Origin of the sequence: Marinobacter qingdaonensis (assembly GCF_034555935.1) — a bacterium.
GTDB lineage: Bacteria > Pseudomonadota > Gammaproteobacteria > Pseudomonadales > Oleiphilaceae > Marinobacter > Marinobacter qingdaonensis.
On record NZ_JAYDCJ010000001.1, the window covers coordinates 1 to 115,343 of the forward strand.

Consider the following 115,343-nt stretch of genomic DNA (forward strand, 5'->3'; position numbering starts at 1 on the left):
CGATTCCGGAGCCGCCTCAGTGGCGCTCCCCTCGAAAGAGATGCGCATTCTACAGACCTGCCCGGAGGTGTCAACGGGTGTTTCAAACTTTTTTAAAAAAGAGCGTTTTTCACCGCCGCACATCCCACAAGAATCAGACGCGCCGACTCCACGTTAGTTCCGCCTACAGCTCCACCTTCACCGCCGACGCTGCCGACCGTGCCTTGGCCCTGGCTTCCTCAATGGACTCTCCTCTTGCCAGCGCAACCCCCATGCGCCGCCGCCCTGTCAGCTCCGGCTTCCCAAACAGACGCAACTGGGTATCGGGCTCCAACAGTGCCTGCTCCACGTCAGCAAACTGCACGTCATCCGAGTCACCCTCTGGCAAGATCACGGCCGAGGCGGACGGACCGTTCTGACGAATCAGGGGAATGGGCAAACCCAGAATGGCGCGCGCGTGCAGCGCGAATTCCGACAACTCCTGGGATACCAGGGTTACCAACCCGGTGTCATGGGGCCGGGGCGACACTTCCGAGAACCAGACCTCGTCACCTTTGACGAACAGCTCCACCCCATAGAGGCCAAAGCCACCCAGGTTCTCAACCACAGAGCGGGCAATCACCATGGAGCGCTCCAACGACAGATCGGACATGGGCTGCGGCTGCCAGGATTCCCGATAATCGCCATCTTCCTGTCGGTGCCCGATGGGATCACAGAAGGACACACCGTCCCGGTGCTTGACCGTCAACAAGGTGATCTCGTAATCGAAGTCGACGAATCCCTCGACGATGACCCGCCCCTTACCCGCACGTCCACCGGACTGGGCATAGTCCCAAGCCGCTTCGACGTCCGCTTTGGAACGAACCGTACTCTGACCTTTACCCGAGGAACTCATTACCGGCTTAACCACCAGGGGCAGGCCCACTTCCTCAATCGCCGTCAGATACTCGTCTCGGGAACCGGCGAACCGGTATGGGGACGTCGGCAGACCCAGCTCTTCCGCCGCCAACCGGCGAATGCCCTCCCGATTCATGGTCAGGTTGACCGCCCGCGCCGTCGGTATCACCCGGTAGCCCTCGCCTTCCAACGCGACCAGTTCCGGCGTTGCGATGGCTTCGATTTCCGGCACGATCAGGTCCGGCCGTTCCTGCTCAATCACCTGACGCAACTGTCCGGCATCAAGCATGTCGATGACATGACTGCGATGGGCGACCTGCATGGCGGGTGCGTTGGCATAGCGGTCCACGGCGATGACTTCGACTCCGAAACGCTGGAGCTCGATCACCACTTCCTTACCCAACTCGCCGGAGCCGCAGAACAGGACCTTGAACGCTCCGGCCTTGAGTGGGGTGCCAATTCGAACTGAGTTGCTGCCTTCTGCCATATCTGTACCCATAGAAAGAAAGGATGAAAAGCCTGCGCTCGAGGTAACTAGAGGGCGACTTTCTGTTCGCGAATCGCAACGTTGCGCAGCACTTCCCTACGCTCCTCGTTGGTCATCCGGGTCCAGCGGAGGATTTCGTCGCTGGTCCGCTGACAACCAATACACACATCCTGTTCGTCCAATGCACAAACCTGCACACAGGGCGATCGGACCTTGTCGGCGACACTCATTTGGACGGCTCACTGGGCTTGAGTTTGCTCAGGTAACGCGCGCCATTCTGTACATAGTGCTGGGCACTCATTTCCAGCATCTTCTTCTGATTCTCGTTCAGCTCGCGCTTAATCTTGCCGGGCGAGCCCACCACCATGGAGCCGTCCGGTACTTCCATGCCTTCCGGAATCAGGGTGTTCGCACCAATCAGGCAGTGCTTGCCGATCTTCGCTCCATTCAACACCACAGCATTGATACCGATCAGGGAGTAGTCGCCGACCTCGCAGCCGTGCAACATCACCTTGTGGCCCACGGTCACGCCACGCCCCAGGGTCAGCGGAATTCCGGGATCGGTGTGCAGGACCGAGCCGTCCTGAACATTGGTTTCCGGGCCAATGGTAATCAGGTCGTTGTCGCCACGAATGACCACGTTGAACCAGACGCTCGACTGCTCCATCAAGCGGACACTGCCAATTACTGTGGCATTCTCGGCAACAAACTGGCCGTCACCAACCAGCTCCGGCGTTCGATCTTCCAGCGCGTAAAACATGTCAGCCTCCTTGGGGCGGTTCCAGCAAATCAATCCCGGCATCGTACACAGCGTTCATGAAATCGACCAGAACCACGGCGGACAAGCCCCAGATCTGATAACGCTCCCAACGATAGCAAGGCACATAGAAGGTGTGATTGAGGAAATTCAGGGCGTCGGTGCGCTCCCGCCGGTCCTCCAGCAAAAACGACAGCGGCACCCGGAACACGCTCTCAATTTCATGAGGGTTGGGCTCGAGGGGATGGTCGACCGGGATCACGCCAACAAACGGTGTGACCAGAATGCCGTAACGGGACATGACCTGACTGAGCGGCGCAATCACCTCGACCTGATCCGGCGGCAGACCGATTTCCTCGTGGGTTTCCCGCAAGGCGGTCGCGGCCAGGGAGGGATCGCCCGGGTCCCGCTTGCCACCGGGATACGCCACCTGGCCCCGATGGGTGTTCAGATTGGACGATCTCAGCGTAAACACCATTTCCGGGTTACTATGGTCATCGGTGATGGGGACCAGGATACCCGCCTCCGGGTAATCCAGTGCCAGCTGCTTCGGTGCGTATCCGGCCAGACGTTCGGCGAGTAAGTCACGCAAATTGCGGCTCCAGAAAACATCATCAGGTTGGATGAGACACAGGCAGCCACGATCGTTACACTGACTACCAAACCAATTTCCAGTATACGGGGAAACACATGAAGTACTGCAGCACTTGCGGCCACCCGGTAGAGCAACGCATCCCCGAAGGCGATAACCGTCACCGCTACGTGTGCGTGAGCTGCGAGACCATACATTACCAGAACCCGCGCATCGTCGCTGGCACGGTGCCAATCTGGGAGGGCAAGGTGCTGCTCTGCCGACGAGCGATCGAACCGCGCTACGGCTTCTGGACGCTGCCGGCCGGCTTCATGGAGAACGCCGAAACCACCATTGAGGCGGCCGCCCGGGAGACCCGGGAAGAGGCCCTGGCCGAGGTCCACATCGACGGACTCTATTCCATCATCGACGTGCCCCACATCAACCAGGTGCACATGTTCTACCGCGCCACGCTCAAAGATGGTCGCTTCGGTGCCGGTGAGGAATCCCTGGAAAGCCAGTTGTTCGAGCTGTCCGACATACCCTGGGACGAGCTGTCATTCCCCACGGTCCGAAAAACCCTCGAGTTGTTCCTGGAGGACTACCGGCGGGAAACCTTCGGCGTGCACGTCCAGGACATTCGCCGGCCCATGTCGGCCACCAGCCGCTGACCCCCACCCGGCTTACAAGGCTTCGATTCGCATCACCTCATAGGCAGGCTCCTCGTAGGGATGGGCCTGCTTCAGCGCCTTGAGCGCATCGTGGATGAGCTCATCCGCGCACACCAGCTCCACTTTGTACTCGTCCACCGTTTCCAGCGCGCCGGTTTGCCCCAGAAAGGGATCACTGCCCTCGAGCGGTCGAAATTGCCCCTGCCCCAGACACTGCCAGGCACAACTGTCGTAATCACCGATGCGCCCGGCCCCGGCGGCAAAGAGCGCCGACTTGGTTTGCTCCAGATGACTTTCCGGTACGAAATAACAGAGTTTGTACATGGCGAACTCCCGGTTTTCGGTGAATAACTGGGTATTTTTTGAACAGATTAAGGCCTTATAGACTTACCCACAGATTCTGTGGATAACTCTGGGGAAAGTTTTTGGGAACAGGCCCCAACACCCCGTAAATACTACACTCCACTCAAATTGGCGACAAAATGGCCCGCTCATTTTTTTATATATTTTTCAGAAACTTAGCATCTACGCCTAAAAATTGAACCTATTTCTCATTCTTTGCCCAGAGAACAGGCGACAGGGCACCAGGAATGTGCATAAAAATACTGAGTCAAGGATTTTTTTGCCATATTGGCGCGAAATGGCCCTTGAAAACGAGTCCAAAACAGGGCAAGCGCTCACAAAAAAGGCCGGCCTGGGAAGGTGCCATCAGGCGATCCCCTCCCAGGCCGGCCTTTTTTCGCGCCGAGCGCTTTAGCCGAACCAGCGCCGTGCGTTCCTGAACATGCGAATCCAGGGACCGTCTTCCTGCCACTCCTGGGGACGCCAGGAGTGCTGGACCGCCCGGAAGACCCGCTCAGGATGCGGCATCATGATGGTGACCCGACCATCGCGGGTGGTCACGCCAGTAATGCCCGCTTGGGATCCGTTCGGGTTGAACGGGTACCGCTCGGTCGCCTGACCGCGATTGTCAACGTAACGCAGCGCCACCAGTTCCTGCTCGGAGAGCGAAGCCGCGCTGTTTGCGCCCGCGAACTCCACCCGGCCCTCACCGTGTGCCACCGCGATGGGCATACGCGAACCGGCCATGCCCTCGAAGAAGGCAGACGGGGACGGCATGACTTCTGCCATCACCAGGCGCGCCTCGAACTGCTCGGACTGGTTGCGGACAAATCGGGGCCAACCTTCGCTGCCCGGAATCAGCTCATGCAGATTCGACAGCATCTGGCAGCCATTACACACCCCGAGCGCCAGAGTGTCCGGGCGATTAAAGAAGCCGGCAAACTGGTCACGGACCCGATCACTGAACAGGATCGACTTGGCCCAGCCCTCACCGGCGCCCAGTACGTCGCCGAAGGAGAACCCACCACAGGCCACCAGGCTGTTGAAACCGTCCAGGGTGATGCGACCGGACAGCAGATCGCTCATGTGCACATCGACGGACTCGAAGCCGGCACGGTCGAAGGCCGCCGCCATCTCGACCTGACCATTGACGCCCTGCTCGCGCAGAACCGCCACCTTCGGCCGGGCGCCGGTGCCGATGTAAGGCGCGGCAATGTCCTCGTTGAGATCGTAGGACAGCTCGGCGCTCAGACCCGGGTCGTCGGCGTCCAGCAGGTTATCGAATTCTTCCTGGGCGCAATCGGCGTTGTCGCGCAGGGACTGGATGCGGTAACTGGTTTCCGACCACAGGCGCTGGAGCGATACCCGGCTTTCCTCGACCACGGTGTTGCCATCGAAAGTCAGGCGAACCTGGTCGTCGTCGTTCAGGGTGCCGATGACGCTGGTGTGGTCGCCAAGCCCGGCGGCCGAGAACTGCTGCAGGACAAAATCGGTGTCGTCGCGACGAACCTGGATCACCGCACCCAGCTCTTCATTGAACAGTTCACGGGCAAACTGGGAAGCGTCTTCCGCCAGCCCATCCAGCTTGATGTCGACGCCGCTGCGGCCGGCAAAGCTCATCTCGGCCAGGGTCACGAACAGACCGCCGTCGGAGCGGTCATGGTACGCCAGCAGTTTGCCGTCGGCGTTCAGGCCCTGGATCACCGCGAAGAACGCCTTGATGTCCTCGGGATCGTCCAGATCCGGCGCCACCGCGCCGACATGGCGGTATACCTGCGCCAGGGCCGAACCACCCAACCGGTTCTGGCCCGCGGCCAGATCGACCAGGATCAGGTCGGTCTCACCGGCATCCGTCGCCAGCTGGGGCGTCAGGGTACGTGCCACGTCGGTGACCGGTGCAAAACCGGAGATCACCAGGGACAGGGGTGCGGTGACGCTCTTCTGCTCGCCGTTGTCCTCTTCCCACATGGTCTTCATGGACATGGAGTCCTTGCCCACCGGGATGGTAATGCCCAGCTCGGGGCACAGCTCCATACCCACCGCGCGTACGGTTTCGTACAGGTTCTCGTCCTCGCCCGGATGACCGGCCGCGGCCATCCAGTTGGCGGACAGGCGGATGTCGGAGAGCTTGCCGATGGCCGCCGCCGCCAGGTTGGTGATCACCTCGCCGACCGCCATACGGCCGGAGGCCGGGGCGTCGATCACGGCAACCGGGGTGCGCTCGCCCATGGCCATGGCCTCACCGGTGCGCACATCGAAGGAACTGGCGGTTACCGCCACATCACTGACCGGCACCTGCCAGGGACCAACCATCTGGTCCCGCGCCACCAGACCGGTGATGGTCCGATCACCGATGGTGATCAGGAAACTCTTGGAACCCACCGACGGCAACCGCAGCACCCGCCGGATGGCGTCATGCAGGTCGATGCGAGTGGAATCGAAAATCGGCTTGGTAAAGGACGACCGGGTCACGCTGCGGTGCATGCGCGGCGGCTTGCCGAACAGCACTTCCATGGGCAGGTCGACCGGCTTGTCGTCGAAGTAGGAGTCGCCCAACTCCAGGTGATGGGTTTCCGTGGCCTCACCGATCACCGCGTACGGGCAGCGTTCCCGGCGACACAGGGCATCGAACTGATCGAGGTTCTCCGGCGCCACCGCCATGACGTAGCGTTCCTGGGACTCGTTGCACCAGATTTCCAGCGGGGACATGCCGGGCTCATCGCTGGGGATGTCACGCAGCTCGAACTTGCCGCCGCGTCCGCCGTCCTTGACCAGCTCCGGCATGGCGTTGGACAGGCCGCCGGCACCTACGTCGTGAATAAAGCAGATCGGGTTGTCGTCGCCCATCTGCCAGCAGCGGTCGATGACTTCCTGGCAGCGACGCTCCATTTCCGGGTTGTCGCGCTGGACCGAGGCAAAGTCCAGGTTCTCGTTACTGGAGCCCGAGTCCATGGACGAGGCCGCACCACCGCCGAGTCCGATCAGCATGGACGGTCCGCCCAGTACGATCAGCTTGGCGCCAACCGGGATATTGCCCTTCTCGACGTGCTCCTCGCGGATGTTGCCAAGACCACCGGCAATCATGATCGGCTTGTGGTAGCCCCGGACTTCCTCGCCGGCCGCGCCCGGCACCTTCTCTTCGAAGGTCCGGAAATAACCGGCCAGGTTCGGGCGCCCGAATTCGTTGTTGAAGGCAGCACCACCGATCGGCCCTTCGATCATGATGTCCAGCGCCGACGCGATGCGTTCGGGCTTGCCATAACCGATTTCCCAGGGCTGGGGATCGCCCGGCAGGTTCAGGTTGGAGACCGTAAAGCCGGTGAGACCGGCCTTGGGCTTGGACCCACGGCCGGTGGCACCCTCGTCGCGGATCTCTCCGCCGGAGCCGGTGGCCGAACCGGCGGCCGGGGCAATGGCGGTCGGATGGTTGTGGGTCTCCACCTTCATCAGGATGTGGATGTCTTCCTCGTTGTACCCGTAGACACCGGTCTTCGGATCCGGGAAGAATCGACCACCGCGACTGCCGCGAATCACCGAGGCGTTGTCCTTGTACGCCGACAGTACGCCTTCGCTGTTCATCTCGAAGGTGTTGCGGATCATCGCAAACAGGGACTTTTCCTGGCCTTCGCCGTCGATGTCCCAGGACGCGTTGAAAATCTTGTGACGACAGTGCTCCGAGTTGGCCTGGGCAAACATCATCAGCTCGACGTCGGTGGGGTCACGCTGGAGATCGGTAAAGGATTTGGTCAGGTAGTCGATCTCGTCTTCGGCCAGAGCCAGGCCCAAGCGGGCGTTGGCTTCAACCAGCGCGGACCGGCCGCCCGCCAGGACCGGGACCCGTCCCAGAGGCCGGGGCTCTTCGTGGCTGAACAGCAGCTCGGCGCCCCCCATTTCATGGAACACCTTTTGGGTCATGCGGTCGTGCAACAGCGCGGCAATTTTCTCGCGCTGAGACAGTCCCAATTTCCGGCTGGCGCGAATGTAGAATGCGGTGCCCCGCTCGATGCGGTGGATCTGGCGCAAACCGCAGTTACGGGCAATTTCCGTAGCCTTGCTGGACCAGGGCGACAGGGTTCCCGGGCGCGGGACCACCAGGAACAGGACACCGTCCGGCTCCTCCACCGGCACGATTGGGCCGTAGGTGAGCAGCCGGTCGAGGATGGCCTGCTCCGAGTCGGAAAGGCTGCCCTCCAGATCGACAAAGTGCATGAACTCTGCGTACACGTGCTCAACTTCAGGCACAATGTCCTGAATGCGTGCGTGCAGTTTGCTGGAGCGGAAGGGCGAAAGCGCCGGAGCGCCGCGAAGTTCAAGCATGATATCAACCTGTATCGCGCGAATCGGGGAAATCTGGGTGCAATTTGAAAGGCGCACATGATACGCGAAAGCGAGCCCGGGGGACAGCGCAGACCGGTCGAATTCCGGTAGGTACAATTGACATTGTTTTGCACATTAATTGACCAGCTTTGTTGACCGGGTCAACGCCAACGACGATCATAATAAGAGTGGCAGTGGAAGCCATCACCATGTGACAACGGATGCGTCCAATCCTCACTCACTGACGTATCCCGACGATCCAGCGGTAACGGAGTCCAGGGAATTGTCAATTTTTCAATTGGTTACTAAATCGGCGCCGATACGCCTGGCGCTGCTGGCGAGCGCGGCCCTGACGCTGGTTGGCTGTTCCCGGCCGAGCACCCTGCAGGAGATTCTCGACGAGAACGTCCTGCACGTGATCACCCGGGAAGCCCCCTCCATTTATTACGAGGGTCGGGATGGCGCGACTGGCTACGACTATGAGCTGGCCAAGCGTTTTGCCGACGAGCTGGGTGTGGAGCTGCGGGTTCGGGTCGCCGAGGACAACACCGAGATCCTGTCGGTGCTGTCCCGGGACTATGCCCACATCGGTCTGGCCGGCCTCTCGGAACAGCCGGGCATCGCCGGACAGTACAAGGTGCTGCCCACCGGCATCGCCGCCCAGTCCGTGGTGGTCTACCACCGGGACCAGCCCCGCCCCGAATCCCTGACCGACCTGACCGGACAAACCCTGCACCTGGTGGCGGAGAGCAACCACGAGCATCTGATCGACCAGGAAGGAAGCGACTTCGTGCGGCAGACGCATCCGGGCCTGGACGCCGCCGGGGTCCTGGCGCGCGTGGAGAGTGGTGAATTTGCCTACGCGGTGGTGTCGTCCAACGAACTGGAGCTGAACCACGTGTTCTATCCCCACGTGAAGCAGGCGTTTTCCCTGGGCGAACCGGAAGAGCTGGCCTGGCTGTTCCCCTCGGAACAGGACGACACCCTGGTCAGCGCGGCCCGGCAGTTCCTGGAAAAACTCGAGGCGGATGGCACCCTGGCGCAACTGGCCGAACGGTTCTACGGCCACCTCGACCGACTGAACTACGTTGGCGCTCGCACCTTCATGCACCATGTCGAGAACCGGCTGCCGAAGTACCAGTCGCTGTTCCAGACTTATGCGTCTGACTTCGGCATGGATTGGCGCCTGCTCGCCGCCATCGGGTACCAGGAATCCCATTGGCGCCCGAACGCGGTGTCGCCCACCGGGGTTCGGGGTCTGATGATGCTGACCCGGACCACCGCCAACTACATCGGCATCAACAATCGCCTGGACGCCGAAGAGAGCATCCAGGGCGGTGCCAAGTACTTCCGGATGGTGCACGAAAAGATTCCGGAGCGGATTCCCGAGCCCGACCGGACCTGGTTTGCCCTGGCCTCCTACAACGTCGGGTACGGCCACCTGGAGGACGCCCGTCGTCTCACCGAAGGCGCCGGCAAGAACCCGGACCGGTGGATGGATGTGAAGGAATTCCTGCCGCTGCTGGCCCAGAAAGAGTGGTACACCAAAACCCGGTTCGGCTTTGCCCGGGGCCACGAGCCGGTGCTCTACGTCCAGAACATACGCCGCTACTACGACGTGCTCGCCCGCCTGAATGAGCCTGCCGAGCCGCAACCGGGACCGTCCGACAATCTGGCGAGCCTGGCCCCGTCAGCCCAGCCCGAAGCCGCCGATTCGGAGTCGGCACCGCAACCGGATCTGAGGGCGAGCCTGCCGCCCGAGCTGGGCTTGATTCCGCCAACCCTCTGAAGCCGATTACCGGCCCGAATCACTCCTGCTCCGAGCGGGCCTCCAGCGCCCGCTCCACCTGGCCGGCGGCGTACCCCCGACGGGTCAGAAAGCGCGCCTGGCGCGCCTTTTCATCCCAGTCGTCACTGAGGTCGGTCAGGCCGTACCGCTTGGCTCGCAGCGAGATGGCCTGCTGGCACCAGTCTTCCTCACCCATCTCCGACAGGCACTCGGGGCTGCGGTGGACGCCACGCTGCTGCAACTCGGCCAGAATGCGCACCGGCCCGTAACCGAGATCCATGCGCTGCCGGGCGTAGACGTCGGCAAAGCGCGCGTCGTCGAGCCAGCCTTCCTGCTCGTACTCGTCGAGTACCGCCTCGATTATCGCCGGCTCAATGCGGCGCTGACGCAATTTCAACGACAACTCCAGCCGGCTGTGCTCGCGCCGTGCCAGGAGCCTGAGTGCCGTGGACCGCGCCTTGTACTCCTGATCGTCCGGATTTTCCTGTTTTGCCATTCCGCCCCTTCCCGCTTGCGCGCTCAAAACGCTAGACTAGCCCCCGAAATTCATTCTTGCCGGCACACGTCCGGCAACGAGTACCCGGCGCTGCTGCGACGCTGTGCGGCGCGCCGATGACCGGAGGGCGGTCACTTTGCCCGACTCCGCTGACTGGTTTCAATCCCAAAAGGATACCTTCATGCCTGCATTCATCCAGAAACTGTTCAAGCCCCGCAAAGCAACGGAAACGGCTCGCAAGCAACAGACCGCGGCTCCGTCTCCGGACGTCCCCGAGGACGATACCCGCGACACCCTCCGGGAATCACAGCGGGCAACTCTGGATGGCGCTCCCGAGCAGGCACAACTGGCCGAGCTGGCCACCGCAGGGGTGACCGCGGACATTCGCCTGCAGGCGGCGCGCGGACTGACCGACGCCGACTATCTGCACCGGGTGCAGAAAGCGGCCAAAGGCCGAGACAAAACCGTGTACCAGACCGTTCGGCAGGCCCTGCAGAGTCTGCGCGAGGAACAGGCCCGATTCGAATCCCTGTCCAACACCATCGCCACCCTGATCACCAACGCCAATGACCAGGCCCGCAGCGAGGATACCAAACTCTTCGAAGCGCGCTTGAACGCACTGACCCAACAGTGGTCCCGGGTCGAGGCCCATGCCACGGCCGAACAGGCCCAGCAATTCCTGGAAGCCGTCCATCACTGCAACGAGCGCCTGAAGGCCATCCAGTCAGCCCAGGAAGAGGAAGCCCGGCACCAGGAACAGGCGGTGCAGCGTCAGGAAACCCTGGCCCTGCTGGCTACCACGCTCGACGACCTGAAAGCCGAAGTCCCAGAGTCCCTGCCCTCGCTGGCATCGCTCGACGCCCTGCAAAAGACCCAGGAAAACCGGTGGCTGGAAGCCACCCGTGACACCAGCGTCGATAAATCACAGCAGAAAACCTACGAAGCCTCCATGCAGGCGCTGCGCACCTACATTGCGGCCATTCGTCGGGCCAGCCAGGCCAAGGACGCCATCGCGGCGCTGACCGACGGCGCCGGTGAAGCCGCTGACGACGATTCCGACGACCAGCGCCAACAGGCCCGCGACCTGCTGGCTGACATCGACTGGCCGAACGATTTTCCAATGCCAACCCTGCTGGAGCCGGTGCGCCGGCTCGCCGGCAAACGCCAACCGGCGCCACCGGTCAGCACCGAGAACCGGGAACAGCAGCAAGTCATGGCGGCGCAGCTGAAGGAGTCCCTGAGCCAGCTTGAGACCGCCCTGGAAGCGAAACAGCTGAAAGAGTCCCGACAATTCCTGAAAACCGCCCAGCAGCAGCTGAAGTCGCTCGACCAGCGTTATGGCAAGCCGTTCCAGGCCCGCCTGCAACTGCTGGCTGGCCAGACCCGCGAGTTGAGCGACTGGCTCGGCTTTGCCACCGAACCCAAGCAGATCGCGCTGTGCGAACAGATGGAATACCTGGCCGAGCAACCCATGGAACCGGAAGCCAAGGCCGAGCGCATCAAAGACCTGCAGAACGAGTGGCGGGACCTGGGCGGCTCTTCCGACCGGACCCTGTGGAGCCGCTTCAAGGCGGCCTCGGACAAGGCCTACGAACCCTGCAAGGATTACTTCGCAGCCAAGTCCGGGCTGAAGCAGGCCAACCTGGCCAAGCGCGAAGCCATCTGTCGGGATCTGCAAGCTTTCCTCGACCAGGCCGACTGGGCCAGCATTGACTGGAAGGCGGCCGAGAAAATACACCAGACCGCCCGGCAGGAATGGAAGGCCGCCTGGCCGGTAGAATTCCGGGAAAATCGAACCGTGCAAAAGCGGTTCGATGAGCTGCTCAAGCGGCTGGAAGCGCCCCTGGACCAGGAGCGTCAGAAAAACGAAAGCCAGAAGCAGGCCATCGTCGAGCGCGCCAACGAACTGATCAACCACGAGCCCCTGCAGGAGGCCATGAACGAAGCCAAGCGCCTGCAGGCCGACTGGAAAGCCATTGGCATTACCCGCCACCGAGAGGATCGCAAACTCTGGCAGGCCTTCCGCAAGGCCTGTGACCAGATCTTTGCCCGCCGGGATGCCCAGCGCAATGAACAGCAGCAGGCCACCCAGGCGGCCGATTCGGCGGCCAAGGCGCTGCTGGAAGCCGTGCAGATCCTGGACAGCAGCAGTGATGCCACAGCCCTCTCGGACGCCCTTGACCGGCTGGGTAGCCAGCAGGCTCCGGCCCTGTCCCCGGCGATTCGGGAGCGCATCCAGGGTGAGAAGCAGCGCCTGAAAAAAGCCCAGGCCAACCAGCGCCTGGCGGCCAGTGTCGGCTACTGGCAATCCCTGGTCACCGCCCGGGTCAACGGCGGTGCCGACGCGTCCGAGATCCCCCAGCACTGGCCGGAACTGGCGGCGGACCAGAGAGAGGTCGACCACGGCGACCTGGTGATTCGCGCCGAGATCCTCGGAGGCATCGCCTCGCCGGAGGCGGATCAGAAACGCCGCATGGAAATCCAGGTCCAGCGCCTGGCCGAAGGCATGGGCTCATCGGAGCAGACTGGCGATCAGAGCCGGGAGCTGGAGAAACTGGTGGCAAGCTGGTGTCTGGGTCGGTCCGGACAGTCACCGGATGCGGCTCTGGCCAGGCGTCTGAATGACGCCCTGGCGGCGCTGACTGCCGACTGAATGGGCAGCGGCCTAGTGCCGCTGATGCTGGTTGACGAAATCCCTGGCGGCTCTCACCTCCGCCAGGGATTTTTCTTTCATGGCCTTCAGTTCCTCATCGGCCAGATAAAACATCATGTCGATAGAATGCCGGTAGTACCTCGCCGGCAAACGATTGAGCGCGACACACATGACGTCGGTCAGGTAATCGGCGGTGTCCTCTTCCTGCCGGGTCGCGTCGATCGCATCCAACACCAGCCGTTCGTAAAAGTTGTCGATGGCATCTCTGAGGGACATAGTGCCCTGCCTCCCGGGTTCGCTCGCCGCTTGTGTTAACCATAGAAGCCGGCAGCGCCCTTGTCATGCTGCTGAGCAATTTCGCCAATTCGATTGGCAGCCGCCGTCATTACCCTGACGGTCCCGCACCCGCTATGGTTATCCCATTGGATCCGCCTACCGAACCAACAACGATCAGAGGACACCCGATGACCACCGAAGCCTATATCTTCGACGCAGTGCGCACCCCCCGCGGCCGCGGCAAAAAGGACGGCTCGCTGCACAGCGTCAAACCCATCACCCTGCTGACCACCGTGCTCGATGCTCTGCAGCAGAGAAACAACCTGGACACCGCCCAGGTGGACGACATCGTCATGGGGTGCGTGACGGCGGTTGGCGACCAGGGCGCCGACATCGCCAAGACCGCGGCCCTGGCGGCGGACTGGGACGAGAAAGTGGCCGGTGTCACCCTGAACCGGTTCTGTGCGTCGGGCCTGGAAGCGGTCAACCTCGCCGCCATGAAGGTCCGCTCCGGGTGGGAAGACCTGGTGGTGGCCGGCGGCGTGGAAGCCATGTCCCGGGTACCCATGGGCTCCGACGGCGGCGCCTGGGCCGCAGACCCGGCCACCAACCTGCACACCGGCTTCATGCCCCAGGGCATCGGTGCCGACCTGATCGCCACCCTCGAGGGCTTCAGCCGGGAGGACGTCGACGGCTTTGCCGTCAAATCCCAGCAGAAAGCCGCCAATGCCTGGCAGCAGGGCTATTTCACCAAGTCCATCGTGCCGGTCACCGACCAGAACGGGGTGGTGATCCTGGACCGGGACGAGCACGTGCGCGGCAACACCACCCTGGAATCCCTGTCCGGCCTCAAGCCCTCGTTCCAGATGATGGGCGACATGGGGTTTGACGGTGTGGCCCGGGAAAAATACCACTACGTGGAGAAGATCAATCACGTCCACCACGCCGGCAACTCCTCCGGCATCGTCGACGGCGCCACCGCCCTGCTGATCGGCAGTGAGGCCAAGGGCCAGGCTCTGGGCCTCAAGCCCCGGGCGCGCATCGTTGCCACGGCCGTGACCAGCACCGACCCCACCATCATGTTGACCGGCCCGGCCCCAGCGGCGCGCAAGGCGCTGGAAAAAGCCGGCATGAGCGTGGACCAGATCGACCTGTTTGAGGTCAACGAGGCCTTTGCCTCGGTGGTCATGCGGTTCCAGAAGGAACTGTCAGTCCCCGATGAAAAAGTGAACGTCAACGGCGGCGCCATTGCCATGGGCCACCCCCTCGGCGCCACCGGCGCCATGATCCTGGGCACCCTGTTGGACGAACTGGAGCGCCGGGAATTGCGCTTTGGCCTGGCCACCCTGTGCGTGGGTGGCGGCATGGGTATAGCCACCATCATTGAACGCGTCTGAGCCCAACACTTTTTCTGACAGGAGAACCAATCATGAGCGCAATCCGATACGACCTGGGTTCAGACCAGACCCTAACCCTCACCATCGACATGCCGGGCCAGTCCGCCAACACCATGGACGCCGCCTTCCGGGACGCCCTGGGCGAAACCGTGGCCCGGGTCAAAGCTGACCTGGCGGACCTTCGCGGCATCATCATTACCTCGGCCAAGAAAACCTTCTTCGCCGGCGGCGACCTCAACGAGTTGCACAAGGTGACCCGGGAGGATGCCGAAGCCTTTGAAACCATGGTCAACGGCCTCAAAGCCGACATGCGTTTCCTGGAGACCAGCGGCAAACCGGTGGTGGCCGCCATCAATGGCAGCGCTCTGGGTGGCGGCCTGGAGATCGCCCTGGCCTGCCACCATCGGGTGGTGCTGAATTCCGACGCCATTCAGCTCGGCCTGCCCGAGGTCACCCTTGGCCTGTTGCCGGGCGGCGGCGGCACCCAGCGCCTGCCCCGGATGATTGGCCTGGAGGCGGCGTTCCCGTTCCTGATGGAAGGCAAGAAAGTGGCCCCCGCCGCCGCCCTGAAAGCCGGCCTGGTGGACGAACTGGCCGACGACACCGACGACATGCTCGCCAAGGCCCGGGCCTTCATCGACGCCAACCCGCAGTGCCAGCAACCCTGGGACAAGAAAGGCTTCAAACTGCCCGGGGGTGCCCCGCACCATCCCGCCATGGCGCAGAAACTGGCCATTGCCCCGGCCATGCTCAAGCAGAAAACCCGAGGCTGCTACCCGGCGCCGGAACGCATCCTGTCGGCCGCCGTGGAAGGCGCGCAGGTGGACTTTGACAGCGGCAGCCTGATTGAGACCCGGTACTTCGCCGAGCTGGTCATCGGCCAAGTGGCCAAGAACATGACCGGCACCTTCTGGTTCCAGCTCAACGCCATCAAGGCCGGCGGCAGCCGACCCAGCGGCGTGGAGCGCGCCCGCTTCGCCAAGGTGGGTGTCCTGGGCGCCGGCATGATGGGCGCGGGCATCGCCTATTCCACGGCAGTCAAAGGCATCGACGTAGTGCTCAAGGACGTGTCCGTGGACAACGCCGAGAAAGGCAAGGCGTACTCGGACAAGCTGCTGGCCAAGAAAGTCAGCCGTGGCCGACTGACCGAAGCCCAGAAGGCCGAGATACTCGACCGGATCAAGACCACCGACAGCGCCGACGATCTGGCCGGCTGTGATCTGGTGATCGAAGCGGTGTTCGAGGACAGCGGCCTGAAGGCCAAGGTCACCCAGGAAGCGGAACCCCAACTGGCGGCCAACGGCATCTTTGCCTCCAACACCTCCACCATCCCGATCACCCAGTTGGCGGAGGCCTCGGCCAAGCCCGACAACTTCATCGGACTGCACTTCTTCTCGCCGGTCGACAAGATGCAGCTGGTGGAAATCATCGTCGGCGCCCAGACCTCGGACGACACCCTGGCCCGCGCCTTCGACTACGTCCAGCAGATCGGCAAGATTCCGATCGTGGTGAACGACAGCCGCGGCTTCTTTACCTCCCGGGTGTTTGGCACCTTCGTCAACGAGGGTGTCGCCATGCTCGCCGAAGGTATCGCACCGGCCAGCATCGAGAACGCCGGGGTCCTGTCGGGCATGCCGGTCGGCCCGCTGGCCATCTCCGACGAGGTCAGCCTGACCCTGATGCAGCACATCCGGGCCCAGAGCAAGAAAGACACCGAAGCCGCCGGCGGCACCTGGGTACCGCACCCGGCGGAGGCCATCATCGACCAGATGGTGGACCAGCAAGGCCGCAAGGGTAAGGCCGCGGGGGCCGGTTTCTATGAGTACCCGGACAATGGCAAGAAGTACCTTTGGCCCGAGCTGGATCGCCTGTTTGTCGACGCCGACAAGGCCCGCTCCATCGCCCTGCAGGAGCTGAAGGACCGCATCCTGTTCGTTCAGGCCATCGAGACCGTGCGCTGTCTGGAAGAGGGAGTGTTGCGCACCGTGGAAGACGCCAACATTGGCAGCATCTTCGGTATCGGCTTCGCGCCCTGGACTGGTGGCGCCATCCAGTTCATCAACCAGTACGGCGTCCGCGCCTTCACCGAGCGGGCCAAAGAGCTGGCCGCAGCCTATGGCGAACGCTTCACTCCGCCCAAGCTGTTGCTGGAGAAAGCCGAAACCAATTCCGTCTTTGCCTGACCACGCCGCCGGAGGGGAATCTCCCCTCCGGCTGTCCCGCCTCCCGCACCGATTTCTCCGCCCCGTCATCTGCCAATTTCATGGACAGATTGTCACGTACCGATACCGTCTGCCTATGGCAACGCTGATAGCGCTTGCCTACAATAAATTTATTCGCCAACGGGTAGCAGGCTTCAGCGTGGCTGGTCCTGCGCCCAGCACCGTCAGGTAAGCTTTTATGACCATCGCGGAAAGAATCGTCGCCCGTCACCTCCCCCAACAAGGTTTTAAAACCGGGCTTTGCAAGGCCATGACCATGGCCCTGCTGGTAGCCACCCCATTCGGCCTGCAGGCCAAGGTGGACGATTCCCTCACCTACGAGCCGGTCGCGCCCACCATCGACCAGGCCCGCGCCAACATCCTGATCGCCCGCCAGCTGCAATTTACCCATTTCCGGGAGCTGGGCATCAGCGATGAGCTGTCCGGTGACGTCTTCGATGCCTACCTTGAGTACCTGGACGGCCAGAAAATCTACCTGACCCAGCAGGATCTGAACCAGTTCCAGCGGGTTCGCATGCAGCTGGGCGCCGCCCTGAAAACCGGCCAGCTCCAGCCCGGTTTCGATATCTACAACCTGACCCAGCAACGCATCATCGAACGCCTGAAGTTTGCCCTGGGCCTGATTGACCAGGGCATCGACCAGCTCGACTTCAGTACCAAGGAAAGCATGTTGCTGGACCGGTCCGATGCCAACTGGGAGCCCAACCAGAAGGCCCTGGACGCGCTCTGGATCAAGCGGGTTAAGAACGCGGTCTTGGCCCAGCGCCTGAACGGCACCGACGATGACACCATCACCGAGAACCTGCGCCGGCGCTTTGAGGGGCAGTTGAAGCGGGCATACCAGGCGCGCAGTGAGGACGCATTCCAGGCGTACATGAACGCCTTCACCGGCATGTGGGACCCCCACACCTCCTATTTTTCGCCGCGCACGTCGGAGAACTTCAACATCAACATGAGCCTGTCCCTGGAAGGCATAGGTGCGGTGCTCCAGTCCGACAACGAGTACACCAAGGTGGTGCGCCTGGTGCCCGGTGGGCCGGCGTCCAAGCAGGGCCAGCTGCAACCCGCTGACCGTATCGTGTCGGTCGCCCAGGGCGACGAAAAGCCGGTCAACGTCATCGGCTGGCGCCTGGACGAGGTGGTCGACCTGATCCGTGGCCCGCGCAACTCCGTGGTCACCCTGGAAGTGATTCCCGCCAACGCCAGTGACGAAACCATCACCAAAGCCATCGCCATCAAGCGGGACGAGGTCAAGCTGGAAGAGCAGAGCGCCAGCAAGGACGTGATTGAGCTGCAGCGCGGCGACACCGACTACACCGTGGGTGTGATCACCATCCCCACCTTCTACGCCGACTTCCAGGCCATGCAGGCCGGCGACCCGAACTACAAGAGCACCACCCGGGACGTGCGCAACCTGATCAAGGAACTCGAAGCCGACGGCGTCGATGGCCTGGTGGTGGACCTGCGCAACAACGGCGGTGGCGCCCTGCACGAGGCCAACGACCTGGTCGGTCTGTTCATCGACAAGGGGCCGACGGTCCAGATCCGCAACGCCAACAACGACGTCCAGGTGCTGAAGGACGAAGACCCGTCGGTGGCCTACGACGGCCCGCTGGTGGTGCTGACCAACCGGATGAGCGCGTCTGCGTCGGAAATTTTTGCCGGCGCCATCCAGGACTACGGCCGCGGTCTGGTAGTCGGGTCCCAGACCTTCGGCAAAGGCACCGTGCAGGCGGTCCGACCGCTCAACCACGGCCAGCTCAAGATCACCCAATCGAAGTTTTACCGGGTCTCCGGTGGCTCGACCCAGCACAAGGGGGTGATCCCGGACATCGAGATCCCGTCGCGCATCGACAAGAGCCGCATCGGTGAGGACGCCCTGGACCACGCCCTGCCCTGGGACCAGATCGAAGCGGTTCCGCACAATCGTTACTTCGATTTCAGCGGCATCATCGACGAGCTGCGCCAGCGCCACGAGGAGCGGTTCTCCACCAGCCCCGAGTTCAGTCTGCTGCAGCAGGAAATCGACTTCCTGCAGGCCCAGCGTGAAATGGATTCGGTCAGCCTCAACTTCGAAGCGCGGAAAACCCAGCACGAGCAGATCGAGCGTACCCGCCTGAGCATCGCCAACGCCCGTCGGGAACTGCGAGGCGAGGAACCCTTCGCGACCCTGGAAGACCTGGAGGACTGGCAGGACCAGCAGGCGGCGGATCTGAACACCACCGATGACGAGCTGGATTTCGTGATTCGCGAGGGCGGCCACATCATGGCCGACATGCTCGAACTGGATCGGCGCATGGTGTCCATCGTGGCGCCCAAGCAGTACACCGCCAAAGCCTCAGCCCAGTAATCGGGGCGCAACCAAGGTATGACGGAGCGCAAGACCAGGGACAAGAAATCGCGAGCCTCGGCCCGGGCAGTGCAGGACACCCTGTTGGACGCCCTGCACGCGATGCGCTCCATTGAGGAAATCAAGGCCATCGAAGGGCTGGACAAGACCGCCGCAGGCGGGAAAGGCCCGGACGGCGTTATCGACCGGCTGGCCAGCCTGACCGGCTCGGCCCTGCGCTTCGGGGTGCGGGCCACCGACACCTCCATGCGGGTCGGCCGGGCCCTGATCAATTCCCAGGATCAATTGCGGGCCATGCTCACGGCCGGGCAATCCCTGAAGGATATTCGCGAAGTGGCCGGGCTCACCCTGTCGGAAATGAGTGAGGCGCTCGACCTTCGTGACAAGTCGGTGCTCGAGGCCATCGAAAACGGAACCGCCACCCTCTCGTTCGAGCTGATCCTGCGGCTGGCAGCGCTGATTGCCCGCAACGACCCCATTCCATTCATTCTGCGCACCACCCGCAACTACAATCCGGAGGTCTGGCAGGTACTGAACGACTGGGGCGTTGGCCGTCTGCCGCTGCAGTTCGAACGGGAGCGGGAATTCATCAACATCTTTCGCCGCCACGACGACGCCCGCAACCTGTCGGACGAGGGCTTCCGCAAGGTGCTGGACTTCACCCGCCAGAGCTTCGAGATGTCCCTGCATTTCGTCGAGGAACAGGAAAAGCAGGTGGCGGAGCTCAAGGCATCCTACGAAGCCGGGCCCGAGGCCGAACCGGACCCGGACACCTCAGCCGAATAACGCCTTCATGGCCTCCGGCCCGGGGTTTCTGACCACCCCTTTCTCGGTGACGATGGCGTCGATCAGGCTGGCCGGCGTGACATCGAAGACCGGATTGAACACATCCACGCCCGCTGGCGCCAGGGCAACCCCCCGCACCTCTCGGACCTCGGTGGCCTCCCGCTCCTCGATGGGAATGTCCCGACCGGACGGCAGTTGCATATCGACGGTGCTGGACGGCGCCACCACCATGAAACCAACCCGGTGATGCCGGGCCAACACCGCCAGGCTGTAGGTGCCGATCTTGTTGGCGACATCGCCATTGGCGGTAATGCGGTCGGCCCCTACCACCACCCAGCGCACGTCACCCTGGGCCAGGATCGCCGCGGCAGCGCCGTCGGCGTTCAGGGTCACGGGAATACCTTCCCGGCTCAATTCCCAGGCGGTCAACCGGCTACCCTGCAACCAGGGCCGGGTTTCATCCGCGTACACCTTGCTCAGCAGCGCTTTCTCGTGCAACCGGCGAATCACCCCCAGGGCCGTGCCATAGCCGCCGGTGGCCAGGGCCCCGGTGTTGCAATGGGTCAGCACGGACAACGGCTGCTCGGGTTGCATGACGCCAACGGCGTGCTCCGCCATGGCCAGGTTGGCGGCCATGTCTTCCTCGTGAATCGCCACCGCTTCCTCGGCCAGCCGATGCCGCGCCTGCTCAGCCGTGGCGCAACCCTCGACCACCTGTTCCATGCGCTGCAGGGCCCAGAACAGGTTCACCGCGGTTGGGCGGGACGCGGCCAGCACCTTGAGCGCTTGCCGGATGTGGTCCCGCCACTGCTCGCCCCGGGCCTGGCGGGCGGCCAATGCCATGCCATAGGCGGCACTGATACCGATGGCCGGCGCGCCGCGCACCACCATGTCCCGGATCGACCGGGCCACGCCGTCGGCATCGTCCAGTGCGATCCACTGCTCCTCAAGCGGCAACAGGCGCTGGTCCAGCAGCTCAAGGCTGTGTCCGTGCCATCTCAATGCGACGGTGCCAACGGCCCGGGCTGGGCCGGACACGGGTGAATCTGCCATATAGGTGCTCCGGTTCTGAAACGCTGAAAAGCGCCAGTATAACGTTTATACTTCCGGCCTACATTTTCCCAGCGCCCCTTGTGCGCCCGGCTTTGAAGGCAGGCCCATGACCGCAGACACGATCACCGCAGCCGATATCCGCATCAATGCCCGTTGGCTGATCCCCGTCGAACCGGAAGCCGTTGTCCTGGAGCACCAGGCCGTGATTATCCAGGGCGACCGGATTGCCGCGGTGGTCTCCCAGGCGGAAGCCGACCGCAGGTTCCGGACCCGGGAAACCATCGACCTGGCGCACCACGCGGTCCTGCCCGGTCTGATCAATGTTCATGGCCACGCTGCCATGTCGCTGTTCCGGGGCCTGGCCGACGACCTGCCGTTGATGACCTGGCTCAACGACCACATCTGGCCCGCCGAGGGCGCCTTTGTCGATGAGGCCTTCATCGCCGATGGCACCCAGCTGGCGATGGCGGAAATGCTGCGCACCGGCACCACCACCTTCTCCGATATGTATTTCTTCCCGGAGATTGCCGCCCAGGCCGCCCACGACGTGGGCATGCGCGCGCAGATCTCGTTCCCGCTGCTGGACTTCCCGACCGCCTGGGGCTCCGGCCCGGAGGAATACCTGAGCAAGGGCGCGGCCTTTATCGAGCAGTGGCAGGACAACACCTACATTACCCCGGCCATCGGCCCGCACGCGCCCTACACCGTGTCCGACGGACCGCTGACGCAGGCCGTTGAGCTGTCGGCGGCGACCGGCGCGCCGATCCAGATTCACCTGCACGAAACCGAATTCGAGGTCGTGGACGCCACCGGCAAAAACGGGCAGCGCCCGGTGGCGCGCATGGCAGGGCTGGGGCTGCTGGGGCCGAACACCCAGTGCGTGCACATGACCCAGGTCGATGACGAGGACCTGCGCGCCGTGGCCGACAGCGGCGCTCACGTCATCCACTGCCCGGAGTCCAACCTGAAACTGGCCAGCGGCCTGTGCCCGGTCCAGCGCCTCGCAGACGCCGGCGTGAACGTCGCCATTGGCACCGACGGCGCCGCCAGCAACAACGATCTGGACCTGTTCGGGGAACTGCGCACCGCCGCCATGATCGCCAAGGTGGTGGCCGGGGATGCCTCGGCACTGTCGGCGCACCAGGCCCTGGCCATGGCCACACTCAATGGCGCCAAGGCCCTCGGCCGGGACCATGAGCTGGGTTCCCTGGTCGCCGGCAAACTCGCCGACATCATCGCCGTGGATCTCAGCGACCCCTTCCTGCAACCGGTCTACGACCCTGCGTCCCACCTGGTGTACAGCAACCACGGGCGAGCGGTAAGCCATAGCTGGATCAACGGCGTACCTCAGCTACAGGACGGCAAGCTGACCCGCATTGACGTCGCTGACCTGATGCTGCGGGTGGACAGCTGGAAGCAACGTATCCGCAAGCAACAGGCCCAATAACCGAATTCCGACAGATGCAGCAGGCAACGACGACCATGAGCAACCAGAACGTAGACCGGAACGAGATTGCGAAATTTGAGGCCCTGGCAAGCCGCTGGTGGGACCCGACCAGCGAATTTCGGCCCTTGCACGACATCAACCCGCTGCGGCTGAATTACATCGATGAGCGGGTGGCCCTGGCCGGCAAGCGGGTGCTGGATGTCGGCTGCGGCGGCGGTCTGCTGTCCGAGGGCATGGCCCAGCGCGGCGCCCACGTGACCGGCATCGACATGGGCGAGGCGCCGCTGTCGGTGGCCAAGCTGCACGGCCTGGAGAGTGGCATTACCGTGGATTACCGGCAGACCACGGTCGAGGAGCTGGCCCAGGACCCGGACCACGCCGGCCAGTACGATGTGGTCACCTGCCTGGAGATGCTCGAGCATGTGCCAGACCCGGCCTCGGTGATCCGGGCCTGCTCCACCATGCTCAAGCCGGGCGGCCACCTGTTCGTGTCCACCATCAACCGAAACCCGAAGTCGTTCCTGTTCGCCATTGTCGGCGCCGAGTACGTGCTGAACCTGTTGCCCCGGGGCACCCACGAGTGGAAAAAGTTCATCCGCCCGTCCGAGATGTCCGACCACCTCCGGCACGCCGGCCTGGACGTACTGGAGCTGACCGGCATGACCTACAACCCGGTCACCAAAATCTACAAGCTCGGTCGCGACGTCGACGTCAATTACCTGATGCACGCCCGGGATACCCGTGAAGACTGACACCAAGCCCGATTCCGTCCTTTTCGACCTGGACGGCACACTGATCGACACGGCGCCGGATTTTATCCGGTGCCTGAACCAGCTGCGCCAGCTCCACGGCCTGACGCCCCTGCCGGCCGAACAGATCCGGCGGTCGGTGTCCAACGGCGCCCGCGCCATGATCCGGGTGGGGTTCGGCCTCGAGCCGGAGCACCCGGACTACCTGGCCAAGCACACCGAGTTTCTCGATCTGTACGAGGCCGGCGTGGCCGTGGAAACCACCCTGTTCGCCGACATGGAGCCGCTGCTGCAGGCCCTGGAGGCGCGCCGGATTCCCTGGGGAATTGTCACCAACAAGCCGGTGCGCTTTGCCGCCCCGCTGATCGACGCCCTGGGCCTGGCCGAACGCTGTGCCACCGTGGTCTGCCCGGATCACGTGGCCCAGCGCAAACCCCATCCGGAAGCCCTGTTCCTGGCGTGCCAGCACATCGGTGCCGACCCGGCCAAGAGCATCTACGTGGGCGACCACGAGCGCGATATTGAAGCCGGTCGCAATGCCGGCATGCGCACCATCGCCGTTCGCTACGGGTACATCGAAGAGCCGGCATCGGTCGACAGCTGGCAGGCCGACCTCATTGCCGACACGGTCAGCGACCTGGCAAAACTGTTACAATAGCGGCCATTCGGAACGCGATTCCCTTCCCGGCAACCTCCTGACACGGAGACTGGTTATGCAAGATTACCAAGCCCCCGCCAATCTGCTGCAAGACCGCATCATCATGGTGACCGGCGCTGGCAGCGGTATCGGACGGGCTGCCGCCCTGGCGTATGCCGCCCACGGCGCCACTGTGATCCTGGTCGGGCGCACCGTTTCCAAGCTGGAATCGGTGTACGACGACATCGAAGCCGCCGGCTACCCGAAACCGGCCATCGTGCCAATGAATTTCGAGGGCGCCGCGGTCAAGGATTACGAAGAACTGGCCATGACGCTGGAAGACAACTTCGAGCGCCTGGACGGCATTCTGCACAACGCCGCCATTCTCGGCGACCGCAGCCCGGTGGAGCTGTACGACCCCGAAGTGTGGAACAAGGTCATGCACGTGAACGCCACCGCGCCGTTCCTGTTGAGCCGGGCCATGATCCCGCTGCTGCGCAAGTCCGCCGACGCCTCGGTGATCTTTACCTCCTCGGGCGTCGGCCGCAAGGCCAAGGCCTACTGGGGCGCCTACGCGGTGTCCAAATTCGCCATTGAGGGCCTGAGCCAGCTGATGGCGGACGAGCTCGACGACGAGCGCCACAACGTGCGGGTGAACAGTCTGAACCCGGGCGCCACCCGTACCAACATGAGAGCGCACGCCTACCCGGCGGAGAATCCGCAGCAGAATCCGGCGCCGGACGAGCTGATGCCGATCTACCTGTACCTGATGGGCAAAGACAGCCACGGTGTGAACGGTCAGCAGTTCGACGCGCAGCCGAAATAATGGAGCTGCTGTTCTACACCACCACCCAGTGCCACCTGTGCGAGCTGGCCGAAGCCCTGCTGGTGAACACCCCCATGCCGGCGCCGATACCGGTGGACGTGGTGGACATCGCCCAGTCCGAGGCGCTGGTGGAACGCTACGGAACGCGCATCCCGGTGCTGCGTCGCAACGACACCGGGGCGGAACTGGACTGGCCGTTTACCAGGGATCAGTTACTCACGTTTCTTCAATGAGGATTGCCTGACATGCTTATGGTTATCTCGCCCGCCAAGACCCTCGACTACGAGAGCCCCCTGGCGACCGAAACCTACACGCAGCCGGATTTTCTGGACGACGCCTGCGAACTGATCGACCAGCTCAAGGAGCTCGAACCCCACGAGGTCAGCAACCTGATGAGCATCAGCGACAAGCTCGGCCAGCTCAATGCCGAGCGGTTCCGCACCTGGCACACCCCGTTCACCCCCGAGAACGCCCGCCAGGCTGCCCTCGCCTTCAAGGGCGATGTCTACACCGGTCTGGACGCCGAAAGCTTCAGCGAGGACGACTTTGCCTTCGCCCAGTCCCACCTGCGCATGCTGTCGGGCCTGTATGGCCTGCTGCGGCCGCTGGACCTGATGCAGCCGTACCGCCTGGAAATGGGCACCAAGTTCGAGAACAAGCGCGGCAAGGACCTGTACGCCTTCTGGGGCAACATCATCACCGATGAGCTGAACCGGTTGCTGGCGAACGACGACGGCGTGCTGGTGAACCTGGCCTCCAACGAGTACTTCAAGAGTGTTCGCAAGAAAGCCCTGGACGCCCGCATCGTCACGCCCCAGTTCAAGGACTGGAAAAACGGCCAGTACAAGATGATCAGCTTCTACGCCAAGAAGGCCCGGGGTCTGATGTGCCGCTTTGCGATCCAGAACCGGATTACCCAGGCCGACGACCTGAAGGGCTTCAACCTGGATGGCTATTACTTCAGCGACGAACAGTCCAGCGGGGACAACTGGGTGTTCCTGCGGGACGAGCAAGGCTAACCGCCTCGAACACAGGATTTTAGGCCCATGAACGAAGCAGTGTTTTCCCAGATCGCCATGCTGGTGCTCCTGACCGGACTGATTGTCTGGATGGGCATCATCGTGTGGGATCTGGCCAAGAAGTCCAAGGCCGGCAAGTTCGGCACCCTCGCCCTGTTCATCGTCCTCGGTGCCGGCGTGGTGGGCTTCCTGGTCAAGACCGTGATGGTCGAAATCATGAACCTCTGACTGACGCGTCAGTCGCCACTTTACGGCCACTGACCGGTGGCCGTATCATCCCTTCCCTTTCTCATTCCCGAATTCCGGACGCTGCGACCGTCCAAACTCTGAAAAGCAAGGATTCAGCCTGATGTGGTTTCGTAATGCCCGTGTGTTCCGTTTTACCAAACCCTTTGATATCTCCGCCGACGAGCTGGAAGAAAAACTCCAGGCCGATGCCTTCAAACCCTGTGGCCCCCAGGAAACCAGCCGTCAGGGCTGGGTCCCGCCGCTGGGCAAACACGGTGAGCAACTGGTGCACAGCGCCGGCGGTTACCACCTGATCGCCCTGCGCAAGGAGGAGAAAATCCTGCCCGGCCCGGTGGTGAAAGAGGCGGTTGAGGAACGCGCCGAAGCCATCGAGGTGGACCAGGGCCGCAAGGTCCGGCGCAAGGAAAAGGACGAGATCAAGGAACAGGTGATGCTGGAGATGCTACCCCAGGCGTTCTCCAAGAACCGCCGCAGCTTCGCCTACCTGGCGCCGAAGGACGGCGTGCTGGTGGTCGATGCCGGCTCCGCCAAGCAGGCCGAGGATCTGGCCTCCACCCTGCGCAAGAGCCTGGGCTCGCTGCCGGTACGGCCACCGGCGGTGGAGCAGGCGCCAGCCTTCACCTTCACCGGCTGGCTGAACGAATCCATCGACATTCCGGGTCAGGTGGTGCTGGGCAGCGAATGCGAACTCAAGGACCCGTCCGAAGACGGCGGCGTGGTGCGCTGCAAGGGCCTGGACCTGAAAGCCGATGAAATCCGCAACCACCTGGACGCCGGCATGCAGGTCACCAAGCTGGCCCTGACCTGGGACGACAACGTGTCGTTCGTACTGGATGAGGAGCTGGGCATCAAGCGCCTGAAATTCGGTGAGACCCTGCAGGAACAGCTGGACGACGTCGAAGCCGACGACGCCGTCGCCAAGTTCGACGCCGCCTTCACCCTGATGACCCTGGAGCTGTCCCGGCTGATTCCCGGCCTGCTCGAGGCCCTGGGCGGCGAAGACCGCTCCGCCATCGTCGAGGAGTAATCCGCTCGCGTGGGGCTCGCCTCAGTGCGAGCCCTTGCCCAGCCGCTCCCGCTGCCAGTCCTTCTCCGGCTCGTTCAGCACCAGCCGAAGCGACATCACCTCTTCCTCCACGCTGTACTTGATCTCGAAGCCCAGATGTTCGGCCAGCTGCAACATGGGCCGGTTGTCCGGCAGCACATCACCGACCATCTCGACGGTGCCCCGGGCCCGACAGTAGTCGATCATCTTCTGCATCAGGGCAATGCCCAGCCCCTCGCCTTTCATGTTGTCGTGCACCATCACCGCGAATTCGCACTGCAGGTTGTCGGCGTCGGTCCAGGTTCGCACCGTGCCTAGGGTTTCTTCGCCCTCGCCGTCTTCCCGTGGCGCGTTGGCAATGAACACCATCTCCCGGTCGTAGTCGATCTGCACCATCTGGGCCACGTCTTCCCGGGAGAAGTGCTTACGGTACTGGAAGAACCGGTAGCGGATGGATTCCGGCGACTGCAGCTCGTGAAAGGCCCGGTGCGCCGGCTCGTCCTCCGCCAGCACCGGGCGGATGATCACGCGACGGCCGGAACTGGGCAGTACGATCCACTCCTCCAGCTCCCGCGGGTACGGCTGGATGATCGGCTTGCCCGGTTTGTCGGCCAGGTTGATGGCGATGTTGACCGCCACCGCGCCCTGCTCGTTGAACAGCAACGGCGAAATCTCCAGGCCCTTGATCTCGGGAATGTCGATCACGATCTGGGACAGGGTCACCAGGGTCTCGGACACCGCCCGAATGTCCTCCTCGGGTTTCAGGCTGTGCTCCTTCAACAACTTGTACATGTAGGTCCGGCGCAGCAGCTCCCGGGCCAGCACCATGTTCAGGGGCGGCAGGGCAATCTGCCGGTCGGTCATGACATTGATCTGGGCACCGGCGGCGCCGCACACCACCAGCGGGCCGAACATGGGGTCACGGGTAATGCCGACACTGAACTCGATACCGCCGACGTGCTGGTAGGAGCGCTGTACCGCGAAGCCCAGGAAACCGCTGTCCGGGAAATGGGACTGGTACTCCTCCATCAGGAACCGACAGCCTTCCATGATGGCCGCCTCGCTGTTCAGCTTCTGCATGGTGCCCTTGTAGCGACGCTGGGTCGGGCTCAGTTCCAGGAACGGATGACAGGCCTGCTCGTGAATGATGGTGATGTCCACGGGCCGGCGTTCGACCGCGAACACCTCGAGCACCTCTTCCATGTCGTCACAGTACATGGTCTCGATGGTGCTGATGCCGTAGTCGTGGATCAGGTCCCGGGCTTCCCGGTTGGACAGGTGCTCTCGCCCGGCCCGGACCGCCCGCATGACCAGCCGGCGGGTCTGGCTGCGGTCGGCAAAGTGGTCGGTGAAGGATTCCGGCGTCTCCGTCAGCAGGCGCTGGACCCGCTGGTGCCGAACGTGCTGCATGAACGCGTTGACCGCTTTCTCCGGACTGAAAAAGGACGGCAGACCGGCGCGGTAGAATTCGTCGCGGGCGTCCATCACCGTGCTCTGGCCGAGCCAGCAGGTGAACACGTTGAGCCGGGTACCCTTGGCCGCCTGCACCACCGCATCGGCAATCTGCAGGCTGTCCTCGGTCAGGCTGGGGGCGTACATCACCAGCACGTTGGCCACCTCCGGATCCTTGGCCAGAATCTTGATGGCCTGGCCATAGAGTTCGGGGGAGGCGTCGTAGTTCAGGTCGATCGGATTGCGGCGGGTCCAGTACGGTGGCAAGAGTTCCGCCAGGGCCTCGATGCTTTGCTCCGACAACTGGGTCAGCTCACCGCCCTGGTCTGCCAACCGGTCCACCGCCAGCACCCCCGGGCCAACGCCGTTGGCCATGATGGTCAGGCCTTCCCGACGCAGCGGCCGCATTCGGGTCAGGGTCTCGAGGGCATCGAACATCTGGCCCAGGCCATCGACCCGCAGCACACCGGCGCGCTGCAGCATGGCGTCGTAAATGGGGTCGCTGCGGGTCAGTCCGGCCGGCAGGTCGTGCGGGAACCACTCGGACTCGGGCACCCGGCCGGACTTGACCGCAATCACCGGCTTGGTGCGGGACGCCACCCGCACCGCCGACATGAACCGGCGCGGGTTGGGAATGTTCTCGATGTGCAGCAGGATGGCCCGGGTATGGGTGTCCTGGGCCAGGTAATCGATCAGATCGTCGTGGTCGATGTCCATGCCATCGCCCAGGGTCAGGAAGTAAGAAAAGCCCACACCCCGGGCAAAGGCCCAGTCGATGACCGAACTGGCCACGGTGCCGGACTGGCCCACGAACGCCACCCGGCCGGGGATGGCCCCCATGTGCGCGTAGGTCGCGTTCAGGCTGCGGGCCGGCACCATCAGGCCAATGGTGTTCGGACCCAGGACCCGGATGCCGGTTTCCCGGGCAGCCTCGCGCACCGAGTACATCAGCGGCTGACCGGTCTTGCTGTGGGTCCGGGACATGCCGCCGGTCATCACAATGGCGGTTCGCACACCGGCCTCGCCCAGGCGTTTGATGGTCTTGGCCACGGTGTCCGGCGGGGTACAGATGATCGCCAGCTCCGGCGAGAAATCCATCTTGGCGACCTTACGCACGCAAGGCACCCCATGCACGTTGTCGTAGTCGTTCTGGTTCACCACCAGCAACCGGCCCGGATAGCCACCGCCCATCAGATTGCGCAACACCATGCCGCCCAGGCTGTTGGAGCGCTCGGAGGCGCCGATCACCACGATCGAGGCAGGATTAAACAGGTTTTCCAGGTACCGGGTGCTCAAGTTGGCTCTCCTTGTGTCCCTTATTCCGGGTGGGGATCCTAAGGTGTAACACGGTAATGGTAACCGATACGACCAAAGAAACACGGCAGACGGCATTATTCCCTGATACCATCATTGAAAATAAAAGCAGATCCAGGGCGTACAGACAGGTATGACGACGGCATTCTTTACCCACGACGACTGCATGAAGCACAACATGGGCCCGGAGCACCCGGAATGCCCGGACCGGATCCGTGCCATCCTCAGCGCTATCGCAGAAACCCCGCTTCAGCAGGACCTGGACTGGGTCCGGCCCGAGGAAGTCACCCGCGATCAGCTGCTGTCCGTGCACCCGGAAAAGTACCTGCACCAACTCGACCTGATGCAGCCGACCCGCGGCCGGGTGTTCACCGACCCGGACACGGCCATGATGCCGGACACCTTGCGGGCCGCACGACTCTCGGCCGGCGCCAACGTCCAGGCCGTGGACATGGTGATGAGCAGCCAGGTCACCAACGCTTTTGTCTGCGCCCGACCTCCCGGCCATCACGCCGAGCGCGCCAAATCCATGGGCTTCTGTTTCTACAACAACATCGCCCTGGCCGCGATGCGGGCGCTGAATTTCCATCAGCTGGAACGGGTGGCGATCATCGATTTTGACGTGCACCAGGGTAACGGCACCGTGGACATCGTGGGCGGGGACGAACGCATCCTGATGTGCTCAAGTTTCCAGCACCCCTTCTACCCTCACTCCCACGTGCACCGGCAGGCGCCCAATATCGTGAACGTGCCCATCCCGGCCGGCTGCGGCGGCATTGCCTACCGCCGGACGGTGGAAGCGGCCTGGTTGAAACGACTGCAGGAGTTCAAGCCCCAACTGATCCTGATTTCCGCGGGCTTCGATGGCCACCGGTTGGACCCGATGGCGGAAATGAACCTGGAGGTGGACGACTATCGCTGGCTGACGGAAATGATCGTCAACCTGGCCAGTGACCACGCCAACGACCGGATCATCTCAACCCTGGAGGGGGGCTACCACCTGAAGGCCCTGGCCGAGAGCGTGGTTGCCCACGTTCAGGTACTGAATTCGGTTTACTGACCCGGGCGCTCAGCCCGCCGACTCGCCGCCATAACCATTGGCCTGCTGGAGTTCCGGACGCTCACCCTGGCGCTGCAGGCGGATATTGGTTCGACGGTTGTCGGCCGGCCGCCGAGACACCGGGTACTGGTCGCCGTGGGCGCGCACGGTGATCAGGTCCTCCGCCACGCCCCGCGCCTTCAGGTAATCCGCCACCGCATTGGCCCGCTGTTCCGAAAGTGCCCGGTTATCGATGCGGCTGCCCAGGCGGTCGCTGTGGCCGTCCACGAACACCCGCTCGATGGTGGGATCCGCCAGCACAAAGGCGACAATGTCATCCAGCACCTCGCGATCCCGGGCCGACAGGCTGGTGCTGCCACTGGCGAAGGGGATCCGGGAACGCTGGACCTGATCGTAATTGACCGGCAGCAGGTTGGCGGTACAGGCCTGGTAGCTGTGGAACTGCGGCGTGAAGTTGATGTTGGACACCTGCACCCGTACCGGACGGCCATCGAACCAGGATTCCCGGGTTACCGTCGGCCGCATGCCTGCCAGAAGGCCCTGCACCACCGCCATCGACTGCCGGGAGTCCAGCAGCAGAGGCCGATTGCCGTCAGAAATGGACACCTTGCCCAGCGGCCTGGGCGCCACACCCGGGCGCCACACGGGTGCCTCGACCACCAGGTCACCACGGCCGGGTCGCATCAGGGGCGATTCCGACTCCAGAAAGAAAGTTAGCTGCTCGCCGGCCCGATGCCGGAAAACCGCCTTGCCATACCCAGGTACCTGGTGCACCAGGGTGCACTCGAACACCGACTCCGCCAGGTACCACTGGCTGTTCTCGATGCCGGCACCGTAGCTGGCGGCGCCGGCGGGCGCCACCAGGCCCAACGACAGAGCGCCAGAGAGGCCTAGCCTGAATTTTCGGGAGCTGGTTGCCATAACGGTTTACCGACGCAGACGGACTGTACAAAGATTTCTTTGGTTAACGGCCCGGCCACCGGGTTCTTTAACCCGGGATACAAAAACAAACATTCGCCCCTTCTGGTATAATTCGCAAAATTTTTTTGGGCCAAGGCCCCCGACTGGACTGCGGACGCTCCGATGACCGAACAGCTTACCCTTACCCGCCCCGATGACTGGCACCTGCACGTACGCGACGATGAGATCCTCAAGGACGTGGTGCCGGCCACCGCCGCCTGTTTCGGACGCGCCATCATCATGCCCAACCTGGTGCCGCCGGTGACCACCACCGACGCCGCCCTGGCCTACCGGGAGCGCATCCTCGCCCAGGCCGGCGATACCGGCTTCCAGCCGTTGATGACCCTGTACCTGACCGAGACCACCACCCCGGAAACCATCCGCGAGGCCAAGGCAGCCGGCGTGGTCGCGGCCAAGCTCTACCCGGCCGGCGCCACCACCAATTCCGATTCCGGGGTCAAGGACATCCGCAACATCTATCCGGTACTCGAGGCCATGGCCGAGTGCGGCATGCTGCTGCTGGTACACGGCGAAGTGACCGATGCCGACATCGACATCTTCGACCGGGAAAAGGTGTTCCTCGACCGGGTGCTGGCGCCGACCATGGCCGCCTTCCCCAACCTGAAAGTGGTGCTCGAACACATCACCACCGCCGATTCCGCCGAGTTCGTGCAGCAGCACAGCGGCGATAACCTGGCCGCCACCCTCACGCCCCAGCACCTGATGTACAACCGCAACCACATGCTGGTCGGCGGCATTCGTCCGCACCTGTACTGCCTGCCGATTCTCAAACGCAACCGCCATCAGCAGGCGCTGCGGGACGCGGTGGCCAGCGGCGACAAGCGTTTCTTCCTGGGCACCGACTCTGCTCCCCACGCCAAGGACCGCAAGGAAGCCGCCTGCGGGTGTGCCGGCTGCTACTCCGCCTACGGCGCCATTGGCCTGTACGCCGACATCTTCGAAGAGCTGGGCATCCTCGAAAAACTGGAAGCCTTCGCCAGCTTCAACGGCGCCGATTTCTACGGCCTGCCCCGCCACACCGACACCATCACCCTGGTGCGCGACCCCTGGACCATGCCGGAGCAACTGCCGCTGGCCGGAGGCCACATCGTGCCCCTGAAAGCAGGCGAAACCGTTAACTGGCGCCTGGCGTAAACACCCTGACTTTTCATCACACGGCCAAAACCGGAGTTTGAGTGACTGACGAAACCAAAGAACCGCATCCCATGTCCCGCCGCTTTCGCGGCTTTCTGCCCGTGGTGGTCGATGTGGAAACGGCCGGGTTCAACCCGGAGCGGGACGCCCTGCTGGAAGTGGCGGCGGTGCTGCTGACCATGGACGACGACGGCTACCTGCAGCGCGGCGAGACCCACGTGCAGCAGATCGACCCGTTCGAAGGCGCCAACCTGGAGCAGTCAGCCCTGGACTTTACCGGCATCGATCCGTGGAACCCGGAACGGGAAGCGGTCCCCGAGCGCGAGGGGCTGAGTGAAATTTTCAGCCCGATCCGCAAGGCGGTGAAAGCGTTCGACTGCAAGCGGGCGGTACTGGTGGGCCACAACGCCACCTTCGACCACAATTTCGTGTTTGCCGCGGCCCTGCGGGCCGACATCAAACGCAACCCGTTCCACCCCTTCTCGACGTTTGATACCGCGACCCTGGCCGGGCTCGCCTACGGCCACACGGTGCTGGCCCAGGCCTGCAAACTGGCGGGCATTCCGTTCAGCAACAAGGAAGCCCACTCCGCCGCCTACGACGCGGAGAAAACCGCCGACCTGTTCTGCGGCATCGTCAATCGCTGGAAAGACCTGGGTGGCTTTCCGCCACCGCTGATCGACGAGACCGAATGAGCCATAAAAAAACCCCGCCAAGGCGGGGTTTTTTATTTACCGGGGTACGGGTTACCAGTAGATGCCCCGCATGATGGCGGCAAACGCCACCTGCTCGGTGGACACCTTCGGCTTCTGGCCAGACTTGCTGCCTGCCGCGGCCGGTGAATCCGGGAACATCCGGTAGCCGGTGTTCATCACGATTTCGCCCATCTTCGGCGCCAGCGCGTGCAGTACCTGGGCAAAGATACCCAGGCGGGTCGCGATGCGCTTCGGACGGTACACGATCGCCTCGGCCACCATGTCGGCCGCCTCGTCCGGGGTCAGGGTCGGCACCGAATCGTAGATCTTGGTCGGCGCAATCATCGGGGTCTTCACCAGCGGCATGTTGATGGTGGTGAAGGTGACGTTACGGTCAGACCACTCGGCGGCGGCACAGCGGCTGAAGGCGTCCAGGGCAGACTTGGAAGCGACGTAGGCCGAGAACCGCGGGGCGTTGGTGAGTACGCCGATGGACGAGATGTTGATCACGTGTCCGCGACGACGCTCCAGCATCTTCGGCGCGAAGCCCATGACCAGACGCACCGAGCCGAAGTAGTTCAGCTGCATGGTGCGCTCGAAGTCGTGGAAACGGTCAAACGACAGGTCCAGGGACCGACGGATGGAGCGGCCGGCGTTGTTCACCAGTACGTCGACGTGGCCGTGGTTGTCGAGCACGGTCTGCACGAACCGGTCAGCGTCTTCCATGTCGGAGAAGTCACACTGGTAGGCGTGTACGCTGGCACCGCGCGCTTCCAGTTCTTCCGCCACTTCTTTCAGACGCTCGGGCTTACGGGCACCGATGACCAGGATCGCGCCCGCGTCGGCCAGCTTCTGGGCCGTGGCCAGACCGATACCGGAGGTTGCACCGGTGACCACGCACACGCGACCTTCCACGGTCCCGCGCAGGGTGCGGTCCTTGAACAGGTCCGGGTCGAGGTTACGCTCCCAGTAGTCCCAGATCACCGCGGAGTAATCGGTCAGGCGCGGCACCTCAATGCCGGTGCCCTTCAGCGCCCGCTCGGTTTCCCGGGCGTCGAAACGGGTCGGGTAGTTGATGAACGACATCACCGAAGGCGGAATGCCCATGTCGTCGAGCACGGCGCTGGTGAGGCGCTTCACCGGCGGCAGGTTCTTCAGGCTCTGGCGAATGAACGGCGGAACAAAGCCGAACATGCGGGAGTCGATGCGCATGCCCATCTTGGGCGCGTGACCGGCCTCGGAGAAGATGTTTAGGATCTCGCCAACCTTGTACGGGTCGGAATCCACCAGGTGAAAGCACTTGCCGTCTTCGTCCTCGAGGTGGGCGATGTGATCCATGGCGTTGACCACGAAGTCCACCGGCACGATGTTCAGGCGGCCACCTTCGATACCGATGGTCGGTACCCACTGGGGCAGCGCGTGGCGGATCTTCTGGATCATCTTGAAGAAGTAGTAAGGCCCGTCGACCTTGTCCATTTCACCGGTCTTGGAGTGACCGATGACCATGCCCGGACGGTAGATGCGGAACGGCACCTTGCACTCCTCGCGCACCACCTTCTCGGATTCGTGCTTGGTGAGCAGGTAAGGATGGTCGAGCTTCTCGGCCTCCTCGAACATGTCCTCGCGGAAGGTGCCCTTGAACATGCCCGCGGCAGCGATGGAGGAGACGTGGTGGAAATGCTTGGCGCCCATGGCCTCGGCCGCGTTCACGGCGGCCCGGGTGCCTTCGATGTTGGTGGCCTGCTGGGCCTCTTCGTCGGCGCCCATGTCGTAGACCGCCGCCAGGTGGAAGAAATGATCGATCGTTCCTTCCAGGTCTTTCATGGTCTTGGCGTCGATACCAAGGTTCTTACTGGTGAGGTCGCCAATCACCGCCTTGACCTGAGTCTCGTCCGCACCCCAGCGCTCGCGCAGCACGTCCAGTTTGCCCTGGGATTGCTCACGTACCAGCACGTGCACGGTACCCCCACGTGCCAACAGTTTTTCAACGAGAAAACGGCCAATGAATCCGGTGCCACCCGTCAGGAAATAGTTCATCGATTTTCCACCCTGCATGTTGCTCAGTTGTTTTCTATCCTTGCCGCGACCCATTAAGACTAAAGTCGTAGAGTCATCGGGAACGACGGCATTGTACGTAAATGCATACCTGATGTATCGAACTTTTTTAGAGCAATTACTCTGTAAGCCTTTGTTTTTGTTAGAGCTATTACTCTAAAATCAGGCGCCACGCCGTCTCGCGAGCCCGTCCGTTACATAGACACAACGGTTCTGAGACTAGCACATGAATCGAACTCTGCCCGCCTCAAATCCGGATTGGCACAAAGCAATGAAACCGGCTGCCAGCAATGCCATAATCGGGGGCTTAGCGAGATGCCGGGCTCGGCCCTGGCACACCCCATTCCTGCACTTCCGGATCCTGAACCATGGCCAAAGACAACCCCAATACCGAACGCTACATCACCATCGCCCGCGCCTGCCTGAAAGCGATCAACGACACCGCCGATAACGCCGGTAGCCGCGAGCAGAAGATTCAGGCCGTGTACGAAGCGATTGATGGCGCCTTCCAGGCAGAATTTGCCGACTACCGCCAATCCGTTGCCATTATGGCGACCGTATTGGAACGTATTGCTTCCGGGCAGCTGGACGCCGACAAAGCCGCCGACCTGGCACGCAAGACGCTCGACCAGCAGCCGGAGAGCACCCGCAACGCCCTGATGCACTGACCGCCTGAGTAACCGCACTGGATGAACGAGGTTCTATGAGCACTGGTACCCGAATGCACCGCCATGCCCACACCGCCATCGTCAGGACCCTGCCCCTGCTGACCCTGCTGTTGGTCAGCGTCCTCGCCCAGGCGATGGAGGCGCCGCGCAAGAGCCCGGCCGACGACAACGACTACCGATTCATCGAGCTCGACAACGGTCTGAGGGCGATTCTGGTCTCCGATCGTCAGGCCGACAAAGCGGCAGCCTCCCTCAACGTCGCCGTGGGCAGTGGCGACGACCCGGCCGGTCGCGAAGGCATGGCACATTTCCTCGAGCACATGCTGTTCCTGGGTACCGAGAAATACCCGGAGCCGGGCGAGTACCAGCAGTTCATCAAGAGCCACGGCGGCAGCCACAATGCCTTTACGGCGTTCCAGGACACCAACTATTTCTTTGATGTCGAAGCCAGGTTCCTGGAGCCGGCCCTGGACCGCTTCGCCGAGCAATTCGCCGCGCCGCTGTTTACCCCGGAACTGGTGGACCGGGAACGCAACGCGGTGCATTCCGAGTTCAGCTCGAAACAGAAAGAAGACGGGCGCCGGTTCTATTCGGTCAAGAAAGCGGCCAGCAACCCGGACCATGCCTTCAGCCAGTTCGCCGTCGGCAACCTGAGCACCCTGGCCAACACCGAGGAGCAACCGCTGCGGCCGGACCTGATCGAATTCTGGAAGAGCCATTACTCGGCCAACCTGATGACCCTGGCGGTCTACGGGCCTCAATCCCTGGACGATCTGGAGCAGATGGTTCGCAGCCGCTTCAGCGCCATCGAGAACCGCAACCTGACAGCAAAAACCTTTCCGCAGCCGCTGTACCAGCCCGAGCAACTGCCGGCCAAGGTCACCGCCGACGCCATCAAGGACGTCCGCAGCCTGAGTCTGTCCTTCCCGATTCCGTCCCAGGACGACAAGTACCGCACCAAACCGGCCAGCTACGTCGCCAACCTGCTCGGGCACGAGGGCCCCGGCAGCCTGTTCGACGTGCTCAAGCGCGCCGGTCTGGTGGAAAGTCTGTCGGCCGGGTTGGGCATGGACACCGGCGACAACGCCACCCTGGAAGTCAGCATGACCCTGACCCCCGCCGGCCTGGCGCAGCAGGACGACATCCTCCCTCTGGTGTTCGACTACATCGACCGCATCCGCGAGGAAGGCATCAGCGAAGAGCGTTTCCGGGAAATGCAGCAACTGGCCCAGATCGACTTCCGCTTCCGCGAGCAGGGCGAGCCGGTGCACGAAGCCACGTCCCTGTCCCGGCAGTTGCGCTACTACCCGGCGGAGGACGTGCTGAGTGCGCCTTGGCTGCTGGAGCGCTACGCGCCGGAGCAATACCGGGCCATCCTGGAGCGACTCACCCCGGACAACGTCATGGTGTTCGTCCTGGCGCCGGACCCGGCGCTGGATCAACCGGCCCAAACCCCCTGGTACGAAGCCGAATGGCAGCGACAGCCGCTGAACCCGACCGCACTCACCGAGCAGCGGTTGCCGGAGTTGGCCGCCCAGCTCAGCCTGCCCTACGCCAACCCGTTCATTCCCGAGGACCTGGACATGGTGGCCGGCGCGACCATGGAGCAACCGGCCCTGCTGGCCAGTCCCGGCGGCCTGGATCTCTGGTTCGCCCGCGACACCCGATTCGACACTCCCAAGGCGAACGTATTCATCAGCCTGCGCACGCCGGCGGCTCGGGTGTCGGCTCGCAGCAGCGTGCTGACCCAGCTGCTGGTCGACGCGGTCAACACCAACCTCAACGCCTGGGCCTACTCGGCGCGGCTGGCCGGACTGGATTACAGCGTGTACCCGCACCTGCGCGGTATCACCGTGCGCGTGGGCGGCTATAACGACAAGCTGCACACCCTGATCAACCGCATCCTGATGCAGCTGGCCAACCCGACCCTGACCCAGCAGCGTTTCGACATCGCCCGCCAGAACCTGGTGGACAGCCTGCAGAACAAGGCCAAGGACCGACCGGTGGAACAGACCTCCGAGTTCGTCCAGACCGCGCTGATCGAGGGTGCCTGGCCGACCGAGGATAAGCTTGAGGCCGCGCGCCAAGTATCCCTGGACGAGCTGAAATCGTTCTCCGAGGCGCTGCTCTCGGAAGTGGACCCGGTGGTGCTGGCCCACGGCAACCTGTCCCGCGCCTACACCCTGAACCTGGCCCAGCAGATCCGCGCCATCGTGCTGAAAAACAGCACCATGGCCGAGGTGGAACGCAGCCGGGTGCGGCAGCTACCGGCGGAGGAAACCCAGGTCACCCTCGACGTCCGCCACCCGGACACCGGCTACACCCTGTACATGCAGGGCGAGAACACCGGGTTTGCCGAGCGGGCGCGGTTCCGCCTGCTGGCCCAGATCATCAGCAGCCCGTTCTACGAGGATATTCGCACCACCCGGCAGCTGGGCTACATCGTGTACGCGACGCCGTTCGAGATTCTGGAAACGCCAGCACTGGGTTTTGTGGTGCAGTCGCCCAAGGCCACCCAGGCGCAGATCGACCAGGCGGTTCGGGAATTCTCGGCGCAGTTCGAGGCCCGGCTCGCGAGCATGGACCAGGCCAGCCTGAACCGGGAAAAGCAGGCGGTGATCAGCAAACTGCTGGAGCGGGATCGCCAGCTTGGCGACATCTCCGGCCGCTACTGGCGTGAGATCGACCGCGCCGCCACCGATTTCGATTCCCGGGAACGACTGGCCGAGGCGGTACAGGCGGTGAAAAAGGACGCGTTGCTGGAAACCTTCCGGGAGGCGGTTCTGAACCGGGAGCGCACGCTGCGGGTAGTCACCGGTCAGAGTGATCAGAACGCCGACAGCGCCCTGAGCTTGTTACTGGCCCAGCCGCCGGTACCGGCCAGCTGATTCAGGAGCCGGCCAGGCGCTGGAAGCGCGCCCAGTCGGCCGGCTCATCCACATCCCATCGGGGCTCCAGCAGGCTGACGCTGAGCCCCAGTTGATCCAGACGGGCCAGCGTCTGGTCCAGCACCTGCTCGGTGCCCCAGGCGATGCCATCCAGCATGCCGGGCCGCACCCGACGAGCGCCAATCAGCACGTAGCCACCATCATCCGATGGCCCCAGCACCACGTCATGGTTCGCCAGCCGGTCCAGGGCCTGGCGCACATACTGAGGGTCAACCGAGGGGCAGTCACTGCCGACCACCATGGCCCGGTCGTGGTTCTGGAGCGCGGCGGTAAGGGCCGCCAACATCCGGTCACCCAGGGTACCGCCCTGCTGAATGCATTGCTCAAGCTCGGCCTGCTCCAGGTTCTGCAGGATCAGCTCGGCGTCTTCCGGTGCCGGCTCCAGCGCCCGGTCCCACCAGAACTGCACCGGATAGCCGGTGGCACAGAGGTTGTCGAGCACCGCCAGGGTCAGGGTGATGTGGGCCTGGAGTGCACCACCGGCCCCCAGCTCCGGCATCAGACGGGTTTTGACCCGCCCGGCCTCCGGCCACTTGGCGAATTGCATGAGTACGGCATTGGGGGGGGAGCGTTCAGGCATTACGGACATCCGAGCGGTAGGCTTTGGCCAGGGATTCCGGCGATTCACCGCGCCAATAGCGCCAGCGCAGCCGCCACATCAGGAAAATCGTGCGCCAGGGACCCAGCGTTTCCCAGCGACGGCTGTCGGTGATCACCGGTGAGCGCACGCAAAACGGCCGGGACACCAGACCCAGGCGACGTGACAGTTCCACGTCTTCCATCAAGGGCAAGGGCTGAAAGCCACCCAGGGCCTCGAAGGCATCCCGGCGGACGAACAGCGCCTGATCACCGGTGCAGATACCGGTCAGGCGGGAGCGCCAGTTCATGAACCAGGCAATCACGCGGTACAGGGTCCGGCGCCCGCTCAAACGCACGTCAAACCGGCCCCAGGCGCAGCCGCTGGCCATGAAGCCTTCCAGCTGACGAAGCGCGTCTTCGGGCAATCGGGTGTCGGCGTGCAAGAACAGCAGCAACCTGCCCCGAGCCAGCTCGGCGCCGGCGTTCATCTGAACCGCCCGCCCCTTGCCCGATTGCACCACCCGGTCGCACAGGGGTCGGGCCAGGGTTGCGGTGCCATCGTCGCTGCCGGCGTCCACCACGATTACCTCGTGCCCGGCGTCGCGCACGGGCTTCAAGGCCTTCAGGGCCGATTCAATACCGGCGGCCTCCCGCCAGACCGGCACGATGATGCTTAGGGAAATCGGATCGGGCAAAACGTACTCCGCAACAACCGGGGGACAGGGCCATACCTTGAGCCGTCAGCTTCAGACCGCTATCATACCGCCCTTCCCGAGGAATTGCCCCCGTAGCTCATCTGGATAGAGCGTCCCCCTCCTAAGGGGAAGGTAGCAGGTTCGAGTCCTGCCGGGGGTACCAACCTTTGTATCCAACCTGACCCGAACCGGTCAAACTCCTTAGCCTGCGGGTCTAGCCTGCGAGCAACTGCCGTTCCACCTGGCCCAAGCGGTCCTGCCCGAAATACATCTCCGATCCGACGAAAAAGGTCGGTGCGCCGAAGACACCCCGCTCGACCGCCTCCTCGGTGATCTCCTTCAACCGGTGCTTCACCGCCGGGTCTTCGCACCGGGCAAGCACCTGGTGCGGATCGAAATTGGCCCGCCCCAGCACCTCTGCCAGCACCGCGCTGTCGCCAAGATTCCGCTCGTCCACCCACATCGCTTCGAATATCGCCGTCAGATAGCTGGTGAACTCTGCCGTGTCCAGATAGGCAATGGCGCCTCGCATCAGGTACAGGGTGTTCACTGGAAAATGGGGATTGAAGTTCAGAGGCACCCCGTAACGCCTGGCAAAGCGCGCCATGTCCATGCGGCTGTATCGGGATTTCGCCGGAATGGCGGCGGGCGAGCTGTTGCCGGTTGCCTTGAACACGCCGCCCAGCAGCATGGGCTTCCAATTGATTTCCGCTCCGTTCCGCGCCGCCAGGCCGGGGAGCTGGGTCCAGGCCAGGTAACTGGCCGGGCTGCCCACGTCAAAATACACATCGAGAGACTTGGTCATGGTGCGCTCCACTCAGAAGGTTTCCAGCCAGGGCCGAAGGTCCAGCTCGTGGGTCCAGCTGTCCCTGGGCTGCATGTGCAGCTGCCAGTACTGCTCGGCAATGTGATTGGGATTGAGGATGCCGCCCTGCTCTTTCAGTGCGTACCGGTCTGGAAAATTCTCCCGGATAAAGGCGGTATCAATGGCGCCATCGATGACGGCGTGCGCAACATGAATCCCCTGTGGCCCCAGCTCTCTGGCCATACTCTGGGCCAGGGCCCGGAGCGCGAACTTGGCGCCGGAAAACGCGGCAAAGCCAGAGCCACCGCGGAGGGAAGCCGTGGCGCCGGTGAAAATGATGGTGCCCCGAGCCCGCGGCAACATCACCCGGGCCGCCTCCCGACCCGCGAGGAAGCCGGCGAAGGCCGCCATCTCCCAGACCTTCCGGTACACCCGGGCGCTGGTCTCCGTAATGGCGAACCGGACGTTGGCGCCGATGTTGAAGACGACGACCTCGATGTCACCCACCTCGGCCTCGATCCTGGAGAACAGCGCCGACATGGATTCCTCGTCACGGGCGTCACACCCCAGACCCAGGGCTTTGCCTCCGCTCTGCTCAATCTCCTCGACCAGGGGTGTCAGCGACTCCTGCGTACGCCGCGTCGGCACCACCGTGTAGCCCTCCCGGGCGAAGCGCTTGGCAATTGCACCGCCGGTCGAATCACCGGCGCCAATCACCACCGCGACCTTTTGGCGGACGGTTTTCTCGTTCTGCTGCATGGGACCCTACCTCGCAAGTTCTTTTTTGGAACTTAAAGATAGTCAGTTCCTTTTAAGAACTTGTCAAGCTAAACTGGAGGCTGATTTTTCGGGAGGCATTCATGCGTTGGGAAGAACTGGATCAGGAACCTTGCTCGGTGGCGAGAACCCTGTCGGTGATCGGTGATCGCTGGACGCTGATTGTCCTGCGTGACTGTTTTCTCGGGGTAAGGCGGTTCGAGCACTTCGAAAAACGCCTGGGCATCACCCGCCACGTGCTGACCGACCGACTGAAAAAACTGGTGCAGAATGAGGTGCTGGTCAAAGTGCCGTATCAGGATAAGCCCCTGCGGGAGGAGTATCGGCTGACCGAGAAAGGTCTGGCGCTGCACCCGGTGATCATGTCCCTGGTGCACTGGGGCAACACCTACATGGCCGACGAACGGGGCGCCCCGCTGGTGCACATCCACAAGGACTGTGGGCACCAGATGGCACCGGTGACCACCTGCTCCCACTGTGGTGAGTCCGTCAGCGCCCGGGATGTACGGGTGGAGGTTGGCACCGGCTGGTCATCCGACCGGGACCAGCAGGATCCAGAAGCACCTACTCGAAACGCAGGTCTGCCTCGTTGAAGCTGGCCCTATCCCGTTGCGACCGGCGGTGAGACACCAGGGCCTGCGCAATCCCGGATCCGATAATCAGAACACACCCGGCTATCTGCAAGCCATTCAAGCCCTGATCGAAGAGCAGCCAGGCCAAGGCCACAACGGTGATTGGCTCAAGGTAGGCAAGCGTGCCAAAGGTTGCCGCGGGCAGCGATCGCAAAGCCACCACCGCCAAGACAATGCCAAGAAAACCCGGCAGTAAACCGGCCGTCACCAGCCATCCCCATTGTTCCAGATTCATGACGTCGTCCCGCTGCAGCATCAGCGGCAACATAACAAGAGCGCCGGCCAGCATCTGATAGCCGCTGCGGCTGTAGACGTGGATTTTTTCGTCAATCAATCGGTTGGTCAAAATAAAGGCCGCGTAGGACAGCATGCCACACAGTGCCAGGAACAGACCGATGGCCTCCTCGGCCCGGCCGCTCAAGTTGAAATTGAACTCCATCATCATGGCGAACCCGAGCATCGCAAACCCAATCAGGCCAACGCTGGTCATGGTGAGTCGCTCGCCCATGAAGAAATGGGCCACGATGGATGCGGTAACCGGAGCCAGGTACATCAGCATTACCGCATTGGCCATGCTGGTATACCCCATCGCCATGACATAAAACACCACGAAGCCTGCAAGAAATGCCCCCGTGATCAGCACCTTACCACCGGGCCAAACACGGATCTTCGCGCCCTGCCCGGTCGCAAGGAGAAAAACCGCAATCAGAAGGGCGCCAATAAACAGCCGATAGAAGGTTACGGTTTCTGCGCTGACCCCCGCGTATACGGAAATCGCACCGATGGTGCCCATGAATATCGCAGACAGCGCGGCAAACAACAGGTATTTCCCAGATCCAGATGCTGAACTCATAAAACCTCTTTACAAACCAGGGCCCGTGCCACGCAGGCAGCAGTGGAACCGTTTCAACGGGGTGCGGCAAACGTCGCGTTCAGAAATCACTAAAAAACCGCCAGAAGCGCCGGGAGTCTACCCGAAGCTCTGGCGGCAATGTTGCGGTTATTCGATGTATCCAAAAGCAGTTGGCAGGTAAAGCGCCAGGTCCGGCCAATAGGTGGTTACCAACATTACCGGCAAGGCAGCAACAGCCATGAAGCCCAGGGCCGGACGCATCACCTGGGACATGCCCACATTGCCAATGCGACAGGTCATGAACAGGATCGGGGCCATCGGGGGACTGTTGCAGCCAATCACCACGCTGGTACCCACAATCGCGGCGAAATGCACGGGGTGAACCCCGATGCTCTCCATCACCGGCAGCAACAGAGGGCTGATGATGGCAACGACACTGACATCGTCCATGATCATGCCCAACAGGATCAGGAACACGTTAACCACCAGCAAAATGAGCAGTTTGTCCTTGAACAGGTCCATCAACAGCGTGGTCAATTCCTGGGGCACACGCTCGAACGTGAAAATCCGGCTGGCCACGAAGGAAAACACCAGAATCACCATGATCACGCCGGTGGTTGCCGCCGCCTGGACCAGACAACGAATGATCTTCTTGAAGTCCAGCTCACGGTACACCAGCAAGCCGACCGGTATGGCATAGGTAACGGCAATGGCCGCTGCCTCCGTCGGGGTGAAGACGCCACCGTAAATTCCCCCCAGGATGATCACCGGCAGCATCAGCGCCGGCAGCGCTTTCCAGCCGCTGTCGCCCACCGCCTCGATACGTTCCTTGAACGAGAGGACAGCAGGCGCGGACCCCGGTTGAAGACGCATCTTCAGCCAGTTGACCAGGCACAACGAAATAATCAGCAGGATACCCGGGCCAATGGTTGCCAGAAAGCAGGCGGCCACCGACTGACGGGTCACGACCGCATACAGGATCATGGTAATACTGGGTGGAATCAGAAGACCAAGCAACGACGAGATGCCCAGCAACGCGCTGGTGTATTCCCGCCGATAACCGTGCTTTTCCATCGGATCGACCATGATGGTCCCGATGGACGCCACCGCCGCCGAGGCGGTGCCGGAAATCGCGCCAAAAATACCGCAGGCAACGATCATCGAGGACCCCATGCCACTGCGGGAGCGACCAACCAGGTCCTCAACGAAGTGCACCAGACGAGCCGCCATACCGCCAGCCTGCATCAGGTAACCCGTCATCACGAACAGTGGCAGCGCCAGCAGGATGATGGAGTTTATCGACCAAAAGCCGGTTGTCATCAACGATGAGATGTCGACGTCGTACACCAACGACAGAACCATCGTCATCGCCGCGAAGGAAAACACCACTGGCACGCCGATCATCATCAGCAGTACCACGGCAACGATTGCAAGGAGAGCGCCCATATCAAACTCCGGAGATAATCTTCATTCCTGGTTCACGACGCCCGGATTCGGCGCGTGAAGCCCGGTCAGGTCACTGAGGAAGTCCCTGATCAGATAGAAAATAAACAGAACACTGGCGACGAAAAGGCTGCCCTGGGACAAGTACCAGGGAAGCTGGAACACCGGCGTGGTCTGGCCTTTTTGCACGCCCCACTGCAGGAGGTCGTAAGACCACACAGCGAACATGACTGCCATGAACAGGGAAATGGAGGTGGCCAGCAGATGAACCGCCTTGATGACCCTGGCGTTATCGGTGATCACCTCAATAAAGTCTGCGGTAAGGTGCGAACGATCACGGGAGGCCAACACAGCCCCCAGCATGTAGAGCCACATCGCGGCCATCAGCACCAGCTCTTCCAGGCCGAAGACAGGCGCGTCCAGCACCGCCCGGGTAAAGATGCCGTAGGTCAGCATCACTGCGACTGCCAGACTGATGACAACGACGATGGGCTTAATCAGGATTGCCAGCACCCTATCGATGCGGCTGATAAAAGTGAGGATTCCGGTCATGAGTAGTTCCTGCCGTGAGAGCAAGAGCAGACCAGCCGGGCCGGCCTGCTCTTGATTGAACGTAAGCAAACGCTGTGGGGAACAACCTTTACTGCGGAACTGAAGCGTTGGCGCGGATGGCATTCATCAGGTCGGGATCCAGCTTCTCGGCCACCAGGGGCCATACTTCCGCTCGGACCCGTTCAACCCAGGCCGCCATCTCTTCCGGGCTGGGCTCGATGTAGCGCATACCGGCCTCCTGTGCCGCCGCAATCCATTTTTCGTCCTCGGCCCGGGCATCGTTGAACTGCTTTTCAATCACCACCTGGGCGGCATCGGCGATGATGCGCTGGTCCTCGGCATCCAGCTCTTCCCAGGTGTCACCGTTCATCAGGAGGGCGTAGCCCGAGAAGTTGTGCTTGGAGTGCACGTAGTAGTCCAACTGGTCGCGGAAGTATTCGTAGTCCCAGTAAATGACGTTGCTGGAGTCGCCATCGACCACGCCGGTCTGGATCGAGGTGTAGACTTCATTCCAGTCGATGGGGACGGCCTGGAATCCCATGGCCTGAACCGTTTGCGGAAGGGGAAACACCGGGGCTGAGCGGACCTTGATGCCCTCGGCGCCCTGATGGGAGGTGGCGTATTTGTCCTTGGTCGCAATGCCGCCGAAACCTTCGGGATAGGGGCCGAAATACTTCAGGCCAAGATCGGCGTACACCGACTCCAACAGCGTCTTGAGCCAACCGTCTTTGGCGTAGGCCTCCAAGGCGTCGTCCCACCCGAGGGTCAGGTAGGGGATGTAGTTGACGGCCAATCGTTCATCGTAGGACGTCTGGGGCCAGGTAATCATCATCTGGATGTTCCCTCGCACCAATTGGTCGAACATTTCCTGTTGTCCGCCCAGCTCCCCCTGGTAAAAGATATTCAGCTTCATCCGGCCGTCGGAATTCTCTTCGATCAGGTCTGACCACAACTGCATCGACCGCCCCTGTACCGAATCCCGGTCACCGGATTCCAGCGCAAGATTGAAGGTATGTCGGTCATCGCTGGCGAGCGCCACTGAAGTCAGGGCAAAGGCCAGAGACACGCACACTGCCATCTTCCGTGCGACCCTTGTTGTTGTATTGAGCACATTAGTCATAGAACCACCTGTATTTCTTGTTTTACCTAACGTCAGCGACTCTCCTGCGTCACCCAGAACCAGTTGCAAGGTTTCTGGAGGGCCTCTGACAGCGTGGTTCCAGTATAAAAACGATCAAAAAATGCGGTCCAATCACTAATTTACCGAGCTTTTCATAACCTCAAGTTATCCAAAAATCGGGCGCTCGCGGGTCCTAAAAAACCAAAAAAAAGACCGGCAAATGCCGGTCAAATCGTCAAGAACAATCCCGAAAAACGTCAGAGCTCAATGCCCGCCTGCCACTCCTTGGCCCTCATGGTCAAATTGGCGCCGATGGACAGAAACGGCTCCGGCGGCAAGCGCCTTGGCTGTTGGTGCACCATGAAGTCTTGCAGCAACGGGGAATCCCCCAACACCGCCAGCTCGGCCGCCATCATGCCCGACAAGGTTCCTTTCACGGTTCCCAGCCCGTTCTGACAGCAGGCAGACCAGAGGCCTTCATCCAACTTGCCAAAGGCGGGTGCCGAATTCCAGGACAGGCAAAGGCGCCCGCCCCATCGGTACTCCATCTCGATTCCGGCCAATTGCGGAAACCGGTTGGCAAAGGACCGGTCCTGAAGCAACGCCGCGCGACGCATATCCCGGTCACTGGTCTCGATGGACTGGTTGAGTGTGGCGTGGTTGCGTACCACGATTCGATCGCCGCTGCCCCGGTAGTCGGAGCACCGCCTCACGGTCGTGCCCATGGGGTCGGCCGGCACAATGCCCCAGTCGGGCACACCGCCTAGTCCCTGACTCTCTTCGGGCGTCAGGGCTCTGGTCATCGAGGCGTAGGTAAACACATGCAACAGCTGCCTCGGGTAAAACCCGAACGACTGAATATGGCCGTTGACCGCAAGGATGACGCCCTTGGCCCTGATACGGCCGTGTGGCGTCACCACCGTCGTACCCTGGCCTTTTTCCAGCGCTGTTACCGGGCTGTTTTCATACACCTGGACTCGCTCGCTCAAGCCACGAACCACCTGGCGCACATAAGCCGCCGGTTGGATCATCACGGCTCCTGGCGTGAAAAAACCGTAGTCGTACAGATCGGACCCGGTCCAGGCCCGCATCTCCTCCTTGTCACGCAACTCATAACGCTCACCGAGCTGGTCCAGATGCTTGCGGTAGGCGTCAATATGGGCGATCCCTTTTGGCGTACAGGCCGCCGTGACCTTGCCGCAGGCATTGAATACGGGTTTGTCCATTCCGAACTCGCCCGCCATCTCCTTCGCGAATTCAATGGCAGCGCGGTTCAGCCGGATTTGACGGAGATCCTGCTCCTGCATCCCCGCGTACGACTGGGAATTGAGCTCGTGGGGCAGATCAATCATAAACCCGCTGTTTCTGCCAGCCGGGCCCTCCGCGAGGCGTCCGGCCTCCAGCAGAACAATCTCGTCGCTGCCGGTTAGCTGAGACAGCCGTCGCGCCGCAGAAATACCGGCAAAGCCACCTCCCACGACAACCCAGTCTGCCGTCATGTCGCCGGACACGCTCGGGTATGGGCGCTCCTCCGGGAGAATTCTGTTCCAGGCCGCCGGGCCCGGATCCTTTGGCAGACGCTTTACATCAATTCGATTCTTGTTCATTTTCCGCCCCTGTCCGATGCAAGGCGTCTGACAGACCCATCAATGGTGAGCCTGTCAGACGGGCTCCCGTGCAAAGGCAATCGAGTGAGCCTTCAGCCGCGGTCATCCGGGGCATGAACACTCAGGTCTACCCAGATGGTTTTGAGCTCTGTGTACTGGTCGTGGGCATGGATGGAGTTGTCACGACCACCAAAGCCCGACTGTTTGTACCCGCCAAAGGGCGTCGTAATATCCCCTTCGCCAAAGCAGTTCACTGTTACTGTCCCCGCCCGGATCGCCCGGGCCGCACGAAGGGCCTTGGCGGCATTGGCGGAGAAGACCGACGCCGCCAGTCCGTATTCCGTGTCATTGGCGATGGCAATGGCCTCGTCGTAACTGCTCACGGTGATGACCGACAGCACCGGTCCGAAGATTTCCTCACGGGCCAAGGCATCCTCCGGGCTGACGCCGTCAAAGATCGTTGGGAGAATGTAGATACCGTCTTTGGTCTCACCACCCAGAACCACCTCGTGGCCCGCCGCCTTACCCTGCTCCAGATAGCCGGCGACCTTGGCAAAGTGCCCGGAATCGATCATGGCCCCCAACTGGTTGGCCGGGTCCAGCGGATCGCCAATCTGCCACTCGGCGGCAAGCGCCTTGATCCGGGCAAGCAGCTCATCCTTGATACCTTCATGAACGATGAGCCGAGACCCGGCAGAACAGTTTTCGCCCATGTTCCAGAACGCCGCGGCGCATACCTGTTCGGCGACGTAATCCAGGTTTTCAGCGTCGTCCAGCACAATGCAGGGATTCTTACCACCGAGCTCCAGCACCACCTTTTTCAGGTTGCTGTCCGCGGCGTAGCGCAGGAAACGGCGGCCGGTATCCGTCGAGCCGGTGAACGCGACCATATCAACGTCCATGTGCTTGCCCAGGGGTTCACCGACATCGCGACCGCTTCCGGTCACAATATTGAACACCCCGTCCGGTACCCCTGCCTGGCTCGCCAGCTCGGCGATGCGCAGGGCCGTGAGCGTGGTCTGGGCCGCCGGCTTGATCACCAGTGAACACCCGGCCGCCAGCGCGGGCCCGATCTTCCAGGCCAACATCAGCAGAGGGAAGTTCCACGGGAGCACGGCGCCGACCACCCCAATGGGTTCCCGGACAATCAAAGAGACGGCGTCATTGCCAACCGGGGCCGTTTGATCGTAAATCTTGTCAATGGCTTCGGCGTGCCAGGCGACGGTGTGGGTGAACTCGGGCACATCAATGGTTTCGCAGTCCGCAATGGGCTTGCCCGAATCCAGGCTCTCCATCACCGCAAGCTCGTGGCGATACTCCGTCACCAATCGGCAAAAGTTCAGGAGCACGTCTTTCCGTTCGGTCGGATGCAGTTTGCTCCATCGACCATCCTCGAACGCCTCACGGGCTTTGGCCACGGCGAAGTCAACGTCGTCGGAATTGCACGCGGCGATCTGCGCGAGCACTTCCCCCGTTGCCGGATTCGTTGAGGTGAAGGTCTTCCCGCTCAATGCCGGCCGGAAGCTGCCGTCAATAAAGCTCTGGGTCGGTACCGTCAAACCGGACGCGATTTTTTGATAGTCCTCGAGCGACAGAAGGTCGGCCATGATTCAGCCCTCCCGAACGGCGCTGGCCGATTCATGCTGAATGCGTGCAACCGTTTCCTTGAGTTCGGCGACAACGCCGGACATGGCCTGCTTCTCGTCCTCACTCAGTCCAAGCAGAGGCTTGCGAACCTGGCCGGCGTTGCGGCCACCGAGGGTCACGCCGTGCTTCACGCTCTGGATAAATTTCCCACCCTGCTCCAGTACGTGCATCAGCGGCATCATGGCCGCCATGATGCGACGCCCCTTGGCAAAATCGTTCTCAAGGACGCAGGCGCGGTAGAGCGCCAGGTGCTCTTCGGGCAGGAAATTGGAGCCGGCGCAAACCCAGCTCTTGGCACCCCAGGCAAAGAACTCCAGGGCCTGGTCGTCCATACCGCAGGCGACCTGAATGCCGGGGTAATCCTGCATCAGCATGTGCAGGCGATTGATGTCGCCGGAACTCTCTTTGATGCCGCAAATGTTTTTCGACTCGCTCAGCTCATCGAAAAACTCCTTTTCCATGTTGATACCCATTCGGTCGGGGTAGTTGTAGAGCATGATGGGGAGATCGGCGACGGCGTCGATGGATTTCGCGTGCTGGGCGAGTTCGTGCTGTGTGGGCAGGGAGTACGGAGGTGTGGCAACCAGAAGCGCATCCGCGCCGTGCTTGGCGCCATCTTCAGCCAGTTTCAGGGACGCGGTCGGATCAATGGACCCGGTCCCAAAAACGATCTGGGCGTTGCCGGCGCCGATGTCACGCGCAATTTTAAGAAGCTCAACCCGCTCTTGATGACTTTCAACGTAGTATTCACCGGTGGTGCCGCCAATCATCAAGCCGTGAACGCCTGATTCCACCAGGTAGCGTACCTGGGCGGAGTAAGCCTCGAAATCGATCGAAGCGTCCTCTTTGAACGGAGTAATAACGGGGGTACAGATTCCTTCGAATTGCATGACTATCACCTTCGTTTGCATTGTTTTTACAGAACCGGCTATGGGGAGAACCCATTGATTCCAAGTAAAAAAATGATAACGACGGTGATTGATTGGCCACAATCAACCTTTTTTCCCGGGAAAACATAACCTCAGGTTATCGGGCGCTTCCGATTCCGGACGGTCAACTGGCAATAAAAGTGGGCTCCCTGCTCACGATGTCGAGCAACCATTGCCTGAACTCCGCCAGGGAATGCTGATTGGCATCCGTCTCGCGGTAGGCCAGGTAATGCTGTTTCTCCCGGTAGGCCACCTCGAGGTCGCCGACCCTGACCAGTTGCCCGCTCTCCATCATGGGCGCCACCAAGTGGTTCCATCCCAAGCTGACCCCCTGGTTGTTGATGGCCATCGAGATCAGCATGTTGTAGTCATTCGCGTGAAAAACGTGGTTGCCGGACTTGGCCGAAAGATTAATGTCCACTCCGAAGCTGCTGAACCACACGCCCCAGTCCACATGCTCCGCGATTTGCGACCGGCCGTAGGGGCTCAGATTCAGCAAGGTCGACTCCTGCAGACCTTCCAGGGAGGTAATTTCGGGGTTGTTCCGCAAATAGTCGGGGGAGCAGATCGGATAAACCAGGTCGTAGAACAGCGGGACTGAATGGTAGCCTTCCGGGCATTCGCCAACCTTGTTGATGAACGCATCCGGGCGAATACCAGGCTCGAGATTCAGGAAGTTGTTCGTGGCGATGACATTGATATCAATGTCAGGGTTTACGGAGAAGAATTCTGGCAACCGACGTGACAGCCACATCGAAGAAAAGGCGGTGGAGCAGCAGATGCTCAATTCCTTCTTCTGTTTGCCCTGATGTTTGATCCGTTGCGCGGCCTGGGTGATGTTTACAAAAGACAGATAAGCGGCATCGTAGAAAATGACTCCCGCCTCGGTGAGTTCCACCGCCCGCCCGGTCCTCTTGAAGAGGGCGACGCCCAGCGAGTCCTCAAGCTCCCGAATCTGACGACTGATCGCTGCTTGGGTCACACACAGTGCCTCGGCCGCCCGGGTGAAGCTCTGGTACTTGGCCGCTGCGACAAATGACTTCACGGCCCTCAGGGAGGGTGTGCTCAGCAGGATTTGATCAGGCTGCACGGGGGTCGTCATCAGGGTTCACCAGTCACTCATTGTTGTGTAGCTCGGGGTCGAACGGCCCCGGATCCCCATATGCTCCATTCATCGGCCAGCGCTGTCCACTGCCGAAAGCCTCACTCGTCCATGCCCAGGCATTGTTCCCGCTCATCCAGCCCTTGATTAATTGTTCCTGATGGCGCCGCTGGGCACTGGATTCCGAGAAGTTTGCCCCGCACCCCCTTCTCCGGCAAAAATACCGGCACCCTTTACACAAGACGCCCCCATAACCCAAGACGCACCCATGACACCAACCGCTGCCACGCCATCCGCTGCCCCGAAAGCCACCCTGGCCATACTGCTGGTCCTGTACGTGGCCCAGGGTCTGCCGTCCGGGCTGTTTGCCCATGCGCTGCCGGTATTCTGGCGCGAGGCCGGCGTCAGCCTGGCCTGGATTGGCGCCTTGAAGCTGCTGGCGCTGCCCTGGATTCTGAAAGTGCTGTGGGCGCCACTGGTGGATGCCAGCCTGAGACGGGTGTCTCCGGCACGCTGGGTGGTCGGTCTGCAGTTGTTCGCGGCGCTGTGTCTGGTGGGTCTTGGAGCGGTCGGCCTGGTCCCGGACAGTGGCTGGTTTCCGGTGACCCTGGCCGCGATTCTGATCACCAACCTGCTGATGGCCACCCAGGACATCGTCACCGATGGCCTGGCCGTGCGCAAGATAGCCCCGCACTGGCGCGGGGTCGCCAACACGTTTCAGGTAGCCGGCTACAAGATCGGCATGCTGGCCGGCGGTGCCTGCCTGCTGATTCTGGCCCGCCACCTGGATACCCAGACCGCGCTGTTGGTGCCCGCCAGCCTGCTGGTCCTGTTGGTGATACTGATCGCGCGCTCGCCCGCCTTGGCCGAACGCAACGCTGCCACGGACACGCCCGAGTCGACCGGTCAGTCCCTGACGGCCGCCTTCACCGGATTGATCCGTCAGCCCGGCGCCCTGTTCTGGCTGGCGATCGTGGCCTGCTACAAGATTGGCGACGCCCTCGGCTCGGGCATGGTCCGGCCCATGCTCACCGACGGTGGCTGGGCCACGGACGCCATCGGCACCTTTACCCTGGTCACCACGCTGGTGGGCCTGGCCGGTGCCGCCCTCGGCGGCTGGCTCTACACCCGCCTGGGTGGCCGGCGCAGCCTGATCTGGGCGGGGCTGGCACAAGCGCTGACCATGGCCGGCTGGGGTCTGGTTGCGGTGTACGGCACCGGTGGCAGCCTGGTGTATGGCGTCGGCGTGGCCGAACAGCTGGCCGATGGTGCCTCCACCGTGGTGCTGTTCGCGATGATGATGAACCTCTGCCGTCAGCAATGGGCCGGCACCGATTTTACCCTGCAGGCTTCGCTGCAGGTGGTGTTTGCCGGCCTCTTCGGGTTACTCGGCGGCGGCGTCGCCGACCTGGCCGGTTACGCTGCGCTGTTCCTCGCCGCCGGCATCAGTGGTTTGGTGGTGGTTCTGCTCTACGCCGCCCACACGCTCACCACCTTGAAAATCCGCGGCGATGGCCGGATAGACTCTCCATAGCACGCGCTTTCCTGAACCGGATCGAGAATTACTATGTCTCTGAAATACCGAATTATTCCCGTCACACCCTTTCAACAGAACTGTTCCCTGATCTGGTGTGAGGCGACCAAACGCGCCGCGGTGGTGGACCCGGGCGGCGATCTGGACCGGATATTGGCCGCGGTGAAGGAGGAAGGCGTCACCGTCGAGAAGATCCTGCTGACCCACGCCCACATCGATCACGCCGGCGGTACCGCCGATCTGGCCCGCCAATTGACGGTGCCGATCGAGGGCCCTCACCAGGACGACAACTTCTGGATCCAGGGCCTGCCGCAACAGGCCCAGATGTTCGGGTTCCCCGCGCCGGACGTGTTCACCCCGGATCGCTGGCTCGAACACACCGACACTGTGACCGTGGGCGATCAGACCCTGGCGGTGCTGCACTGCCCCGGCCACACGCCGGGCCACGTGGTGTTCTTTCACCGTGACTCCGGTTTGGCGCTGGTTGGCGATGTGCTGTTCCACGGCTCGATCGGCCGCACCGACTTCCCCAAAGGCGATCACGCCACCCTGATCCGCTCGATCAAGGATCGGCTGTTTCCGCTCGGGGACGAGGTGGCCTTTGTCCCCGGCCACGGCCCCATGTCCACCTTCGGCCAGGAGCGAGCAACCAATCCGTTCGTGTCTGACCACCGGGGCTGAGCGCCCCGGCACAACTGGCCCAAATCCTGCTTAGTCCTCTCCGGAACGATGGTTTTTCGGCAGCCTATGCCGCTCGCCGAGGGAGGATTCACAGCCGTGTCACTGTTAACGTCATTGATTCGCGCCAGCACACAGTTTCAACAGGCGCTGGACAAGCGTCCGGCGGCCGACGCCGCGGAGCGCGCCCAGGCCAAGGCCGAGCCGGCAGCGCCGCAGGCCGTGGGCAACCCGGGCGACGACCGGTTTACCCCCTCCGGGGACCAGGTCGCCGACCTGGCGGCGCTGAAATCGCGCAAACTGGCCATGGCCGACTACAAGCGATCGGTGGGGCAGGATCTTGCCTTTGTGAAGGAAACACTGCGGCACAAGCTTGCCGAGTACAATCTGCCGCCGGCCACGGCCTTGTCGGTGGACAAGAGCGACAGCGGTCGTATTCAGGTGGCCGGGGCCCCGACCGCCGACATCAAGACCCAGATCGAGAACGACCTGAATGTGAACAAGGGGTTCAAGGAGGCGTTCAGCCGGCTGAGCAGCACCGAACCCACGCTTCATTTCATGGACAATGCGCTCAAACTCAACCAGGCCTACGGCGTGAACAACTCGCTACTGGACACCCTGGTCAGCGAGAACGAGCAGTTCAATGGCCTGCAGGATCTGGTTCATCGCTACGACACCCTGCGCCGCTCCGCGGGTGCCGAAGGCTTTGAGGCCGCCACCAGCAACCGCGGTTACGCCCTCAATCTGAACGCCCAGGCCTGACACCTGAACGCGACCTAAACGTTGAACGGCGCCGGGTCGCCCTTGCCGACCCGGGTGACCACCGGCGCCTCGCCGGTGAAGTCCACCACCGTAGTGGCTTCCATGCCGCAAAACCCGCCATCAATGATCAGATCCAGCTCATGCTCCAGGGTTTCGCGGACCTCGTACGGGTCGGTCATGGGATCGGTTTCGCCTGGCAGAATCAGGGTGCTGCTCATGATGGGCTCACCCAGCTCGCCCAGTAACTCCTGGACAATGGCGTTGTCCGGCACCCGAACCCCGACCGTGCGGCGTTTTGGATGCAACAGCCGGCGCGGCACCTCGCTGGTGGCGTCGAGGATGAAGGTGTAGGGCCCGGGCGTGAAGTTCTTGAGCAACCGATACTGGGTGTTGTCGACCTTGGCGTAGACACCAATGTCCGAGAGGTCCCGGCACACCAGGGTGAAGTTGTGCTTCTCATCGAGCCGACGAATCCGCTTGATCCGGTCCGCGGCCTGTTTATCCCCCAGGTGGCAGCCGATGGCGTAGGCGGAATCGGTGGGATAGACGACGACGCCACCGCGCCGCAGGATGTCCACGGCCTGGTTGATCAGGCGCTTTTGCGGGGTTTCCGGGTGAATCTGGAAAAACTGGCTCATCAATGGTCTCCCTGGGCAGTCCGTGCCGCCATGGCCGGATCCTTCTTTGATCCCCCCATGCAATTGGGGGAATCCGGCGCGGCCTGGCCCGTGGCCTGCCATTCCTCCGGGGTGTACAGATGCAGCGCCAGCGCGTGCACTTCGCCGGCCAGCTCGTCGGACAGAATCTGGTAAATGGCCTGATGCCGTTTCACTTTCATCTGCCCCTGGAAATCCGGGGATACCAGGGTCACTTTGAAATGGGTTTCCGAATTGGGCGGTACGCTGTGTTTGTGACTCTCGTTCTCGACCGCCAGGATTTGCGCCTCGAAGGCCTCCGCCAGTTTGGTCTCGATTGCGTTCTGGATCTTCATGACTCACCACTGCTCCAATGGATTCTTTCCCTGCAGTCTACTACACATGGCAACCGCCACCCGAACCTTGACAGTAAAGAGGCAAAGCGCCACATTCCCCTGCCTATTCCAGCGCACGATTAATCATGCTCCTGTATATCGCCGAAAAACCCAGTCTCGGTCGCGCCATCGCCGCCGCCCTGCCCGGCCCTCATCAAAAAGGCCAGGGATGGATTCGCTGTGGCAACGGCGACACGGCCGCCACGGTCAGTTGGTGCATCGGTCACCTGCTGGAGCCGGCGGAGCCCGCGCGCTACAACCCGGCCTGGAAAAAGTGGCGCCAGGAAGACCTGCCCATGTTCCCGAAAAAATGGGAGGTCATGCCCAAGGACAGCGTGCGCCAGCAATTGAAGGTACTGGAGTCGTTGATCCGGCAGGCCAGCACCATCGTGCACGCGGGCGACCCGGACCGGGAAGGCCAGCTGCTGGTGGACGAGGTGCTGCGGTATTTCGGCGCGAACGTGCCGGTGCAGCGCATCCTGATCAACGACCTGAATCCGTCGGCGGTGGCCAAGGCCGTCCAAGCCCCGAGGGACAACCGGGAGTTCCGGCGCCTGTCCCATTCCGCCCTGGCACGCCAGCGCGCGGACTGGCTCTACGGCATCAACCTCACCCGTTTTTACACCCTGAGCTACCAGCAACAGGGCGAGCAGGGGGTGTACTCGGTGGGCCGAGTGCAAACACCGGTCCTGGGCCTGGTGGTGGAGCGCGACAACACCATCGAGCATTTCGAACCCAAACCCTACTTTCGCATTGAGGCCAGCTTTACCGCCCAGGAAGAGGATGCCGACCAGCGGCCCTTCACCGCTCGCTGGGTGCCGGACGAGCAATTCCAGGAGCATCTGGACGAGGAAAACCGGCTGCTGGATCGAGGCGTTGCCGAGCAGATTACCGCCGATGTCGAAGGCCGGCCGGGCACCGTGACCGAAGCCCGGTTCCGGGACCGCCCGGAACCACCGCCCCTGCCTTTGTCCCTGTCCGCCCTGCAGATCGAGGCCGGGCGTCTGTTCCGGATGGGTGCCAAGGAGGTGCTGGACACGGCCCAGAACCTGTACGAGCGCCACCAGTTGATCACCTACCCGCGTTCCGACTGCCGCTACCTGCCGGAGGGTCACTTTGCCCAACGTGAACAGGTGGTGCGCGCCATTGGCCGGGTGGCGCCGGACCTCGCCGAGGCCTGCGACCGTTCGGACCTCGGGCGCCGGACCGCCGCCTGGAACGACCAACAGGTGGACGCCCACCACGCCATCATTCCCACCAGTCGGCCGTCGGCCAAGGGCCAGCTGAGCCCGGCCGAGGCCAACATCTACGGTCTGATCAGTCGCTACTATCTGATGCAGTTCGCGGCCGACGCCGTGCATCGGGAAGGTCGACTCACGGTGCGGGTGGCGCACCATCAGTTCCGGGCCACCGAAACCGCAGTGCTGGAGCCGGGCTGGAAAACCCTGGAACTGAAAAAGCGGGAGAGCCGGAACGAGCCCCAGAAGGCACCGCTGCCCCGGCTCGACAAGGGTGAGCCGGTGTTCTGCGGCGAAACCCGGATCGCCGAGCGGAAAACCCAGCCGCCCCAGCACTTCACCGACGCCACCCTGCTGTCGGCGATGACCAACATCGCGCGCTTCGTGACCGACCCGGAGCTGCGCAAAACCCTGCGGGAAACCGATGGTCTGGGGACCGAAGCGACCCGGGCCGCCATCATCGACACCCTGTTCAAACGGGATTACCTGTTCCGGGACAGTCGCCACATTCGCGCCACCGAAAAAGGCAAGGCGCTGATCGGCGCCCTGCCGGAATCGGTCAGCAAACCCGACCGCACCGCGGTCTGGGAAGCCTCACTCGAGACCATTCGTCGCGGCGAGGGCGATCCCCGGGCCTTCCTGGACACCCTCAAGCAGGAGGTGCGCGGCTTCATCCAGCGCCCCGCCGGCGAACGCCCGGCGCCAACGGCGGACTCCTCAAACGCCGAACAGGTGCACTGCCCCAAGTGCCGCGCCCCGATGACCGAAAGGGACGGCAAGTTCGGGCGGTTTTTTGCCTGCACCCGGTATCCGAGCTGCCGTGGCACCCGCCCGCTCGAGGACGACGCCCCGCGCGACGGAACCGGCGAAAAGCCCATTCCCTGCCCCCACTGTTTTTCGCCCCTGGTAAGGCGGAAAGGCAAGAAAGGCTGGTTCTGGGGCTGCAGTAATTTCCCCGCCTGCCGACAAACATTGAACGACGACGATGGAAAACCGGCACTTCGTTTACGCAAGACTACATAACGATACTGAACGCACCGCCAGGTTTTGTGATAATTGCTTGATATCGCTGGGCAGTCCGTCTGACGCCCAGGTGCCCGCAAGCACGATTGGACAGTCAGTAAAGCCCGTGAAGAAAGGAACACTCGTTGCAGCACCGACCCTGGGAGAGGCCTGATGCGCATTGCCTTGCTTGAAGACGAATACGAACAGGCCCAGCACGTTCAAGCGATGGTGTCGGAACGTGGCCATCAATGCGACTCCTTCCCCACCGGCCAGGCGTTCCTGAGCGCCGTCCTGCACCGCAGTTACGACCTGCTGATCCTCGACTGGCAGATTCCTGACATGACCGGCATCGACGTGCTGGAAAGCGTGCGGGCGCAACTGAACTGGCCGATCCCGGTGGTGTTCCTGACCCAGCGCGACAGCGAGGCCGACGTGGTGCACGCTCTGGACGCCGGTGCCGACGACTACCTGGCGAAACCGGCCCGCGCCGCCGAACTGGTGGCCCGCATCAACGCCCTGGCCCGACGCAGCAATCCCGACAGTGACAAGGAAGTGCTGAAGTACGGCCCATTCGAGGTCAACACCCAGCGCCGGGTCATTACCCTACATGGTGAAGAACTGACGCTCACCGACAAGGACTTCGACCTGACCCTGTTCCTGTTCCAGAACCAGGGCCGCCTGCTGACCCGGGAAATGTTGCTGGAACGGGTCTGGGGCCTGGCCCGGGACATCAACACCCGCACCGTGGACACCCACATGAGCCGGCTGCGCCGGCGCCTGGGCCTGAATCCGGAAAACGGTTTCCGCATCAAGACCATCTACCAGCGCGGGTACCGTCTGGAGTCCATGCAAGCCGGCGAATCGGCACCGGATTCCGACCTGGTGGAAACCAGCCGGGCCGCGAATGAATAAACCGCACCTGACACAGATCGTCCGAGGGCTGTGCGCGCCAGTCTTGCTGCTGGCTGCGCTGACCGCGAACGCCGAACTGTCCATCACCCAAGGCTCGGGTGCCGCGACCCCCATGGCCAGCCAGGCCGGGACCAGCGCACCCGACTGGCTGTACACCGTTCGAGCGGGCGAGACCTTCCAGCAGATCGCCGGAGAGCTGCTGGCCAAGGGCATCGCCCCTGCCCGTCTGCGGCAGTACAACACCCTGGATAAAGGCGCCGAGCTGAAAGAAGGCGACCGCCTTCGCATCCCCGTCCAGTGGCTCCAGCGCCAACCGGATCCGGCGCGGGTCACCACCGTGACCGGCACGGTCCGGATCAAAACCGGCGCCGACGGACGGACCCTGCCCCTGACTTCCAATACCCTGATCCGCGTTGGCGACGAACTGATCTCCGCCGCCGGCTCGGCCACCATTGCCCTGGCCGACGGTTCCGAAGTACGCCTGTCCCCAGACTCCCGGCTGGTCTTCAACCGGCTGACCCAGTACGGCAAGTCGGGCATGGTGGACACGCGCCTGCGGCTGAACAAGGGCGAGGTTCACACCCGGGTCCGGCCGGTGATCGAGGGCGGCGCCCGTTTTGAGATCGAGACCCCGTCGGCCGTGGCCGCGGTCCGGGGCACCGCCTTTGCCCTGCAAACCTCCGCCGACGGCACCCGACTGCAGGTTACTGAAGGCGTTGTGGATTTTGGCGCGCCGGGGAAAACCCGCCGCATTCCCGCCGGCTACAGCGCCACGCTGACCAGCAACCCGGGCCTGTCCATTCGGCGCATGCCGCCGGCGCCCACGGTCAATCCGTTGGCTCCTACCCTGACAAAACTGCCAGCAACGCTGACCTGGGCCGACAGCCAGGCACCCCAGCATCGACTGGACATTTTTGAGGCGGACAGTGGCCGCTGGGTGGAGAGCCGAAAGCTGGAAGGCAATGAGTTCAACATCAGCCTGCTGGATAATGGCGACTACGAAATTCACCTGGCGGCCCTCACCACTCGTGGCACCGTGGGCATGCCGGCGGTCATACCGGTCGAGGTCGATCTGCAGGCCAAGCCGGCGACGCTGCTGGCGCCCGGGGCCGACGAGACCGCCAACGACGACATGCCCGAGTTCCGCTGGCGTCTGAACGGCCAGAATGAAATAGCGCGGGTCGAGATTGCCGAGGACGACAGTTTCCGGGAACCGGTGACCACCAGCGAATGGGCGCCGGAGACCTCTGCCCTGCCGCTTCGACCGCTCGCCCCCGGGCAGTATTACTGGCGTGTCGTCACCGAGGCCGGCGGCAATTCGGTGGCCACCAGCGAGACCCGCCAGTTCCTGGTAAACGGCAGCCTGCCACCGGCCCGGATCATCAGCGTCAATTATGTCGACAGCCAGGTTCGGGTGTTCTGGGAGAAGGTGCGTACGGCCAAGGAATACCGGCTTCAGCTCTCTGAAGAGCCCGACTTCGAGAACATCATCAAGGAAGCTACACTGACCGATACCACCGCGGCCTTGCGCCTGATTCCCGGAAAACGGTATTTTGTGCGGCTGAAAGCGCTTTCAGACGGGCCCCTGACCAGCCGTTGGGGACCTGGGAGGGAACTCTACCTCGAGTAATCCATGGAACCACCGACACAGCGGGACTCATGAACCGGGATTGGATGCCTATCAAAACGACGCCCTGGACCATGGGCCTTATCCTGCTGACGCTGATTCTGCTGATCCAGACTACCGCACTCCCGGAACGCATCGACCGCTGGCTGTTTGATACCGCCAGCACCCACTACCCGGCTCCGGTCGCCGATGACGTGGTCATCGTCGCCATCGACGATATCAGCCTGGAGCGCCTCGGACGCTGGCCCTGGCCCCGCACCTACCACGCCAACCTGATCGAAAAACTGGACGCCGCCGGCGCCAGAACCATCGTGTTCGATGTGCTCTTCCCCGAACCGGCACCAGAAGACCGCCGGTTTGCCCGCGCCATGGCCGAGCACGGCAATGTCATAGTGCCGCTGCACCTGTCGCCCCCCACCGCCAACTATCTGCTCAGCGAACAGCTGCCCAACGCCACGCTGGTGTCAGCCGCCGCCCGGCTCGGCCACGCCCACGTGGAGCTGGATGCCGACGGCGTGGCGCGGGGCCTGTATCTGCTCAATGGCCTGGGCAGCACCTTGTGGCCGAGCCTGGCTCTGGCCGCCCACACCTCGACGCAGACAGGCGCTACCGATTACCAGGCGCCTTCCTTCGTCAACGTGCGCGACCGATACCGCACCGTGCCTCTGGCCGGCGGGGCGGGCACCGTTCCGACCCATTCCTACAGCCAGGTGCTCCAACAGCCGCCGGCGCCAGCCACCTTTGCCGGCAAGACCGTCTTCGTTGGCGCCACCGCCGCCGGCCTGGGGGATGTATTGCCGACGCCCTTCTCCGGTTTGAGCCGGCCGATGTCCGGAGTGGAGTTCCAGGCCAATACCTATTCCGCCCTGAGCCAGGACCTGCTGATCCGCCCGGCACCGCCCTGGGTAACACCGATGGTGATCCTGGCCACGGTGATACTGCTGTCGCTGGTGCTGCCCCGCATGCGCCCGACCCGAACCCCCATCGTCTGCCTGCTCACGCTCGTTGCGGTGCTCGGCCTGTTCCTGGTCGGACTCTTTGCCGGGCAGGTCTGGGTGCCGGTCGCCTCGGCCCTGCTGGCGCCCATGCTGGCGTTCCCCCTGTCCAGTGGCTTCCGGTTGGCCATGACCAACCGCTTTCTGAACCGGCAACTGGACGACCTCGCCCGGAGCCCCCACGTGGCAGTCCCGGAACCTGCGCGCCGTCATCCCAACCAGTTGCTCGAACACTTTCGCGAGCTGTTCCAGCCCGACGGCTGGCTGCTGTGTGAAGATCAGGTTGTCCTGGCCCGGCAGGGACTGGAGCCGGACGACATTCCCACGCATCTGGCCGCCGGGCGCTGGCACCACCTGAACAACCACAGCTGGATTCGCCTGGTGCGCGGGCAGAGCGATTTTATCCTGGGTCTCAAGCTGCCCAACGATCTCAGCCGCGAGGCCATCCAGCGCTACCTGAGACGCCTGCACCTTGAGCCCGGCGAAGCCCGACACCGCGCTGACAAGCCCCGGGAAAACATCTCCGCACGCATCGAACGGGTGCGGGTCGCCACCGACCGGCTGAACCGGATGCAACAGTTCATCCGCCACAGCTTTGAACGCATGCCCGACGGCATCATCGTGACCGACGAGCTGGGGGTGATCCGTTTCGCCAATGGCCACATCGAGGAGTGGTTCCAGGAGCCGATGCCCAGCCTGAGCGGGCTGCCCCTGACCCGCCTGCTCGAGGGCCACGACCCGCGAGAGACACCGCCGTGGCATGAAACCGTGTCCGAGACCCTGACCCTGCAACAGAGCCGGACCGTGGACCTGCGCATTCACAACAAGGACTTCCTCATCCACTTTGCCCCGTTCGCGCTGCCGGACAGCGACCAGCACGGCATCATCGCCAACATTTCCGACATTTCGGAGTTGCGCGAGCAACAGCGCCAGCACCGTGAGGCCATCGATTTCATCTCCCACGATGTGCGCTCGCCCCTGGTGTCCCAGCTCGCCCTGATCGAGCAGTTGAAGCGGGATCCCAGCCACATCGACCAGGCGCAGCTGGAGCAGCTGGGGCGACTGGCGCGGCGCAGTTACCACCTGGCAGAAGAGTTCGTGCAATTGGCCCGCGCCGAACAACTGACGGAAACCCGGTTCTACGAGTGCGAATTTCTGGCGATCGTGGAGAATGCCCGGGACAGTGTCAGTGAACAGGCGGCCGAAAAAGGCATTGGACTCCACCTGCAGGGCACCGAGGATCTCTGGCTGCGCGGCAATGCCGAGCTGCTCGAGCGAGCCGTCATCAACCTGCTGACCAACGCTGTGCAATACAGTCCGGCGGGAACCGCCATCGACATTCAGGTCTTTCGGGCCGGCCACCAGGCCTGCCTGACAATCGGGGATGAAGGCAGCGGCATCGATGCCGACGAACTACCCCACCTTTTTGACCGGTATCGGCGTCAAAAACGCAGCGAATTAACCGGTGTACGGGGTACAGGACTGGGCCTGTCGTTTGTGAAGATTGTGGTGGAGAAACACCGGGGGGAAATATCGGTGGCTTCGACACCCGGCAAAGGCTCGACCTTCACCCTGAAGCTTCCGATCGCCGATCCCCTGGCCTGAGACTGCGTTTCTTCAGGCCGGCGGGGCACTCGACGGTTACGATTGGACGGACTTGCTGACGACGTCCGACGGCTCGCTGATCAGACCGTTGGTGTCCTGCACCTGAATGGTGAAGTACCAGGTGCCATTCTCCAGCCCACCGATCTGGTAAGACATCTCAGACTCGGACTGGGCGTTGGACACCACCACCTCTTCGCTCAGGTTCTCTGAATCCTGGCCATACCGAATCACATACTTGTCCAGCTCACCCATGGGGATGCTCTCGCCGTTCACCCGGGTCAGGGGCGCATTCCAGCTCAACACCGCGGTGCGCTCATCCACCGGCCCCAGACTGCCGCCAGCGCTGGCCGAACCACCCGCTGAACCTGAACTGCCAGAGCCACCACCGCCGCAGCCAGTGAGAAGAGCTCCGATAACAAACGCGGCGATCCATACCTTTGACATTTTGCTGACGCGCTTCATCATTTTGTGCACCACTTTTTCGTCGTGAATGTGAAATTGTATAAAACGTGGTCGATCTTAAATGTGAGAAACGTCATCGTGCTAATTACAAAATGGTCAATTTTCCGTCAGTTTTGGGTAATGATTTGCCCCAGAGCCTTGTTATCCGGGCACTTTCCTGCCCGAAATGACAAGTCGGCCGGGGCCCCAGGGTACAAAAAGGCCAAGAAACAGGCGCACGCGGACACGGGTTTTAACAGAAAGTAACAAGGGAGGCGGGTGTTTCAGGGTCGAGGGACGTCGCTCTTCGGACACATACACGACGAAATAGCGTCAAAAGAGCATCACATCTTGAAGTCTGTCCGAGAATGACACAGGAATGCCGGAGTCAGGCGTCCACCAGACCCCGGTAGGCGCCGGACCGCGCCCCAGTGGGCGACGGTTCGCGGCGGCGAGCGCTCAGTCGGCGCCTGGGGCGGCGAGGTTGCGGTATTGCCCTTTGAAATACAGCAAGGGCTGGGAGGCAGCTGCTTCTGGCAAGTTCAACGCTTTCACTTCACCAATCACGATCAGGTGATCCCCGGCGGCGTGTTCGGCGTGTATCTCGCAATCCAGCCAGTGAAGGGAGCCATCAATGATCGGATTACCCAGCGGCGATTCCTGCCGGTCGACACCGTGCCACTTGTCCGCGCTTTGCCGGGCAAACTGATTGGAAATACGGACCTGCTCACCCGACAGGATGTTGACTGCGAATCGACCCGCCCGACGAATCTTGGGGTAGCTGTAGGAGCTGGACATCACGCTGAATGACACCAGCGGCGGGTTCGTGGACACGCTGTAAAACGACTGGCAGGTGAAGCCTATGGGCTCGCCATCCACATCGGATGTGATCACCGTGATACCGGAAGCGTAGTGCCCCAGCGCGTCGCGGAAACGCTGGGGATCGATCGTGGTTTGAGGATGTAGCATGGTGGGTCCAACCCTAGCTTGAGAGTTCTCTGCGGACGATGTCCGCACCGGCACTCAAGGCGCTCAACTTGCCGCGCGCAACGTCACGGGACAAGGGCGCCATGCCACAGTTGGTGCTCGGATAGAGCTTGTCGGCATCGACAAACTGCAGCGCTTTTCGAAGTGTGGCCGCCACCTCCTCCGGCGTTTCAATGGTGTTGGTAGCCACATCAATGGCGCCCACCATCACTTTTTTGCCTCGGATCAGTTCGATCAGGTCCATGGGAACCCGGGAGTTCTGGCATTCCAGTGAAATGAGATCGATGTTGGACGCCTGGAGTTTGGGGAAGATTTCTTCGTACTGGCGCCACTCGGACCCCAACGACTTTTTCCAATCCGTGTTGGCCTTGATGCCATAGCCGTAGCAGATGTGAACGGCGGTCTCACACGTGAGCCCTTCAATCGCCCGCTCCAGAGCGGCAATGCCCCAGTCATTGACCTCGTCGAAAAACACATTGAACGCGGGCTCGTCGAATTGGATGATATCGACACCGGCCGCCTCCAATTCCCTGGCTTCCTGATTGAGGATTTTGGCGAATTCCCAGGCCAGTTGTTCACGGCTCTTGTAATGAGCGTCGTAAAGCGTGTCGATCATCGTCATGGGACCTGGCAGGGCCCATTTTATCGGCTGTTCGGTTTGCTGGCGCAGGAACCTGGCATCTTCAACAAAAACCGGCTTTTGTCGACTGACAGCACCCACAACCGTCGGCACACTCGCATCGTAACGGTCACGAATTCTAACGGTCTCACGCTTCTCGAAATCAACGCCGTCGAGGTGCTCGATAAACGTCGTTACGAAGTGTTGGCGCGATTGCTCACCGTCGCCGACAATATCGAGACCCGCCTGTTGCTGTTCGTGCAGCGACAACCGCAGGGCATCCTGTTTACCATCCAGTAATTCCCCACCCTGCAGTTTCCACGGTGACCACAGGGTCTCGGGCTGCGCCAGCCAGGAGGGTTTGGGCAAACTGCCCGCCGTTGACGTTGGCAATAGTCGTTTCATAATCAATTCCGTTCTATCTTCTGTTCATTATCGGGCGGACTGAGCGGACCACTGCTCGAGCATCGCCTGGTAAGGTTCGATGAATTTCTCCTGGGCAAACTTGCCCTGTTCAATAGCCAGGCGGCCTCGTTCTTCCCGGTCGTAATCGATCCGGATCAAGGAATAATCCGGGTGCTTCAGGCTTGGCTGGAAGCACTGCCCTGCAACAGAGTTGGCGTTGTAGATCTCGGGCCGGTAGATCTTCTGAAAGGTTTCCATCGTGCTGATGGTGCTGATCAACTCAAGATTGGTGTAATCATTGAGCAGGTCGCCCGAGAAATAAAACGCCAAGGGCGCGGCACTGTTGGGCGGCATGAAATACCGAACCTGCAGCCCCATCTTCCTGAAATACTGTTCGGTCAAAGACGACTCATTGGGCTGGTACTCAACACCCAACACGGGATGCTGGTTTTCGGTTCTCTGATAAATCTTGTTTTCCGAAACACTGAGACAGATGACCGGCGGCTTCTTGAAATGCTCTTTGTAGGCGCTCGAATTCACGAAGCTCTGGAAGAGCTTGCCGTGCAGATCGCCAAAGTCATCCGGCACGCTGAATTCAGGCTTGTTCTGGTTGTGCTCCCGGAGCACCACGCTGAAATCATAATCCCGCAGGTACGAGGAAAAGTTATTGCCGACGATGCCTTGAATGCGGTCGCTGGTCTTGCGATCAACAATGGTCGTTTTCAATACCTCAATGGATGGGAAGGTATCGCCACTGCCTTCCGTACCGATCCTCATTTCGACAGAGATGATGTCCAGCTCAACAAAATAGCGATCCCCCTCTGGATTATCCCAATGCGCCAGGGCATTGAAACGATTGTCGATCATCCTCAAGGCGTTGCGCAGGTTCTCTCGGCGGTTCGCTCCTCTGGCCAAATTGGCAAAGTTCGTGGTGACCCGCGTGTTGTCTGAGGGCAGATAATGCTCGTCGAAGCGCGTACTTTTAACCGCAAATGTGAAATCGTCTTTCATCCCGTTCTTGCCACCTAATGTCTGAGATAAAACCTGGCTAGTTCTCGCAGCCCCAGGTGCTCTGTGCCTACTGGCGGGGCTGGGAATCCGCTGGCCTGTCTTATCGTGTTACCAACAGGTGTGTTTTATACCCGGACGGCCTCATGAATAAAAATGACATTATCTAATTTAATCATGAGCTGCATTCATAGTCCGCTTGAACTGGATGTGTCGGGGCCATTTTGCGTGCTTATTTCAGGCCGGGAATGGACGGGCAACGAGCGTGGGGATGGCGTCATCTGGGCCCGTTGGCAGCTGGTTTGGCGGTTTCCGTCGGCTATCTGATGTACGCTCGCGGCGTGATCATTGAGCGCCAGGAGTGAGGGTCAGATAACGCCGGAAAGGCCCGAGAAGGCGACAAACAGGAAGGCAAAAAAAAAGCAGATCAGTAAGAACTGATCTGCTTTTCTGAAGTGGTAGCGGGGGCTGGATTCGAACCAACGACCTTCGGGTTATGAGCCCGACGAGCTACCAGACTGCTCCACCCCGCATCAAAACTGGTTGTTTCCCGGGGTCACCCCCGATCAACGTGCGCGTATATTAAGGTCTTGATAGACGGCTGTCAATCGCTATTTTCAAAGAGATCGACCTGAACACTCGGGCTATCGCCAAACCCCGTCTGGACTTCGGGGCACTGACATTCCCCGACCTGCTCCAGGGCTTCCTGCACCGGCCGGAACGACCGTCGGTGTTCCGGCGTCACCCCCAGCCGGAACAGGGCTTCCAGATGCACGGGCGTGGGGTAGCCCTTGTGCTGGGCCAGACCATATCCGGGGTAGGTCTGCTCCAAGTCGATCATTTCCCGATCCCGGGTGACCTTGGCCAGAATGGACGCCGCACTGATCGCCTCAACCCGGCTGTCGCCCTTCACCACCGGCTCTGAGGCCCAGCCCCAGTTCGGGCACCGGTTGCCGTCCACCAGGACGTACTCCGGCGGCACATGCAGGCCAGCGACGGCCCGCTCCATCGCCACCATCGTGGCCTGATAGATATTCAACTGGTCGATTTCGGCTGCCTCACACCGGCCAATGCACCAGGCCGCGGCTTTTTCGAGTATTTCTTCGTACAGGGCGTCCCGTTTCTTCTCGGTCAGCTTCTTGGAGTCGCCTAGGCCGGCCACCGGCCGGTCCGGATCCAGTATCACCGCCGCGGTGACCACGGCGCCGATCAAAGGGCCACGCCCCACTTCGTCGACGCCTGCCAACAGCCTGCCGCGGTAGCCGCATTCAAAGGGCGGCAAGGGCGTCTTAGCCATGGCTTGCGCCCTCCTCGAGCAATCGGGTAATCGCCTCGGCCGCTTTCTCGTCGGCATCCTGGCGTAGGGTCTGGTGCAGCTCGGTGAAGGCGTCCAGCAGACGCTGACGCTCAGTCTCGTTCTCCAGTCGCTCGAGCACCGCCGCGCCCAGGGCTTCCGGGGTCGCATCATCCTGCAGCAGTTCCGGAACCAGTGGTTCCCGAGCCAGCAGGTTTGGCAAGGCAACGTGGGGCACCTTGACCAGGCGGGACAGGATGGCGTAGCTGACATTGCTCAACCGGTAGCCGACCACCATGGGCTTTTTCAGCAGCATGGCTTCCAGGGTGGCCGTGCCGGACGCCAACAGCACCGCATCCGAGGCGGCCATGACCTCGCGGGAGCGCCCACGCACGATGGTCACGGGCAGCTTGACCTCCAGCGCTTCCACCAGGTCTCGAACCTGGCGTTCACGGTCCCGATTGACGCAGGGAATCACCAGCTGCACATCAGGCCGTTTGTCCTGAATCCAGCGTGCTGCCTCCAGGAACAGGGTCCCCAACCGCTCGACTTCCCCGGCGCGGCTGCCGGGCAGGACCGCAAGCAGCGGCGCCTGTTCGTCCAAGCCCAGGTCCCGGCGTGCGGCCCCGGTCTCTGGCACCATCGGAATTCGGTCCGCCAGCGGGTGGCCAACGAACGCCACCGGCACCTGGTGCTCCTGGTAGAAACGGGCTTCGAACGGAAACAGGGTCAACATCAGGTTGACCGACTTGGCAATCTTGAAGATTCGCTTCTGTCGCCAGGCCCAGACCGAGGGGCTGACGTAGTGCACGGTCGGGATGCCGGCCTCCCGACAACGCCGTTCAATGGCCAGGGTAAAATCGGGGGAATCAATGCCAATCACCACGTCCGGCGGCGTGGCGAAGAAGTAGTCGAGCAATCTGGCCCGGATGCTGAAGAGCTCGCGGATACGGCCCAGCACCTCGACCAGCCCCATGACCGACAGCCGTTCCATGGGCACCAGGGAGTGAAAACCCTCGGCAATCATGTCGTCACCGCCGATGCCAACAAACCGGGCGCGCGGGTAACGACTCCGAAGGGAACGAATGAGACCGGCGCCGAGAATGTCGCCCGATGCCTCACCGGCAATGATGCCAAAGGTAATGGCGCGGTCGCTTACGACCGCGCGCTGCGAAGGTTGGTCCGTCACCTGCTGGCTCCCGCCGGTTCAGCGAATAATGCCGCGATCGGCTCCACGCAGGGAGTCAATGAGAGGAAGGATTTCCGGGATGTCCGAATAGGCGTTGGTCAGCTCGTCCACGGCCTGTTCGGTGGTCAGGCCCTGGCGGTAGATCACCTTGTAGGCACGACGCAGGGTCAGCAGCACCTCTTTGCTGAAGCCGCGACGCTTCAGGCCCTCGACATTCATACCGTGGGGCTGGGCCGACTGACCACTGGCCATGACGTAGGCGGGAATATCCTTGAGCACGATACTGCCACCGGCCGCCATGCTATGCGGGCCGATGTTGCAGAACTGGTGCACCATGGTACCGCCGCCCAGAATGGCAAAATCGCCCACGTTGACGTGGCCGGCCAGGGTCGCGCAGTTGGCGAGAATGGTGTTGTCACCCACCACGCAGTCGTGGGCCACGTGCACGTAGGCCATCAGCAGATTGCCGCTGCCGATCCGGGTTTCGCCCCGGTCCTGGATGGTGCCCCGGTGAATGGTGCAGTTTTCCCGGATGACGTTGTCGTCACCGATGGTCAGGGTTGTCGGCTCACCGGCGTACTTCTTGTCCTGGCACTCTTCCCCGATACTCGAGAACTGGAAGATCCGGTTGTTGCGACCGATCACCGTCGGCCCCTTCACAACCACGTGGGACAGAATCTCCGTGCCTTCCCCGATCTCAACGCCCGGGCCAATGTAGCTCCACGGGCCAACGGTGACGTTGTCCGCGAGTTTGGCTGATGGGTCTACGATCGCTTGAGGATGAATACCCGACCAGTCACTTGTCGCCATCAAACTTCTCTCTCAGCGGTCAGTATCTCTGCCACGCACACGACTTCGCCGTCTACCAGTGCCCGACACTCGAATTTATAGATGCCACGCTTGCCGGAAATCAGCTCCGATTCCATGCACAGCTGGTCGCCCGGCAACACAGGACGCTTGAAGCGCGCCTTGCTGGAACCGGCCAGGTATTGTACCACGCCGTCCGCCGGTTTCCGTTCCACGGTGATGAAGCCGAGGATGCCGGACAACTGTGCCATGGCCTCGATGATCAGCACACCCGGCATGATCGGATTGTTGGGGAAATGGCCCTGAAAGAACGGTTCGTTGAACGACACGTTCTTGTAGCCCTTGATGGATTTCCCTTTTTCTACCTCGGTCACCCGGTCCACCAGCAGGAACGGATAACGGTGCGGCAGGTATTCCAGAATTTCGTCAATTTCCATCATCTTGCTCGGCCTCAGCCCTCTAATTTCTTTTCCAGTTCCTTGATCCGCCGGGCCAGGTCGTCCAGCTGCCGGAAACGAACCGCATTCTTGCGCCATTGCCGATTGGTGTCCGCACTGGTGCCGGAAGAGTAGACCCCCGGCTCCCGGATGTCACCGGTGACCAGGGTCATCCCGGTCAGGTGCACCTGGTCGGCAATTTCCAGATGGCCCGCCACACCCGAGGCCCCGCCAAACACGCAGTGCCGGCCGATGCGGGTACTACCGGCAATGCCCACCATGGCCGCCATGGCACTGTGGTCGCCAATCTGCACGTTGTGGGCGATCTGAATCAGGTTATCGAGTTTCACCCCATTGCCGATGACCGTGTCGTCCAGGGCGCCACGGTCGATGGTGGTGTTGGCACCGACCTCGACATCGTCGCCAAGCACCACGCGACCCAGCTGGGCGATGCGCTGCCACACGCCTTTTTCGTTGGCAAAACCGAAACCATCGGAGCCGATCACCGCGCCACTGAGGATGTGGCAGCGCTGACCCAGCACGACATCGTGGGCCAGGGTTACCCGGGGCCGGATGACGGTATCCGCACCCACCCGGGCGCGAGCGCCAATCACAGTACCAGCCCCGACCACGACCCGGCTGCCAATGTCGGCGCCGGCTTCGATGACCACATTGGGGCCGATGGCGGCGTCGTCCGCTACCTGGGCGGTCGGATCGACGATGGCCGAGGGGTCGACGCCAGCGGCCGAAACCGGCTCGGGATCAAACCAGTGACTCAGGCGGGCGTAGCCCAGGTAGGGGTTATCGAGCACCAGGGCGTTGATACTCACGTCGGTGGCGGCGGATGGCGACAGAATCACGGCGGCCGCGTTGGTCTGTGCCAGGTACTTGGCGTAGGAGGGGTTGGCCAGAAAACTGATCTGGTCCGGGCCGGCGGCCTGCAGGGTTGCCAGCCCGGTCACCTGCTGGTCGGGATCACCCCGGAGTTCGGCTCCCAGTGCCTGGGCAATTTCTTCGAGCCGAAAAGACCTCTCTGTCATCATGCGCTCCAACACTATTCCGGGGACGCCCGTCGGGCCTTAACGGTTCAGTTTTTCCAGCAGTTGCGGGGTCAGGTTCAGCTCCGGCTTCACGTACACCACCGCCTCGCTCGGCAGGATCAGGTCCAGGTCGTTCTCTTTCAGCAGCTCTTCCACCGCGGCATCCACTTCCGGACGGGCCCGCTCAACGAAGGCCTGCTTGCGCTGCGCCACGGTGCTGTCCAGGCGCTGCTTCAGGAAGTTGAACTCCTTCACCTTCTCCTGGAACTCGGCGGCCAGCTTCTCGCGCTCGCTTTCGTTCATCATGGCGCCGTCCTTCTCCAGGCGCTCTTTCAGCTTGCGCGCCTGCTCCTGGACCTCGCGAACCTTGGCCTCGTCACCGGCAAAGTCCCGCTGCAGGGTTTCACTGAAGCTCTTGGCGTCGTTGGACGAGAACAGCGCCTGACGCAGGTCCACCACGCCGATGCGGGTTTCCGCCATCGCCGGGAAGGAAAGCGCCATAAAGGCCGCTGCTAGCATGGTTAGAATTCGGGACATCGGACTTCTCCTGTGATTAATCCGTTTGTTTTTCTGCACGTCAGAATGTTTGGCCCAGGGAGAACTGGAACACCTGGGTTTCGTCGCCGCTCTTGTCATTCAGCGGCTTCGCCAAACTGAAGGCCAATGGGCCAACGGCGGTAATCCACTGGAACCCTACGCCAGCGGACAACCGGACTTCATCCAGAGCCGGATCGAAATCCCGCTCGGTATCGAACACCTGGCCGGCATCCAGGAAGAATGCGGTTCGCATGGAACGGCTGTCCCCGGCGAACGGCGTCGGGAAGATCAGCTCCAGGCTACCTTCGGTCAGCAGGTTACCACCGAACGGGTCCGGATCAGATAGGTCATTCGGATTATTGGTGGCTCGCGGCCCCAGGGAATTCGCCTCGTAGCCACGTACCGAACCATAGCCGCCGGCGTAGAAGTGCTCATAGAACGGCATCTGGGTGCGATCGCCGTAGCCATCGCCGTAGCCGACGTCCGTGCGGGCGCGGAAAATCCACCGGCCCGAGTCGGTGATCGGCTGGTAGAAATCGGTCTTGTGACTGAGCTTGTAGAAGGTCAGGTCGCTGCCGGGCACGGCCACGTCCAGGGACAGGGAGTGGCTGTAACCGTCGGAGGGCAGTACCCCCCGGTTCAGGGTACTGCGGCGCCAGCTGCCGAACAGGAAGTAGTTGTCAAAGGAATCGCCTTCGTCCTCGACAAAGTCGAGCACTTCCTGGGACGTGAAGGCCCCGGTCTTGATGTCCGAACGGGTGTAACCCAAGCCGAAGTTGAGTCGGGTGATGCTGTCGGTCGGGTAGCCAAACGTCACCCGGCCGCCGTACTCGTCCAGCAGGTAGGACGAGATGTCCTCATCCTCGTAATCGGTTTCCCGGGCAAACAGGCTGAAGCCGCGGCTGACCCCGTCCACCGTGTAGTAAGGGTCGAGGTAGGACACGTTCGCGCTCTTGACCGAGTCACTGACGTTGACCCCGAACGACACCCGCTTGCCGGTGCCGAAGAAGTTGTTCTCGGACACGTTGGCGCCGAGAATCACGCCGGAATCCTGGGAGAAACCGACCGACGCCGACAGGCTGCCGGTGGGCTGCTCTTCCACGCTGTAGTTGACGTCGACCAGGTCATCGGTGCCCGGCACCGGTACGGTCTCGACCTCAACGGCCTTGAAGAAGCCCAGGCGCTCAAGCTTGGTCTTGGAGAATTCGATCCGGTCGGAGGAAGCGATGCCGCCCTCCATCTGGGTCATTTCCTGGCGCAGGACGTCGTCCCGGGTCGAGACGTTGCCGTCGAAGTTGATCCGGCGCACATACGCCCGCTTGCCCGGCTCGACAAAGAAGGTCACCGCGGCGGTGTTGTTCTCGCCCGGTTCCGGCACTGCGTTCACGTTGGCGAAGGCGTAGCCCTCGCGCCCGAGCCGGAAGGCCAGCGCCTCGGAAATGGCGGTCATACGAGCCCGGGAGAAGACATCGCCCTCTTCCACCGGAATCAGCTTGCGCAGCTCCTCCTCACCCACGATCAGGTCGCCGCGGAGGTTGATCTCGGAGATGGTGTACTGGGGCCCTTCGTTCAGGGCGATGGAAATGAACACCTGCTGCTTGTCCGGGGAGATGGACACCTGGCTCGATTCGACGTTGAAGTCCAGGTAACCCCGGTCCAGGTAGAAGGAACGCAGGGATTCCAGGTCGCCGCTGAGCCGTTCCCGGGCGTATTTGTCGGCGTTGGTGATGGAGTTCCACCAAGTGCTGGTCTGCAGTTCGAACAGGTCCAGCAGTTCCTCGTCGGCGAAGTCTTCGTTGCCCACGATGTTGATGTGATGAATGGCCGCGACCGTGCCTTCGTTGATTTTCAGGCTGATCGCCACCCGGTTGCGGGGCAGCTCCTCGGCCGAGGCCTTGACCCGGGCGTTGTAACGCCCCTGGGCAATGTACGAGCGCAGAATTTCGAGCTCGAGCCGTTCCAGGGTGGCGCGCCGAAATACCTGGCCTTCCTGCAGGCCGGCCCCGGACAGGGCATCCATCAGCATTTCGGTTTCAATGTTCTTGTTGCCATCGATCTCGATGTCACTGATGGACGGACGCTCTCTGACGGTCAGGATCAGCACACTGCCATCGCGGCTGGCTTCGATGTCGGTAAACAGACCGGTCCCGAACAGGGATTTGATGGCGTCGGCCAGTTCGGCCGGGTCCACCTGTTCGCCGATATTGACGGGAAAGGCTGAAAAAACAGTACCTGCAGATACGCGTTGCAGGCCCTCGACCTCAATATCCGCGACCGTGAATTCGTCCGCAACGGCGGAATTTATGCCGGTCGAAGCTACAGCGAGGCCAATGGCTACACCTAGGAGAGAACGTCTCATTCAAATATTTCGCCTGGTTAATGCGCGTAAGGAGCCCGCAATTCTCACAACCGCATCAGGTCGTTGTAAAGAGCAAACACCATTAATGTAAGAATCAATGTCATACCAATTCGTAACCCTAGCGCCTGCGCCTCGTCGGACAGCGGTTTTCCCCGAATGGCTTCGATGGTGTAGTACACGATGTGCCCACCATCGAGCACGGGAACCGGCAGCAGGTTCAATATGCCAAGGCTGATACTCAAGTAGGCCAGGAACCGGATGAAATCCTCAAAACCGGAACTGACACTGGCCTCCGCCACGCGGGCTATGGTGATCGGACCGCTCAGGTTGGTCGGCGACAGCAGGCCGGTCACCATTTTCTTGATCGCCACCAGGGTCAGACGGGTGTCGGCCCAGGTTTCATGGAAGGCGTTGGGAATCGCCGCCAGGGGCCCGTAGCTGACATCCCGGAGCACTTCTTCCGGCCATTCCACCGGTTGCACCCCGGCCCCGACGAAGCCGATGGTGGTGCCATCTTCCTGCTCCCGCTCGGCCGGCCTGACGTCAATAGTGCGCTCGGCGCCATCCCGAACGATGGTCAGGGACAGGGTCGTCTCCGGTGCCGCCTGGATCGCATCCACCAGATCGAACCAGTTGCCGAGCGCCTCACCGTCGACCGCCAACACCTGATCACCGGGCTTCAGTCCGGCGGCTTCCGCCCGTCCCCCGTTGGAAATCTGGCCGAGGATGGGCGGGATGTCCGGCCGCCAGGGGGTTATGCCAAACTCCAGCAGCGGGTTCGGCGCCTCGTCGCTCAGGCGCCAGCCCTGCAGCGGCCCGCTCACGGTGCCGCGCGCGCCGTTTTCACTGACGCCGATGGCGATCTCGCCCTGCTCTCCGGCCCGTTCCAGCAGGCGCATGTTGACGTCCCGCCAGGACACCACCCGATGCCCGTCCACCGTGTGCAGCTCCATGCCTTCCCGTAGACCGACGCGCTCGGCGACGGTGTCAGGCCCAACCTCACCAACGATCGGCGCCACCGAGGTAACGCCCACCACGCCCAGGAGCCAGTAAGCAAACAGGGCGAACAGGAAATTGGCGATCGGACCGGCCGCTGCAATGGCGATGCGCTGGCTGGGCGGCTTGGAGGTGAAGGCCTGGTCTTTCAGCGCCTCCGGGACCGGACCCTCGCGTTCGTCCAGCATCTTGACGTAGCCACCGAGCGGGATCGCCGCCACCGCAAATTCGGTGCCCTGGCGGTCGTACCAGGAAAACAGGGGCTTGCCAAAACCCACCGAGAATCTCAGCACCTTGACGCCGCAACGCCGGGCAACCCAGAAATGGCCATACTCATGCAGGGTGACCAGGATGCCCAGTGTCAGCGCAAGCGCCAGGATGGTTTCGATGATTTGCATAGCATTCTCGGTTGATGGCTGGAACGCGCCAAGAAACAACTTTCTATATCAGACAGTTAACAGCCCTATCTGTTCCCGGGCGCGATGCCTTGCCTCGGCGTCCCTGGCAAAGATGGTCTCAAAACTGTCCGCCGGCACCACGTCCATGGCCGCCAGGGTCCGCTCTATAATAACGGGGATGTCGGTAAAACACAGGTTACCGGCCAGAAAAGCCGCCACCGCCTCTTCGTTCGCGGCGTTGAGTACCGCCGGGGAGGTACCCCCGGCCTCGAACGCTTCCGCCGCCAACCGCAGACAGGGGAAGCGCACCAGGTCCGGCCGCTCGAAATGGAAGCGCCCGATGGCGAACAGGTCCAGGGGCGCAACCCCGGCGTCGATCCGTTCCGGCCAGGCCAGACCATTGGCAATGGGCGTGCGCATGTCCGGACTGCCAAGTTGGGCCAGCACAGATCCGTCTACGTACTCGACCATGGAGTGGATGATGCTCTCCGGATGGACGTGAACTTCGACCCGATCCGGCGTGGTGTTGAACAGCCAACAGGCCTCGATCAGCTCCAGCCCCTTGTTCATCAGCGTGGCCGAATCCACCGAGATCTTCTGGCCCATGGACCAGTTGGGGTGGGCGCAGGCCTCGGCGGGTGAGACCGATCGCAGCTCGGCGGCGCTGTGCTCCCGGAATGGGCCACCGGAGGCGGTCAGCAGAATCCGGGACACCCCGGCGGCGTCCGGATCCCGAACCCGATCCGCGGGCAGGCACTGGAAAATGGCATTGTGCTCGGAATCGATCGGCAGCAATTCGGCCCCGGACTCCGCCACCGCATCCATGAACAGCTGACCGGACATGACCAGGGCTTCCTTGTTGGCCAGCAATACCCGCTTGCCGGCCCGCACGGCGGCCAGGGTCGGAGGCAGCCCCGCGGCGCCCACGATCGCGGCCATCACGGCGTCGGCCTCGGGCGCAGCGGCAACCTCCTCCAGACCCTCCGGGCCGCTCAGAACGCGGACCTGTGGCAGATCGGTCAGCAGTTCGCGCAGCTCCTGCGCCGCTTCAAAGCTCGCCATGACCGCCACCTGAGGACGGAACTCACGGCACAGCACCGCCAGCTCCGGAGCCCGGGTGCTCGCCGTCAGGGCGTACACGGAAAATTGTTCAGGATGGCGCCGGACGACGTCCAGCGTACTCAGACCGATGGAGCCGGTGGCTCCGAGAATTGTGAGGCGGCGCGCGTTCATACTCACCACTGTCCGGCAGTGAGCCAGCCCAACTGGGTAATGATCAGGGCGAACACGGGTATGGCCACGGTCAGGCTGTCGATACGGTCGAGAATGCCGCCGTGACCGGGCAGGAGCTGGCTGCTGTCTTTGATGCCCCGGAAACGTTTTAGCATACTCTCAAGCAGGTCGCCGAGCACGGAAACCAGACCGGTGAACAGACTGGCCAGCACCAGCAACACCGTGTCCAGGCCGTCGGCCGAGGCCAGCAGGCTGACAATGACCGCAAACACACCGACCGCGACCAGACCGCCCCAGACACCGGCCCAGGATTTGCCCGGACTGACCCGGGGCGCCAGTTTGGCCTTGCCAAAGGCCCGGCCGGCGAAGTAAGCACCGATATCGGCCACCCAGACCACGCAGAATACGTACAGGATCGCCCAGAGGCTGTTGTCGACCAGACCAAAATCAAGGCCACCGGTGCGCAGATGATTCAAGCCCACCCAGGCGGGCACCAGCACCAGCAGGCCCATGGCCGCACGCACCGGCACGCTGCCCCACTGGTCCGACCCGGCCGGATATCCGCGAACGAGCAGAAAGCCAATGAACCACCACACCAGCGCTGGCCACAGCACCGCGACGGCCGGCACGTTGAGCAGGCCATAGAGAATGGCGGCAGTGACGGCGGCGTACACAACGCGTCCGCCCTGCCCCTCGATGCCGGACAGGTTGGCCCACTCCCAGGCGCCGAGCGTGATGATGGCCGCGGTGAACAGCGCGAATCCCAGCGGCGGCAGGAAAAAGATTCCGCCGATGGCAATCGGGGCCAGGATCAATGCGGTAATGATTCGGGTCTTTAGCACGGTGAGGGTCGCTTTGGTCTATTTATTGTTGTGATGCCTTGGCAGCAATCTGATCGTCAGTCTGGCCAAACCGGCGCTGGCGCCCAGCATAGGCCTGCAGGGCCTTGCGCATTTCCTCGGCCTTGAAATCGGGCCAGAACACCGGCGAGAAATACATCTCGGTGTAGGCAAGGTGCCAGAGCATGAAATTGCTGATCCGCTGCTCGCCGGCGGTACGGATCAACAGGTCGGGCATGGGCAGGTCACCGATGCTCAGGTGCTGCTGGATCAGGTCATCGGTGATGTCGGACGGCTCGATCTCGCCTTTGCGCACCTTGCCGGCGACTTGGCGGGTGGCCTGGGTGATGTCCCAGTGACCGCCATAGTTGGCGGCAACCACCAGGGTCATCCGGGTGTTGTGCCGGGTCAGTTCCTCGGCATCCTGCATGTGCTGCTGCAAGGCCTCGCTGAAGGCACTGCGGTCGCCGATGATCCGGAGCCGGATGTTGTTGCGGTGCAGCTTGCGGACTTCCCGCTGCAGGGCGAACAGGAACAGCTTCATCAACGCCGACACTTCTTCCTGGGGCCGACGCCAGTTCTCGCTGGAGAAGGCGAACAGGGTGAGCACCTCAACCCCTTCGCGGCCGCAGGTCTCCACCACGGCCTTGACCGCATCCACCCCGGCCTTGTGGCCGGCGACACCGGTCAGGCGATGTTGCTTGGCCCACCGGTTGTTCCCATCCATGATGATCGCGACGTGCCGGGGCCGGCTGTCCGCCGACACCGGAATCTCTGCGGATACCGTTCCCGTCATGAAATCCTCTGCTCGGCCGGGCATCAGCCCCGGCCTTGATTCTCTACCAGTGAACCCGGGCGATCAGACCGCCATCAGGTCCTCTTCTTTGGACTTCAGCGCTTTTTCGACTTCGGCGATGTAGCGATCGGTCAGCTTCTGGATTTCGTCTTCACCGCGGCGCTCGTCATCCTCGGTGATTTCCTTTTCCTTCAGCAGATCCTTGATCATGCTGTTGGCGTCACGACGGGCGTTCCGGATGGATACCCGACCGTGCTCGGCATCGGCCTTGGCCTGCTTGACCATTTCCTTACGGGTTTCTTCGGTCAGCATGGGCATGGGGACGCGGATCACGTCGCCGCTGGTCGCCGGGTTCAGGCCCAGATCGGAGGTCATAATGGCCTTCTCGATGGTCGGCACCAGGTTCTTTTCCCAGGGCGTGACCGTCAGCGTGCGGTTGTCTTCGATGTTGACACTCGCAACCTGTCGGAGCGGCGTTTCCTGACCGTAGTAGTTGACCATCACGCTGTCCAGGATCGCCGGGTGAGCCCGACCGGTACGAATCTTGTTAAATGCTGCATGAAGAGCGTCGATGCTCTTCTGCATTCTCTTTTCGGCGTCTGCTTTGATGTCGTTAATCACTTCAGCTTCCTCAATTCGTTCGTCAGATCAGTCTTTGCCAGTTATTCGATCAGGGTACCTTCCCGCTCCCCGGTGACGATGCGGGTCAGGGCACCGGCCCGGTTCATGTCGAACACCCGCAGTGGCATGCCGTGGTCCCGGGCGAGACAGATGGCCGTGAGATCCATGACGCCCAGTTTCTTGTCCAGGACTTCATCATAGGTCAGGTAATCGTATTTCTCCGCGCTGCTGTCCAGGTGCGGATCGGCGGAGTAGACACCGTCGACCTTGGTGGCCTTCAGCACTGCATCCGCCTCGATCTCGATACCCCGCAGGCAGGCCGCCGAATCGGTGGTAAAGAAGGGGTTGCCGGTGCCGGCGCAGAAGATCACCACATCGCCGTCCTTCAGGTCCCGGACGGCACGGCGACGGTCGTAATGCTCCACGATGCCGCTCATGGGGATCGCCGACATCACCCGGGTGCGAATGTTCGACCGCTCCAGGGCGTCGCGCATCGCCAGACCATTCATCACGGTCGCCAGCATGCCCATGTGGTCGCCGGTGACCCGATCCATGCCGGCGGCGTTCAGGGCCGCACCACGGAACAGGTTACCACCGCCAATGACCAGGCCAACCTGGACACCGATGCCGATCAGGGCGCCGATTTCCAGGGCCATGCGGTCAAGTACCTTGGGATCAATACCGAAATCATGCTCTCCCATCAGGGCCTCGCCACTGAGTTTGAGCAAAACGCGCTTGTATCTGGGCTGGGTTTTGGATGATGTCGGCATGAGGATCCCCTTTTCGGCTGTTGGCTGCTGTACGCTTGGTGCGCGTCGCAGGCTTGTATCTGACATACTCCTCACAAAAAAGGGGTATCTCAGATACAAGCCCGCCACGAAAGCCAGGTTTCCCTGACTGACGTGGCAGACTCAGATGGCGCCGGGGCTAAGCCTCGACGCCTTAAGAAGGATCAGGCCTTGCTGGTACCAGCTGCAGCAGCAACTTCAGCAGCAAAGTCGACTTCTTCTTTCTCGATGCCTTCGCCCACTTCCAGGCGAACGAAACCGACCAGCTCACCACCGTTGGCTTTGATCAGCTCGCCCACGGTCTGGTCCGGGTTCTTGACGAAAGGCTGCTCGACCAGGCTGTTTTCCTTGAGGAACTTCTTGATCCGGCCGCCCATCATCTTCTCGACGATCTCGGCAGGCTTGCCTTCCATGTCCGGCTGGGCCTTGATCACGTCCTTCTCTTTTTCCAGCTCTTCGGCCGGCATGTCTTCCGGCTTGCCAACGCGCGGGTTAACCGCGGCCGCGTGCATCGCGATGTCACGAGCCACTTCGGCGTCGCCGGCAGTCAGGGCAACAACGGAAGCGATCTTGTTGTTGCTGTGGACGTAGCCACCAACAACCGGACCTTCAACCTTAACAACGCGACGAACGGTGATGTTTTCGCCGATCTTCTGAACCAGCGCTTCACGCTTGGCTTCCAGATCGCCTTCCATCAGCTTGGCTACGTCGGTCTCACCCTTGTCGAAAGCAACGTCCAGAACCTCGTTGGCGAAGTTCATGAAGTTGTCGTCACGGGCAACGAAGTCAGTCTCGGAGTTCACTTCCAGAATGAACGCCACGGTGTTGTCGTCAGAGATTTTGATCAGTGACGCGCCTTCAGCGGCGGTGCGGCCAGCCTTCTTGGCGGCCTTCAGACCGGAAGACTTACGCAGCTCTTCGATTGCCGCGTCAACACTGCCGTCAGCTTCAACCAGTGCCTTCTTGCACTCCATCATGCCCAGGCCAGTGCGCTCACGCAGCTCTTTGACCATTGCAGCGGTAATTGCAGCCATGTTCAACCCTCTCAATATTCCGAATTCGGTAGGACGTGTGCCCGAAACAAGTCCGGGCACACCTTACAACTCAATCGTGACGCTGACGCGTTATTCGGCGGCCGGAGCGGCGCCTTCTGCGTCTTCACTGACTTCTACAAACTCGTCAGTGCCTGCGCCGCCAGACTGGGCGGCTTCCATGCAGGTATCAGCAACGGCCTTCACGTAAATCTGGATAGCGCGAATGGCATCGTCGTTGCCCGGAATCACGTAATCAACGCCGTCCGGATCGCTGTTGGTATCAACCACACCGATAACCGGGATGCCCAGCTTGTTGGCTTCTTTGATCGCGATACGCTCGTGATCCACGTCGATCACGAACATGGCGTCCGGCAGACCACCCATGTCCTTGATACCGCCGATGGAGCGCTCGAGGCGGTCCATTTCGCGGGTGCGATCCAGGGCTTCTTTCTTGGTCAGCTTGTCGAAAGTACCGTCTTTGCTCTGGGCTTCCAGATCACGGTAGCGACGGATGGACTGACGGATGGTCTTGTAGTTGGTCAGCATGCCGCCGAGCCAGCGATGGTTAACGAACGGCTGGCCAGCGCGCTCTGCTTCTTCCTTGATGATCTTGGCCGCAGCACGCTTGGTGCCGACGAACAGGATCTTGTTCTTGTTCTCTGCCAGCTGCTGAACGAAGTTCAGGGCTTCGTTCATGGCAGGAACAGTCTGCTCCAGGTTGATGATATGAATCTTGTTGCGGGCGCCGAAGATGAACTTCGACATCTTTGGGTTCCAGTAGCGAGTCTGGTGACCGAAGTGAGCACCTGCCTTCAGCAGGTCACGCATATTTACCTGAGCCATGATAGTTACCTTTTAGCTTCGGGTTAGTCCTCCACACGTCCGATTGCCCCAACCCGCCTTCATCAAACTGAAGGGAGGCACCCTGGGACAACGTGCCGACGCGTGTGCGAATTTGCTGGAATCGTTTCCAGCGGGCGCGTTTATACCATAAAGCGAGCGGGAAACGCCATTAATTTTACGCAGGGCCTTCCTTGTACCAAGCCACTCAGCCCCTTAAAATGCCGGTTTGGTACATATCTATGGGAACCCCGATGTCAGTATCGATCAAGACCCCGGAAGAAATCGAAAAAATGCGCGTCGCCGGCCGCCTGGCCGCCGAAGTCCTCGAAATGATTGGCGAGCACATCAAGCCCGGCATCAGCACTGAGGAAATCGACCGCATCTGCCACGACTACATCGTGAACGAGCAGAAAGCGATTCCCGCGCCGCTGAACTACAAGGGCTTCCCCAAATCCGTGTGCACCTCGGTCAATCACGTGATCTGCCACGGCATCCCGTCCGAGAAGAAGGTATTGAAGGACGGCGACATACTCAACATCGACGTGACCGTCATCAAGGACGAGTACCACGGCGACACCAGCAAGATGTGGGTGGTCGGCAAACCCAAGCCCGGTTCCGAGCGACTGATCCAGATCACTCAGGAATGCCTCTATAAAGGCATCGAACTGGTCAAGCCGGGCACCCGCCTGGGCGACATCGGGCATGTCATCCAGCAGCACGCGGAAAAGCACCGTTATTCGGTGGTGCGCGACTACTGCGGCCACGGCATCGGCAAGGTGTTTCACGAGGAGCCCCAGGTGATGCACTACGGCAAGCCCGGTACCGGAATGGAATTGAAGGAAGGCATGACCTTCACCATCGAGCCCATGATCAACCAGGGCAAGTACCAGACCAAGCTGCTGCCCGATGGCTGGACCGTGGTCACCAAGGACCACAAACTGTCTGCCCAATGGGAACACACCATCCTGGTGACGGCGGACGGCTATGAGGTGCTCACCAAGCGTTCGGACGAGTCCCTGTAAGTGGACCTGAGCGCGCTGGAATCCCGCATCAGCAACGCCCCTTCGCCGGTCCCGGCGGCTCGGGAGCTGTTGCGGGCACGCTACAACGCGGACGCCGAGGCCTTTCGCCAGGGGGCGGATGTGCGCGCCCTGGTCCACGCCCGGGCCGACACCGTCGACAGCGTGCTTAGACTGATCTGGAACCGCTACCCTTTCTCTGATTCCCCCGACATTGCCCTGATTGCCGTCGGCGGCTATGGCCGGGGCGAGCTGCATCCGCACTCCGACATCGACTTGCTGATTCTCACCCGCGCCGGCGTCGACGCCAGCTGGGAAGAAGACCTGGGCGCGTTCATCACGCTGCTGTGGGACCTCAAGCTGGACATTGGCCACAGCGTGCGCAGCATCGAAGACTGCAAGGCCGCCGCCCGCGAAGACATCACCATCCTGACCAACGTACTGGAGACCCGGACCATCGCCGGCCCGGACGAACTGCGGGACGAATTGAGCGAGCAGGTCTACTCGGACAACGTCAGCACCGACCGCGACTACTTCATTGCCAAGCGGGAAGAACAGCGCGAACGCCACGAAAAATACGGCGACACCGAGTACAACCTCGAGCCCAACGTGAAAGGGTCGCCGGGGGCGCTGCGGGACATCCAGACCATCGGCTGGATCACCAAGCGGCATTTCGGTCTGCAGAACATCGCCGACCTGACCCGTTTCAGCATCCTGACCGAGGAAGAGCACCAGATCCTGTTCCAGGGCGAAACCTTCCTCTGGCAACTGAGGTACGGCCTGCAACTGCTGGCCGACCGCAACGAGAACCGCCTGCTGTTCGACCACCAGCGCGCCCTGGCCCAGATGCTCGGCTACAAGGACGAAGGCAAGCGCCTCGGTGTCGAGCTGATGATGCAGTCCTACTACCGGACCGTGCTGGCCCTGGCCGAACTCACCGATGTGATCCTGCAGTACTACGACGAGGCGATCCTCGGCACCGGCACCGCGGACGACATCCAGCCGCTGAACAAGCGCTTCCAGATGCGCAACCGGTACATCGAGGCGGTGAACAACCAGGTCTTCGCCTACGCACCCTACGCCATCATGGAAATCTTCGTGCTGATGGCCCAGCACCCGGAGATCAAGGGCATCCGGGCGACCACCATCCGGTCCCTGCGGGCGCACCGGCACCTGGTGGACGACGCCTTCCGCACCGACCTGGCCGTGACCACCCTGTTCATGGAGCTGCTGCGCACGCCCCACGCGCTGGACCAGACCCTGTCCGCCATGAAGAAGTACAACGTGCTGGGGCGCTACCTGCCGGAATTCGGCCAGATCATCGGCCAGATGCAGCACGACCTGTTCCACATCTACACCGTGGACGCCCACACCATGCGGGTGATCCGCAACATGGCGCGACTCGACAGCGCCGAGGCGCGCACCGAGTACCCGCTGGCGTCCCGACTGATCCACCGACTGCCGAAGCTGGAGACCCTGTTCATTGCCGGTCTCTACCACGACGTCGCCAAGGGTCGGGGCGGCGACCATTCCGAACTGGGCGCCATCGACGCCGAGGCTTTTTGCCAGCGGCACCACCTGAGCGAACGTGACACCAAGCTGATTTCCTGGCTGGTGGAGAACCACCTGCTGATGTCCATGACCGCGCAGCGCAAGGACATCTCGGACCCGGACATCATCCACGATTTCGCCCGCTCCATTCCCAGTCAGGCGCACCTGGATTATCTGTACGTGCTGACGGTCTGCGACATCAGCGCCACCAACCCGAAACTGTGGAACACCTGGCGGGCGTCGCTGCTGCGCCAGCTCTACATTGAGGCCAAGCGGGCCCTGCGGCGAGGCACCGAGGCACCGATCAATCGCAGTGAATGGGTCCGGGCGACCCAGTCCGAGGCCCGGGAAATCCTGTACGCCCAGAACATGACCGACGAACAGATCGACCGCATCTGGGACACGGTGGATGAGGATTACTTCCTGCAGGATTCCACGGTGGACATCGCCTGGCAGACCGCCGCCATCATCCGGCACGGGGACAATCCCGACCCGTTGGTACTGATTCGCGACACCCGGGGCGGCCCCACCGACGGTTACTCCCAGATCATCATTTACATGAAGGATCGGGTCGCGCTGTTCGCCGCCACCACCGCGGTACTGGAACAACTGAACCTGAACATCGTGGACGCCCGAATCTCCTCCAGCGAAGGCCCCTACTCGATCAGCTCCTACGTGGTGCTGGACGAGCGTGGACAGCCTCTGGGCACGGACCCGGCGCGCAAGGAACGGGTGCGCAAGCGGCTGATCGAGGAGCTGGACGACCCCGAGGACTACCCGGACATCATTCACCGCCGCACGCCACGACAACTGAAACACTTTGCCTTCCCGACCGAGGTGACCTTTTCCAACGACACGGTCAACCAACGCACGGTCATGGAAGTCATCACGCCGGACCGACCGGGCCTGCTGGCCCGCATCGGTCAGGTTCTGCTGGACCATCGGGTGCGCCTGACCAACGCCAAGATCGCTACCCTGGGCGAGCGCGTTGAAGACGTGTTCTTCGTCACCGACGAACAGGGCGAGCCCCTGCGCGACCCCACGGTGTGCCACGAACTGCAGCAAGACCTCTGCGACATGCTGGACGATATTCAATGAATCCCAATCTGGACAAGCTACACCCCTACCCGTTCGAGAAACTGGCAAAACTCAAGGCAGGCATCGAGCCACCGGCGCAGCTGCGACCGATCTCCCTGGGCATCGGCGAACCCAAGCACCCGTCGCCGGCGTTCGTGAAGCAGGTGATTGCCGACAACCTGGACAAGCTGGCCAACTACCCCACCACCAAGGGTTCGGAGGAGCTGCGCCAGGCCATCAGTGAGTGGGCAACCCGGCGCTTTGACCTGGCCCCTGGCTCGCTGACCGCCGCCGAGCACATTGTGCCGGTCAACGGTACCCGGGAAGGCATTTTCTCCCTGGTGCAATCGGTGGTGGCCAGCCATGGCGCCGCGAAGGTGGTCAGCCCGAACCCGTTTTACCAGGTCTACGAAGGCGCCGCCCTGCTCGCCGGCGCCACCCCGGTGTATCTGCCCTGCGACGGCTCAAGCGGGTTTATTCCGGATTTCGAGGCGGTGCCTGAAGCGGTCTGGCAGGACTGCCAGATCCTGTTCCTGTGTTCGCCCGGTAACCCCAGCGGCACGGTGATTCCCCGGGACACCCTGACCAGGGTGATTGAACTGGCCGACCGCCACGACTTTATCGTGGCGTCCGACGAGTGCTACTCGGAGCTCTACCCGAATGAGGACCAGCCACCGGAAGGCCTGCTGCAGGCCTGCGCCGCCATGGGCCGGGACGACTTCGCCCGCTGCGTGGTGTTTCACAGCCTGTCCAAGCGCAGCAACCTGCCCGGTCTGCGCTCGGGGTTTGTCGCCGGCGACGCCGCCATCCTGAAAGGTTACCTGAAGTACCGGACCTACCACGGCTGCGCCATGCCGCTGCACAACCAGCTGGCCAGCATCGCCGCCTGGCAGGACGAGGACCATGTCCGGGAAAACCGCGCCGCCTACCGCGCCAAGTTCGAGGCGGTGGTCCCCATCTTGCGGGAAGTGATGGATGTGGATTTCCCCGATGCCGGCTTCTACCTCTGGCCGGTCACCCCCATGGACGACGAGACCTTTGCCCGTGAGCTGTCGGCTCAACAGAACGTGCACGTTCTCCCGGGCCGCTACCTGTCACGCACGGTCGATGGCCACAACCCGGGAGAAAACCGGGTGCGCATGGCCCTGGTGGCACCGCTGGAGGAATGCGTGGAGGCGGCCAACCGCATTGTTGAATTTGTGAAGGCGAATACCCCATGAAACTGTACGGCATCCGAAACTGCGACACCGTGAAGAAGGCGCGAAAGTGGCTCGAGGAACAGGGCATCGCCCACGACTTTCACGACTTCAAAAAAGACGGCCTCGACGCCTCCCTGCTCCAGCGCTGGGAACAGGCAGTGGGCTGGGAGACCCTGCTGAACCGGCGCGGCACCACCTGGCGCAAACTTCCGGACGAGGTTCGTGATACCATTAGCGCCCAATCCGCCCACGAGCTCATGCTGGAGAACCCATCGATCATCAAGCGACCGGTGGTGGAGCATGGCGACAACGTTTCCGTCGGCTTCAAGGCCGACGACTGGGCCAAACAGTTTTCCAACGCTTAAGTCTGAACATCCTATAGGAGCAACCACCTGATGAGCTTTGCATTCGGTATCGGCATCGGCACCCAGAACAACCAGGGCGAATGGCTGGAAGTGTTCTACCAGCAGCCGGTCATGACGCCTGACAACACCCTGATGGAAGTCGTCCAGAACGCGCTCAACTACCAGGGTGGCAACCAGGCGATCAGCGCCACCACCGAACAGCTCGACAAGCTGGCCCACGCCCTGCGTCAGGCTGGCCAGAACGAGCAGGCGATCCTGGCCGAGAAAGCCGCCAGCAGCAAGCGTCCCGTGGTGGTGACCATCCTGGATAACGACGACACCGCATCCAGCACCCCTGAGGTCTACCTCAAGCTGCACCTGATCTCCCACCGTCTGGCCAAGCCCCACGGCCTGAAGCTCGACGGCATCTTCGGCCTGCTGCCCAACCTGGCGTGGACCAGCGAGGGCGCCATCGACCTGAACGAGCTGCCGGAGCGCCAGCTCCAGGCCCGCCTGGAAGGCCGCACCCTGGAAGTGAAATCCGTGGACAAGTTCCCGCAGATGACCGACTACGTCGTGCCCAAGGGCGTACGTATCGCCGACACCGCCCGTGTTCGCCTGGGCGCCTACGTGGGCGAAGGCACCACCGTCATGCACGAAGGCTTCATCAACTTCAACGCCGGTACCGAAGGCACCAGCATGATTGAAGGCCGCATTTCCGCCGGCGTGATGATTGGCAAGGGCTCGGACCTGGGCGGCGGCTGCTCCACCATGGGTACCCTGTCTGGTGGCGGCAACATCATCATCGCCGTGGGCGAGAACTGCCTGATCGGCGCCAACGCCGGCATCGGCATCCCGCTGGGTGACCGCTGCAAGGTTGAAGCCGGCCTGTATATCACCGCCGGCACCAAGGTGGCGCTGCTGGACGACAACAACGAGCTGGTGGAAGTCATCAAGGCCCGGGACCTGGCCAACCAGCCCGACCTGCTGTTCCGCCGCAACAGCCAGACCGGTGCTGTCGAGTGCAAAACCAACAAGTCCGCCATCGAGCTGAACGAAGAGCTGCATGCAAACAACTGAGTCGAAAACCCTTGAGCTGGCCATTGACCTGATCCGCCGGCAATCCGTCACACCGGACGATGCCGGCTGCCAGGCGCTGATGATGTCGCGGCTGGAGCCACTGGGATTTTCAGGTGAGCACCTGCGTTTCGGTGACACCGACAACCTCTGGGCCCGCAAGGGCTCCGAGGGCCCGGTGCTGGCGTTCGCCGGTCACACCGACGTGGTGCCCACCGGTCCGGAGAAGAACTGGGCCCACCCGCCGTTCGATCCCGTGGTGAAGGATGGCTATCTGCTCGGACGCGGTGCCGCCGACATGAAAGGCAGCCTGGCCGCCTTTGTCACGGCCTGCGAGCGCTTCGTCACCGCCCACCCGAACCATCGCGGCTCGATTGCGCTGCTGATCACCAGCGATGAGGAAGGTCCGGCCCAGGACGGCACCGTCAAGGTCGTGGAAACCCTCGAGGCCAGAAACGAGAAGATCGACTGGTGCCTGATAGGCGAGCCGTCCAGCACCCACGAAGTGGGTGATGTCATCAAGAATGGCCGTCGGGGCTCGCTGCACGGCTACCTGACCGTGCACGGGGTGCAGGGGCATGTGGCCTATCCGCACCTGGCGGAGAACCCGGTGCACACGGCGGCACCAGCGCTGGATGCCCTGGCCAAGGAGTTCTGGGACAACGGCAACGACTTTTTCCCGCCGACCACCTTCCAGATCACCAAGATCGAGGCCGGCACCGGCAGCAACATCATCCCCGGGGAATGCCTGGTGCATTTCAATTTCCGCTACTGCACCGAAAATACCGCAGAGAGCCTGGAAGAGCGGGTGGTGGCGATCCTGGATGGGCACGGACTGAAGTACGATCTGCAGTGGCACCTGAGTGGCCGACCGTTCCTGACCGACCGGGGTGCGCTGGTGTCCGCCAGTCAGAACGCCATTCGCTCGGTGACTGGCCGGGAAACCGAGCTGTCCACCTCCGGTGGCACCTCCGATGGCCGCTTCATCGCACCGACCGGAGCCCAGGTGGTGGAACTCGGACCGATCAATGCCACCATTCACAAGGTGGATGAGTGCGTGAAGGCCGAGGACCTAGACACCCTGTCCAGCATCTACGAGCAGATCCTGGTCGAGCTGCTGGCCTGAAGCCAGCGCGGCTCGGGCGCTTCCGCATCAGTAGTGGGGAGGGGGTGTTTCCTCTTCCTCGCGCTTGATGTTGGAGGGCGACACCTCTTTCAGCTGCTTGTGCAGCAACTGCTTAGCGTCCCACAACTCCCGAAGCTCCAGTTCCTGCCTCGCCACCTGCTCGCTCAGGGTATTGATGAGGTCATCCTGAAACGCCAGTCGCGTCTCCAATTCATCGAGTCGTGCTTCGAGATCTTTCTCGCTCATCCTGCTCCATCCGCTTGGTCAGCAATCGGGATAATCTGCTATCATGCCGCTTTTGTCCGCCGGCGCGCCCTCCGGGCCCTATCCGGCGGTTTTCATCGACCGGGTGTGCGATTTTACCCGATATCCGGTTTTTTATCGTTAGCGTTAAATGAATGGAGAAATCTCAGTCAATGCGTAATCCAGCCAAAGCGATCCTTGTTGCTGTCCTGATCGCTATTCCCGCACCGTTTGTTCTCGGCTTCCTGCTGGTGTCCTTTACTCCGGAACTGTTCCAGATCCTGTCCCAATCCGAGACCAGTGAACTGGCCAACAGCACCACCTTTATTTTGGGCAGCGCCCAGGGTATTACCGCTTACGTCCTGGCCCTGGTGATTTTTGCCCTGGCCGGCTTTCTGGCCATCGCTCTGTCGGCGAAACAGAAAACGGCACAGCGGACTCCGGCGCGTTCCGGTGGTCGCTCCCAGCCCCGGGCCCAGAGCGATAATGATGACAGCGACTACGACGATGACAGCCCCGAAGGCGACGAAGAAGGTACCGTGAAGTGGTTTAACGTGAAGAAAGGCTTCGGCTTTATCGTCCGTGACAGCGGCGACGAGGTGTTCGTCCACTTCCGCGCCATTCGCGGTCGTGGCCGGCGGGTCCTGCGCCAGGGCCAGCTGGTGCGCTTTAACGTGGTTGAAGCGGACAAAGGCCTGCAGGCCGACAACGTGTCCATCCTGAGCGACTGATCCGACGCCCTGGCACAGGGCATTCAGTCGAAAAAAAAGGCAGCCACCCGGCTGCCTTTTTTAATTCCAGACCACTTGCTGCTCACCCCGGTGATCGAGTCGCCACCACTTCTCGTCGGCAACCGGCTCTCCCTCCTTCCAGTCACCGGGGCTGCACCGGATTTCGGTATCCATCGCACGCCACGCGCTGCGGGCACACTCAAGGTCGGTGTTCCAGGGCAGCGCCCCGCCCTCCATCACCAAACAGGTAAACCGCTTGCCGAAAGCACCGGGGTACAGGGTTATCTTCAAGCGTTCGCCCTGGCACAGAGCCGCCCCCTTGCTAACGGTTGCCACGTCACTGTCATCCAGTTCCAGATGATCCAGATGGTTGGCCAACCACGCTGAGACCGCGCCCGCTTCAAGGTCACGAATATAAATTTCCAGATCCTGCACCCGCTGACTCCCCTTCCTCATGCTCACAATGCAGCACATAGTGAACCGGGCCGCCACGCGCTGCAAGCCAACGTTCCAACTCCTGATGCAGGTCCGTCACCGACAGACGCCTCAGACGACCGGATTGCTTGCGCTCATGCCAGGCCACCTCCAGGGCAGTCCGCTGCAGCTCGAGCTGAGCCAGCAGGCCCATTCGGCCTTCTGCATCCTCAGAGCGGGCCATGGCCACCAGAGCCTGTCGGCGCAGGGTCTCCTCCCGCCCGGCCAGGGCAACGGCGCCCATGGGACCACATCGGGCAAACAGATCCAGGCGGGCCGCCGCCCGCTCAACCCACTGCAGCATGCCACCGGGACTGCTGACCAGCAGGCTCCGACGGGTGGCGGCATAACGGAGGACGGCAAGAGGCAGTTCGATATTCCAGCGTTTCTCTATGGCCGCCTGTTTCGCGGTGAGTATGGCTTCGCGCTGGAGGGCGCTGGATCCAGGCATACCGAACGTTTCGTACTGGCAGCCCAGCCGCGCCGCCAGTTGCTCACCCTCCCCGGGATTCTTCGCCGGACCCAGCAAGAGCAGCGGTCCCCGCCAGTTGAGAACCAGCTCCAGGGCCAGACTGTTCGGGCTGTCCATCAACGCCATCAATTCCGACGGCGACAGGTTGTCCAACACCAGCAAAGGCCAGGGACCGTCCGGACCGACCTGCTCAGCCGGCATGGCGGGCGCGTGATTGGCCAACAGTTCCGCCGGACGACGCAGATCCAATTCGACATAATCCCGTTCCAGCGCCGCCAACATCACCTGGAGCCAGCAGGACTTGCCGGTGCCCCGCTCGCCCTGAATCCACACCAGCGCCCTGTCGGCGGTGGCGGTGATCACCGCCACATCCTCCGCCAGTGCAAGCCAATCAGCGTCGGTGACCACCAGCGGCGCGTCCGACCGGTGCTCGATACCACGGGGCAAGCTGTCGGCCGCGTTACCCGGCCATTGTGAGACCTGTTCGAGAACCGCCACGTAGGCCTTGTCCCGCAAGCGCTCAACCCCGACACAGAGCACCCGGAGCAACAGCCCCCAATCAAGCCAGGGCGAGTCCGAGACTTCCCGGGCCCGCGCCAGCCAGTCGATCAACTGAGACGAGAGCGCGCCGTCGCCGCCCACTTCCGTGATGATTGGCTGCTCGCACTGGACGGTCCGGACCAGCTCGTCCAGATCCACCCCGCAGCGACGAAGGAAGCGCGGCAACTCGATGCAGGTGTCGAGCAGCGCCAATAGGAAATCCTCGACCGTGACCACGGCCCCACCGCGCTCGCTGACCCCGTCCCGAGCCTGCACCAGCGCAGCCTGACAATCTGGCGCCAGGCATCCTTGCCAGTCGTCCATAAACCCTCCCTGTTCGTTCTTGGGCACCGTCCTGATGCCCGCTGTTCCGGTGAAGCGACGCGCCGGTCGTAAACCGGGCTGTGATGGTGTTACCAGGTACCCGTGTTTTCCATGCTGGCCCAGGGCTCCTTCGGTGGGAGCGCATCCCCCTTCTGCAACAGCTCAATGGAGATGTTGTCGGGACTGCGGACAAACGCCATATGGCCGTCCCGGGGCGGGCGGTTGATGGTGACCCCGTGGGCTTGGAGGTGCTCACACAGGGCATAGATGTCATCGACCCGGTACGCCAGATGCCCGAAGTTGCGACCGCCGCCGTATTCCTCGGGATCCCAGTTGTAGGTCAGCTCAATCATCGGGGCCTTGTCCTGTCGGGCTCGGTCCTCGTCTTCGGGCGTGGCCAGGAAGACCAGGGTAAACCGGCCCTTGTCACTGCTTTTGCGGCTGATCTCCTTCATACCCAGCAGGTCGCAGAAGAAATGCAGCGTCTCATCCAGGTTGCTGACCCGAATCATGGTGTGGAGATATTGCATGGCAGCTCCTTGTCGTCGTGGTTGGACCGCGGGTGACGCTTCACCCTTACCTCGGCGACAGTTTACGGTATTCTGGGTCCATGGATGTACGTAGCCCCACCAATAGCCTTCTCGAATTCCGGCAGCCGGCGGTACGCCATTTGGCCTGGCTGTGCTCGGCGCCGCCGCTGATTCACTCCAGGTTGAGTTTCCAGCCTTCCGACTACCTTCCCGATCACTATCTCGACCTGCTTCGGGACTGGGACCGGGCCCCGGAAACCGGCCCCGCGCTTCTTCGGGAGCCGCCGCAAAAACGGCTCGGTTTCTACTTCGAGCGACTCTACGAGGTGCTGCTGACCGACTTACTCGGGTGGGACATTCTGCTGAAAAACACCCAGATCCAGTCCAACGGGCACACCCTGGGCGAACTGGACTTCGTCGTCCATAACCGCACGGACGATCGGATCGAGCACCACGAAATTGCCATCAAGTATTACCTGGGCTTTGCCAGCAATGGCGCCCCGGTGCTGTGGTATGGCCCAAATGCACGGGACCGACTCGATCTGAAAAGCGACCGGCTCATCAATCACCAAAGCCGCCGCACCCATCAGCCAGAAACCCTGGCCATCTTGGCCGAGCACGGCATTGCCGGCCCCTTGACCGCCCGCATTTTCATGCCCGGCTACCTGTTCTACCCCTTGGCCGAAGCTCTGGAGTCGCCGTCAAAAACCCCTGACAACCACCTTCGGGGTTGGTGGGATTATGCAGACAATCTGACTGGCACCGATACGTCGTCATGGGTTCAGCTGCACAAGCCGCACTGGGTTGGTCCTTGGCGACAAGACACACTACCAGCCACCCAAGAGGCATCTCAGGAAATTGCCCGCATCAACCAGGATCAAATTCCGCGCCTTTTCTCGGAGTTGGTTCCCGACGGACAATCCGACGGCTGGGTGGAACAACGTAGGATTTTCGTTGTGCCCTCCTCGTGGCCAACCCAAGGCCGCTAAGCATGGACTCGACGATGCTCCGCAACGTCGAAGGGCGAACATTTAAATAGGCCAAGCCGTCGCCGGACGCATATTCCGGTATTCAGCCATGGACACTCTGCCCAGCTGAGGCGTTAATTTGCACCTGCGAGATGCCCAAGGGTACTGATTCTGCCGCCTTAACATCTCAACGCCCTCACCGGCTTTCCAGGTCTCGAGGTCGAGGTCACGCCAGTATCTTGGGTTTCGATTGGTCTCGTTGTCATATTGGCGCGTCACGGGATCCAGATGACGGAAGGGCTCCAACCTAGGAACATCGGGTAACGGTTCAGACACGTCCATGTAGCGTTGAATCATATCCCACAGCGCCAGAACCTCCCCCTTAGTCGCCTCGATGCCGCTGAGCCAGGTTTGATTAAAGGTTTTTTGAGTGTAACGATGGATGAACATCAGCCGGTAGAAAATGCCTCCATGCTGGATAATTCGCTCAACGTAGGCATCGAACTCCACAAACGGCGCTTCAAAGAACCGCCTTCGCCCCATGGCGAAGCGGACTTGGCCAGTCACTCGGTTAAATTCACTGCAACCGTCCTCCAGAACCTCGTCGACTCTCTTTTCAATCGTCTTTTCGAATGGCTTAAGAAAAAAACCAACTCCGGTGCTCATAAGCCAATTCGTGACACTTGGTCCCACCCAGAGAACTAAAATCATCCACCCAAAACTCAGTACAAATGCGACAATGAAGACGATAAAGTCCACGACTTCAGGCACAGAAGTCCGGTTCAGGAATTCGGCCACGAGCCACGAAACAGCGAGCGGGCCAGAAACCCATAAAAACAGAAACCAGAGAAACGGCAGTGCTAGCAAGAGAATCTTCATTCCAACCTTGGCGTTTAGAAACCGGATGCTCTTGTGATCCCACCACCAATCTTTATTCTTGAATTCAGGATCGTCGATTTCATTATCTTGGACTGCTTCAACACCTTGGAGCACGTTGTAATAAGGATCCACGTATGCGTAGGTGCCTATAGGCTGGAGTTCGTCGGCGAAACGTACCCTTTTCTCTAACCCGCTGGGTAAGCCAATTATTTCGCTTGCTCTAAAAGCTGATTCGTCGAAGGCTGATCCGTTTTTTTCAATCATGTTGCTACCTCGGTAAAGAACCAGTAAGGGGATTTAGGTTGCGCGTAGGGGGAAAGGAAAGATCTACGCTTCGATGGGGGCGTGCCATGCAGGGCTAGATCAAAAGCCTGAAAGTCCTCCAACACCGGAGAAGGGAAAACAATCGGTCCGGCTTCCGTATCAATGACCGCCTGAAGCCCGACCCTCAATGCAGTCGATACTGACTCTCGGTACCCAACACTCTCGTAGTTATTTGGACGTAACTCTCGTTTGACTAAAAAACGGACCGCCGACTGGTTGGGTAAAGATTCCCGGCCAACGACTTTCTGCAATGGTGTTGTACTGCGAAGGTGGGTGCTAGTGACCGCTTCCGCAGGAACCACTCCCGACACTTGGGACGTTGCGTACGCTACTTCCTGAAATACCAATCTAAGAGTTTTTGGGGGCAACCCGGATCGATTTTCCTCAGCGAGCCTTAAGCTGCTCGCGATAGGCATTTGCACCGTGACGACATAGTCATCAGGCGCCGGTGGATAATCTGAGTGAGAAAGAGCCACATCTGTCGCCACATCCGAAAATTTACTCGCAGTAACCGAAACAGGTGACATCAAGGTGATTAGCTGAGCGTAAAAATCACGATCATCCAAAGCGCTTGCGCTTTCGTCTGAGTGAACGCCCCACGGGCCACGCTTAAGCAGTTGTTCGAACAGACCATCTGAAGCATGAGCGGCATAGATCCCCCCACCAACAACCATCGCCATGCCGAGCATCGCCCAACCCCATCCGGGAATGGCCAGCAACGTATGCATAAGGGGTGATGCCAGGAAGACGGTTCCGCCCGTCAACGCAAGGGCATGCCCCGTTGCCGCGTCGAAATCCTTGTTCGAAAGACAGTGCCTCATATCCCAATAGCTCAGACCAGCGCCAATTGCTCCCGCTGCAAAGTTCGCCAGACCGATAGTCCTTACGAGTGTCGATGCCCCGAGATTTTGGAGTCGACTGCCAATGAACCACCACCCTTTCACATCGAACCAAGGCCGTGTCGCCATTCGAAACGTTGCAGTAGCGCGAGCCCGTTCGACGGAATGAGCATTAAGCGCGATTGATAACTTCAATGAAGCAGCCGTCAAATCTGCAGCCGGGCCCAAGGACCCTTTAGCAAAGGTTTTCAGATGGTTGTCTGAAGCACTACTTGCTGCCCAGGCAGCTCGAAGCTCAACGAAGACATTAAACGCTGCCAAGGCAACCAACCCACGCGATACCGCCGGCCCATCCACGATCTTTCCAATGCGTTTCGCCCAGTCGACCTTCAGCAACCCGAGTTTCTTCGCTTCCGCATGACCCGCCGGCGCATAGAAAACCGATGCAGGACCGGCGGCTTTTACAACGGTGGCATCCAAATCGTCTACAACCCTGGAAGGGCTTGTTGAGCCCATCATGTCATCGGAGCCATTCATCAAGTCGGCGTACAGGTAGTCATTCTTTCGAGTCAGTATGCCTTCAGTCCGGTCAAACTGGGTCAGACCGAGCGTCAGACCGTTACCTCTCACCCCAAGAATGGTGCCCGATGACTCAACACTCCCACGACTAACAATGCTAATGCCCTCAAGCGACGGATCGGCCATCGTGAAGTTCGAGGCAACCGAGATCATCACTCGCTGTATCTCAACCTGAGTCACTGCGCCCTCCGCCATAAGGCGCTCGCACACCTTCAGCACGGCTGTGCTCCATTCTTCCAGGGAACGTGCAACCAGGCTGCCCACCTTGCCGGCATCCAACAGTGTTTTGTCGATGCCTGACGCGCCTTCTTCACGGTCGTGGAGCTGTTTCTCAAGGTACGCGAGGGACTGCAGGTTCAAGCGGTCCAACATTTCCCCGGTGATCTCACTCGAATCGTCCGTCAGTTGCCGGAGCCGCTGATGCAGGGGTTCCGAGACGTTCGATGGGTCAGTGTCGTCAGGGTCAGGAGGCGGGGGAGCCCAGTCGGCGAGGAAGTCGCTGTCGAAGAGCCAGCGTTTCAGGCTTTTGTGCAGATCGTGTTCACAAGCCAACCCGTTCGCTCGCAGAACACCCGGTATCTGCTGAAGGAGGTTCAGCTGGTCGGCAATCAACAGGTAGCCCTCGCAGATGGCCAAGTCCCTGCACGCGCGATAATCGTCCAGGACAGCGGCCAGCACCCGGCTTTTCATCAACGACTGCAGCTGTTCCAGGTGACGGTCGATGACCGCCACCGCGTGGTCCTTCTCCCGGGTGTCCAGCGCTTCGTCGAGCTTGTCCTTGTCGATGGCGTCGGCGTATTTCTGCAGATCGGTTTTGCCGTCAAGCGCGAGCGGATCGAACACTGCCTGCCGGATCAGCATGGCGGAGTGAATCATGGGCTTGTGTTTGATCGATCGGTCCACGGCATCGAGGTAATGGAGGGCCAGGTGCAGTTGGCTCAGGGAGTGCCGCAATTGGAACAGCGGATCGGGGATGGAGACGCCTACCACGCCTTTCTGGTCACGAAGGCCATCCAAAAGGTCCTTACCTGGGCCAACATTGAGAGCCATGTTCAAAGGCCTCTGATCGTCACCGGCGATCTGCTCCAGGCGTTGCTTCAGCCGCGTGCAAAGCTCCTGGTCCGCCGGCGCCTCGAACTCGGGCCGAAAATCGGCGGGATCCTCCAGCATGAGCTCGACCCCAAGGTCTCGGGCCCGGACTCCCTTAACGCTGGTGATCTTTGACGCCGGGTACCCCTTATCAAAAGCAAGATCATCTACCGTGGCCGCAGGCCAGGCGTGGTCAATGCCTGTGGTTCGGGCCCGCCGGGCGGCCGGATCGTCCTCCAGGTGCCGAATGTAGCGCCAATCCCACTGCACCTCACTGTAGGCGACCCGAATCCCATGGATGACGGCACGCCCCTGGAGCAGAACGGGCACCAGGACGTTCGACAGCCACTCGCCTTCACTGATCCTGGCTGGGCTCCCTGTCTGCGCCGAGTCGTCCGAGGCTCGCCGGACGCCCTGAAGATCAACGTCGCTCATCCAACCCTTGGTATCGATCTCCAGTTCCCGCCAGAGCACATCGCCCCGGAACACATACAGATAGCCGGGTCGCAGCAACGCGACACCCCGGCCCGTGTGGAAGGTCAGGCCGCCGGCTTGCACCGGCAGGTTGTTGGTCAATGCCGCCAGCGGCTTGATGCGCAGCAGCGTGTTCTCCTGGTGTCCTGCCTGCTCGACGCTCGATCGGACCGTGTCGATCAGGGGCAGGTTGATGTGTCCACCCGCTCGCTTGGGCACCGACAAAACCATCGCGCCCGGATTCTGGTCATCGTACTCGGTGCGTCGGCGCAAGGCGTTGTCCAGGGTCTCATCGTTGAAGCTCAGGGTATCGTTCACTGTTCGGCCTCCTGTACCGGGGGTTTGAGGACCACAACGTCCTCGCCCGCCGAACCGCCACCGATGACGTCGACAATCAGTTCTCGTTTCGGCCGCTCGATACCGGCAAATGCCAGCGCCAGCGCGCTGGCGTCTTGCCGCTGATCCACCTCCGCCAGGGTCGTCGGCGCCGCCGCATCGGCGACGCCGGCCTCGATGGCCATGGGCAGCTCGGGTTGACTCACTTGCGCCGCGGCACCGGTCCCGGGCGCGCCCCCGGAATTGATCTTGATGCCCGGGCCACTCAGGGTGACCCCGCTGGCGTCGAGCCGGATAAAGCTACCACCACCGGCAATCGTCAGTTCGGCGCCCGCGTCCACCACCACCTTGGTGCCGGCTTTGTGGTGCACCTCTTGCCCGGTCTCGCTACCGAAGGCCCCGGCCACCGAGGCGTGGAGACTGCCGGCAATGTCCAGATGCACGTCGGCACCATAGGATTCTCGCGCTTCGCCCTCGACCGTGGCGTGGGCACTGCCTCGAACGCGACTGAACGAGTGATTGCCGATGGTCCGGTGGCTGTCGTTCCGGATCACCTCGGTGCGGTTGTGTTCGGTCAGCAGGTCCAGGTTTCTCTGGGCGTGGACGTAGACCTGTTCCTGCCCGGCCTCGTCCTCGAAGCGCAGCTCGTTGCTGCCCTCGCCCTGGTGGGTTTGGGTTTTCAGGGTGGTGCGGGTCTTGTGCTCGGGCAGGGCGTACGGTGGTTGGTTGGAGGCGTGATGGGTGCGCCCGGTGATGATCGGCTGGTCCGGGTCGCCGTCCAGGAAGGAGACAATCACCTCGTGCCCGATGCGCGGCAGCGCCATGAAGCCATACTGGCCGCCGGCCCAGCCCTGGCTGACCCGCAGCCAGGCGCTGCTGTGTTCGTCGTTCTGGCTGTAGCGGTCCCACGGAAACCGCACCTTGACCCGGCCGTACTGGTCGCAATGGATTTCCTCACCCGCCGGGCCGGTCACCATGGCGATTTGAGGGCCGTCCATGCGCGGGCGGTGGCGGCACAGAGGGCGCCAGGTCTGGCTGGCCGGAATGGCGCTGAAATGGTTGTGGTAGTGGGTAGGCTCGGCCCCACCCTCTTCTTCCAGGGCCTGGGGTTGCCGGCCCAGATGGGTGACGGATGTGAGCAGCCAAGGGAGGTTCAGATTGGGTTGATCGTGATCGGTGAGTTCAACCCTGGCACCGGCACTGAAGTCCGGGCGGTTGCTCTCACCCTGGGCGGTATTGGCGTCGTTGCGCAAGGCGTCGAGGCGGGCCTGGGTAAACGGCTGGCCGATGGCGTCGGCCTTGAACCGGCCGGGATAATCAAAGTGCTGGTAATCGTCCCGCTGGTAGGGCGTGCTCGCGCCCTGCTCGTGCATCAGGGCGTAGGCCGGGTTCCGGAAGGTGTAATCCTTCAGCGCCACCGAGGCGGCCCGCACCCGCTCCTGTACGCGCAGCCGGAACACCGCCGGATGCCGGTGACTGCCGCCGGCCGTGGCGTTGTAGGCCACCGGATCGAGCGTGGGGGCATCGCCGTGGTGATCGGCAAAGATCAGGGCCGGAGGCTCGGAACCGTCGGCACTTCCATGACGATAGCGGTAATGCCAGCCCTCTTCCGCCGCCAGCCGCTCCACAAACGCCAGGTCGGCTTCCCGGTGCTGGACGCAATACTCCCGCAGCTGGGCCGGTCGTTTCAGCTCAAACACCGTCTCCACGATGCCGCGCTCTTCCAGCAGGGTGCGGACCATGGCCTCGGTACTCTGACCCTGGAAGATCCGGCTGTTGTGCATCATCCCCAATCGCCACAGCGGCGGCTGGACCACCAGTTCATAGCGGGTCCGGCGGTGGCCGGCGTCGCCACGGGCGGCTTCGCTGACCACGCCGCTGAACCGGCGCCGGGGGACACCGTCCTGCCAGACCAACAGCTCCACCGGCTGTTCCAGCAGGCGGCCAACATCCACATGGGGGTCAACACTGGCCAGCTCCAGCCGGCCCTGACAGAGTTCAGAAAGGCCTTCGGTCAGCGCAAAGCCAACCACGGCGAACAAATCCTGGGGGTGCTCACCGACACGGACGGTGAACTGCAAGCCACGGGCGTGGGACATGTCTTCGATCCTTGAAGCAAGTTTCCGGCTCATCCTGAGCGCACACGATTATAGCCACCGCCCACCGCAATGTAACCCGAACCGCCCGACCATCGGCCCAAGGTGAGAGGTTGACCACAGCTTGATTCTGCTGCACCCTAATCTGGTTTCATAATGCAACCGGAGAAGATCGTGAGCGAATACCAGAATCGAGCCATTGTGCTCAAGCAACGTCCAGAGGGTGAAATCCAGAACGGCGACCTGGTCATGGAAGAACGCCCCGTCCGGGCTCCCAACGACGGCGAGGTGGTCGCCCAGGTGCTCTGGCTCTCCCTCGACCCGTACATGCGCCCACGGATGAACGACGCCAAGGGTTACATGGACCCCATTGGCATCGACGAGCCGATTGTTGGCGAGAGTGTGGCGCGCATCGTCGAATCCCGGTCCGATGCCCTGAAGGTGGGCGATCTGGTGACCTGCTACTCCGGATGGCAGGAGTACGTGACCTTTCCCGCCGACGCCCCGATGGTCTACAAGATTGACCAGAAGGAAGGCGTGCCACTGCAGACCTATTTGGGGGTCGCCGGCATGCCCGGGCGCACGGGTTACTGCGGCCTGATGTACGTGGGCAAACCCAAGCCCGGCGACACCGTGGTGGTCTCCGCCGCGTCCGGCCCGGTAGGCACCGTGGTTGGCCAGACCGCGAAGACCGAAGGCTGCCGCGTGGTCGGGGTCGTCGGTGGACCGGACAAGTGCAACTTCGTGGTGAATGAACTGGGCTTCGATGCCTGCGTGGACTACAAGGCCGGCAATCTCGAGGCGGACCTCAAGGCCGCCTGCCCGGACGGCATCGACATCTACTTCGAGAACGTGGGTGGCGCGGTGACCCGGGCTGTGGCGCCCCTGCTCAATGACGGCGCCCGCGTACCCATCTGCGGCTACGTGTCCGCCTACAACGCCACCAACATGGCCGAAGTGGAAACCCCATTCCACGTCCTCAAGGCCCTCGACCCGGTACCGGAGCACCGCTTCTTCCTGGTCACCGAGTGGCAGGACCAGCACCAGGAAATAACCAACACCCTGGCGTCCCGCATTGCTTCAGGCGAACTGAAGTATCAGGAAACCATCGCGGAAGGGCTGGAAAACGCGGTCGATGCGTTCAAGGGCATGCTGAAAGGCAAGAACTTTGGCAAGCAGCTGGTGCACATCGCCGACTGAGCGAGGCGCACCCAAAAACGAATGCCGGGAGGGTTACTTCTCATCCTCCGCGACTTGCAGGAGCACTTTCCCGGTATTCTTGTTGTCGGCAACGTACGCCATGGCCGCTTCCACGTCGGTGATCGGCCAATCGCTGTCGATCAATGGCTCAATCTGGCCGGCGCTCAGCAAAGGCCAGACGTGGCGCTGCAACGCCTGCATCACCTTGCCCTTGTCCACCACGGTTCGTGACCGCAGCGTGGAGCCAATCAGCCGGTGACGCTTCACCAGCATGAGGCCCAGGTCGACCTCGGCCATGCGCCCGCCCATCAGGCCAATCAGCACAATCCGGCCATCGACGTTCAGCACTTTCTGATCGTCCGCGATGTAGCTGCCACCCACCGGGTCCAGCACCATATCGACGCCCCCCCAGCTTTTCACCGCATCCACGAACGAGCCGTCGTTGCGGTTCCAGATCCCGGTCGCGCCCAGTTGCTGGCACACTTCCAACTTCTGGGCATCGCCCGCGGTGGCGAACACCGGATTACCAAACGCAGTGGCCAGTTGAATCACGGCGGTACCCAGGCCGCTGGCCGCCGCGTGCAACAGCACTCGCTGGCCAGGCTCCAGTCCCGCTTCCTGGTACAGGTTCAGCCAGGCGGTGGCGAACACCTCCGGGATGGCCGCCGCCTTTCTCAGGGAGTAGCCTTTCGGCACCGGCAACACCTGCACCGCCGGAACAACCACCTTGGTGGCGTACCCGCCGCCGGTCAGCAGGGCGCAGACCTCCTGACCTACCTCAAACCCCGACACCGACGCCCCCAGCGCCGACACCCGGCCACTGACTTCCAGACCCAGAATATCGGAGGCCCCAGGCGGCGGTGGATACACCCCGGCCCGCTGCAGCAGGTCAGCCCGGTTGATGGCGGTCCAGACAACATCGATTGCGACATGGTCAGCCGGCAGCTCCGCCTGGTCGTCGACGTCTTCCCAACTGAGGCGGTCACCGGTTACCTGGATTGCTTTCATCATGTCTGCGTTCTCGGCATGGATAACATCGGGTCAGGATAACCGATGTTTTTCCAGGGTTGTAATGAGAATGTCTTCATAACCGGGCGCGAGCCGGTCCAGGCTCCAAGCCCAGGGAGCCTTCGAAGCGGGCTCCCGTCCTAACAGGTCCTGTAGCCGGTCGGCCGCGCCCTGCGTTTCCAGCTCGGCGTCATCGGGAAGGCTCGGGTACAGCTGGTCTGCAGGCACATACTCCGGGTAGGCGAGTCGGTCGGGCGCCAGGGCAAGGCAGCCAGACGCCATGGCCTCCAACATCGACAGGCCCTGGAAGTCGTGCAAGGCCGTTGACAGCACCACATCCGCCGTCTGCAGCAGCCGGTCGTAGTCCGCGCGTTCGGCCATGAAGCCCCAGTGCACCACCCGGTCGCCATGGCGCCGCCGAAGTGCCGTAAATGCCTTCGGTTGCTGGCGGAACTGCTCACCCACCACACTCACCCGGAAGTCCTGCCCGCGCGCCACCAGCGCATCGAGCAGCAACAACAACCGATCCGGGCCCTTGTCGTACTCCCAGCGATGATTCCACAGCAGATGCGGGCAATGCCGGTTGATAGGGGCAGCGCGCTCGACAAACAGCCGGTCTTCGATGGGCACTGGAACCACCACGGACTTGTCCGCCAGCCGCGCCAGTACGCCTTCGGGGACGGCATCGGGCAGTTGCCGGAGCAGCCGTGCCACCCCGTCCAGAAAGCTCCGCCGGTTCCAGTCGCTGTTGAACACCACGGTGGTCGCGGCAATGGCGCTGTACAGGTTAACCATCTGAGGATCGATGCTGGCGTGCTGCCCGTCCGATTCCGGATAGGCGAACTGGTTTTCGTGCATGTACAGCAGCGCCGGGGTGTTGGCCAGGTGGGGATGGCAGCCCTTGAGGGTAGCCAGATCAACCATGGAGGTGACCAGTAGCAAGTCCCAGGACTGCTGCAGCAAAGGTTCCTCTAGCCAGGACAGTGGGTTACCCCGGATGCGCCAGCGAAAGAATCGGGGCGCCAGGGCCAGGGTGTGCCACTCGAAACCGGGCTGACTGGCGACCAGCTGTTCGCGCCAGCGCCGGTGGCTGCCGGCGTCGTAACCGGACAGCACCAGGATGCGGGGTTTGGCTGGGAGTTTGTTCGAGGCAGTCGAGTCGGGCATGCGGGCATTCTGCCCTACTCCCGATTCGACAACCAGACGCTTTGATAGGGCTTCAGGGTGATGCTGCCGGACAGGTCATCGATGGTCATGCCGGAAATCAGGTCCTGCCAGTGGTCAGTGCCAATCAGGTTGATGTCGCTCAGGGCGATCTGCTGGGTCTGGTCGCTGATGTTGTGGATGCAGAAGATGGACTGGTCCCGGCGGGTACTCTGGCGCCAGAAGCCGAACACCTGCAGCCCCAGGTGCAGGGTGAACTGGGTGGCGTTGGGATGGAAGGCCGCCTGCTTGCGGCGAATGGCAATCAGCCGCTTCAGTTCCTCGAAGGCCTGGGCGTGGTGGCTCCGGGGATCCTGCAGCGCCTGGTCCAGGGAGTCCACCGACCACTGGCTGCGGTTGATCGAACGCAGGCGCCCAGTGTTCTCCACCCGCTCGTGGTCGTTCTCGGTAGCCAGCAGACTGTGGATGTAGAACGCCGGAATGCCCTCCAGCGCCAGCATCACCGTATGGGCGCAGAGGAAGCGCTGCAACTGGAAGTGGTCTGCGCCGGCCTGGGCCGTGCCCTTGAGCGCGTCGAACAGGGCAATGTTGATCTCATACGGCTGGTCCCGGCCGTCCGAGGTGCGCCGATAGGACACCTTGCCGCCGAACGAATCCATGGTGTTGATCAGCCGCTGCTTTTCGTCCTCACTCAGCAGGCCATCGGTGGGGCGCATACCGACGCCATCGTGGGACGCGATGAAGTTCAGGTAGGTGGTGCCCATCTGCGCCGGCGGCATGCTCATCAGCCAGGTTTTCAGGTGCCGGCAGTCGCCGGTGACCAGGGTATTGATCAGCAGCGGCGGCAGCGAGAAGTTGTAGATGACGTGGGCTTCGTTGGCGTTGCCGAAATAGGTCAGGTTTTCCCGGTTGGGCACGTTGGTTTCGGTGATCACCACGGCGTCGGGGCTATGGTGTTCGATCAGCAGCCGCAGGATCTTGATCAGTTCGTGGGTCTGTTGCAGGTGGATGCACGGGGTGCCCGGCTCTTTCCAGAGGAAGGCAACCGCATCCAGCCGGAACAGGCTCACGCCCCGCTCCAGGTAATAGCGGATGATCCCGGCAAATTCGATCAGTACCTGCGGGTTGGCGAAGTTCAAGTCCACCTGATCCTCGCTGAACGTGCACCACACGTGGCGCTCGCCATCGTCGGTCTGGACCGGCGTCAACAGCGGCGAGGTACGCGGCCGCACCACGGCGCTCAGGTCATCCCTGGGGTTGCCCTCAAAAAAATAGTCCCGGCCCGGATCGATACGCTTGCGGAAATTCTCGAACCAGCGGCTGCGGGCCGACATGTGGTTGATCACCAGGTCCGCCATCAGCTTGAAGTCGCCGGCGATGGCTTCGATGTCCTCCCAGTCGCCGTGGGACTCGTTGACCGCCAGATAGTCCATGACCGAAAAGCCGTCGTCCGAGCTGTAGGGAAAAAACGGCAGTATGTGCACCGCCGACACCGTCTCGGACAGCCGCTGGTTGAGAAATTCCCGCAGGGTCACCAGCGGTTTCTGCCCGGCCTTCTGCAGCGAGTCGGCGTAGGTGATGAGAATCACATCGGACTGGTCCCAATTGTTCTGGTGCGCCGGCGGCGACGGGTGATCCGCGTCCAGACCCATGGTCGTGAGCAATTGGTCGGCGAGCGGCTCACACTCCCGTTCCGGGTAGACCACCGCGAGCATGGCAACCAGCTTGGCCTTCAGCGGCTCAGTCATGGACGGAACTCCTCGTTGTCCCGTTCGACGGCCTCAAACAGCTGTTCCTTGATGTCAGGAATGGCGCTGGTGACCCGGTTCCAGCTGGGGATGAACGGCGTGTCCATGGGGTTGTCGAGGAAGTAGGCGCCAGCGCGCATCACGTTCTGGGCAAACAGCTCCACCGCTTTCTCTTCCTTGTGCCGGTCGAAACTCAGACCGTTGATGATGGCGTCGTTCTGGTAGGTTTCGATGAAGTCCAGCGCGATGCGGAAATAGGACGCCTTGATGGTCCGGAACTTCTCGCTGGAAAAAATTTCCCCGTTGGTGGCCAGCTTGCGGAACAGCGCCTTGGAAATGTCCATGCTCATTTTCGACAGCCCCCGGCTGGCGTCTTCTGGCGACAGCTCCTGGTGCTTGTGGTCGTAGACGTCGGCGATGTCCACCTGGCACAGGCGATTGGTGGCGTAGTTGCGCTTCATCTCCGACAGCACCCCGATCTCCAGGCCCCAGTCGCTGGGAATCCGCAGGTCGTTGATGACGTCGGTGCGGAAGGAAAACTCGCCGGCCAGCGGGTAACGGTAGCTGTCCAGGTAGTCGAGGAAATCGCTCGGGCCGCAGACCTTTTTCAGGGCGCGAATCAGCGGTGTCACCAGCAGGCGGGAGACCCGACCGTTCATCTTGCTGTCCGCGACCCGGGCGTAATAGCCCTTGCAGAACATGTAATTGAACCCGGGGTGCGCGACCGGGTAGATCAGGCGGGCCACCAGGTCTCGGGAATAGGTGAGGATGTCGCAGTCGTGCAGCGCCACCGACTTGCTCAGGCCCGAGGCCAGCACGTAACCGAAGCAATACCAGACGTTGCGCCCCTTGCCCATTTCCGTGGGTGCCAGCCCCTGCTCCCGCAGCTTCAGGTCGATGTCCCGAAGCCGGGGGCCGTCGTTCCACAGCACCTTGAAGTTCTGCGGCAGGTCGGAGAAGTATTCCAGGGCGTGGCGGTACTGGGCTTCATTGGCCCGATCCAGTCCGATCACAATCTGGTCCAGATAGGGAACCTGGGTGAGTTCCTGGACGATGTTTTTCAGGGCCGGCCCCTCCAGCTCCGAATACAGCGAGGGCAGCACGAGCGACATGGGGCGGGCCTTTCGAAACTGCATCAACTCCGCTTCGATGTCTTCAACCGGTCGGCGAACCAGGTTATGGAGGGTGGTGACAATGCCATTCTGGTAAAAGTCGCCCATGGCGGCTCTCCTTGTTCAGTACCCGTACTCGAACAGAAGGTTGAGTACGCACTCATTCCAGCCGTCGGGGCCGGGCTTGAGGGAGCGCATGGCGTGCTTGGCCGAGGGCAACTGCACCTCGTCGCTGTGGACCCCGCGGATGACCACCGGGATGTCCGCCGACTCCAGCATCTGCTGGTCGTTGGGGCTATCGCCGAGGGCAATGGCAATCACCGGCTGCTCGCCATACTGCTCCCGGTATTTCTCCAGCAAAAAGCGGGCCCCATCCGCTTTATCGAACACGCCCATGGCGTGATAGAACCGCCCGCCCTGCACCAGGCGCAGGTTTTCCGCCTGCAAGGCGGTCTGGAATTCGGCCAACTCCGCCTCGCTGCCCTGCCACAGCAGTGGCTCGGTGCCGAGCCGATCCCGGGCCATGGCGGCGGCCGACCGGTCCAACCCGGTCAGGTCCGCCAGCTCCTGGTCGGTCATGTCCTCGAAGCCACGAAACCGGGCGCCGTTCTTGCGCTGGGCCGCCAGCACCTTGAGCACCTCCGGGCGGGATGCCCCAAAAGTCACCACCTGCTCCTTGGGGTTGCCGAAAACCCCGGACGGGATCACCACCGCTGCACCGTTTTCGACAATGAACGGCGCCAGATTGCCCAGCTCTTCGCGGACCTTGCGGATTTCCGGCGCGGTCTTGCTGGAATTGAGGATCAACGGAATGCCCGCGCCATCGAGCTTGGCCAGAGCCGGAGCGGCCGCCTCCCAGCGGTAGTTGTCGTGGTTCAGCAGCGTGCCGTCCAGATCGGAAATGATCAGGAGCCGGGGTTTGCTAGTGGGATTGCTAGTGGGCTTGGTCGTGGGTTCGGTCATGAACACCCTCCATCGCGGGCGGTTACAGGGATCGGAAGCGGGGCAAACCCAGGGAATGGTCCTCAGCCACCTCAATGACTGCATCCGCCCGGTCCGGCATTTCCGCCAGGCAGGATCGGGTCACTCGCTCGTAATGCATGATGAATCGATGTACCTCATCGTCGCTCATGATGCGCAATGGTGGTGCGGATGGTTCGGAGCCGCCCGCTTCTGGTGCACGCTTCAACCGGTTCGCCAACTTGTGCTCCTGCAGGGTTCGCCATTCCAGCACGCTGTCCATGGACGGCGCCTTGAGCATCACCAGGCTGTCGAACCGGTCGAACAGCGGCCGGTAGGCGTCTTGCAGGCAGGCGTTCACATAACGGCGCCATTCCCCGCTCGGGTCTTCGTCCGCCTCCAGGGCATTGATCGGCCGGTCCAGGGCGGCATCCGGTTCGGCGCGCGCGCCGACGCACCAGCCCTCCAGCAGGATGACCTGGGCCGGCCCGGTGAACACCTGCCAGCGCTCGGCCGGAACCCGGTCGTCGATGGTCTTGTCAAAAGCGGGGATCGAAGTCTGATCGTCGGCCCCCGCGGTCTTTAAGTGCTCAATCACCTGTAGGCCCAGCGCCACATCGTGGGTGCCCGGCACGCCCCGGGTCATCAGCAATGGATGCACAGTGCGGGCAAGTTCCTGACGCTCGGCTCTGGTAAGGTAGAGGTCATCGAGCGAGAAGCTGGCCGAGGGACAGCCCCGGTGCTGGCTCAGGATGGTTTGCAGGAATAGCGTCAGGGTGGATTTGCCGGTGCCCTGGGCGCCATGGATGCCAATCAGCACGGGGCCATCGGCCCGGTCCCGGACGGCTTCGATGTGCGCCACCAGCGGCAGAATGGTCTGTTCGACGGTGGTGGCGTAGGTGTCAGGAAGGGATTCCCGTTCAATCAGGTCGGCGATGGTTTGCTTGAGTTCTGGTTCAGACACGTTCAGGTTCCTGTGACACGGCGCAAGAAATGAGGCAGGTCGAGGGAATAGCGTTCTCTCAACCACAGCGCCCAATAAAAGAGTTAGCAGCATTCATACCAGTGGGAGTATAGGCATTATATGAGCAGCAACGAGTTTCGAGTGGAACACCGCTACCTGGAACTCCCCGACAGTTTCTACACCCGCGTGCAGCCCAGCCCGCTGACCGGGGCCCGACTGGTGTGCTTCAACCACCGGCTGGCCGAGGAGATGGGCTTTCACACCAGCAACCCGGAGGAATGGACCCAGGTTGGTGCCGGTGCCGAGCTGCTCGAGGGCATGGACCCGGTGGCCATGAAGTACACCGGCCACCAGTTTGGCATGTACAACCCGGAGCTGGGCGATGGCCGGGGGTTGTTACTGTGGGAGACTGTAGGCCCGGACGACCGGCGCTGGGACTGGCACCTCAAGGGCGCCGGTACCACGCCCTACTCCCGTTTCGGCGACGGCCGGGCGGTGCTGCGTTCAACCATTCGCGAGTACCTGTGCAGTGAAGCCATGGAAGGGTTGGGCATTCCCACCACCCGCGCCCTGTTCATGGTGAGCGCGAAGGACCCGGTCCGGCGCGAATCCATCGAAACCGCCGCGGCCCTGGTCCGGGTCGCCCAGAGCCACATCCGGTTTGGCCACTTCGAGTTCGCCGCCCATCACGAGGGCCCGGAGACGGTGAAAACCCTGCTGGAGCATGTGATCGCCCTGCACTTCCCGCATTTGATCTCACTGCCCGAGGACGAGCGACACGAACGCTGGTTTGAGGAGGTGGTGGAGCGCACCGCGCGATTGATTGCCGACTGGCAGGCGGTCGGGTTCTGCCATGGGGTGATGAACAGCGACAACATGTCGATCATCGGTGACACCTTCGACTATGGCCCCTACGCCTTCCTGGACGACTTCGACGCCGGCTACATCTGCAACCACACCGACCAGGGCGGGCGCTACGCCTACAACCGCCAGCCCCAGGTCGGCTTCACCAATTGCCAGTACCTGGCCAACGCGCTGCTGCCGGTGATGGACGAGGACGCAGTGCGCCGGGGTCTGCGCCGTTACGAGGTGGCCTACAACGCGCGCTTCCTGCAGAATATGCGGGACAAACTCGGCCTGCAGCAGACCCAGGAGTCCGATCTCGGCCTGATCATGGACACCTTCAGCATGCTCCACGAACACCATGTGGACTACACCTCGTTTTTCCGCGGCCTGTCGAACCTTGCCAGCCGGGGCCAAAGCCCGGTGCGCGATCTGTTTGTGGACCGAAGCGTGGCGGACCAGTGGTTGGAGCGCTACGAAGGGCGACTGGCCGAGGAAAGCCGCTCGGCGGAAGAGCGGGAGCAGGCCATGCGCGCGGTCAATCCCAAGTACGTGCTGAGAAACTACCTGGCCCAGCAGGTGATTCAGGAAGCCCAGAACGGGGATTACGAGCCCATGCACGACTTGTTGGAGGTGCTGGCACGGCCCTTCGACGAACAGCCGGAAAACGAGCACTACGCCGCCCTGCCCCCGGACTGGGGCAAGCACCTGAATATCAGTTGCTCGTCGTGATTCGTCAGCGGCTACAACAACGCGGCTAGGCTCGCCGCCATGCACACCGACACAAAAAAGGGGTGAAGCCCATGCTTCACCCCTTTTTTTACCAACCGTTCGGTCGGCTGATCAGACCGCCTTGGCGGCGATGATCTTCTCGTGCCACTCGGCCGGGCCGGTCTGATGCACGGACGAGCCGCGGGAGTCGACCGCGACGGTGACCGGCATGTCCTCCACCTCGAACTCGTAGATGGCTTCCATACCCAGTTCCGGGAAGGCCACCACTTCGGCGTTCTTGATGGCCTTGGACACCAGGTAGGCAGAACCGCCCACCGCCATCAGGTACACCGCGCCAAACTCGCGGATGGCGTCGATGGCCACCTGGCCGCGCTCGGCCTTGCCGATCATGCCGGTAAGGCCGGTCTTCTCGAGCATGGTGTGGGTGAACTTGTCCATCCGGGTGGCGGTCGTTGGGCCAGCCGGCCCCACCACTTCTTCCCGCACCGGATCCACCGGGCCCACGTAATAGATGAAGCGGCCCTTCAGATCCACCGGCAGTTCCTCGCCCTTCTCGATCATGTCGACCATCTTCTTGTGGGCTGCGTCACGGCCGGTCAGCATCTTGCCGGACAGCAGCACGGTTTCACCCGGCTGCCAGTCCTTGACGTCTTCTGGAGTGACGGTATCCAGGTTCACCCGACGCACGTTCTCACCCACTTCCCAGGTGATTTCCGGCCAGTCGTCCAGGCTCGGCGGGGTCTGCAGGGACGGGCCGGTGCCATCCAGGGTGAAATGGGCGTGGCGAGTCGCGGCACAGTTCGGGATGATGGCGACCGGCTTGTTTGCGGCGTGGGTCGGGTAATCCTTGACCTTCACGTCCAGCACCGTGGTCAGGCCACCGAGACCCTGGGCGCCGATGCCCAGGTCGTTGACCTTGTCGAACAGCTCCAGACGCAGTTCCTCAGAACGGTTGGACGCGCCCCGCTCCTTCAGGTCGTGGATGTCGATCGGGTCGAGCAGGGATTCCTTGGCCAGCTCCATCGCCTTCTCGGCGGTACCGCCGATGCCAATACCCAGCATACCCGGCGGGCACCAGCCGGCACCCATCTGCGGCACCATCTTCAGCACCCAGTCGACAACCGAGTCGGACGGGTTCAGCATGGCAAACTTGGACTTGGCCTCAGAACCACCGCCCTTGGCGGCCACGTGCACTTCCACGGTGTCGCCCGGCACCAGCTTGTAGTGAATGATGGCCGGGGTGTTGTCCTTGGTGTTCTGGCGCTTGCCGTCCGGGTCAGACAGCACCGAGGCGCGCAGCACATTATCCGGATGGGTGTAGGCCCGACGCACGCCTTCGTTGATCACATCGTCCAGCGGCATGTCGCAATCCCACTGCACGTTCATGCCCACGTTCACGAATACGGTAACAATGCCGGTGTCCTGACAGATCGGACGGTGCCCCTGGGCACACATACGCGAGTTGATCAGGATCTGGGCCATGGCGTCCTTGGCCGCCTGGGACTCTTCCTTCTGGTAAGCCTCATACACCCCCTGAATAAAATCTTTCGGGTGATAGTAGGAAATGAACTGCAGCGCGTCCGCTACGCTTTCAATCAGGTCATCCTGGCGGATTACGGTGGTCATAGGCGCCTCATCAGCTTGCTATCGTTATTTCGGGTCATCGAAAAATGTAGAGGCGAGAGTTTACCAGAAAAACCACCGGGCGAGTGACCGGCGCTTTGGTGAGTTCGTGTTGAAGCCGTGTAACAGAGAGGCGCCTGAATCCGGAATTTTGTCCTGACTCTCCGACGCTTACGGCTCGACAAACCCGGCAGCGCCAACTATTTTGCAGTATGTCCAATATCCATTCGTGCGGAGGGTATTGAAAGGGTCAGAATCACACTTTCGGCTGATCAACACTTGCCATACTGTCGCTATAGTCGAAGCTACAGAAATTGGCTCAAAGCGCTGGCTACAATTTCAGATAAAAGATAATGCAGGACAGGCCACTGACAACGGGCTTACCGGATCAGACCGGCCCCGTCAGCTGCCGAACATAACGACACAACAACAGGAAAAGGTTCCACCCATGTTCAAGAAAACTCTAATAAGCGTTGCCGTGGCGTCTTCCCTTGGACTAACAGGCTGCTTTGATAGTGGCAGTTCGGGCAAGAACGCGAACCCGAATTACAAGATCAGCAACCCCAACTTCACGGGTAAGACTTGGCCGGTGTTTAACCCCATCACAAGCGCACTCCCCGTACCAAGCGACCTTCAGTTCGAGCAGGGTGCAAATGCGGATGGCACTTTGAGCGGGTCCGATGACAACGCCATTACGAACGCCCTTGATTTCATGGACGGCTCGTCGACGACCGCACAGTTCGACATCAAACTGTCCGGCTCCATAGATCCTGACACCGTAAACGCTACTCCTGTTATTGATGCCGGAGGTGGATCTCCAGCGCCTAACCCTCAGCAAAACGTATTTTTGCTCTCTTTGGACTTCCCGGGCGGTGACCCCCTGCTTAACAACAGCTCCCATTACACCGATCTAATCGCAGAGCTCGTCGAGAATGGGGACATTCCTGAACCCGAGCGGTCGACTTTCCCCGGTGAAACACCAACATTTGATCTAGGGATTGCATTCGCTACAGCCCAGGCAGCCCCAAGCGCAGAAACCGTTGGAGCAGTTTTCGACTTCAACAACGAGTTCCGCGCGGAGGTCGTGTCATTAGATGGCGGCGTTAACAACACGCTGCGCATTACACCACTTCGACCACTTGACCCGAAGAAGAAGTACTTGGTGGTTGTAACAGATGAAGTGAAGGACTCCGTGGGGCAAAGCCTGGTTGGCTCACCTGCTTACCAAAACATCAGCAATCCCGAAGAGCCACTCGGTAATGCCGCGCTGGCGCCAGTGCGGTCCGCCATTCAAAGCTGGGAGGCGTTGGCAGAGGGCTATTTCAATGCCTTGACCAACACCAGTCGCGCCTCAGCCTCTCTTCCGGCTTTGACGGCTGACGATATTGCTCTCTCCCTGACTTTCACAACCGGGGGTACAACAGACGTTCTTGAGGCCGCCACTTCGCCCGCGCAGTTCTTCTACAAGAATTCTGTCACCACGGTACGGCAAGAGGCCATTGCAAAATACTTGGCCGCAAATGCAGATGCCTTCGAAGCTCTGGACGCCAGCACCCAGTACGGCACTCTCGACGCCGTAGCAGATGCTGCGATTGCCGACGCAGGCGACGCTAATCTTCGAGCCAGTGCGGCAGGCACCGCAAGTGCACTTTCAGGTGCGGGCGCTGACTTCAGTAACCCGGAGCCAAGAACAATTGGAACCACTTTTATTGAAGCCACTCGAGTATCATCCGCTACCCTCGGGCTCCCTGAGAGTGGATCAGTGTTCCAAACAAGCTTGGAACTGCCCTACTACTTGGGCATCCCAACCAAGACCAACCCAGCTAATCTGAACTCCAATTGGACAGCGTCGACTACCGTAGGAGGCCTAATTGACCCTTCCGGCGACACTCCTCCCTCGGACAAGGTCACTTACCGGTTCCCGTTTGCCGCTGAAAACGAAACCATGGTGAACATACCGATGCTGGTATCGGTTCCCAACCCAACAGCACAAGTACCGGATCAGCCGCCAGGAACGACGTGTAGTCTGGCCAAACCATATGATGTTGTTATTTATCAGCATGGAATTTTTGGGAATAGATCGCACAGCCTGGCTCTTGGCAACCAACTTGGGGCGCGCTGTTTCGTCACTGTCGCAATTGATCTGCCGTTGCACGGCATCGCACCGAAACTCGCCACTGGCGATGTAGATCCTTCCTTAGGCTTGAGCGTTGATAAAACGCTGAGTGGAGGTTCGTATGTAGACAGCCCGCTGCCAATGAACGAGCGTCATTTCGGCTGGGCGCAGAACGCGAATGGAAACCCAACCCGGATGGTGTACAGCACCGATCCCGAGAAAGCACTGGGGTCGTCTGCTCAGTTCTTCCTGAATCTGAGCAACTTGCCTGCCGCTCGAGATAATAATCGTCAAGGGGTAGTAGACCTGCTCAACCTCAATGCAAGCCTGGTTAATCTGAACGCCATTGACCTGGACAACGCAGATGGCGACAGCAACCCCAACACGAACGCAATTGCCGACGTAAACGTTCAGGCGGATGGAAGCGGCTCAAGCGTTTATTTCGTGGGGCATTCTCTTGGTGGCATCTTGGGAACGTCCACGGTGGCACTAGTAAATGGGGCGGCCCAAGCTGACACTATCGGAAACGACAACATTGTGCCGTTCAGCGCAGCGGCGTTCGTAACTCCCGGCGCAGGCATTGCCAAGCTCCTGGAAAACTCCCCATCAATTGGTGCGAGAGTGCTTGAGGGCCTGGCTGGATCTGGCCTTACACAAGGCACCTCTAACCTCGAACTGTACTTCAACGTTGCTCAAGCCTCCCTTGACAGCGCTGAACCCCATAACTTCGTATCCTCTTTGCTGGACAGCAACAGCAAAGTCTACCTAAACGAAATTTACGGGGACGGTTCAGATCGGAGTACGCAGGATCAGACCATTCCGGTTGCCGCAGACACTGCCTACGCCGGCACCTACACTCGACCACTGGGTGATGCTCTGCCAGCGCCTCTCGCGGGTACAGAGCCCCTGATCATGCAACTGGAAGCAGATACCGTCTCAGCAACCGGCGCACTGAGTGCAGACGCAAACGCCGTGCGTTTCACTGCCGGCACACACACAACTATCATCAGACCTGAAACGACTACTCAGGAGGCGGTTTTTGCTGACATGGCTGCCAACATCATTTCCTTCTTTGCGAATGATGGCGGCGCCATTCAGTTCAACAACGCTGCGTTCGTGAAGACAGAGGCTCCAACTCCTGAAAACCCGTAATACTAATCATTAAGACGAACAAGCCCCGGCTCTTGCCGGGGCTTTTTTTGCCGCTCAAATCAGTTTTAAGTCTTAACGCCAAAGATAATGGGGTTACCAATCTGCCTCTGCATCACCCCATCCCCCCGATCCACCTCAATCACCATACCCCTCGCCTTCAACTGCGGATGCTCCGCCGCCTCGGTAATGGTCAGCACCGGCTCCACACAGGCATCCTGATCGGCAAAGATCTCCTGCCACTCGACCAGGGTCTTTTCCGCCACCTTGTCCTTCAGGGCGGTTTTTAACCGCTGCTGATCTTCCGGCTTCT

Annotated in this window: 99 protein-coding genes and 2 tRNA genes (1 of these 101 running past the window's edge); 40 read left to right on the forward strand and 61 right to left on the reverse strand. The window is 61.8% G+C overall.

From position 1 onward, the window contains the following. Positions 1 to 163: 163 nt before the first annotated feature. The 4 genes from purT to U5822_RS00020 are packed head-to-tail and all read right to left on the reverse strand — an operon-like array spanning position 164 to position 2,712. Positions 164 to 1,363 carry a formate-dependent phosphoribosylglycinamide formyltransferase gene (gene purT / locus U5822_RS00005; protein WP_322853577.1) on the reverse strand — a complete coding sequence of 400 codons (1,200 nt, stop codon included), beginning with the start codon at positions 1,361 to 1,363 and terminating at the stop codon, positions 164 to 166. Positions 1,364 to 1,410: 47 nt separating this feature from the next. Continuing rightward, on the reverse strand, positions 1,411 to 1,545 hold the full coding sequence (locus U5822_RS00010; RefSeq protein WP_375171164.1) for a DUF1289 domain-containing protein: 135 nt from the start codon (positions 1,543 to 1,545) through the stop codon (positions 1,411 to 1,413). A gap of 44 nt (positions 1,546 to 1,589) precedes the next feature. Then, a complete protein-coding gene (locus U5822_RS00015; RefSeq protein ID WP_322853579.1) occupies positions 1,590 to 2,123 on the reverse strand; it encodes a gamma carbonic anhydrase family protein in 534 nt (177 codons plus the stop codon). 1 nt (position 2,124) lies between these two features. Continuing rightward, complete coding sequence (locus U5822_RS00020) at positions 2,125 to 2,712, reverse strand: NUDIX hydrolase (RefSeq protein ID WP_322853580.1); 588 nt, start codon at positions 2,710 to 2,712, stop codon at positions 2,125 to 2,127. 98 nt (positions 2,713 to 2,810) lie between these two features. On the opposite strand from U5822_RS00020, the gene U5822_RS00025 reads away from it, so the two are divergent. Beyond that, positions 2,811 to 3,362 (forward strand): NUDIX hydrolase, encoded by a 552-nt coding sequence (locus U5822_RS00025; RefSeq protein ID WP_322853581.1) that lies wholly within the window; start codon positions 2,811 to 2,813, stop codon positions 3,360 to 3,362. A 12-nt stretch (positions 3,363 to 3,374) separates the two neighbouring features. Here the strand turns inward: U5822_RS00025 and U5822_RS00030 are convergent, their stop codons facing one another. Both U5822_RS00030 and purL read right to left on the reverse strand, forming a co-directional pair. Next, positions 3,375 to 3,686 carry a YqfO family protein gene (locus U5822_RS00030; RefSeq protein ID WP_322853582.1) on the reverse strand — a complete coding sequence of 104 codons (312 nt, stop codon included), beginning with the start codon at positions 3,684 to 3,686 and terminating at the stop codon, positions 3,375 to 3,377. A gap of 429 nt (positions 3,687 to 4,115) precedes the next feature. Continuing rightward, positions 4,116 to 8,021 (reverse strand): phosphoribosylformylglycinamidine synthase, encoded by a 3,906-nt coding sequence (gene purL / locus U5822_RS00035; RefSeq protein WP_322853583.1) that lies wholly within the window; start codon positions 8,019 to 8,021, stop codon positions 4,116 to 4,118. Between the two features lie 289 nt (positions 8,022 to 8,310). Between purL and mltF the strand changes: the two genes are divergently transcribed. Continuing rightward, entirely contained in the window at positions 8,311 to 9,810 is a 1,500-nt protein-coding gene (mltF, locus tag U5822_RS00040) for a membrane-bound lytic murein transglycosylase MltF (RefSeq protein ID WP_425258685.1), read from the forward strand. A gap of 19 nt (positions 9,811 to 9,829) precedes the next feature. Here mltF and U5822_RS00045 read toward each other — a convergent pair whose 3' ends face one another. Further along, complete coding sequence (locus tag U5822_RS00045; protein ID WP_322853584.1) at positions 9,830 to 10,306, reverse strand: regulatory protein RecX; 477 nt, start codon at positions 10,304 to 10,306, stop codon at positions 9,830 to 9,832. 181 nt (positions 10,307 to 10,487) lie between these two features. On the opposite strand from U5822_RS00045, the gene U5822_RS00050 reads away from it, so the two are divergent. Beyond that, entirely contained in the window at positions 10,488 to 12,959 is a 2,472-nt protein-coding gene (locus U5822_RS00050; protein WP_322853585.1) for a DUF349 domain-containing protein, read from the forward strand. A gap of 12 nt (positions 12,960 to 12,971) precedes the next feature. Here the strand turns inward: U5822_RS00050 and U5822_RS00055 are convergent, their stop codons facing one another. Next, the gene (locus U5822_RS00055) at positions 12,972 to 13,235 is read right to left on the reverse strand and encodes a late competence development ComFB family protein (RefSeq protein WP_322853586.1); all 264 of its coding nucleotides are present in this window, start codon (positions 13,233 to 13,235) and stop codon (positions 12,972 to 12,974) included. A 188-nt stretch (positions 13,236 to 13,423) separates the two neighbouring features. Between U5822_RS00055 and U5822_RS00060 the strand changes: the two genes are divergently transcribed. From U5822_RS00060 to U5822_RS00075, 4 genes are all read left to right on the forward strand, one after another. Then, entirely contained in the window at positions 13,424 to 14,632 is a 1,209-nt protein-coding gene (locus U5822_RS00060) for an acetyl-CoA C-acetyltransferase (protein ID WP_322853587.1), read from the forward strand. A gap of 32 nt (positions 14,633 to 14,664) precedes the next feature. Then, positions 14,665 to 16,815, forward strand: a complete 2,151-nt coding sequence (locus U5822_RS00065) for a 3-hydroxyacyl-CoA dehydrogenase NAD-binding domain-containing protein (protein ID WP_322853588.1) — start codon at positions 14,665 to 14,667, stop codon at positions 16,813 to 16,815. A gap of 217 nt (positions 16,816 to 17,032) precedes the next feature. Next, the gene (locus U5822_RS00070; protein WP_322853589.1) at positions 17,033 to 19,204 is read left to right on the forward strand and encodes a carboxy terminal-processing peptidase; all 2,172 of its coding nucleotides are present in this window, start codon (positions 17,033 to 17,035) and stop codon (positions 19,202 to 19,204) included. A gap of 18 nt (positions 19,205 to 19,222) precedes the next feature. Next, positions 19,223 to 19,990 carry a helix-turn-helix domain-containing protein gene (locus tag U5822_RS00075; protein ID WP_322853590.1) on the forward strand — a complete coding sequence of 256 codons (768 nt, stop codon included), beginning with the start codon at positions 19,223 to 19,225 and terminating at the stop codon, positions 19,988 to 19,990. On the opposite strand, the gene mtnA is transcribed toward U5822_RS00075, so the two are convergent. Continuing rightward, positions 19,979 to 21,043 (reverse strand): S-methyl-5-thioribose-1-phosphate isomerase, encoded by a 1,065-nt coding sequence (mtnA, locus tag U5822_RS00080; RefSeq protein WP_322853591.1) that lies wholly within the window; start codon positions 21,041 to 21,043, stop codon positions 19,979 to 19,981. The genes U5822_RS00075 and mtnA overlap by 12 nt on opposite strands. Before the next feature lie 106 nt (positions 21,044 to 21,149). On the opposite strand from mtnA, the gene U5822_RS00085 reads away from it, so the two are divergent. The 8 genes from U5822_RS00085 to rdgC all read left to right on the forward strand — a co-directional run bounded on the left by U5822_RS00085 (position 21,150) and on the right by rdgC (position 26,997). Continuing rightward, on the forward strand, positions 21,150 to 22,490 hold the full coding sequence (locus U5822_RS00085) for a TRZ/ATZ family hydrolase (protein WP_322853592.1): 1,341 nt from the start codon (positions 21,150 to 21,152) through the stop codon (positions 22,488 to 22,490). A 35-nt stretch (positions 22,491 to 22,525) separates the two neighbouring features. Continuing rightward, positions 22,526 to 23,242, forward strand: a complete 717-nt coding sequence (gene ubiG / locus U5822_RS00090) for a bifunctional 2-polyprenyl-6-hydroxyphenol methylase/3-demethylubiquinol 3-O-methyltransferase UbiG (RefSeq protein ID WP_322853593.1) — start codon at positions 22,526 to 22,528, stop codon at positions 23,240 to 23,242. Continuing rightward, positions 23,232 to 23,897, forward strand: coding sequence for an HAD family hydrolase (locus U5822_RS00095; protein ID WP_322853594.1), 666 nt, complete (start codon positions 23,232 to 23,234; stop codon positions 23,895 to 23,897). Before ubiG ends, U5822_RS00095 begins: the two co-directional genes overlap by 11 nt. A gap of 55 nt (positions 23,898 to 23,952) precedes the next feature. Further along, entirely contained in the window at positions 23,953 to 24,702 is a 750-nt protein-coding gene (locus U5822_RS00100) for a YciK family oxidoreductase (RefSeq protein WP_322853595.1), read from the forward strand. Further along, on the forward strand, positions 24,702 to 24,935 hold the full coding sequence (locus tag U5822_RS00105) for a glutaredoxin family protein (protein ID WP_322853596.1): 234 nt from the start codon (positions 24,702 to 24,704) through the stop codon (positions 24,933 to 24,935). The genes U5822_RS00100 and U5822_RS00105 overlap by 1 nt, the downstream gene beginning before the upstream one ends. 12 nt (positions 24,936 to 24,947) lie before the next feature. Next, entirely contained in the window at positions 24,948 to 25,721 is a 774-nt protein-coding gene (gene yaaA, locus U5822_RS00110; RefSeq protein ID WP_322853597.1) for a peroxide stress protein YaaA, read from the forward strand. 27 nt (positions 25,722 to 25,748) lie between these two features. Beyond that, complete coding sequence (locus tag U5822_RS00115) at positions 25,749 to 25,949, forward strand: DUF2788 domain-containing protein (RefSeq protein WP_041342919.1); 201 nt, start codon at positions 25,749 to 25,751, stop codon at positions 25,947 to 25,949. Positions 25,950 to 26,070: 121 nt separating this feature from the next. Next, positions 26,071 to 26,997: a recombination-associated protein RdgC gene (gene rdgC / locus U5822_RS00120; protein WP_322853598.1), complete on the forward strand. Its 927-nt coding sequence runs from the start codon at positions 26,071 to 26,073 to the stop codon at positions 26,995 to 26,997. A 21-nt stretch (positions 26,998 to 27,018) separates the two neighbouring features. Here rdgC and U5822_RS00125 read toward each other — a convergent pair whose 3' ends face one another. Next, positions 27,019 to 29,763 carry a bifunctional acetate--CoA ligase family protein/GNAT family N-acetyltransferase gene (locus U5822_RS00125; protein ID WP_322853599.1) on the reverse strand — a complete coding sequence of 915 codons (2,745 nt, stop codon included), beginning with the start codon at positions 29,761 to 29,763 and terminating at the stop codon, positions 27,019 to 27,021. 151 nt (positions 29,764 to 29,914) lie between these two features. On the opposite strand from U5822_RS00125, the gene U5822_RS00130 reads away from it, so the two are divergent. Continuing rightward, positions 29,915 to 30,841, forward strand: coding sequence for a histone deacetylase family protein (locus U5822_RS00130; protein WP_322853600.1), 927 nt, complete (start codon positions 29,915 to 29,917; stop codon positions 30,839 to 30,841). Between the two features lie 9 nt (positions 30,842 to 30,850). On the opposite strand, the gene U5822_RS00135 is transcribed toward U5822_RS00130, so the two are convergent. Beyond that, positions 30,851 to 31,762, reverse strand: coding sequence for a flagellar protein MotY (locus tag U5822_RS00135; protein ID WP_322853601.1), 912 nt, complete (start codon positions 31,760 to 31,762; stop codon positions 30,851 to 30,853). 162 nt (positions 31,763 to 31,924) lie between these two features. Between U5822_RS00135 and pyrC the strand changes: the two genes are divergently transcribed. Further along, the gene (gene pyrC, locus U5822_RS00140; protein ID WP_322853602.1) at positions 31,925 to 32,956 is read left to right on the forward strand and encodes a dihydroorotase; all 1,032 of its coding nucleotides are present in this window, start codon (positions 31,925 to 31,927) and stop codon (positions 32,954 to 32,956) included. Between the two features lie 41 nt (positions 32,957 to 32,997). Continuing rightward, on the forward strand, positions 32,998 to 33,651 hold the full coding sequence (rnt, locus tag U5822_RS00145; RefSeq protein WP_322853603.1) for a ribonuclease T: 654 nt from the start codon (positions 32,998 to 33,000) through the stop codon (positions 33,649 to 33,651). A 51-nt stretch (positions 33,652 to 33,702) separates the two neighbouring features. Here rnt and U5822_RS00150 read toward each other — a convergent pair whose 3' ends face one another. Continuing rightward, positions 33,703 to 35,688 (reverse strand): SDR family oxidoreductase, encoded by a 1,986-nt coding sequence (locus tag U5822_RS00150; RefSeq protein WP_322853604.1) that lies wholly within the window; start codon positions 35,686 to 35,688, stop codon positions 33,703 to 33,705. A gap of 386 nt (positions 35,689 to 36,074) precedes the next feature. On the opposite strand from U5822_RS00150, the gene U5822_RS00155 reads away from it, so the two are divergent. Then, positions 36,075 to 36,374, forward strand: a complete 300-nt coding sequence (locus U5822_RS00155) for a hypothetical protein (RefSeq protein WP_322853605.1) — start codon at positions 36,075 to 36,077, stop codon at positions 36,372 to 36,374. Positions 36,375 to 36,409: 35 nt separating this feature from the next. Further along, the gene (locus U5822_RS00160) at positions 36,410 to 39,262 is read left to right on the forward strand and encodes an insulinase family protein (protein ID WP_322853606.1); all 2,853 of its coding nucleotides are present in this window, start codon (positions 36,410 to 36,412) and stop codon (positions 39,260 to 39,262) included. Position 39,263: 1 nt separating this feature from the next. Here the strand turns inward: U5822_RS00160 and U5822_RS00165 are convergent, their stop codons facing one another. Both U5822_RS00165 and U5822_RS00170 read right to left on the reverse strand, forming a co-directional pair. Continuing rightward, on the reverse strand, positions 39,264 to 39,902 hold the full coding sequence (locus U5822_RS00165; RefSeq protein ID WP_322853607.1) for a TIGR04282 family arsenosugar biosynthesis glycosyltransferase: 639 nt from the start codon (positions 39,900 to 39,902) through the stop codon (positions 39,264 to 39,266). Then, complete coding sequence (locus tag U5822_RS00170; protein WP_322853608.1) at positions 39,895 to 40,596, reverse strand: TIGR04283 family arsenosugar biosynthesis glycosyltransferase; 702 nt, start codon at positions 40,594 to 40,596, stop codon at positions 39,895 to 39,897. Before U5822_RS00170 ends, U5822_RS00165 begins: the two co-directional genes overlap by 8 nt. Positions 40,597 to 40,682: 86 nt before the next feature. Between U5822_RS00170 and U5822_RS00175 the strand changes: the two genes are divergently transcribed. Continuing rightward, positions 40,683 to 40,759, forward strand: a tRNA-Arg gene (locus U5822_RS00175). A 51-nt stretch (positions 40,760 to 40,810) separates the two neighbouring features. Here U5822_RS00175 and U5822_RS00180 read toward each other — a convergent pair. Both U5822_RS00180 and U5822_RS00185 read right to left on the reverse strand, forming a co-directional pair. After that, positions 40,811 to 41,401, reverse strand: a complete 591-nt coding sequence (locus U5822_RS00180; RefSeq protein WP_322853609.1) for a 2-hydroxychromene-2-carboxylate isomerase — start codon at positions 41,399 to 41,401, stop codon at positions 40,811 to 40,813. Between the two features lie 12 nt (positions 41,402 to 41,413). After that, positions 41,414 to 42,160 (reverse strand): SDR family oxidoreductase, encoded by a 747-nt coding sequence (locus tag U5822_RS00185; protein ID WP_322853610.1) that lies wholly within the window; start codon positions 42,158 to 42,160, stop codon positions 41,414 to 41,416. A 101-nt stretch (positions 42,161 to 42,261) separates the two neighbouring features. Here U5822_RS00185 and U5822_RS00190 point away from each other — a divergent pair, with 101 nt between their 5' ends. Then, positions 42,262 to 42,771: a winged helix-turn-helix transcriptional regulator gene (locus tag U5822_RS00190; RefSeq protein ID WP_322853611.1), complete on the forward strand. Its 510-nt coding sequence runs from the start codon at positions 42,262 to 42,264 to the stop codon at positions 42,769 to 42,771. Here the strand turns inward: U5822_RS00190 and U5822_RS00195 are convergent. From U5822_RS00195 to U5822_RS00230, 8 genes are all read right to left on the reverse strand, one after another. After that, complete coding sequence (locus tag U5822_RS00195; RefSeq protein WP_322853612.1) at positions 42,743 to 43,663, reverse strand: DMT family transporter; 921 nt, start codon at positions 43,661 to 43,663, stop codon at positions 42,743 to 42,745. The two genes, U5822_RS00190 and U5822_RS00195, sit on opposite strands and share 29 nt — an antisense overlap. A gap of 147 nt (positions 43,664 to 43,810) precedes the next feature. After that, positions 43,811 to 45,109, reverse strand: a complete 1,299-nt coding sequence (locus U5822_RS00200) for a TRAP transporter large permease (protein ID WP_322853613.1) — start codon at positions 45,107 to 45,109, stop codon at positions 43,811 to 43,813. Between the two features lie 21 nt (positions 45,110 to 45,130). Continuing rightward, positions 45,131 to 45,658 (reverse strand): TRAP transporter small permease, encoded by a 528-nt coding sequence (locus U5822_RS00205; RefSeq protein WP_322853614.1) that lies wholly within the window; start codon positions 45,656 to 45,658, stop codon positions 45,131 to 45,133. Positions 45,659 to 45,746: 88 nt separating this feature from the next. Continuing rightward, positions 45,747 to 46,778, reverse strand: coding sequence for a TRAP transporter substrate-binding protein DctP (gene dctP / locus U5822_RS00210; RefSeq protein WP_322853615.1), 1,032 nt, complete (start codon positions 46,776 to 46,778; stop codon positions 45,747 to 45,749). A gap of 257 nt (positions 46,779 to 47,035) precedes the next feature. Then, a complete protein-coding gene (locus U5822_RS00215; RefSeq protein ID WP_322853616.1) occupies positions 47,036 to 48,385 on the reverse strand; it encodes an NAD(P)/FAD-dependent oxidoreductase in 1,350 nt (449 codons plus the stop codon). A 92-nt stretch (positions 48,386 to 48,477) separates the two neighbouring features. Further along, positions 48,478 to 49,992: an aldehyde dehydrogenase gene (locus U5822_RS00220; protein ID WP_322853617.1), complete on the reverse strand. Its 1,515-nt coding sequence runs from the start codon at positions 49,990 to 49,992 to the stop codon at positions 48,478 to 48,480. A gap of 3 nt (positions 49,993 to 49,995) precedes the next feature. After that, positions 49,996 to 50,922, reverse strand: a complete 927-nt coding sequence (locus tag U5822_RS00225) for a dihydrodipicolinate synthase family protein (protein WP_322853618.1) — start codon at positions 50,920 to 50,922, stop codon at positions 49,996 to 49,998. Between the two features lie 163 nt (positions 50,923 to 51,085). Continuing rightward, on the reverse strand, positions 51,086 to 52,063 hold the full coding sequence (locus U5822_RS00230; RefSeq protein ID WP_322853619.1) for a LysR family transcriptional regulator: 978 nt from the start codon (positions 52,061 to 52,063) through the stop codon (positions 51,086 to 51,088). A 268-nt stretch (positions 52,064 to 52,331) separates the two neighbouring features. On the opposite strand from U5822_RS00230, the gene U5822_RS00235 reads away from it, so the two are divergent. The 3 genes from U5822_RS00235 to U5822_RS00245 all read left to right on the forward strand — a co-directional run bounded on the left by U5822_RS00235 (position 52,332) and on the right by U5822_RS00245 (position 55,037). Continuing rightward, positions 52,332 to 53,597 (forward strand): MFS transporter, encoded by a 1,266-nt coding sequence (locus U5822_RS00235; RefSeq protein WP_322853620.1) that lies wholly within the window; start codon positions 52,332 to 52,334, stop codon positions 53,595 to 53,597. Between the two features lie 33 nt (positions 53,598 to 53,630). Further along, on the forward strand, positions 53,631 to 54,278 hold the full coding sequence (locus U5822_RS00240) for an MBL fold metallo-hydrolase (protein WP_322853621.1): 648 nt from the start codon (positions 53,631 to 53,633) through the stop codon (positions 54,276 to 54,278). Positions 54,279 to 54,374: 96 nt separating this feature from the next. Further along, positions 54,375 to 55,037 (forward strand): hypothetical protein, encoded by a 663-nt coding sequence (locus U5822_RS00245; RefSeq protein WP_322853622.1) that lies wholly within the window; start codon positions 54,375 to 54,377, stop codon positions 55,035 to 55,037. Between the two features lie 14 nt (positions 55,038 to 55,051). On the opposite strand, the gene U5822_RS00250 is transcribed toward U5822_RS00245, so the two are convergent. Both U5822_RS00250 and U5822_RS00255 read right to left on the reverse strand, forming a co-directional pair. After that, positions 55,052 to 55,675 carry an L-threonylcarbamoyladenylate synthase gene (locus U5822_RS00250; RefSeq protein ID WP_322853623.1) on the reverse strand — a complete coding sequence of 208 codons (624 nt, stop codon included), beginning with the start codon at positions 55,673 to 55,675 and terminating at the stop codon, positions 55,052 to 55,054. Beyond that, positions 55,675 to 56,028, reverse strand: a complete 354-nt coding sequence (locus U5822_RS00255) for a BolA family protein (RefSeq protein ID WP_322853624.1) — start codon at positions 56,026 to 56,028, stop codon at positions 55,675 to 55,677. The genes U5822_RS00250 and U5822_RS00255 overlap by 1 nt, the downstream gene beginning before the upstream one ends. Before the next feature lie 125 nt (positions 56,029 to 56,153). On the opposite strand from U5822_RS00255, the gene U5822_RS00260 reads away from it, so the two are divergent. From U5822_RS00260 to U5822_RS00275, 4 genes are all read left to right on the forward strand, one after another. Next, on the forward strand, positions 56,154 to 58,328 hold the full coding sequence (locus U5822_RS00260; RefSeq protein WP_322853625.1) for a DNA topoisomerase III: 2,175 nt from the start codon (positions 56,154 to 56,156) through the stop codon (positions 58,326 to 58,328). A 153-nt stretch (positions 58,329 to 58,481) separates the two neighbouring features. Further along, the gene (locus tag U5822_RS00265) at positions 58,482 to 59,222 is read left to right on the forward strand and encodes a response regulator transcription factor (protein WP_322853626.1); all 741 of its coding nucleotides are present in this window, start codon (positions 58,482 to 58,484) and stop codon (positions 59,220 to 59,222) included. Next, complete coding sequence (locus U5822_RS00270) at positions 59,215 to 60,852, forward strand: FecR domain-containing protein (protein ID WP_322853627.1); 1,638 nt, start codon at positions 59,215 to 59,217, stop codon at positions 60,850 to 60,852. Before U5822_RS00265 ends, U5822_RS00270 begins: the two co-directional genes overlap by 8 nt. Positions 60,853 to 60,881: 29 nt before the next feature. Beyond that, positions 60,882 to 63,449, forward strand: coding sequence for a CHASE2 domain-containing protein (locus U5822_RS00275; protein ID WP_322853628.1), 2,568 nt, complete (start codon positions 60,882 to 60,884; stop codon positions 63,447 to 63,449). 36 nt (positions 63,450 to 63,485) lie between these two features. On the opposite strand, the gene U5822_RS00280 is transcribed toward U5822_RS00275, so the two are convergent. The 20 genes from U5822_RS00280 to rpsB form a co-directional block, all read right to left on the reverse strand. Next, positions 63,486 to 63,893, reverse strand: coding sequence for a fibronectin type III domain-containing protein (locus tag U5822_RS00280; RefSeq protein WP_322853629.1), 408 nt, complete (start codon positions 63,891 to 63,893; stop codon positions 63,486 to 63,488). A 456-nt stretch (positions 63,894 to 64,349) separates the two neighbouring features. Beyond that, positions 64,350 to 64,859 (reverse strand): flavin reductase family protein, encoded by a 510-nt coding sequence (locus tag U5822_RS00285; RefSeq protein ID WP_322853630.1) that lies wholly within the window; start codon positions 64,857 to 64,859, stop codon positions 64,350 to 64,352. A gap of 13 nt (positions 64,860 to 64,872) precedes the next feature. Beyond that, complete coding sequence (locus U5822_RS00290; RefSeq protein ID WP_322853631.1) at positions 64,873 to 65,901, reverse strand: methionine synthase; 1,029 nt, start codon at positions 65,899 to 65,901, stop codon at positions 64,873 to 64,875. 27 nt (positions 65,902 to 65,928) lie between these two features. Next, positions 65,929 to 66,912 carry a DUF1852 domain-containing protein gene (locus U5822_RS00295; RefSeq protein WP_322853632.1) on the reverse strand — a complete coding sequence of 328 codons (984 nt, stop codon included), beginning with the start codon at positions 66,910 to 66,912 and terminating at the stop codon, positions 65,929 to 65,931. 453 nt (positions 66,913 to 67,365) lie between these two features. Then, positions 67,366 to 67,442, reverse strand: a tRNA-Met gene (locus U5822_RS00300). 71 nt (positions 67,443 to 67,513) lie between these two features. Continuing rightward, positions 67,514 to 68,206, reverse strand: coding sequence for a ribonuclease HII (gene rnhB / locus U5822_RS00305; RefSeq protein ID WP_322853633.1), 693 nt, complete (start codon positions 68,204 to 68,206; stop codon positions 67,514 to 67,516). Then, positions 68,199 to 69,392, reverse strand: coding sequence for a lipid-A-disaccharide synthase (gene lpxB, locus U5822_RS00310; protein ID WP_322853634.1), 1,194 nt, complete (start codon positions 69,390 to 69,392; stop codon positions 68,199 to 68,201). The genes rnhB and lpxB overlap by 8 nt, the downstream gene beginning before the upstream one ends. A gap of 18 nt (positions 69,393 to 69,410) precedes the next feature. After that, positions 69,411 to 70,202, reverse strand: coding sequence for an acyl-ACP--UDP-N-acetylglucosamine O-acyltransferase (lpxA, locus tag U5822_RS00315; protein ID WP_322853635.1), 792 nt, complete (start codon positions 70,200 to 70,202; stop codon positions 69,411 to 69,413). Then, positions 70,202 to 70,639: a 3-hydroxyacyl-ACP dehydratase FabZ gene (fabZ, locus tag U5822_RS00320; RefSeq protein ID WP_322853636.1), complete on the reverse strand. Its 438-nt coding sequence runs from the start codon at positions 70,637 to 70,639 to the stop codon at positions 70,202 to 70,204. Before fabZ ends, lpxA begins: the two co-directional genes overlap by 1 nt. 11 nt (positions 70,640 to 70,650) lie before the next feature. Further along, positions 70,651 to 71,676, reverse strand: a complete 1,026-nt coding sequence (gene lpxD, locus U5822_RS00325; RefSeq protein ID WP_322853637.1) for a UDP-3-O-(3-hydroxymyristoyl)glucosamine N-acyltransferase — start codon at positions 71,674 to 71,676, stop codon at positions 70,651 to 70,653. Positions 71,677 to 71,715: 39 nt separating this feature from the next. Beyond that, positions 71,716 to 72,213, reverse strand: coding sequence for an OmpH/Skp family outer membrane protein (locus U5822_RS00330; protein WP_322853638.1), 498 nt, complete (start codon positions 72,211 to 72,213; stop codon positions 71,716 to 71,718). A gap of 40 nt (positions 72,214 to 72,253) precedes the next feature. Further along, positions 72,254 to 74,572 carry an outer membrane protein assembly factor BamA gene (gene bamA, locus U5822_RS00335; RefSeq protein WP_322853639.1) on the reverse strand — a complete coding sequence of 773 codons (2,319 nt, stop codon included), beginning with the start codon at positions 74,570 to 74,572 and terminating at the stop codon, positions 72,254 to 72,256. A 44-nt stretch (positions 74,573 to 74,616) separates the two neighbouring features. Further along, positions 74,617 to 75,966, reverse strand: a complete 1,350-nt coding sequence (gene rseP / locus U5822_RS00340) for an RIP metalloprotease RseP (RefSeq protein WP_322853640.1) — start codon at positions 75,964 to 75,966, stop codon at positions 74,617 to 74,619. 48 nt (positions 75,967 to 76,014) lie between these two features. Continuing rightward, the gene (ispC, locus tag U5822_RS00345; protein ID WP_322853641.1) at positions 76,015 to 77,199 is read right to left on the reverse strand and encodes a 1-deoxy-D-xylulose-5-phosphate reductoisomerase; all 1,185 of its coding nucleotides are present in this window, start codon (positions 77,197 to 77,199) and stop codon (positions 76,015 to 76,017) included. Positions 77,200 to 77,201: 2 nt separating this feature from the next. Next, positions 77,202 to 78,041, reverse strand: a complete 840-nt coding sequence (locus tag U5822_RS00350; protein ID WP_322853642.1) for a phosphatidate cytidylyltransferase — start codon at positions 78,039 to 78,041, stop codon at positions 77,202 to 77,204. 22 nt (positions 78,042 to 78,063) lie between these two features. Continuing rightward, entirely contained in the window at positions 78,064 to 78,834 is a 771-nt protein-coding gene (gene uppS, locus U5822_RS00355) for a polyprenyl diphosphate synthase (RefSeq protein ID WP_322853643.1), read from the reverse strand. Between the two features lie 63 nt (positions 78,835 to 78,897). Then, the gene (gene frr, locus U5822_RS00360; protein WP_322853644.1) at positions 78,898 to 79,455 is read right to left on the reverse strand and encodes a ribosome recycling factor; all 558 of its coding nucleotides are present in this window, start codon (positions 79,453 to 79,455) and stop codon (positions 78,898 to 78,900) included. 41 nt (positions 79,456 to 79,496) lie between these two features. Then, the gene (gene pyrH / locus U5822_RS00365; protein WP_322853645.1) at positions 79,497 to 80,225 is read right to left on the reverse strand and encodes a UMP kinase; all 729 of its coding nucleotides are present in this window, start codon (positions 80,223 to 80,225) and stop codon (positions 79,497 to 79,499) included. A gap of 182 nt (positions 80,226 to 80,407) precedes the next feature. After that, the gene (gene tsf, locus U5822_RS00370) at positions 80,408 to 81,277 is read right to left on the reverse strand and encodes a translation elongation factor Ts (protein ID WP_322853646.1); all 870 of its coding nucleotides are present in this window, start codon (positions 81,275 to 81,277) and stop codon (positions 80,408 to 80,410) included. A 90-nt stretch (positions 81,278 to 81,367) separates the two neighbouring features. Further along, a complete protein-coding gene (rpsB, locus tag U5822_RS00375) occupies positions 81,368 to 82,120 on the reverse strand; it encodes a 30S ribosomal protein S2 (protein ID WP_322853647.1) in 753 nt (250 codons plus the stop codon). A gap of 251 nt (positions 82,121 to 82,371) precedes the next feature. Between rpsB and map the strand changes: the two genes are divergently transcribed. From map to dapE, 6 genes are read left to right on the forward strand one after another with little or no spacing between them, the layout of a single operon-like run. Then, a complete protein-coding gene (gene map, locus U5822_RS00380) occupies positions 82,372 to 83,142 on the forward strand; it encodes a type I methionyl aminopeptidase (RefSeq protein WP_322853648.1) in 771 nt (256 codons plus the stop codon). Beyond that, a complete protein-coding gene (locus U5822_RS00385) occupies positions 83,143 to 85,788 on the forward strand; it encodes a [protein-PII] uridylyltransferase (RefSeq protein ID WP_322853649.1) in 2,646 nt (881 codons plus the stop codon). Beyond that, positions 85,785 to 86,987: a succinyldiaminopimelate transaminase gene (dapC, locus tag U5822_RS00390; protein WP_322853650.1), complete on the forward strand. Its 1,203-nt coding sequence runs from the start codon at positions 85,785 to 85,787 to the stop codon at positions 86,985 to 86,987. The genes U5822_RS00385 and dapC overlap by 4 nt, the downstream gene beginning before the upstream one ends. Then, positions 86,984 to 87,331, forward strand: coding sequence for an ArsC family reductase (locus U5822_RS00395; RefSeq protein ID WP_322853651.1), 348 nt, complete (start codon positions 86,984 to 86,986; stop codon positions 87,329 to 87,331). The genes dapC and U5822_RS00395 overlap by 4 nt, the downstream gene beginning before the upstream one ends. 30 nt (positions 87,332 to 87,361) lie before the next feature. After that, entirely contained in the window at positions 87,362 to 88,390 is a 1,029-nt protein-coding gene (dapD, locus tag U5822_RS00400) for a 2,3,4,5-tetrahydropyridine-2,6-dicarboxylate N-succinyltransferase (protein ID WP_322853652.1), read from the forward strand. Next, a complete protein-coding gene (dapE, locus tag U5822_RS00405) occupies positions 88,377 to 89,513 on the forward strand; it encodes a succinyl-diaminopimelate desuccinylase (protein ID WP_322853653.1) in 1,137 nt (378 codons plus the stop codon). The genes dapD and dapE overlap by 14 nt, the downstream gene beginning before the upstream one ends. Positions 89,514 to 89,540: 27 nt before the next feature. On the opposite strand, the gene U5822_RS00410 is transcribed toward dapE, so the two are convergent. After that, positions 89,541 to 89,759: a SlyX family protein gene (locus tag U5822_RS00410; RefSeq protein ID WP_322853654.1), complete on the reverse strand. Its 219-nt coding sequence runs from the start codon at positions 89,757 to 89,759 to the stop codon at positions 89,541 to 89,543. Between the two features lie 170 nt (positions 89,760 to 89,929). On the opposite strand from U5822_RS00410, the gene U5822_RS00415 reads away from it, so the two are divergent. Further along, the gene (locus tag U5822_RS00415) at positions 89,930 to 90,487 is read left to right on the forward strand and encodes a cold-shock protein (RefSeq protein ID WP_322853655.1); all 558 of its coding nucleotides are present in this window, start codon (positions 89,930 to 89,932) and stop codon (positions 90,485 to 90,487) included. 60 nt (positions 90,488 to 90,547) lie between these two features. Here the strand turns inward: U5822_RS00415 and U5822_RS00420 are convergent, their stop codons facing one another. The 3 genes from U5822_RS00420 to U5822_RS00430 form a co-directional block, all read right to left on the reverse strand. Continuing rightward, entirely contained in the window at positions 90,548 to 90,922 is a 375-nt protein-coding gene (locus tag U5822_RS00420; protein ID WP_322853656.1) for a hypothetical protein, read from the reverse strand. Next, the gene (locus U5822_RS00425; protein ID WP_322853657.1) at positions 90,894 to 92,297 is read right to left on the reverse strand and encodes a hypothetical protein; all 1,404 of its coding nucleotides are present in this window, start codon (positions 92,295 to 92,297) and stop codon (positions 90,894 to 90,896) included. The genes U5822_RS00420 and U5822_RS00425 overlap by 29 nt, the downstream gene beginning before the upstream one ends. An 89-nt stretch (positions 92,298 to 92,386) precedes the next feature. Beyond that, positions 92,387 to 92,827 carry a VOC family protein gene (locus U5822_RS00430; RefSeq protein WP_322853658.1) on the reverse strand — a complete coding sequence of 147 codons (441 nt, stop codon included), beginning with the start codon at positions 92,825 to 92,827 and terminating at the stop codon, positions 92,387 to 92,389. A gap of 80 nt (positions 92,828 to 92,907) precedes the next feature. Here U5822_RS00430 and U5822_RS00435 point away from each other — a divergent pair, with 80 nt between their 5' ends. After that, positions 92,908 to 93,816 (forward strand): DUF1853 family protein, encoded by a 909-nt coding sequence (locus tag U5822_RS00435; RefSeq protein WP_322853659.1) that lies wholly within the window; start codon positions 92,908 to 92,910, stop codon positions 93,814 to 93,816. Positions 93,817 to 93,858: 42 nt separating this feature from the next. Here the strand turns inward: U5822_RS00435 and U5822_RS00440 are convergent, their stop codons facing one another. From U5822_RS00440 to U5822_RS00450, 3 genes are read right to left on the reverse strand one after another with little or no spacing between them, the layout of a single operon-like run. Continuing rightward, on the reverse strand, positions 93,859 to 94,938 hold the full coding sequence (locus U5822_RS00440) for a hypothetical protein (protein WP_322853660.1): 1,080 nt from the start codon (positions 94,936 to 94,938) through the stop codon (positions 93,859 to 93,861). Further along, positions 94,935 to 98,297, reverse strand: coding sequence for a toxin VasX (locus U5822_RS00445; RefSeq protein WP_322853661.1), 3,363 nt, complete (start codon positions 98,295 to 98,297; stop codon positions 94,935 to 94,937). The genes U5822_RS00440 and U5822_RS00445 overlap by 4 nt, the downstream gene beginning before the upstream one ends. Next, positions 98,294 to 100,414 (reverse strand): type VI secretion system Vgr family protein, encoded by a 2,121-nt coding sequence (locus U5822_RS00450; protein ID WP_322853662.1) that lies wholly within the window; start codon positions 100,412 to 100,414, stop codon positions 98,294 to 98,296. The genes U5822_RS00445 and U5822_RS00450 overlap by 4 nt, the downstream gene beginning before the upstream one ends. A 171-nt stretch (positions 100,415 to 100,585) precedes the next feature. On the opposite strand from U5822_RS00450, the gene U5822_RS00455 reads away from it, so the two are divergent. Continuing rightward, positions 100,586 to 101,611, forward strand: a complete 1,026-nt coding sequence (locus U5822_RS00455) for an NADP-dependent oxidoreductase (RefSeq protein WP_322853663.1) — start codon at positions 100,586 to 100,588, stop codon at positions 101,609 to 101,611. Between the two features lie 33 nt (positions 101,612 to 101,644). Here the strand turns inward: U5822_RS00455 and U5822_RS00460 are convergent, their stop codons facing one another. From U5822_RS00460 to U5822_RS00485, 6 genes are read right to left on the reverse strand one after another with little or no spacing between them, the layout of a single operon-like run. Further along, a complete protein-coding gene (locus U5822_RS00460; protein ID WP_425258687.1) occupies positions 101,645 to 102,619 on the reverse strand; it encodes an NAD(P)H-quinone oxidoreductase in 975 nt (324 codons plus the stop codon). Between the two features lie 33 nt (positions 102,620 to 102,652). Next, complete coding sequence (locus U5822_RS00465) at positions 102,653 to 103,786, reverse strand: tRNA-queuosine alpha-mannosyltransferase domain-containing protein (RefSeq protein WP_322853665.1); 1,134 nt, start codon at positions 103,784 to 103,786, stop codon at positions 102,653 to 102,655. Between the two features lie 14 nt (positions 103,787 to 103,800). Continuing rightward, positions 103,801 to 105,531 (reverse strand): sugar phosphorylase, encoded by a 1,731-nt coding sequence (locus U5822_RS00470; protein ID WP_322853666.1) that lies wholly within the window; start codon positions 105,529 to 105,531, stop codon positions 103,801 to 103,803. Beyond that, entirely contained in the window at positions 105,528 to 106,751 is a 1,224-nt protein-coding gene (locus U5822_RS00475) for a glycosyltransferase family protein (RefSeq protein ID WP_322853667.1), read from the reverse strand. The genes U5822_RS00470 and U5822_RS00475 overlap by 4 nt, the downstream gene beginning before the upstream one ends. A 15-nt stretch (positions 106,752 to 106,766) precedes the next feature. After that, positions 106,767 to 107,606, reverse strand: coding sequence for an HAD-IIB family hydrolase (locus tag U5822_RS00480; protein ID WP_322853668.1), 840 nt, complete (start codon positions 107,604 to 107,606; stop codon positions 106,767 to 106,769). Between the two features lie 22 nt (positions 107,607 to 107,628). Then, positions 107,629 to 108,567 (reverse strand): hypothetical protein, encoded by a 939-nt coding sequence (locus tag U5822_RS00485; RefSeq protein WP_322853669.1) that lies wholly within the window; start codon positions 108,565 to 108,567, stop codon positions 107,629 to 107,631. A gap of 120 nt (positions 108,568 to 108,687) precedes the next feature. Between U5822_RS00485 and U5822_RS00490 the strand changes: the two genes are divergently transcribed. Further along, entirely contained in the window at positions 108,688 to 110,142 is a 1,455-nt protein-coding gene (locus tag U5822_RS00490) for a protein adenylyltransferase SelO (RefSeq protein ID WP_322853670.1), read from the forward strand. Between the two features lie 111 nt (positions 110,143 to 110,253). Here the strand turns inward: U5822_RS00490 and U5822_RS00495 are convergent, their stop codons facing one another. Further along, positions 110,254 to 111,768 (reverse strand): fumarate hydratase, encoded by a 1,515-nt coding sequence (locus tag U5822_RS00495; RefSeq protein WP_322853671.1) that lies wholly within the window; start codon positions 111,766 to 111,768, stop codon positions 110,254 to 110,256. Positions 111,769 to 112,006: 238 nt separating this feature from the next. On the opposite strand from U5822_RS00495, the gene U5822_RS00500 reads away from it, so the two are divergent. Next, positions 112,007 to 115,033 (forward strand): hypothetical protein, encoded by a 3,027-nt coding sequence (locus U5822_RS00500; RefSeq protein ID WP_322853672.1) that lies wholly within the window; start codon positions 112,007 to 112,009, stop codon positions 115,031 to 115,033. 65 nt (positions 115,034 to 115,098) lie between these two features. Here U5822_RS00500 and U5822_RS00505 read toward each other — a convergent pair whose 3' ends face one another. Then, positions 115,099 to 115,343, reverse strand: the 3' portion of a protein-coding gene (locus U5822_RS00505) for a CaiB/BaiF CoA transferase family protein (protein WP_322853673.1). The gene runs 823 nt beyond the window's last position; the window shows 245 of its 1,068 coding nt (coding positions 824-1,068); its start codon lies off the right edge, out of view; it ends in the stop codon at positions 115,099 to 115,101.

Coding starts and splice junctions, on each gene's coding strand:
- purT (WP_322853577.1), bottom strand. CDS start 1,363: ATGGCAGAAGGCAGCAACTCAGTTCGAATTGGCACCCCACTCAAGGCC.
- U5822_RS00015 (WP_322853579.1), bottom strand. CDS start 2,123: ATGTTTTACGCGCTGGAAGATCGAACGCCGGAGCTGGTTGGTGACGGC.
- U5822_RS00025 (WP_322853581.1), top strand. CDS start 2,811: ATGAAGTACTGCAGCACTTGCGGCCACCCGGTAGAGCAACGCATCCCC.
- U5822_RS00030 (WP_322853582.1), bottom strand. CDS start 3,686: ATGTACAAACTCTGTTATTTCGTACCGGAAAGTCATCTGGAGCAAACC.
- purL (WP_322853583.1), bottom strand. CDS start 8,021: ATGCTTGAACTTCGCGGCGCTCCGGCGCTTTCGCCCTTCCGCTCCAGC.
- U5822_RS00045 (WP_322853584.1), bottom strand. CDS start 10,306: ATGGCAAAACAGGAAAATCCGGACGATCAGGAGTACAAGGCGCGGTCC.
- U5822_RS00050 (WP_322853585.1), top strand. CDS start 10,488: ATGCCTGCATTCATCCAGAAACTGTTCAAGCCCCGCAAAGCAACGGAA.
- U5822_RS00055 (WP_322853586.1), bottom strand. CDS start 13,235: ATGTCCCTCAGAGATGCCATCGACAACTTTTACGAACGGCTGGTGTTG.
- U5822_RS00060 (WP_322853587.1), top strand. CDS start 13,424: ATGACCACCGAAGCCTATATCTTCGACGCAGTGCGCACCCCCCGCGGC.
- U5822_RS00065 (WP_322853588.1), top strand. CDS start 14,665: ATGAGCGCAATCCGATACGACCTGGGTTCAGACCAGACCCTAACCCTC.
- U5822_RS00070 (WP_322853589.1), top strand. CDS start 17,033: ATGACCATCGCGGAAAGAATCGTCGCCCGTCACCTCCCCCAACAAGGT.
- U5822_RS00075 (WP_322853590.1), top strand. CDS start 19,223: ATGACGGAGCGCAAGACCAGGGACAAGAAATCGCGAGCCTCGGCCCGG.
- mtnA (WP_322853591.1), bottom strand. CDS start 21,043: ATGGCAGATTCACCCGTGTCCGGCCCAGCCCGGGCCGTTGGCACCGTC.
- U5822_RS00085 (WP_322853592.1), top strand. CDS start 21,150: ATGACCGCAGACACGATCACCGCAGCCGATATCCGCATCAATGCCCGT.
- ubiG (WP_322853593.1), top strand. CDS start 22,526: ATGAGCAACCAGAACGTAGACCGGAACGAGATTGCGAAATTTGAGGCC.
- U5822_RS00100 (WP_322853595.1), top strand. CDS start 23,953: ATGCAAGATTACCAAGCCCCCGCCAATCTGCTGCAAGACCGCATCATC.
- U5822_RS00105 (WP_322853596.1), top strand. CDS start 24,702: ATGGAGCTGCTGTTCTACACCACCACCCAGTGCCACCTGTGCGAGCTG.
- yaaA (WP_322853597.1), top strand. CDS start 24,948: ATGCTTATGGTTATCTCGCCCGCCAAGACCCTCGACTACGAGAGCCCC.
- U5822_RS00115 (WP_041342919.1), top strand. CDS start 25,749: ATGAACGAAGCAGTGTTTTCCCAGATCGCCATGCTGGTGCTCCTGACC.
- rdgC (WP_322853598.1), top strand. CDS start 26,071: ATGTGGTTTCGTAATGCCCGTGTGTTCCGTTTTACCAAACCCTTTGAT.
- U5822_RS00130 (WP_322853600.1), top strand. CDS start 29,915: ATGACGACGGCATTCTTTACCCACGACGACTGCATGAAGCACAACATG.
- U5822_RS00135 (WP_322853601.1), bottom strand. CDS start 31,762: ATGGCAACCAGCTCCCGAAAATTCAGGCTAGGCCTCTCTGGCGCTCTG.
- pyrC (WP_322853602.1), top strand. CDS start 31,925: ATGACCGAACAGCTTACCCTTACCCGCCCCGATGACTGGCACCTGCAC.
- U5822_RS00150 (WP_322853604.1), bottom strand. CDS start 35,688: ATGAACTATTTCCTGACGGGTGGCACCGGATTCATTGGCCGTTTTCTC.
- U5822_RS00155 (WP_322853605.1), top strand. CDS start 36,075: ATGGCCAAAGACAACCCCAATACCGAACGCTACATCACCATCGCCCGC.
- U5822_RS00160 (WP_322853606.1), top strand. CDS start 36,410: ATGAGCACTGGTACCCGAATGCACCGCCATGCCCACACCGCCATCGTC.
- U5822_RS00165 (WP_322853607.1), bottom strand. CDS start 39,902: ATGCCTGAACGCTCCCCCCCCAATGCCGTACTCATGCAATTCGCCAAG.
- U5822_RS00180 (WP_322853609.1), bottom strand. CDS start 41,401: ATGACCAAGTCTCTCGATGTGTATTTTGACGTGGGCAGCCCGGCCAGT.
- U5822_RS00185 (WP_322853610.1), bottom strand. CDS start 42,160: ATGCAGCAGAACGAGAAAACCGTCCGCCAAAAGGTCGCGGTGGTGATT.
- U5822_RS00190 (WP_322853611.1), top strand. CDS start 42,262: ATGCGTTGGGAAGAACTGGATCAGGAACCTTGCTCGGTGGCGAGAACC.
- U5822_RS00195 (WP_322853612.1), bottom strand. CDS start 43,663: ATGAGTTCAGCATCTGGATCTGGGAAATACCTGTTGTTTGCCGCGCTG.
- U5822_RS00200 (WP_322853613.1), bottom strand. CDS start 45,109: ATGGGCGCTCTCCTTGCAATCGTTGCCGTGGTACTGCTGATGATGATC.
- U5822_RS00205 (WP_322853614.1), bottom strand. CDS start 45,658: ATGACCGGAATCCTCACTTTTATCAGCCGCATCGATAGGGTGCTGGCA.
- dctP (WP_322853615.1), bottom strand. CDS start 46,778: ATGACTAATGTGCTCAATACAACAACAAGGGTCGCACGGAAGATGGCA.
- U5822_RS00215 (WP_322853616.1), bottom strand. CDS start 48,385: ATGAACAAGAATCGAATTGATGTAAAGCGTCTGCCAAAGGATCCGGGC.
- U5822_RS00220 (WP_322853617.1), bottom strand. CDS start 49,992: ATGGCCGACCTTCTGTCGCTCGAGGACTATCAAAAAATCGCGTCCGGT.
- U5822_RS00225 (WP_322853618.1), bottom strand. CDS start 50,922: ATGCAATTCGAAGGAATCTGTACCCCCGTTATTACTCCGTTCAAAGAG.
- U5822_RS00230 (WP_322853619.1), bottom strand. CDS start 52,063: ATGACGACCCCCGTGCAGCCTGATCAAATCCTGCTGAGCACACCCTCC.
- U5822_RS00235 (WP_322853620.1), top strand. CDS start 52,332: ATGACACCAACCGCTGCCACGCCATCCGCTGCCCCGAAAGCCACCCTG.
- U5822_RS00240 (WP_322853621.1), top strand. CDS start 53,631: ATGTCTCTGAAATACCGAATTATTCCCGTCACACCCTTTCAACAGAAC.
- U5822_RS00250 (WP_322853623.1), bottom strand. CDS start 55,675: ATGAGCCAGTTTTTCCAGATTCACCCGGAAACCCCGCAAAAGCGCCTG.
- U5822_RS00255 (WP_322853624.1), bottom strand. CDS start 56,028: ATGAAGATCCAGAACGCAATCGAGACCAAACTGGCGGAGGCCTTCGAG.
- U5822_RS00260 (WP_322853625.1), top strand. CDS start 56,154: ATGCTCCTGTATATCGCCGAAAAACCCAGTCTCGGTCGCGCCATCGCC.
- U5822_RS00265 (WP_322853626.1), top strand. CDS start 58,482: ATGCGCATTGCCTTGCTTGAAGACGAATACGAACAGGCCCAGCACGTT.
- U5822_RS00270 (WP_322853627.1), top strand. CDS start 59,215: ATGAATAAACCGCACCTGACACAGATCGTCCGAGGGCTGTGCGCGCCA.
- U5822_RS00275 (WP_322853628.1), top strand. CDS start 60,882: ATGAACCGGGATTGGATGCCTATCAAAACGACGCCCTGGACCATGGGC.
- U5822_RS00280 (WP_322853629.1), bottom strand. CDS start 63,893: ATGTCAAAGGTATGGATCGCCGCGTTTGTTATCGGAGCTCTTCTCACT.
- U5822_RS00285 (WP_322853630.1), bottom strand. CDS start 64,859: ATGCTACATCCTCAAACCACGATCGATCCCCAGCGTTTCCGCGACGCG.
- U5822_RS00290 (WP_322853631.1), bottom strand. CDS start 65,901: ATGAAACGACTATTGCCAACGTCAACGGCGGGCAGTTTGCCCAAACCC.
- U5822_RS00295 (WP_322853632.1), bottom strand. CDS start 66,912: ATGAAAGACGATTTCACATTTGCGGTTAAAAGTACGCGCTTCGACGAG.
- rnhB (WP_322853633.1), bottom strand. CDS start 68,206: ATGGCTAAGACGCCCTTGCCGCCCTTTGAATGCGGCTACCGCGGCAGG.
- lpxA (WP_322853635.1), bottom strand. CDS start 70,202: ATGGCGACAAGTGACTGGTCGGGTATTCATCCTCAAGCGATCGTAGAC.
- fabZ (WP_322853636.1), bottom strand. CDS start 70,639: ATGATGGAAATTGACGAAATTCTGGAATACCTGCCGCACCGTTATCCG.
- lpxD (WP_322853637.1), bottom strand. CDS start 71,676: ATGACAGAGAGGTCTTTTCGGCTCGAAGAAATTGCCCAGGCACTGGGA.
- U5822_RS00330 (WP_322853638.1), bottom strand. CDS start 72,213: ATGTCCCGAATTCTAACCATGCTAGCAGCGGCCTTTATGGCGCTTTCC.
- bamA (WP_322853639.1), bottom strand. CDS start 74,572: ATGAGACGTTCTCTCCTAGGTGTAGCCATTGGCCTCGCTGTAGCTTCG.
- rseP (WP_322853640.1), bottom strand. CDS start 75,966: ATGCAAATCATCGAAACCATCCTGGCGCTTGCGCTGACACTGGGCATC.
- ispC (WP_322853641.1), bottom strand. CDS start 77,199: ATGAACGCGCGCCGCCTCACAATTCTCGGAGCCACCGGCTCCATCGGT.
- uppS (WP_322853643.1), bottom strand. CDS start 78,834: ATGACGGGAACGGTATCCGCAGAGATTCCGGTGTCGGCGGACAGCCGG.
- pyrH (WP_322853645.1), bottom strand. CDS start 80,225: ATGCCGACATCATCCAAAACCCAGCCCAGATACAAGCGCGTTTTGCTC.
- tsf (WP_322853646.1), bottom strand. CDS start 81,277: ATGGCTGCAATTACCGCTGCAATGGTCAAAGAGCTGCGTGAGCGCACT.
- rpsB (WP_322853647.1), bottom strand. CDS start 82,120: ATGGCTCAGGTAAATATGCGTGACCTGCTGAAGGCAGGTGCTCACTTC.
- map (WP_322853648.1), top strand. CDS start 82,372: ATGTCAGTATCGATCAAGACCCCGGAAGAAATCGAAAAAATGCGCGTC.
- dapC (WP_322853650.1), top strand. CDS start 85,785: ATGAATCCCAATCTGGACAAGCTACACCCCTACCCGTTCGAGAAACTG.
- U5822_RS00395 (WP_322853651.1), top strand. CDS start 86,984: ATGAAACTGTACGGCATCCGAAACTGCGACACCGTGAAGAAGGCGCGA.
- dapD (WP_322853652.1), top strand. CDS start 87,362: ATGAGCTTTGCATTCGGTATCGGCATCGGCACCCAGAACAACCAGGGC.
- dapE (WP_322853653.1), top strand. CDS start 88,377: ATGCAAACAACTGAGTCGAAAACCCTTGAGCTGGCCATTGACCTGATC.
- U5822_RS00410 (WP_322853654.1), bottom strand. CDS start 89,759: ATGAGCGAGAAAGATCTCGAAGCACGACTCGATGAATTGGAGACGCGA.
- U5822_RS00415 (WP_322853655.1), top strand. CDS start 89,930: ATGCGTAATCCAGCCAAAGCGATCCTTGTTGCTGTCCTGATCGCTATT.
- U5822_RS00425 (WP_322853657.1), bottom strand. CDS start 92,297: ATGGACGACTGGCAAGGATGCCTGGCGCCAGATTGTCAGGCTGCGCTG.
- U5822_RS00430 (WP_322853658.1), bottom strand. CDS start 92,827: ATGCAATATCTCCACACCATGATTCGGGTCAGCAACCTGGATGAGACG.
- U5822_RS00435 (WP_322853659.1), top strand. CDS start 92,908: ATGGATGTACGTAGCCCCACCAATAGCCTTCTCGAATTCCGGCAGCCG.
- U5822_RS00440 (WP_322853660.1), bottom strand. CDS start 94,938: ATGATTGAAAAAAACGGATCAGCCTTCGACGAATCAGCTTTTAGAGCA.
- U5822_RS00450 (WP_322853662.1), bottom strand. CDS start 100,414: ATGTCCCACGCCCGTGGCTTGCAGTTCACCGTCCGTGTCGGTGAGCAC.
- U5822_RS00460 (WP_425258687.1), bottom strand. CDS start 102,619: ATGAAAGCAATCCAGGTAACCGGTGACCGCCTCAGTTGGGAAGACGTC.
- U5822_RS00465 (WP_322853665.1), bottom strand. CDS start 103,786: ATGCCCGACTCGACTGCCTCGAACAAACTCCCAGCCAAACCCCGCATC.
- U5822_RS00470 (WP_322853666.1), bottom strand. CDS start 105,531: ATGACTGAGCCGCTGAAGGCCAAGCTGGTTGCCATGCTCGCGGTGGTC.
- U5822_RS00475 (WP_322853667.1), bottom strand. CDS start 106,751: ATGGGCGACTTTTACCAGAATGGCATTGTCACCACCCTCCATAACCTG.
- U5822_RS00480 (WP_322853668.1), bottom strand. CDS start 107,606: ATGACCGAACCCACGACCAAGCCCACTAGCAATCCCACTAGCAAACCC.
- U5822_RS00490 (WP_322853670.1), top strand. CDS start 108,688: ATGAGCAGCAACGAGTTTCGAGTGGAACACCGCTACCTGGAACTCCCC.
- U5822_RS00495 (WP_322853671.1), bottom strand. CDS start 111,768: ATGACCACCGTAATCCGCCAGGATGACCTGATTGAAAGCGTAGCGGAC.